This is a genomic window from Nitrospira sp. Ecomares 2.1, from assembly GCF_965152585.1.
The window spans coordinates 4,264,614-4,379,956 of record NZ_OZ224219.1; the positions used below are offsets into that span (position 1 = coordinate 4,264,614).

The following is a 115,343-nucleotide window of genomic DNA, read 5'->3' on the forward strand; positions in this document are numbered from 1 at the left end:
CAACGGGCGGTAAATGCGGTCAATCCCTTACCCCCATTTCCACCTGATATTTCTGATGCTTTCCTGGATGTGCGTTTTCAATTTATCAAAACGGATCAAAAGGATTAGTTAAGGACACCAGCTATATTATGAAAAATGCACTCAAACCTCCGTATGCCATCCTGGCTCTGCTTGCCTTTTCTGTAATTGCCGTATCCCCAACCTTTCTTCATGGAGAGGAAGCGGATCTCAAAGCCACACGTTCAGAATTCCAAAAAATCCCTATTTGGGTAATGGGATTCTCCCCTGTCCAACGGGATACCGGTCTCTCAGAAGACATTGAGACTCAGGTCCCATCCGTCCTTAAAGCGGATCTCAAACGCTCACAAATATTTTCAATTGCTGAATTACCTCCTGCCAAAGGAGATTTTTCTGACAATAAATGTATGAGTCTCTCATCAAATTTGGCACCGCACTTCCAAAAAGTGACGGTCTCTACGTGGGGAAGAATAGGAGTAGGAGGGACTTCAAACGGAGTCCAGGGACTTATCCTGGATGCCTGCGCATTTGATCCGGGACAACAGGAGGTATTGACCGGGAAACGGTACTTTTCCCTCAAAACGACAGAAACCCTCACTCGCTTGATGGCCCATCGGTGGGCAGACGAACTGGTCTATCGATATACCGGCGAGCAGGGTATTGCCAGGACGAAAATCGCATTTGTAGGTCAAAAAGAGAATGGACGAGAGCTTTTTGTCATGGATTACGATGGGTATGATCCGCAACAGGTCACGGCTGACGGGTATTTAAACCTCATGCCTACCTGGGCCCCGGACCGGAAATCGCTTATTTACACCGCATATCGTGATCGCAAACAACTCATTATGAAAAGGGAATTGGCTACCGGTCGGGAGGAAATTTTGGTTTCGCCAGCCAGCTTGAACATTACGGCCTCCTTTGCTCCTAATGGAAAATCTATTGCCTACTCCGCTGCCCAAGATGGCAACTCGGATCTATATCAGATAGAATTGGACAGTAGAAGCGTGAAGCAGTTAACCTCGCACAATAGCGCAGATTTGTCCCCGTCATGGTCTCCAGACGGGCGACATCTGGCCTTCACTTCAGATCGGGGAGGCCGCCCCCAAATTTACATCATGGATGCCGAGGGCTTGAACGTCCGTCGCTTAACCTTTGATGGAGATTACAACGCGGCGCCAGCATGGTCTCCAAAGGGAGATTGGATCGTCTATGTGTGCCGGGTGCCAAGTGAGGGATTTAAATTATGCCGCATCAGTCCGAATGGGGAACAACGGAAACAAATCACCAACGGACAAAGTATTGATGATTCTCCTTCCTGGGCTCCAAATGGACGCCATATTGTCTTTAGTTCGATTCGAAGGGGGGAAAGTCAATTATACATCATCACTAGTGAGGGAGCCGGATTGGAGAAAATTTCCTCGGCAGGAGAACATCTCAGCTCTCCCTCTTGGTCGCCATTTCAACCATAATTTACGAAACAACCACCGTGATAGTTCAAAAAAGGAGTCGTTTTATGCGCCCAGCCATTCGCGTGATTTCACTAATTGGCATTATCGGTCTTTCACTCGTCAGTATGTCGGGATGTGGGGAAAAACGAATCCACGTTTCCACCGCCTCCGGTTCCCCTGGCGAAGAGACTGAGACATCAGAATTAGACGGCGATTCAGCAAAGGTAGCAGGAACCTCAATTGATGAATCTTCCCTGCCAGGGCAAGGCGCTTCCACCGAGGAAGTTCGGGCAGATGCCGTTCAACCAATTGCTCCGGTTGACCCTCTTAATTTTGGCTACGACCCCAACCATATGGATCAATGGTTCAAGCAGAACTCTCAAGCGGGGATCGCTCCCGAGAAAGATTCTGAAATTGATACAAGTAGTAGTGCCGGTCCATTGACCCCATTTAATGATGGAAATGACATCTCAACTCAATCAAGTTCTTCAGGCATGAACGGTTCAGATCAAGACCAATCAGGGACGTCGCCCTTCACCTCCCAGACGGAATTCCAAAATGATCTCTCAAATCTGCCAAAAGACACGGAACCAATTCCAGAAACACTTCAAGTAGCGAAAGCTGAACCGTCAGAGATCATTCGAGAGCAGTTGGATAAAATTCAAGAGGAAGAATTGGCCACCATATCTGCTGGTTTAGAGGATGTCTTTTTTCAATTTGATAGTTGGGCTCTCACCGAGGAAGCTAAGGATTCTCTCGAACGGGACATGGCCTGGCTCACCAACGATTCCTCATCACTTTTAATTATTGAAGGACATTCCGATCAACGTGGGACGCAGGCCTATAACATGGTGCTTGGGAAAAAACGAGCCATGGCCGTTCGGGATTTTCTCTCTCAATTGGGTGTTGATCCTTCACGATTGACGGTCATTTCCTATGGGAAAGACAAGCCATTTTGCCAGGACACCACAGAAGTATGCTACCAATTGAACCGACGGGGACATTTGCTAGTTCAAAATTAGGAATCCTTCAATCGAAGAGTTTTCGGAAAACATGGAGGAATAATTCCAGAGTGAATATAGGGCTGACCTTGCGAAATGTTTCAAGACAGTTGCCATCATCTTTCCCTCTCAAGTGGATAGTGGTATGTGGGGTCTCTAGTTTATTGGCCACAGGCTGCGTGGCTCAACAAGCTGACCTTGCCCGAATTCAAAAAGACTTAGAACTACAAATTGCTAAGATCAAAGATGAAAAAAAGGCCCTTGGCTTACAAGTTGATGAAACTAAGGCACAACTGATCAAGATGAATGAGGAAGCGCAAAAAACTCGCGGCAATCTGGCTTCTATTAATCAAAAAGCCACGCTCCTCCAAGAGAAAGATGTGGCGAGTTTATACGGAAAATTGGAAGAAACTGAAAAAAGTCTCCAAGATCTCAAAAAGGACTATACGAACCAAACAGACACATTAAAATCTGATGTCCAATCGATTCAATCAACGATTCAGGCACAGGGGGAAGACCTGCAAACGGTCAAAACCCACAACACGACCCTTGCCCAACAGGTTGATGAAAACAATCAGGCATTAACCACGAACATGGGCGAATTTCAGAATTCCCTTTCCCAATTTAAAGACACACTGACAAGCCTCGGAACAACAATTGGACAGGTCCAAACAGATTTATCAGGACAACGACAAGACCTCGGAGTCGTGCAATCTCGAACAGAAAAACTGTCCGGTTCGATACTACAGGTTCAAGGAGGAATAGAGAAATCGGGAGAGTTGCTCAGTGCCAGACTTGATGAACAATCAAGACAAGTCACTCAGTTGGAAAATCAGGTCACAATCCTTCAGGACAAACTCGCCGCCGACACCCAAGCCCTTCGGACCTATCTGGAACAGGATGTGAATGCAGCCATGGCCCAGCTAGTTGCCGAAATTAATACCCAGCAAGCCCCCAAGCTTGCGCAAATTGATTCCCTACAAAAAGACATGGAAGCCTTGGGGACACACGTACAAGCGGATGCTTCTCACGTACAAGATCTTTCCCAATCAGTTCTCAAGCTTCGGGAAGCCCAGGAAGTCATGGGGAGTTTACTTGGGAAACGCGGAGATGAAATTATTCAACAAGCGGGACGACTTTCGGAACGCATGAATACGGTTGAATCACACCAAACCGCATTGACCGAGCAACTCCAATCCAATACCCAAAAAACATCGGCTCATCTGGTCGAGGTAAATGCCAGCCTCAACTCCATTACCCAAGCTCTTGACCAAACCAGGCAATCACTCTCCAGCCGCCTGGCCAAACAAGAAGAGGCGGGACAAGTACTCAATCAGTCCGTTCAACAATTCCAACAGTTGAAACGAGACGTCCAGGACCAAAAACAACAGTTGCAGACGGTCAACCAGCTTGTAGATCAACTCAACCAGACGGCCGACCACATTGGTTCACGATTAAAAGATCTGGAAACCCATCAATCCGGGCTGGTGGGGAAAATCGACTCTGACACCCAGATGACCAATACCCACCTCCAAGAAGTCAACAGCGGAATCCAATCAGTCGCCCAAGCATTGGAAAATGTCAGTACAAAGCTGAATGCTCGTATTGAAAACCAAGAACAGCGGCTGAATCGGGCCATGACCTCTTTCCAACAGGTCCAAGGGACTGCCGATACCTCGCAAACCAATCTGACCCACCTCAATCAGTTAACAGAAACCGTCAATAAATTGCGTGATGTGATTAATACCATTGGAACCAAATTGGGTGAGCGAGTGGACCAGCATGAGGATCGACTGGGTCAATTGGTCCAGAGGGTAAATCGCCTGCAAAGCCCCAAACCGCAAAAATAGGCTTCACCATTACTTAATATTCTCAAGGAAAGGCCGAGTATATCTCTATACCGTCATATGTCCCCTTTGTCTTAACGCCCTGGCAATTGATAAGATAAGATACAAGTTGAAGGTTAATTAGGTTCCCTAATACCACATCTTTTGTAGCCGAGGCCGGTATTTCATGACTCACACATTTTCCAAAACGGCCATTTTTATAGGGTTATCCCTCACGGGCGGATGGGGTTGCGCAACAGAGCCCAATCTAACGGACATCCAAAAACAGGTCCAAACACTCATGGTTCAACAGGAAGCGTCCCACAAGCAGGAAAAACAAATAATCGACCGAATGGAAACGGTTGAATCGCAATTGGATGAACATGATTTCTTAGTGGGAGAACTCATTAAAACGGAGGAAGAGGCCAGCCTGGATACTCGCCACCTTTTAGAAAAGCTGGAACGGACCAGTGCTCTGCTCCGAGAACAAATTGAACAAACCCGTTCCACTACTCAACGCCGTGACCAAGACCTGTCCATTCGGGTAAAGGCTCTGGAAAGCCGCATAGACAATGTGATTCATCAACCTCGATCTGTATCGGAATCCCCGGAATCCACGACTCCTAACCCTGCAAACCCTGCGTCAAATCCGAAGGAAGCCCAGACGGGATTACCTGCATCCCCTGAAGAGCGTGCGGGGGCGGAAAATGAGGCGTCGGCTTTTCGGTCAGCCTATAAGGTTTTTCTCAACGGAAATTATGACCGGGCCTCGGTAGAATTCAAACGATTTGTCACAAATTATCCGTCGACCACCTTAACCCCTCAAGCCTATTACTACCTTGGGGAAACGTTCTACGTGCAAAAACACTATGACGCTGCCAAGCAGGCCCTGGAACAAGTCATCAGCCGCTATCCTAGCAGCAAATACCGGAGCCACGCGTTATATAAGCTCGGACAAATAATGCTTGAGATCGACCAACGATCAAAAGCTCAGGAACTGTGGAACTCTATCATCCAGGATTACCCCGATTCACCAGAATCCACCCAAGCGAAAGAGCAATTAAAAAAATCCGGGCTGTCTTGATCCTCTGCAAGCCTTCGCAATCTATTTTTCACACTCAATACCTTGTGCTTTGAATCCCATGTCTTCGACCGTAACTGGAAAAGTTCACATTCTTCCAGATAGCGTGTCGTGTCGTATTGCCGCAGGAGAAGTGGTTGAACGACCCGCCTCCGTGGTGAAAGAACTTATCGATAACAGTCTGGATGCCGGCAGCACGTTGATCACCGTTGAGGTTGAAGAAGGTGGTCGACGGGTCATTCGCGTCATGGATAATGGGGCAGGAATGACGCGAATGGATGCTCAACTGGCCTGTCAACGCTTTGCAACAAGCAAACTCCGGTCCGAAGAAGATCTCTTAACACTCCTGACAATGGGTTTCCGGGGAGAAGCCCTTCCCAGCATCGCCTCCGTTTCCCGTTTTTTCTTAAAGACGGTTTCCCCCGAAAGCCCCCTGGGTACGCAGACCCAGTCAATGGGGGGAGTAGCATGGGAGGTTTGCGACTATACCGGCCCGCTGGGCACTCAAGTGGAGGTACGTGATCTTTTCTTTAATACTCCAGGGCGACTGAAATTTCTCAAGACTGTTCCCACCGAATTTTCTAAAATTTGTTATGTCGTCCAACAGGCGGCAGCCGTGCACCCAGGGATCCACTTTCGATTACGCCACCAGAATCATACGGTGCTGGAGTATCCTGCTGTATCCTCACTGCAAGACCGATTATTACAGATCTACGGACCGGACTTCCTTGAACGCTTTCTCCCCGTCACCTATAACGCCGGTTCATTTCAACTCACAGGGTTTACTGTCAGTCCTCACCATGCACGAACGTCTCGTGCGCCACAGGAAATTTTTGTTAATGGCCGCCCTATAAAAAATACGACTATTTCCCATGCTGTGCATGAAGCCTACGGATCCTTTTTACCAAGAGGGAAACACCCACAATATATCGTATTCATCCATCTTGATCCCCAGTCAATCGATATCAATGTCCACCCGACTAAACGGGAGGTTCGCTTCTCCCATCCAGAGTTCGTACATATGGGGGTTCTCCGTGGCATTAAAGCTCTCTTTTTCTCGCAACCCTCACCCGACATCATATCCCATGAGCACAAGGAAACCCCTGCCCCAGTTACTCCTCATTTACCCAGAACAACACCCGGATCAATGAACGTCGCGCCGGCTTCATTCCAGCATGGGTCCGAATTCCCTCGTACGGGCACCAATCGACCTTACCCTCTTTCTCTTTTTGTCCAGGAGCCGCCATCGGTCTATGGGAGTAGGGAGCAACCATGTGAGGTGCATTCTCTCGGGCAAATTCATCACACCTATCTTCTTGGTCAAATCGATCAGGATTTATTCATTGTCGACCAACACACGGCCCATGAACGAGTACGCTTTGAGAGACTGCTTCGGTCATGGAAGAAAAAAGAAATTCTCCAACAAAGCTTGCTCATCCCTGAGCCGGTTGAACTTCTTCCCCACCAGGGAGAGTTATTGGAAGAATGGCTACCTTTTCTGGCTCAAGCAGGTTTGGATGTGGAACGATTTGGAACCACATCTTATGTTGTGCGAGCCATTCCAGCCATGTTAGGAAATATATCAGTTGGTTCCCTGATCCTGGAATTACTGGATGAACTCTCGGAGTGGCAATCCACAGATGCGCTGGACAACACGATTAAACCCATTCTGGCCACCATGGCCTGTCAAAGTGCCGTGCAAGCCGGACGCCCCATGACCCAGGCGGAAATCACCATCCTTTTACAGGACTGGGCACAAGAAAGCTTTCCGATGACCTGTCCTCATGGGAGGCGAGTGGCCATTAAGCATTCCTTGGAAGAATTGCACACCATATTTGCCCGCCCATTGAAGTAAGGCTCACTCTCTGATTGTTCATGAAACAGACCGACATCATCACAGCATGGAAACCCATCGTCGCTATTGTGGGACCAACCGCAATCGGGAAAAGCCGCATCGGGATTGAAGTCGCCAAAATTCTCCACACGGAAATTTTAACTGCAGACTCCCGACAGGTCTACCGTGGAATGGACATTGGTACCGATAAACCCTCATTAGCAGAACAGCAAAATATTCCTCATCGCTTAATTGATCTCGTCGATCCAGATCAATCCTTTAACGCGGGCGACTTCCGGCATCACGCGACCCAAGACATTGCTCGCCTGCATCACCTAGGTCTCCTGCCCCTTGTCATCGGAGGCACCGGACTCTATATCCGAGCCCTCTTACGAGGTCTTTGCCCAGGTCCACCGGCCAATTGGATTATTCGGAGTGAATTAGCCCAGGAAGCCAAGGCTCAGGGACCGGCTTTTCTTTATAAAAAGCTTCAACAGGTGGACCCCGAACTCGCACAACGGCTACATCCCAATGACCAGCCGAAGGTCCAACGCGCCCTTGAAGTGTATCGCATTCTCGGCACACCGCTATCGGTCATTCAGCAGCAACACCGGTTTGACGACGCTCCATATCCATATTTATTGATCGGGCTCACCATGGAACGCCAGACCCTGTATCAGCGAATAGAAACACGCGTTGACTGGGAAATTCAGAAAGGCCTGGTGGAAGAAACCCAATCCCTCATGAATCAAGGATTTTCTCGAGATCTCGGCTCCATGAAAGGGCTCGGCTATCGACAGTTTTCAGGATACTTAGCCGGTGACTATTCTTATGAAGAAGCTGTGCGATTATTAAAACGGGATACCCGTCACTTCGCCAAACGACAAATGACGTGGTTTCAGAAGGAATCCTGCATCCAGTGGATCACATTGGAAGGTTCAGACAACCCACACCGAGCGGCCACCAAAATCGTGGATCATATCAATCAGTTTCTCTATACCTTTGCACGGTTACCATTTCCTGCGGAACCAACGCCCGATTTAAAATCCACCCAATCGTCAGGTTAACCATACAGGGCAGTTCATGATACAATTCGGAAAACTTCACTCTTTTGGGACAGAAAAACTCCTCACTAGTTCGACCTCCAATCAGCATACGATTGAAACCACATGCCCTTCCCTTTTAGAGACCTACTCACATGGCGGAGAACGAGTGAATGAATATTAAACGCCCATCCTCCCCTACCCAACGGGCTCAAATCGGGATAATTGGAGGCAGCGGACTCTATGAAATGGACGGATTCACCAACCTCAAAGAAGTCCGGATGGCAACCCCGTTTGGGAAACCTTCGGACGCCATAATTCTGGGAACCTTTCATGGCATACGCGTCGCCTTTTTGGCTCGCCACGGTCGAGGACACCGCACTCTCCCTTCCGCCATAAATTATCGCGCGAATATTCATGCCCTAAAAGCCCTGGGTGTAACGCGGGTATTTTCCATCAGTGCGGTGGGAAGCATGAAGGAGTCCATTCAACCGGGGGATTTTGTCCTGCCTGATCAATTCATTGACCGGACCACTCAACGTGACAATACGTTTTTCGACCAGGGCATCGTCGCCCATGTCGCCTTCGCTGATCCCCTGTGTGGGACCTTGTCGAATGTGCTAGAAAAGGCCAGCGAAGGAGTCTCCGTGACGGTGCACCGTCCTGGTACGTACCTCTGCATTGAAGGGCCACAATTCTCCAGTCGGGCGGAATCTTTTCTCTACCGGCAATGGGGTGTGGATGTTATTGGTATGACAAATATTCCGGAAGCCAAATTGGCTCGTGAAGCCGAACTGTGCTATGCCACCCTTGCGCTGGTCACGGATTATGATTGCTGGCATGAGACAGAAGAAGCCGTGTCCGTTGGAGCCATCTTATCCATCATGCATCAAAATGTCGAAACCGCAAAACTCGTCCTTCGGCAAGCACTCGATCTCGCAAAAGACCTAGGGCCTTGCTCGTGTCAGACCGCATTAGAACACGCCGTCATCACCCCGCTTAAACAAATGGGTCCGACCTTGAAAAAGCGGTATCAGCTTCTGTTACGGCGTCATTTACTATCGACCACCTTACACTCCAAGAAAAGGTCCTAATCATTATGGGTAATTTATTAGTAGTAGGATCCGTCGCCTTTGATTCTGTACGAACGCCGTTTGGTGAAGCCTCAGATGTGCTGGGAGGATCCGCCACGTATTTTTCCACTTCGGCCAGTTTTTTCACGGACGTGAATCTGATTGCCGTCGTTGGCGAAGACTTCCCAAAGGAACATCTCGATTTCCTGCGTAGTCGAGGCATCAATCTGGACGGATTAGAAAAACGACCCGGAAAAACCTTTCGCTGGCGAGGAGAATATTCCTATCAACTCAACGAAGCTCAAACCCTGGAAACACACCTCAATGTTCTAGAAACGTTCCGGCCGAAAATTCCGGCCAGCTATACCACGCCATCCGCGTTGTTTCTGGGTAACATTGATCCAGAATTACAACTGGATGTCCTGAATCAAGTGAAGCGGCCATCAATCGTGGCCTGCGACACCATGAACTTTTGGATTGAGGGGAAAAGGGAAGCGTTATGGAAAGTCCTCGAACATATCGATATCCTCGTTATTAATGACGGGGAAGCCCGTGCTTTGGGCGATGACGCAAACCTCGTACAAGTGGCGAAACGGATCTTATCGCGTGGACCCAAAACCCTCATTATTAAACGCGGAGAATATGGAGTCTTGATGTTTCATCAGCAGGAAATTTTTGGTGCTCCAGCCTATCCACTGGAAGCGGTCAAAGATCCAACCGGCGCCGGCGACACCTTTGCCGGCGGCTTCATGGGCTACCTTTCTGCTACGGAAAATTACTCGCAAGCCGGGCTTCGACAGGCCATCATTTTTGGAAGCGTCATGGCCTCATTTAATGTGGAGGAATTCAGTCTGGACCGCCTCAGACATCTAACCCGTGAAGACATTGATAAACGATTTTCTTCCTTTAAACATTTAACGCATTTCGAAGATTTGTCATAGACCTGAAGACTTTCGGTATGCACACCATTTACATGATGTGTGCCTTCACATCACAATCCAATGAATACAGGAAAGGCTTATCTCATTCAGGATAACGCCATGGAAACTCTTGGTGGATTATTCCGACAGACCCGGGAACGACAACGTTTATCGTTGGAACAGATCGCTTCCAAAACTCGCATTCAACAGCGCCATCTTCAAGCACTTGAGGAAGAGGACTTCGCAAGCCTACCGGCCAAAGTATTCGTCAAAGGGTTCGTACGGTCGTATGCCCGTTCGTTGGGCCTAGATGAAGATAATGCCCTTCAGCTATTCCTAACCACCTCCAGCGATTTCTATGATCGCACCCAAGAGGAGCAGCAACACATCCAGGTCACATTGCAAGCAGCCCATCGCAAGCGATTCAATTGGAACCTTGTTGTCATTCTTTTTCTGGCCATCGGTGGAGTCCTCTTTTATCTCCTACCCTGGCAGCAGGAAACCGTTCCACTCCCACCTGAATCCGAAACTCCTGAACCAATCAGTGGAATGCAGGATAAAGAAATACTCGATCCCACCCCCCATATTGAAGAGTTACCCGACAGCGTTTCATCGGAATCCCCCTTCGACACCGAGATCCAGCTCACTTCTCCTCCCCCACCTGATATCATACCTTCACAGCTACCCGCTGAACCTCGACCGGGACCGACCTTGCCTGTTTCCCCTGTTCCCGAAAAGGCCACCGGGATCGATGGAACGCTGGTCCTAGAAATCGAAGCCACACAACTGACCTGGGTGGTGGTGCAGTCGGACGATCAGGCCCCGCATGAAGCCTTATTACAACCTGGACAAAAAAGCACCTGGAAGGCGGATAAACAATACTTGCTCACGTTAGGGAATGCGGCCGGTGTGATCGTCCGCCTTAATGGAGAATTACAAGGTCCATTTGGAAAGCCAGGTCAGGTGGTCCGGGACATTCATTTGAAGCCCTGACGTCACAACACGACGGACTATAGCCCCACACAATCGTCCATCCTCCCGCCCTTCAAAATTTTCATAAATTATGATGCACCATCCCTATCTGAACAAAGCTTGAAAAGCCTTAGGCCTGCCCATCCCCTTCCACACCCCCTTCTCAAAATCTCCAGTGAAAGCAGCCCACTTAGCCCACATTGGAAAAATTCTACAGGACACAACATCAACTCTTTTTCAACTTCTTGACAGGCTAAAAAACTCATTGATATGATGAAAAAGTTTGAGTGGGTTAAGGGTGTCCTTTTGAATGTGATTTAGTTTAAGGCTCTGCTCAAACAACACAAATTCAAAAAGAGGAAAAAAAGGGGAAGCGATAATGCCATCCCCATGTTTTTTTACGGTCTCATCAACTCTGTTTAACCTTAGGAGGCTTACATGACGTTTTCGATGAAAGTGCTTGGAACTTTAACCGCCGCCATGTTTTTGACCACTGGTTTAGCCATTGCCGGACCAGAGAAAGATCCAATTCCTTCCCGGGTTCCGGCTGATCAACGCTCTGCAGCCAAAAAAGACAAAACAGACTTATATTCCAAGGCCGAAGATGCTTCGCCTGAAATCGTGGCGGAAGGCAAAGCCTTGTATGAGGGAAAAGGGACATGCATTAATTGCCACGGCAAAGAAGGCAATGGCCAAGGGCCGGCAGGAGCCGTCTTGACCCCAGGGCCTCGTGACTTCACCAATTGCAAATTTCACAAGAAACGGAAAGATGGCGAACTCATGTGGGTCATCAAGAACGGTAGCCCTGGCACAGGCATGGTGCCTTTAGTCCCAGCCACCATCAGCGAAGAAGAAGCCTGGAAGGTCATTGCATACGAAAGAAGCTTCTGCAAAGATTAATTGATATTTCCTATTTGTACGAAAAACCCCCGCTGAGCTTAGCTCAGCGGGGGTTTTTTATGAAAAACACCTTAGTCCCTGCCAAGTATAGCGTTTCCCCGTTGACACCATTCAAATTCCTTGACTAGACTCAACCAGGTAGAAGGCCACCCAAATCACTTTTCGTCAATAAAATTTCTAGAGTAAGGAGAGCATGTTCATATGGCCAAACGACGATCACTTCAGGAAGACGCAACGTCTCTAAAAACCAAGGTCACGAAATCCCTAGCCAGTAGCGACAATCCTGAGGGAGATTCAACCATCCGATCATTACGAAAACGTTTACGAAGAGTGCAACGGAAGGTCCGAACAGCCAAACGGCGCGAGGAACAGCGGAAATCAAAGAAAGTCGTGGCAGAGGCCTAAGGTTCTGCAGATTGACCCTGAAGAGAATTTGGAGGAATTGAGGCATGCGGGACGACCAAAAAAATATGGATGATGCGTTTTCAGATAAAACGGAGGAGTTTGTATCGTTGGAAGGCAAGACAACCCTGCCTGAAGACGAGCTGGTGGATGAAGTCTCAGAAGCTTTCACGGCGGACGCAGATGAAGAAACCACAGACATCGTTGCCTCTGCTGAGGAAACCGAAGAAGAAACAGAACAAGAAGAAGAGTTGGTCGAAGAACAGGTCAAAGATGAAATCGATATTCAGATCGATCTTTTGAACGATCCAGAATGGGTCGTCCGACGCGAAGCAGTGACTACCCTGGGCGAAATGGGTGATGAACGCTGCATCGAACCTCTGGTTCGATGCCTTCGAGATGGAGATTGGCAGGTTCGAGACGCCGCAGTTGAAGCCATTGCCATGATTGGTTCACCGGCCGTGGACCTTCTGCTCCGCTATATACGAGACTACGATGCCCGGAAATCAGTGATTAAAGCGTTGGGGAAAATTAACGATGAACGAGTCCTTGATCCGTTAATTTCGATGCTCCACAATGATGAGTTTAAGGACGATGCGACTTGGGCGCTCGCAGAACTTGGACAACCGGCTGTTGGACGATTACTCGAATGCCTGAAGAATCAAGATGAAGTTATTAGGAAACAGGCCATTCTGGCTCTAGGAGAGATCAGGGATTCCAGTAGTGTTGATTTATTAATGGAAGGATTGCAAGACCCTGACTGGTTCATCCGGCTTTCGTCAGCAGCCGCGCTAGAAAAAATCGGAGATCCTCGTGGCCGAGAGGCGATTAAACTTTTAGCCAAAGACCCCGACTTGGTGGTTCGCTTACGAATCGAACACATGTTGGCAGAATGGAAAAAGCAGGCCGTTACGGCTTAAGCCTGACTTTCCAGTCCTTATTGTGAACATACCAGCCCCCTCCATCGCCTGGACGATGGAGGGGGCTTTTTATGAGGAAAACCCACCCTGTTTCTTAAATTCCATTTAAGGTTCCCATCAAGTAATAACCTGGAATTAAATAATTCTGACAAGATGGGACGAGAAAAAACAAGGAACGCAACTGGCAGTTGCTATAGGTAGGTTTCGTCAAGGCATAACAGATTGCATCTCCTGACGAAGATCATCCAACGAATGAGGAGGAAGACTATGCCCTTGAGCCAGACTTTGTTGAGCCTCTCGAATTTTCTGTTTAACAATTTTGATTTTTTGAGCCATGGGGCCTTGAGGGTCCAACTCAACCGCTTGATCTAAATGGTGAAGTGCACGTTCGAACTCAACTGAAGCTTCTTTGAATTGATGATCCAAGAGATACGCTCGGCCTTCCAAAAAGCCGTCTTTTGCCGCCAACATTTGTCGCTGCAAATGGGTCTTCTGATCAAATCCAATCGTGTTCTCCAAAACCTGCCCTGACAAATCACGCAATCGTTGCTTCACCTCATCCGGTTTTTGCCCCGTGTAATAGCCCAATCCAAATACAATACCCAGCAGAATCAATATCCGTAAAACTTTCATAGTGGACCCCGCCGGCTCAGAATGATTCTCGCTCTTTGTTGAATGGACCTCAAACCTATTTCACTCCATAAATTAGACTGGAAGAAAAAATCATATCGATCGACGAGATAACGATGAGAAAGGGAATGGTGCACCATACGTAAGCGGATGGTATCACTGCATTGCAGAAGGTACAACTGTGATACGGGTGTCCATGAACTTCTGCGCAACAAATCGCCTATCACGCATCAGACACAAATTTTCAGACCACGCCGAGAGATTCAGGCCAGTTTTTCGTCTCGTGCATTCCCTGCCTCGGAAAACAGCGGGGTATACGCACGCTTCACGTATTCTTTGAGCATGCGGCGAGCACTGAACCGTGGAGCCGATGTCCGAATTGAGTTTTTAACAACAGTGCACCACCCATGTGGAATGCCATCAACACCACGGTCGTAAAACAACGGGATTACATCGTTTTCAAGTAGGGTGTAGAGGCCGACCATATCCAGGTCATCCTGGGCCCAATCGCCAAGTGGCGATTCAGGGAGAGGCACTGCCCAGCCGTTACTGCCATCATAGCCTTCTTTCCACCACCCATCTAACACGCTCAAATTGGGCACGCCATTTAAGGCGGCTTTCTGGCCGCTTGTCCCGCTCGCCTCTAACGGCGGGCGAGGATTATTGAGCCAGACATCGACCCCTTGCACCAAAAATTTTGCCACATGCATGTCGTAATCTTCGACAAACGCAATTTGGCCGCCCAGATGATGCGCTTTGGCAAATTGATAAATACGATGGATAAGTTCGCGCCCTGCCTGGTCGGCCGGATGAGATTTTCCGGCGAAAACAATTTGAACAGGCCGCCACGGATTCAACAGAATCTGTTTCAGCCGCTCCAGGTCTGAAAACAACAGCGTGGCCCGTTTGTAGGTCGCAAACCGTCGCGCAAATCCCAGAGTCAACGCATGCGGCTCAAGAAACGCCCCGCTCGCCAACACCTGGATAGGCTCCATCGTCCCATCCATCCATCCCATCCTGGCGCGCTGACGGATAAAACTCATCAGCTTTCGTTTCAGAAATTTCCGGACCTCCCATATCTCCTCATCCGGCACCTCCTTCATCCTCTGCCACATGTTGGGATCGTCACACCGTTCCCGCCAGTCAGATCCCAGATATTTTTGATACAACACATCCATTTCCTGAGCAATCCACGTGGGAACATGCACCCCGTTGGTGACGCTGTGGATGGGCACCTCCTGCAGCGGCCGTTCCGGCCACAGAATGTGAAACATTTTTTTTGAGACCAATTCATGTTCCTTGCTCACGCCATTAATGAATGAGGCTAGACGAATAGGCAATGTGGTCATATGGAATTGATCAGGTGATAATTCCGGATGACGACCCAACGCCATGAAATTTTCCTGTGTGAGGCCTAACTCTTCCCACCACCAATGACAATGTTCGCGAATGAGGTCCCCCGAAAAGACATCGTGCCCGGCAGGGACAGGCGTGTGGGTTGTGAAAACGGTACTCTGACGAATCTGATCGGCCGCCTCCGACCAGGACAGCCCTTGTTGAAGTAGTTCCCGCATCCGTTCAACCAGAAAAAAAGCCGGATGTCCTTCATTGGCATGCCACACATTGGGATCATGGCCCACCGCACGAAGAGCCCGTACACCGCCGATGCCCAACAACAACTCCTGACAAAGCCGTGTGCGATGATCCCCTCCATAAAGTCGAGCAGTCAGATGACGGTCCTCTGGTGAATTTTCCGGTGTATCTGTATCCAAAAGATAAAGCGAAACCCGGCCCACTTGGATTTGCCAGATTACACACGCGACCATTCGGGTACCCAGTTGGACTTGAATCTTTGCCAAATCCCCGGCCGGCGTCCGCGCCAACTCAATCGGCATCATCATCGGATCGACGGAATCATACACCGCTTCCTGCCAACCGTTGGTATCCACAACCTGCCGAAAATAGGCCTGGCTATACATAAACCCGACAGCCACCAACGGAACTCCCAGGTCACTGGCCTCTTTGAGATGGTCACCAGCCAGAATCCCTAGTCCCCCGCTATACAGGGGAACCGAACGATGCAATCCAAATTCTGCCGAAAAATAGGCAATGGTGCGATCCTGCCACTGGGGATACGTTCGTCCAAACCAGTGGTCCTTGGTCTCCATATAAGCATGAAACGCCTTCATCGCCTCGCGATACAGGGAAAGAAACACCACATCTTGCCCGAGAACATCCAACCGATCAGGGGCAATCTTCTGCAACTGTTTAATAGGATCGTGATACGTCAGGCGCCAGAGCGTGGGATCAATATAAGAAAATACAGCCCGGCCTTCAGGAGACCAACTCCACCAGACATTATGAGCTAACTCAGAAAGGTTGCGAAATTCTTCCGTCAACAAACGAGTTGATTGATTCATAGGGTACACTCACAAAAAGATGACATCATCCAATGGTGAAGGATCTTCACCAACCATGAACACATGTTGAAGTGGTAAAAGAGAACACTCAGAAGAGTCAGTTAGAAAGGGTTAGGCATTCCCAACAGGTTGATTTGGATTCGTCTCCGATTGCGCCAAGGAAGCCACAACCGCAAACCGCTCGCCCACGATCCGGGTCGCCCGATTCATGTGCTTGGCCAATTCCTTGGCCTCATCCTCTGGAAGGTCGCGGCGAAACTGTGGATGGAGCCCCCACCAGGATTCAACTTCTTCCCCCTGTGCGCGAGACACCACGCTGATCAATTTAATTAGGTTCTTGCCAGCCGTATCCGTGGCGCCTGATTTCGTTGAAGAGCTGCCTTCTTGAGCCACCGCCGATGAACCGGCCCCTTCCTTCACCGCCGGGGAAACCGCAGACGTTGCCGGTTCTACTTTGGGTTGAGTCGCATCTTCGAATAAGCTTTTGAGAGCCGGCACGACCGCGCTTCCACACAAAAATGCCGCAGCGGTAATTTCCTGTTTGCCCGGGGCTCCGGCTTTAGAGGCAATTCGTTCCGAAAAAAACTGGAAATATTGATCCCGCTCTTTGGATTGGTCTGTGACGACAAACTTAAATTTTTCATAGGTTTTCCGACTATCGGCTACCACCTGCCCAACAGACAGCGTCACCTCCATATCGTCCACTTCACTCGAACTCAAAGAGGGGGCCAGGACGGTTTTTAATTGGTGGGCCACGGAATCTTCCAAACTATTCATAAATTCCTTCTGGGCCTGAATCGGAATATAAAACCCAGACAGCCGATCCACAAGATTAAACAGCATGCGCAGGAATTCTAAATAAATCTCCCACTCCTGCTTCCGCTGCAGCTTCATGGCTAGCTTTTGGTCGGACCGCTTGATCAGACCGACCGATTCCCGAGCCACGCTCATCATCGTATGAGCAAGATCCTTCAGCACATTCTCGTAATTTTCCGCAGATTGTTTGGCCATGTTCAACTCCCTAATTGAGTAAAGTATAACTGAGGATAGAAGACCTGTCCAAGCCTAATATCATTCGCGTTGCAACCCACCACCACGTATGCTATACACGGCCAAAGGTCTTCGAAAGACGAAACTCGGGTTCTTATCTCCCGTCAATTCCTGCCCATGGATTCATGGATTCCACTACGCCACCATCCAAAGTTTATGTCCTGAAACGCCCACTGGAGGAGTCTACTCCACCAAAATTATCCCGTAATTACGCGGAAGAATTAAATCCCCAACAACTCGCCGCAGTGGAAGCCGTGGAAGGTCCAGCCCTCGTCATTGCGGGCGCCGGCAGCGGAAAAACACGCACCCTGGTGTACCGGGTCGCCAGACTCATCGACCTGGGCATTGTACCCAGCTCCATATTACTCCTGACCTTTACCCGAAAAGCCTCACAGGAAATGCTCAGCCGGGTCGGACTCCTCATCGGACTCCGCGCCCAGCAAGTCGGCGGTGGGACCTTTCACTCCATGGCCAATATCCTCCTTCGACGATATGGACGCCCCGTCGGCCTGGAACCGGGGTTTACGATACTCGATCGTGGAGATTCTGAAGATCTCCTGAGCCTCCTCCGCGGCCAATTGGGGCTGAATGATACCGGCAAACGGTTCCCGCGCAAACATACCCTATCCGAAATATTCGGCAAAACGGCCAACACACTGGAAAGCCTGGAAAACATTGTCATCAACGAATATAGCCACTTCGGGGAGTACCTCGGAGAACTCCAGAAACTCCAGGCCGCCTACGAGGCCGCCAAGCGCCAACGGCAACTCGTGGATTACGACGACCTCCTGGTCAAACTCCTTGAACTCCTGGTCATCGACCAACCGACCAGAGAAACCATCAGTCAGATCTTTCGCTATATTTTGGTGGATGAATATCAAGACACCAATCGCCTGCAAGCCTCATTGGTCCGCAATCTGGCGGCCACCCATGACAATGTCATGGTGGTGGGCGACGATTCGCAATCTATCTACGCCTTTCGCGGCGCCACCTTCCGCAATATTATGGAATTTCCCGACCTCTTCCCTGGGGCCGTCATTTACAAATTGGAGGAAAACTACCGGAGCACGCAACCGATTCTCCGACTGGCCAACAAACTCATCGAAGCAGCGCCGGAAAAATACAGTAAAACGCTGTTTACGCGGAAGGAGGAAGGACCATTACCCACCGTCGTAGAGGCGATGGGGGAAAATGCCCAATCGCGATTCATCGCTCAAAAAATTCTGGAATTAAGGGAAGAAGGTATCCCCTTACATGAGATCGCAGTGCTGTTCCGATCCAGCTTTCATGCCTTTGACCTCGAATTGGAACTCACCCGCCGAAACCTCCCATTCATAAAACGCGGCGGGTTCAAATTCATCGAAACGGCGCATGTCAAAGACCTCATGGCCCATTTGCGGATCATTCACAATCCGTTGGACACCGTCAGTTGGAACCGGCTCCTCTTGCTCCTCGAAGGGGTCGGCCCCAAAAAAGCCAAAGACCTGATCGCGTCCATCCTCCAAGCCCATGGCCAGTATGAGGTCTTAAAGCACAGCACCGGCCGCTCCGCCTCGGGATTGCGCCAACTGGCCGCCACACTGGATCAGGTCATGGAAGATCCCCTCACCCCCGCCGCGCTGCTCGGGGAAATGATGGAATACTATGTTCCTCTCCTCAAAGACCAGTATGACGATTACCCCAAGCGGATTCGGGACCTGGAACATTTATCCGTCATGGCGGAACGTTACGAAAGTCTCAACGACTTCCTGGCCGATCTCACACTCGAGCCCCCGAATGAAAGTGTGGTGGACGTGGATGCCCCCGATCGGGACGATGAGCGGCTGATTCTTTCCACCATTCATTCGGCAAAAGGCTTAGAGTGGCAATGCGTCTTTGTCATCTGGCTGGTGGACGGACGGTTTCCCTCAGCCTACTCCTTCATGGGCCCTGAAGAACTGGAAGAAGAGCGCCGTCTGCTCTACGTCGCGGTCACCAGAGCCAAACAACACCTCTTCCTCACCTACCCCATCAATGTGTACGATAAAATGACCGGATCGGTCCTCACGAAACCCTCACGGTATCTGGATCACATCCCGCCATCCTATTTCGACACTTGGAGTTTAGTTGAAGAAGATCAAACCTATTCCTGGAGGTAAAACAGTGTCATATTTCGGTCGGATGTTGGGCCTGGCCATTCTGGTCAGTCTGATAAGTGTGAACATGCCAAGCCAAGCCTGGTCCGCTGAGGACACCACCTCAAGTCGTCCCAACCCTCGGCATCCGTGGCCTGCCCTTCTGCAGCAAGCCGATACCCTGGGGCTGCCAACGGGGTTCCTCAAACACATCGACCCCACATTTGTCACGGTACACTTCGAAGACCTCCGCACCTATGCAGCAGAATATCATCCACACGATCACACCATGATTCTCAACCTGCGTCTGTCCTTTAATGAAGCCGGGGGCGCGTTGGCCGATCTGGCCCGGATGACCCACCATGATGTTGCCCTGCTCTATCATGAACTCCTGCATGCCTATCTGGACTATCTCTACGCCACTGACCATGGGCAGGCTCTGACCGCGGAAGACCAGAAGGTATTGGAGGCCGCCAACAACCAGATGGCCTGCCATTACCGGTTTGTCCGCATCAATCCTATTCGCCAACTCAAAGGGGCCACCGAACTTCGATTTCTCTCGGATCAGGATACGTGGGAAGTCATGAACGAAACCTGGGCCGTCTTTGTCGGCTGGGTGCTCTGGACAAAATTGGAACTCTTCCAGGATCACCTGACCACAAAAAACTGGACACCGGCACTCATCGACCAATGGACCCAACGATTAACGGATGCGGTGCAATCAGGAGAATTATTGGGCTATTATGAACCCGATGATCCGGAGGAACGCCAGATCGCGCGTAAACGCTTCATTGCCCCGTCCAATGGCCTTACGCCACAGGATGTCGAACTATTGTTAACCACGGTCTTAGGGGAATCACCGGAACTGGTCCAGGCCTCCACCGCGGTCTTTGAGCAGTACCAAGGCAGCATGGAACCGGCGCCTTCCTGCGAATAAATTCATGGCCTCCGGCAGGTAGACATCACCTAAACATCCATGCTAGCTTCAGGACTTTTCCGGGGCTGTTGTCCTCTGTTTTCCCTCTCTCATGGCTGAGAGGCCACAAGAACTAGAGGCCGGTGTAATTGCCAATGAACACAATTTTGCGCCTGTAGCTCAGTGGATAGAGCACTTGCCTCCGGAGCAAGGGGCCACAGGTTCAAATCCTGTCAGGCGCACCATGCACATGAATTTTTGAGCGAATAAAGAGATGAAAATGATCCCTTTCATTTGTAAGGAGGGGATAGGGGAGGGAGAATTCTCCGATATCCAGACGAGGTTCTGGAAAAACCGTAAAATACTTTTCTAAAATATTCTGCATCTCGGTGGGGCCGTTAGCTCAGTTGGTAGAGCAGCTGACTCTTAATCAGCGGGCCGTAGGTTCGACCCCTACACGGCCCACCATATTTATCCCAACATCTAGACCTACACCAATCCAATACGAAACCAAATTACCCTTGGAAGAGCGGTGGAAATAAAAGAGCGCCCCCCAATTTCTCCACATCCTTCTGCCCACAACCTTCCTCATTCATCTAGTCGCTTGAGTTCCCATTCCACAGGTATCAGCACTCGATCTCGTTCGTTATCTGGTGGAGGCCATGTGACATTCCTAGACGCATCGGTCGACACGAAGTCTCGTTGGGCTCCAAGACCCAGGCAGTGTTTCAAGACCGCATGATCCTAACTCACCCTCAATAACCTAGAGATTTTCCCTTTGGGAGTTTCCGCTGCGATTCAAAGGATTCACATCCGATAGTGTGAGGTCCTCAAGAAATTTCTTCTCAAAGATCTAGAATTAGGATGAATTGTCCTCGAAAATCCGACATAAGATTTCTCTCGATAACTTCGAAGTCCCTTCACCTCTTCAGGGGAGACATACATCTCCACTCCCCCCTTCATCCAATTAGACCATCCCACCATTCATAGTTGGCAGACAAGGTTTGCCTGCTCAGCAGAATCAACTCCATTTATAGAAAAATTCAGGTCAGCATTATTGAATGTCCTTCTAGAACACGCTTCTATAGCGGGGATCTAATCCATTTTCTTGTAAGGTTGAAAGAGTATGGCTAATCATTTATCCTTTTTTTCTTCCAAAATAATTATTCATTAATGAGGTAAAGGAGGTAATTTTGACACGACAGAACCACAAATTTATCCTGCTTACAGTCCTCTCTGCATTCTTTGCGTCTTGCTCGGTTATTGAACGCCTTGATTTTGGACCTACGAACACGGGACTTTTTTCTGCAGAGGATCTCCCTTCCTATCGGGACAACTACCAGCGGATCTCCAGCTATCAATTCAACCCCGGGTATGGTGAATTTCACATGGGTCGCGGTCGCGTGAAGATGACCGGCATGTATTCGCTCCAAGATTCAACGACTGCGGGTTTGACTCAACTGGGCCAGATCGATTTGGTTATCGATTTTAGCGACAGGGAGGAAACCAGGCCGGACACGGTCGAAGTTCCGATTGTCGAGGGCCAAATTAGCCGAGTGACTAATTTGGGTGGAGCAGAAATTCCCGAGGTCGGAATCGGATGGGAAGGAACCTTGCCAATCACCGGATACGTGTCGCTTACGGAATCTGATAGTAATCCCCCGCAAGAGATCATGTTTGAGGCCAAAGGAAACCTTCGGTCGATTTCCCCTCATGGGGAGGCCGGTTCTGCGCGGCGAGTCGAGCTGTCTTTTTCGGGGACCTTTAAGAAGGAAGTAGAACTTGGGAGCTTCCTCTTTGCAGCAGAGGGAAATATTGATTCGACAAACGGGGAATCAGATTTCTATCTGGAGGAGGTGCGATAGGAGTAAGAAGATCGCAGCCGGTGGATTTTTTCAATATTCTCTATCTCGGTGGGGCCGTTAGCTCAGTTGGTAGAGCAGCTGACTCTTAATCAGCGGGCCGTAGGTTCGACCCCTACACGGCCCACCATTTAAATCAAGCACCTACCTCGTTCCTGCCCGGACCCTCTTTCCAAAAAACCCGTTTTAAATCTGTTTCTGGAAATCGGGCGAACGCGTTCCTCCGTATTTAACGGCAGGCTTTGTTTGACCATAGGGGATCAGACAAAATTTTGACCACTTACGCTTGTGGCGATAAGAGCTAGCATCAACCATTCTGGGACCGATGTAGTACTGATGCGTTAGTTCAATTCAATGGTCACTGCCGCCAATTGGCCCGTGAATTTGAAGGGTAACTCATATCCTTCTGTCAATGGCGTACCCGTGTCAAAACCAATGTCGAGCGTTTCGTCAAGAGTCACGCGGTTCGGAATGCTTTTCTCCACTCGGCCTTCCCCGATTGGGTTCCCGTTCGCATAAAGGGTCACGGTGGCTCCGGCAAACGGTTTGTCCGTGTCCGATTTATACACGGCTTTGAGCGTCACGTCTCCTACCGGAATGGGCTCCTTAGACATGATGGTATACCGTGCGACACCAACGAGGTTGTAGTGATAGATGAGGCGTTCCTTCTGCACATACAGCCCATACCCCCCAAAGCGACCTCCATGAGTGAAGAGCATGCCCTCAGCCTTACTCTCAGGGATTACCACCTTGGCGGTAATCGTATGATCCTTGTGCTTGAGATCAGGGGAGGCCCCCTCAGGAAGCCGAAGCAAGTTCGGATAGGTGAAAGAGGTACGACCTTCTGTGAGGCTTGGGCGGTTTGCCACATTCAACCGCTCGGTTTTCCGATCATCGAGAGGCAAAACGTTATATTTCGCAGCTTCGGCAAAGAAGAGTTTGACGAGGTTGTTGAGCTTCTCCGGATTCTTTTCTGCAAGATTCACGGCTTGGCTGAAGTCCTCCTCCACATGGTAGAGCTCCCAGGACATGTCCAGCAGGTCGGCAGGGGTGTTCTCGCTGAGCCAGGGTATCCCACGTATTGCACTGGCCATCCATCCGTCATGGTAAATGCCTTGGTTCCCGAGCATCTCGAAATACTGGGTAGTTCGCCGATCGGGAATATCCGGATTATCAAAGGTATAGGCCATGCTGATCCCCTCAATGGGCTTTTGGGCAACTCCATTGAATTGAGCCGGGGCTTGCACGCCAACGGCTTCCAGAATAGTCGGGGCGATATCGATGACATGGTGGAACTGATTTCGGATTTCCCCTCGCGCCTTGATGCGCTGCGGCCATGAAATGGCGAGGCCATTGCGCGTTCCACCAAAATGGCTGGCAATCTGCTTCGTCCACTGGAACGGCGTATCCATGGCCCAAGCCCAAGCCGCGGGAAAATGATTGTAATGTTTCTCTCCCCCTAGGGTGTCGAGGGAAGCGACCTTAGCCTCCAACGATTCGGGAAGCCCGTTAAAGAACGTCATTTCATTGAGCAGCCCATGTAAGCCTCCTTCGGCACTCGACCCGTTGTCCCCGGCCATGTAGATCACGAGGGTATTATCCAGTTGCCCCAAATTCTCGATCGCATCGATGAGCCGTCCTACCTCATGGTCGGTATGAGCGGTGAAGGCGGCAAAGACCTCCATCATCCTGGCATACACCCTCCGTTCATCTTCAGGCAATGAATCCCAGGCTGGTAACGAGGCAGGGCGCGGGGTGAGTTGTGCGTGTGCAGGAACAACCCCGAGGCGCTGTTGTCGCGCAAAGGTCTGCTCTCGATATTGGTCCCACCCCATGTCAAACTGTCCCTTGAATTTGGCGATCCATTCCTGTGGCACCTGGTGCGGAGCATGGGTGGCACCGGTGGAGAAGTACACAAAGAACGGTCGTTGGGGGGCCACGGCTTTAGTCGCCCGGATCATCCGGATGGCGTGGTCAGCCAGATCTGTCGTCAAGTGATACGGCGAGCCATCTTCATTGGTATCAGGGGGTTCAATACGTTTCTTATTTTCGACCAAGGCCGGATGAAATTGGTCGGTATCACCACCGACGAAGCCGTAAAAGTAATCAAACCCCAATCCACCCGCCCAACGATCGAAGGGCCCCACAAGGCTGGTCTCCCAGTCTGGAACATTGTGGTTTTTGCCAAACCAGGCATTGGCGTATCCGTACTCCCGAAGCACCTCCGCAAAGGTCGCGGCCGATGCCGGGATAATGCCGGTATACCCAGGGAAGCCAGTTCCGGCTTCGCCAATGACCCCCGTGCCCACGGAGTGGTGGTTGCGCCCCGTCAAGAGTGCTGCCCGAGTTGGGCTGCAGAGCGCCGTGGTGTGGAACCGGGTATAACGCAACCCATTATTGGCAATGCGGTCTAAGGTGGGAGTCGGAATGGCGCCACCGAAGGTGCCCATCTGCCCATAACCCACGTCATCAAGCAGAACAATGAGAATATTGGGTGGATCGGTCAAGCCAAACGTTTCAGGGACCTTCAGCCGAGGTTTGACAGGTTGGGAATCTTTGTACGTCAATCCAATCTTTCCCTCAAAGGGTCCTTCCGGTCGGGGAAGCACTTCCTGGGCGGAGACCGTTGCGTGGAAGAGTACAGTAAGTAAGATGAAAAGCAGCATCTGGATTTTTTTCATGAGAACTCTTCTCCTTATTACGACAACTGATCAATCGCAAAGCATGGGATCGTGAGGTATGGTGAGGAAACACCAGGGTAAATTAGGACATACCGTCAAGGGCAAAATCTACCTTCAAGAGAATGGAAGAAATATACGCTTTTATCAAAAAAAGCGATATACCATCGCTTAGCCCGACTTTTCCCAAGAAATCAGAAGTGCTAGGATTTCTTACCATGATTCCCCGCGTTTTCCTACTCGTAATTGGTCTGTTTTCGCTGTTGGGCGAAGAATTGGTTGCCCAGACCGAGGGCGTAGTCCTTGAGCGGCGATACTTTTACAAACAAGGGATTGTCGGTGTGTTCGGTATCGACGGAGAGTTTAACCCGGGTCGCTATAAATGGTCGATTCTTACGCCTTCGCAGGACTCGCTCCCGGGACTACCCGCTTATGTGGATCCCAATCGCATGCTCCCATTCCCGGAAACCTCCCAACTGCCGGAGACATCCACCTTTTCTGCACTTGTGTACCAGGGCTGCTCCGATAGTAACCAGTGCGAATTTTCTTTCCAACAGACGAACGCGCCTGCTGCAAAACGCCTAGTCATCCGGCTTGCAGGCATCCGAACTCCGCACATCAAGGCGTCCTGTGAACAAGAAACATTGTTGGGCCGACAGGCCCAGCAACTCATCCATGGATTTCTTTCCTCCGCCGTTCACATTGAGCTCATTTCCTCCTCGATAGACCGGAGAGAAATCGTGGGACGGTTGGTTGCTGATGACCAGGATCTTTCCGAGCTCTTAGTCAGCCAAGGACTTGCCACTCCCTTTCGGGAAGGGAAAAGGGATTGGTGCTCATAGAAACCGGAATCGATTCTGGTGAAGAGGAAAATAGAAACGGTCCACGTATTCGGTAACATGCGAGTGCGCCACCGTGGTCGCAAGCGGTATGGTCCACTGAAGCCAAATTTGGCCTATCCCTTCTATTCATTCATCCGCATGGAAATACATGTGTTTTATTTTCCTTAGGCTGGATGAGTGTTTTGACCATAGCAACGTCCTCAGCAGCCCACCCTAGATTGCTTATTATCTTCCGGTCATGGTCATCACCGGACTCACCGACCTTGATCAGAGACTCAGAACCGATCAGCACGGCGCTCTTGCCTTTCTCCACAAGCCTGCCGATCGAGTAGAAGTTCCGGCGAATAAGGCGTTGAAATCTCATTTTCATCAGGCCGAGTATTTTCGATGGCATCCTGTCGATCTCTTCTGGGAGTGTTAAATAATAAAGATTTTCAAGGACAAATTTGCCCAGGATTAGATTACTCATCAAAGGCTCCGGGTCGGTTCAAAAAAGTCCGTCCAGCAAGGCCGCAGCCGTTTTTACGCGCGGAGCGTACGCTTAGTACGTGAGCACGGAAAAATGGCGAGAACGCCGCTGGCGGCTTTTTTCAACAGACCCCCTCTGCCCGGCTTGTCCTCAGGCACTTACATCTCTATCATTTTCCTTCCCATGAAATCTGAAGTGAATTATTCTGCATCCGATCATTCGCGCACGTCTCCGCTTGGGGGGATTCTCTCGACTTTCCTTCCAGGACTTGGACACCTGGTCCGGGGGTATCCCGTTCATATGATCTGGGTGCTAATGGTGGGAAGCCTGCTCGGTGTCTCCACCTGGGCTCTTGGAGCCATCGGGGGACCGGGAGCGGGCTTGTTCTTTGGCATGTTGGTTATTTTGCCATGGTGGTGTCTTCAAGCCTATCTTCCAACTCCACCAGGCCAATTGGACACGTTACGCCTTGCCTGGAAACGCGCTCACGACCTGCGGTTTCTTGGCGGGTTGTTTCTGTGGACAGCCCTCATGGACCTGTATATTATTTTGGTGAACCCCGAATACCACCTGTCCGTCTTTTGCACCAAACCTACCGGCATTTTAGGTCTCTTGTTCAAAGCGCAATCCCCTGCGCTTCATGTCGCCATAGGATATGGCTTTCTCAAGCTGCGTCGTTGGGCCTTATTTCTTTTCCTGGCCTATGCCGGCTTTGGCATTCTCAATGCCACCACCAACTTTGCATGCTTTGGATACGGACGCATCCGCATCGCGTTCTTCATTTCACTCTTAGCTTTTACGGCATATGTCATTTGGCGGCGAGACTGTTTGGTCACACATTCCCGATGAACTTGGAAATGGGAGCTGGATCACAAAAGTCCGCCCAAGGTCCTATCTAGACTTTCTGAGTTTCACCATGTCACGCCTCCTCACCAGCTATAGGACTTTTCAGATATGTCCACCAAATCGGGGATAGAGCAGTCATTGTTGAGACCCATTGAATCAACAGAAGAAGTTTCCCCATCTGTATTTAGGATAATAGTCTTTGAATCCTAAGGATGAGTTCAAATACAATCGATACTATGGACCTCAAGGGAGATACTTTTACCCAATTCTCAGAATGAACTTTATTATGGAGGCCTGAACTTGCCTAACCCCTTACCTCTTGCACTTCGGCGTTCCTTAGAATCAGGAGAGTGTGTTCTTTTTGTGGGTGCGGGAATTGGTGGGCACCTTCAAGGGGAAGCGGGAAGATTCGCGCCAGACGCTACAAGTTTGGCAAAAGAAATAGCGGAGGAGTTTTCTATAGAAACGACGAATTATATTCTTCCTAAAATAACTCAAGTTGTAACCATAAGAAAAAAAGGGAAATCTGAGCTGGTGGCCTTCCTTCAGAGGCGGCTAGAAGGCCTAGATCCCGATTCCAAGCTGCGATGGCTTTTTACACTTAGATGGAAAGCTATTTTTACTACAAATTACGACAATGGAATCCAAAGAGCGTATGATCTTAACCCTTCTCCCTCACAAACCCCTGTCACTATAGCAATTAGCTCAGAAATTGTAGATTTTGATCCAAGATTTCAGGTTCCCATCTACCACTTGCATGGGAATCTTTTTGGGGAATCGAACCCTAGCATTGTTATTACCGAAGATGATTACGTGCGATATAGAGAAAAGCGGAGAATGATGTTTAATGTTTTGCAAAAAGAATTCGCAACTTCCACAGCCCTGTATATCGGTTATTCTAACCAAGACTCTAATTGGAAAGTAGTGTTTGAAGAGTTGAAAACGGATATTTTCCCGACCCAACTTCCGCCTGCATACCGCATCGCTCCCGGAACTGACCAATTAGATAAGGAAATACTGGAATCACAAGGAATAGAAACCTTGGACTTATCACTTGAAGATTTTGTTGAAGCTGCCTCATCTGAACTCACGGAGATTAATGTTAGTTGGGACCGCATAAACAGGATAAGAGAAAGAATTCCTACAGACCTAATTGATTCTTTTGAAAGATTCCCAGCAGCCACGACTAGACTCCTAACCTGCTGGTCTTATGTGAACCAAGAAAATTTTGATGAAGTACCCAATATTAAATCTTTCCTTTTCGGAGATCGACCGAATTGGGCTTTGATTGCCAAGCGAATTCAATTTGAAAGAGATATAGAAGAACAGGTTTACAATGGCCTTTTAGACTATGCCACCGGTAGTAATAATATACCAAAAATTATACTAACTCTTGGCCCGGCTGGATATGGAATAAGCACCCTATTAATGAGCTTGGCTGTGGAATTAGTTAAAGATCATGCTGGACCAGTATTTATGCACAAACCTAATACTGCAATTAGAGAAGGGGATTTAGAATTCGCCGCTTCAATTTTCCCTCAACGTCCATTTTTTATCATTGACAATCCCGCCGAGCACAATTCTACTTTAGGCAGTATAACCCAAAGGTTAAGAGATGCTGGCAAAACAGCTTGTTTTTTACTGGGGGAACGGCTCAATGAATGGCGGCAAACAAGGGCAAGATTGGCAGGAGATGAATATGTTTTGGACCCACTGAGCGATCCTGAAATTTTTCGGCTAATCAAGGTTTTGGAAGAAAATAATTCCTTGGGCCTCTTAAAGGACCTAGATGATAATTTTAGACATGCAGCTATTAAACAAAAACACAACAAAGAATTGCTTGTTGCAATGCGAGAAACAACAGAGGGAAAGGCTTTTGATGCCATTTTAGAGGACGAATATAGGAATATTGCAGATGCACCTTCCAAAGATTTGTATCTTATTGTTTCATGTTTTCACCAGCACGGCGCTCTGGCAAGAGATACATTGCTTGCAGATCTTCTAAAGCTCCCAATAGACGAAATGTATCGCAAAACACGAGATAGTACTGAAGGGGTGATCATTTACGAATGTTTGGACGAAAGCTATGGTCATTATGCTGCCAGAACCCGCCACAGATTAATTGCTGAAATAGTTTGGCAACGATGCGGAAATCTAGGAGAAAGGGAAAAAATTATTCTCTCAGGCATAACTTCCCTCAATCTTACCTATCGAATAGACCGCGAATCTTTTGACAACTTCATTAAATCGGACCGCCTAGTGGATTGCATCCGAACCCTAGAGGGGAAAACACAGTTTTTTGATTCTGCAATTAAGAAAGATCCGGACAATCCCTATGTTAGACAACACTATGCACGAATGCTTTTGAGACAAAATCGATCTGAGTTAGCATTAGGTCAAATTGAACAAGGATTGCAGATTGCCCCAAGAGAGCGAATTCTCCATCACACCAAAGGAGTAATTCTTTATGAGATGGCGATGAGCAACATAAGTATTGAAATAGCTCGCAAACGTCTAGTCCAGAGCGAAGGAGAGTTTCGCCGTTGTCTAGCCATGAACAACCGTGATGAATATTCATGGCAAAGTTTGGCAGAATTGTTTTTGAGTTGGGCAAAGAAAGCTCCTACTTTAGAGGAGGCAACAGACTATATAAGAAAAACAGAAGAAGTAATCGAAGAAGGTCTGAGGTCCGTCCGATCACGTGAGGGTCTATGGGTGACATCATCAAAGGTTCAGCAATGGGTAAAAGATGAACCTTCTCGCATCGAATTTCTTGAGAAAGCGGTATCTGAAAATCCTGGTAGCATTATTGCCCCCTATCTTTTAGGTCGGGCCTATCGTCAAAATGGTGCAATCAAAAAAGCCTTGGATGTGCTTAAAACTGTAGTTAAGGCGAACGCGACTGAGTTTCGATCTTGTGTAGAATACTCTCGGGCATTAATTGAGTATGGAGAGCCTTATTCAAAGGCAATTGCTATTCTCCAATTAAGCACATTGTATGGTTATAGTGACCCAAGGTTCATCGCAACATTAGGTGGAATGCTTTTTATGAATGGTGATTTCACCGCGGCAGCTAAAGTTTTTGAAGAAACAACGAAACAACAATTTCCAGGACCTGAGCAAAAAACAATTCAATTTCGGCCTCCAGACCCAAAAAATAAAAATTTGTCCTGTAGGTTTGCAGGAGAAGTATTGAGTGTAAAATCTGGATATGCTTTTATTCAGTGTTATGGATATCCAGAGTTTTTTTGCCCAGGTTCTAATTTTTCTGGAATTATTCTCAGGCCAGGTCTTGAATTGACATTCGAACCAGGATTCTGCGCACGAGGTCCGGTTGCTGACAAACTTGCATTGCCATAAGTCTCCCTTATAAAAACCCTGACCTCCCCCAATGTGGAGCCGAGATTATGAGATACTTTCCACTCCTGCTGCTTCAATCCCACATGCATCCGCCAATTAAAAAAACTCCAGAGGCGTGAGATCTTCTAACGCCCGTGAGGTTGACACTAATTGTATTCCTGACGCCCGGCTTCGATCGTTGGCCTCTTACATACATATCCAGAAACCGGTGTTGTTTAAAGCACTCAAGTCTGAAGCTGCTATTGGACGTTTCAATAAACGCATTATCGGTTGGACTTTTCTTCCGCAGACCCCCTGATTGTGGATCAGCTGCTCTACTCTTTTCCTCGAGAAAAACCGTTCGTCCATGTTCGAGACGGCTCCCACATTCCTCCTGCTCTAGGTTGGGTGTAGCTCACGCCACATAACGCAACGCATCAGACCGCAAGCGTCGCGAGTGGGTTGTCCGACTGCAACGAATCTTGCCGGCATCACCGGCCGTCTTCTTCCACGGCCACCGCGATTACGATGAGAACCGCATAGTCTTGCTTCTGGCAGCCCTCGACTGGAGGCATAGCCCCACCTGGAGTGACCGGAAACGCCGCCTTCTGCACGTTTGCCGGAGAACACGAACCATCACCGGAGGCCGGTGTATAGCGCGCGGAGCGGCAGGCCAAGTGCGTCACGTCATAGAGCGTCGCCTGGTCATCAAGCTCCCAGCGGCTATTTCCCTTCTTGTCAGGCGGATGAATGGTCAGCACGGTTTTGACCTCGCGGTCACCCGTGACAAGATATTTGCCGGGAGGGATCGGAAATGTCGGCTGCTCCATAATGAGGCCGTGTTCCTCCAGCCACCAGTCTGTGTGGTCGAATTTCCAGCGTGCCGGGGCAACTCCTCCTGATTTCTCCAACTGCTCCAAGTTGGTCAACTTCACTCCCCGAGGGCCTGGATCCAGAGGCCAGAGACCCCACGATTCCGCGCCGTTCCCGAAAGTTGCATCCGGATCACCCAATGCAGCGATGTACTGCGTCGAAATGCGCTGGTACTTCGTCGGACCTCTGTCTGCGGCGTCCGACTGACCCACGGAGGCAATTATCACGAGCAATGCCGTCGCAAGGCATGCGCCGCCAATCAGGAGCATCGTTCCGCAAGTCGGCAACCAAATAATACTTCGCTGTAAAGGGGTTCGCACTCTGAGTATTCTAAGATTGGAAATCATATGTTGAATTTCCTCCTCGGGCGGGCAAGTCACTTCAGGAATAGGGTGGGCTATTCAGCCTAACGCGCACCATAACCGGCTGGCAAACTCATGCAGCGAGTGTGCCGTTTTAGTCGAAGGTCTTTTTTGCATCCTCTTTTGAAAATGGTTCAATAAAGATTTTCTGGTTTTTTCCTCTCATTGTTTCCAATGACAGAAGACACGTTGTTCAATGGGAGGCAATCGTTTGTCCATCTGTCAATTGGATCTTCTGCTTTGTTGCCACGTTCAAACCATTCACGAGCTTCCAAAATTTTCTCCTACTGCATAGCTAACCATTCATCGGAAACATTAGGATTAAAATTTTTACACTTCGGTCTCGACGCTTACTTTTATTCTTGTCATGCAATCGTTGCCACATGTTCCCACCCTACTGGGCCTTCTTTCTATCGTAATTCGTCATGAATGCCCTCGGCGGTTCTCTTGAGATCACCCGGCAGGTTTTCTAGTTCTCGCACCGCTTTGATGCGGCTGTAGAGACGTCTCAAGTGATCCTCATATTCGCCCCGCTTGAGCCCAGCGTGGTCTCGTTCAAAGATGCGACCCAGCAGATAGCCGATGATTTCCATAACGTCCAGGAGCTTGGCATTCGGTTCCATCGCTTCTTCCGAGAAAAACTCCATCACCGCCACCACTTTCGGTCCAATGAGGATCGGAAACGCAAAACCGGCCTTCACGCCTATTTCCTTTGCCAGGCGGGCGCGAGGGAAATTGGGATCCTTCGTCACATTTTTAATCCAGGCCACCTTTCCACTAGCCAACACCCGACCTGGCAAACCCTCTCCAGGACCAAATTTCGTCGCTTCCGTCACCTCTCGAAACCTTTCAAATTGCCCCCATTCCCTCAAAACCCAAATCTTGCTGGGACTCAACAGATCCGTATCGCCGTCACGGATATAAAGATGTGCGACCGGCCACCCGGTATAGTCGCAAATGATTTTCATGGCACCTTTTAACGCATCTTCTACAGGGTCATTGGTATTGGATAAGACGGCAATCTCCTGATTTAATTTCAGAAAGGTCGTTTCCTGTTTCAAGAGTTCATAGGCCATTTTCATTTTTTCCGATTCTTTCTGCTCTTCCATAAACCGCAATTGTCCCAGGGCAAACACGGCAACCAGCCATATGACGAAAATAGAAAGCGCCCGATTGATTTCTCCTATCCATAGAGGCACGCCAGGATCGGAAATAAACGCCCCTTCCAAGGTGAGAATCGTCCCGGCAATGGCCCCGCCATAGATCAACCGCTTATCTTTGGCCATGAAACCCAATAACACCAAAACCGTATAGGCTTCACTAATTGACACGCCCAACGGAAACAGGCCATCAACAAGAGAGATGATCAGCGCAACACCGACGATGAGGACCACATAGCCAATGGTCGGGATCGAAAAACCGGGAATTTTTATTGAGGGTGTGGTCATAAGGTACCTACGATGGCTCCACAGTGTGATTGAGATTCGTGAGCGTGGTCATTTTCTGCCGACACCTTTTTGCCAATCGACTTTCTAGATTTAAATAACCCGTGGGTTCAGAGGAGTTTCGCCTGACACAAACTCTTCCTCCAGCCATCGGACGCAATCGAAAATATCATCAAACATATGATGTGCTGGAATGAGTCTTGGCGTCAGATCAACCGCACGGAGCATCTCCAGCGGTTGGGGATTAATGTTGGCCAATAGGACTCGAATATCCCGCTTTTGCATGTATTCAAAGACTAATTCCAGTGCATGCGCGGCGGATTGGTCGAGATACGGCACGCGATTCATCTCAAAAATAAGAATCTTGACTGAGGGCAATTGTTTAACGTTATCGATTAAAAAATGAGAAAAGCCGAAGAAAATCGGCCCCGTAAACGTTTTGATATACACCGTCTCCAAATAATCCTGGGGTAAGACGAATTCTTCTCTCAGATCGCAGGGTTTTCGAATTTTGAGCGACCGAAGGGGAAACAAAACTATTTTTTCTTCTCCGATGTCTCCCATTTTTTTCATGAAAATAAAGACCGAAAGCGTCATCCCTGCTCCGACGGCGGTGATCAAATCAACAAACACGGTCAGGAACAACACAATAAAGAGGATGGCGCTTTCAGCCCGGTCCACTTTCACCACTTCTTTGAGGCCCTTATAGTCGATGATGTCTAAACCGACAGTAATGAGAATGGCCGCCAGAACGGGAATGGGCACATATTGAACATATTTCCCCAAGCCTAATAACACCGCCAGCAGAAAAAGACTGGAAATCACCCCGGCGAGCTGTGTACGACCTCCAGCCTTCACATTGACGATCGACGACATGGTCGTTCCCGCACCGGGTAATCCACCAAAGAGTGCCGATGCCACATTACCCATACCCTGACCAATTAATTCACGATTACTCTGATGCTTGGTTTCCGTAATTTTGTCGACAATGACAGCCGTCAAGAGAGTGTCAATGCATCCCAACGCTCCAAGGGTGAAGGCCGCGCTGATGATAAAAGATGGTTGAGAAACATTCACATGCCATAACGATTCGAGTTGGAGGGTCGGCAACCCTTGAGCCACCTCCCCAATGAGTGGAACAGAAAAACCCGTCGCCAATGCGACAAAGGTTCCAACCAACAAGGCCATCAGCGCCGCCGGAATGGTGGTACTGACCTTCGGGGCCGCATACAGAATCACCAGGGTCAGCGCCCCAAGACCAAGCGCATGAAGATTCATGTCCCGCAAAGCCTGCGCCCCCCCGGTGAACACTCCATAGATGGTAGAGGGAGCCGACAAGCCCATTAACGGAAACACTTCAAATAAGATCAGAATAATGCCAATGCCGGTCATAAAGCCGGAGAGCACGGGATAGGGGATATATTTGATATTCCCGCCGATTTTGAGGAGTCCAAAGGCGATTTGCACCACACCCGCCAGGATGAATATTCCGATAATCGTCCCCATGGCCAATTCCAAGCTCCCCGAGAAACTGATGGCTTGAGAAATGGTCAGGGCGGCGACCACCGTCATGGGGCCGGTTGGAGTACTGATGAGCGTGCGCGTGCCGCCAAAGAGAATGGCAATGGCTCCCAGCAGGATTGCACAATACAGCCCGGACACCGCTCCCAGTCCGGATTGAAGGCCAAAGGCCAGGGCCAAAGGTAAGGTCACCACTCCAGCGGTCAGACCGCCGAGAATATCCCCCTTCACATGAAGAAAATTAAATTTTGATTCCTGCACTGCGTATGTCATAGGAAATCTGAGATCATCCGGTCAGGACTTCAGTCCTACACCCATGCGTTGTTTGAAAGCCGCGTTGTTTGAAAGTCGTCCGGAGCCTTGCCAGCCTGTATATGTGTTTCGCGTGACAGCAGCCAACGACGCGATAGTATAGGCTATGAGCCAAATGTTTTAAACCCAAAGCAGGCTTGGGGAATGATGGGAACGATGTCCGATTTCAGGAAAACACGATGGAGGGAGGACGATATGACGACGCGGAGTCGCTTGGCCCCCTGCACGAAACAATATTCAGGAGGCTTTTTTGCCAGGGGAAAAGGTAAGGATGCGCATGTAGCCGGAATACCATCGTGTCCTCAAAATGACATCCTCCGCGTTGAAATATTGGGATATTCCCAATAATCGCGGTTCCCTTGCACATTCATATTCCTTACTTCATTGAGCCCGAATATCCAAACAGGGTGCTCAACAGGTTTTGATCCATCCATCCATCACCCACGCCGGACCTTCCCCGAGAAAGGGGTTCCACCCGGGTTTTGGGTCACCCAATATACACAAACACGATACAAAAGCCGTTTTACGCTTTTTGATGGAAGCCATCAATGAAAATGGCAAACCGAGTCTGGTGAATATCGATCAGAGTGTTGCGAACAAAGTGGGCCTGAACCAGTTGAATCGAGAGAGAAAGAAACGTTTCAAGATCCGTCAATTACAATCCCTGAACAAAATCGCCGAGCAGCGACTATCCACGCATCAAGAGGTTGGCGCAACCGATGCTCGGCTTCAAAAACTTACACGCAGCCCATCGGACGTGAGCAGGGATTGAAGTGATGACGATGATCAAAAAAAGTAGATGGAGACATTGCTGGGGGACAAGTACTCTCTCGCTGAGATATTCTACGCCTTCGCCGTCTGGTCCTCAGGGTCCGTGCGATCCTTTTCGTCTCGAACACCTGTTTTCGACAAAACCATCGGGAGACATCATGTCGACATTTCGATCACGGTATGAGCTTGAAACCATTGAGTTAGCCAACTCAAGCGGACTTGTCTTTGAATTTTTTCAGAATGGCGGCCTGTTCCGCGCGATGTGTGATGATGTGATGATTAATCAGATACTGGGTAACCCGCTTGAAGGTTCACTGAACAATGTGTATCTACGCCTCCGCACAGCTGATTCGATCACCTTTGTTCCACTGATCGGACCCTCATCTCCCGGTACCTTCGCCTACTCCCAAGACCAGGCCAGATGGCAAGGACACTGGCAGGATCTGGCATATACCTGTTCACTGACGCTCCACCCGAAAGGCACGCTGTGGTTTTGGACCATCGATATTCAGAACACGGCCCCGACGGATCGTCTCTGCGATGTGATCTATACCCAGGATATTGGCCTAGCCCACGAAGGAGCGATCCGGAACAACGAAGCGTATGGCAGCCACTACATTGATCATTCTGTTCTGACCCACGACACTTACGGACCCGTCGTCTGTTCACGCCAGAATCAAGCCTGCGGAGATCACCATCCCTGGTTGATGCAGGGATGTACCACCCATACCAGAGGCTTCGTGACAGATGGTCTGGCCTTTTTTGGTCTGTCGTATAAACACAGCAATATTCCGGTGGGACTCACCCAGGATTGCCTCGTGAGCGTCAAACAGCAATTCGAAATGGCATTCTGCGGTCTGCAATCCGATATCCTACGGATTGCTCCCGGCGAGTCCCGATCGGTCACGTTTTACGCCGAATATGTCCCACACCATCCAGAGCCCACCCAAGCCGCTGACGCCGACCGTATTTCTCCCGCGATAACCCGTATCGAACGATTACAAGATCAACCACGCCCTCGCGTGTTCACGCCGCAACCAGCCGCCGACACGATCCTGCACAACCTGACGATGCTGACCGGACAGGATGTAACCGACGACGAGGTCCAAAACCTCTACCCGGATCGACGACGCCATGAGGAAGTCCAAGACGGAAGGTTGTTGTCGTTTTTCTATGCGGATGCCACCCATGTGGTGTTACAAGCCAAGGAGCAGCTCGTCGAACGCCAACACGGCCATATCTTACGCAGCGGGAGCGCCATGCTTCCGCAGGACGATGGGCTGAGTTCCACCACGCACATGGCCGGTATCTTTCACTCCCATCTCACCATTGGCAACACGTCGTTTAACAAACTGTTGTCTATTACGAGAACGCCTTTCAACATCTTCAAAACGAGCGGCCTGCGCATTTTGATCAAGCGAGGTGGCACGTTTCATGTTCTCGGGATGCCCTCGTGTTATGAAATCGGCTTACACTCCTGCCGATGGCGCTACAAAACCGATCAGGGATGGATTCTGGTCGATGCCTGGGTCAGCCCAGAAGACGCCGCCGCGTTTGTGAGTATCGAGTCCGATCAGGCCGAGACTTTTGTCATCCTCAGCAATCTGGTTCTGGGTAACCATGAACTGGATCATCAAGGCCATATCGATATTGACGCCCAAACCGCAACGGCCACCTTGAGACCACATGCCAGTACAGATATGGCTCAACGATATCCGGATACCGTTTTCTACATCACGACGTCCGAGCCAACCAAGGTCGAGCACATTGGCACAGATGAAGAATTATTTACCGATCAACAGTCCCGTGGACTCCCCTATCTTACATTTCGTACTAAACCGGTGCAGACGTTTTCGTTGGCGATCACCGGTTCCATCATTAACGCCGAGCAGGCCAAGACATTATGTAAGAAATATCAAGCACAGCCGGCTCATCTGCAGCAGGACCAACAGGCCGGCTGGTCATTTTGGCAATCACTCGGAAGACAATTTCACCTCTCACTCCTTAAGACGAATCCGCTGTGCAACAAACTCAATGACATCTTTTACTGGTACCTCCACAATGCCATGGTGCACCTCACGATCCCCCATGGTCTCGAACAATTTTCCGGTGCCGCATGGGGTGTCCGCGATGTCTGCCAAGGCCCGCTCGAACTCCTGTTGGCCACCCAACACCATACTGAAGCGAAACAGATCTTGTTAACGGTCTTTGCCCAGCAATATGAGGAGACGGCGGATTGGCCACAGTGGTTTATGTTTGACCGGTTCGCCAACATCCAGCATCCGGACAGCCATGGTGACATCATCCTTTGGCCCTTAAAAGCTCTGGCGATGTATCTCGAAGCCAGCAATGATTTCAGAATCCTGGATATTGAGCTGCCCTATACCGAGATACCCACGTTTGTTCGCAGTTCCACCCGATCGACTCTGCTACGCCATGTTCAGCGCACGATTGACGCCATCGAATCCCGCTTTATCCCCGGTACGGCGCTATCAGCCTACGGCGCGGGGGATTGGGACGATACCCTTCAACCTGCTCAATCCGCCATGCGCGAGCATATGGTCAGCACCTGGACGGTCGCCTTAACCTATCAAGTGTTTCAACAATTGGGCACCGCCTTCAGGCAGGCCGGGCTCCATACCGATGAACAACGGCTGCTGCAGTTGGCCCGACGCATCAAAGCAGATTTCAATGATCATCTCCTCCCGGACGAGGTCGTGAGCGGATTTGGCTATCGCCACCCTGATGGCTGGATCGAACCCATCATCCACCCGAGCGATACGCGCACGAAGATTCACTACCGGCTGTTGCCGATGACCCGCAGCATGATTGGCGAGTTATTTTCGCCTGAGCAAGTGCAGGATCACCTTCGGCTCATTGAGTCCCACCTAACCTTTCCGGACGGTGTCCGCCTCATGAATAAACCGGTGTCCTACCAAGGCGGGGTGCGAGTGCTTTTCCGCCGGGCTGAAGAGTCGGCTCATTTCGGGCGTGAGATCGGGTTGCAATATGTCCATGCCCACATTCGCTATATCGAAGCGATGTGCAAAATCGGACAACCACAAAAAGCCTATGACGCGATCCTGCACATTCTACCGATCACTATTCAGGACCAGGTATCCAATGCGGTCACACGGCAGAGCAATACCTATTTCAGTAGCTCGGATGCGGATGTGCGTGATCGGTATGAGGCTGAACAGCTTTGGGATGCGCTGCGGGCGGGTAAGATTCAGGTGAAAGGGGGTTGGCGAATCTACTCAAGCGGGCCCGGTATCTTGATCAATCAAATCGTCAGCAATTTTTTAGGCTTGAGACTGTCGTATGACGATGTCGTCATCGATCCCGTCCTGCCAACACAACTGGATGGATTACACTTTACTTTTGCCATCGGTGGAAAACCCATCACCGTGATCTTCTCCATTGTTGGTGATGCTCTGGCGATGGTGAAAACCGTCACCATCAATGGAAACGAAATGGGATTTACACGCGACCATAATCCCTACCGCCCCGGTGGGGTTCGAATCCCACGCGCAGTGGTCTATCCCCTCCTGACCGACGGCCCCAATCGAATTCTTATCAGCTTAGGCTAAAGCGATTTCCTGCGTCACCGGCCGTCGGCAGCCACGGCCACAGCGATCACGAAGAGACCCGCATAGTCCTGCTTCCTGCAGCCCTCGATGGCAGGCATTATTCCGCCTGGTGCCACCGCAATCGCCGGCTTCCCCACGTTTGCCGGAGGAAACGTCTTGTACCCTGTCGCTGGAGTATAGCGCGCCGAACGGCACGCCAGGTGCGTTACGTCATAGAGCGTCGCCTGGTCAGCGAGCTCCCAGCGCCTATTTTCGTTCTGGTCGGGAATCAGGAGCATCCTTCCGCGAGTTAGCAACCACATAGAATCTTGCTGCAAAGCGGTTCGCACTTTGAGCACTCTAAGAGTGTCGCCGTCTCACGGCCCGCCGATGCGCCGTCGCTTCGTCGCGGTGGTTAGGCACCAAGTCGCTGGTTGATGTAGGTCGGGTCCTGATAGCCATGGATGACCGCGAGTACCTGTACGGTCTGTTCGTCAAAAGTGTAGAACAAAAGGTAGGGAAACTTGTGTATGACCGCCCTTCGGATGTGCGGCTCTACTTCCTGATACAGAAATGGATTCGGTAGAATTCGGTCGCAGGCAAGTTTAATTTCGTCCAAAAATCGCCTGCCAAGACCGTCCTGCTTTTCCTCATAGGAGAGGTAGCCGTGAAGAATGTCTACCTCCGCCTCCTTGGTAACGATGAGCTTGCCGCTCATCCGTTCAAAATGCGGCGTTTAACGTCTTCCCACGGCGATCCAGCGCCTGGATTCGCCCGATAGGCAGCCAGCCGTTTTCGGAGGAGCTGCCGTGTGGCATCAGTCAGTTCGATCTGCTCTGGACATTCGGCGATGCTGTCCCAGATTTCTGTAACCAGTTGAATACGTTCCGGAACTGACAATTCAAGGGCATCAGTAGCAGTGATTTTCATGACTTGAAAATAGCACAATACTCAAAAATGTGCCAGGTACTGGCGACCACAAGCTACCCTGGCGCCTACCGAAGCCCACGCTTGAGCTGGGGGACGCAGGCCACTTGGTTCGAGCCACGTATACTGAGTTCCTCGCGCGACTTCAGAATGGTCAGGGATGGAAAGAGTTGCGAGCTGGCCGGGTTTGGTCATAATAACATGGCTCCCGCGTTGACGGGCGACCTCCCATCCCAGTTTTTTAAAGGCTTTGACAACGGCAGCAGGAGAACAGGGACCGGTGGCATTACACTGTGACTTCAATCTCACGCCTTGTCACAGTCAACAGCATCCCTTTCTCTGATCGCACCTCCAGGCACTCTTTGATGGCCTCATGAATATTTTCCTGGGCTTCTTTTTCGGTTTTGCCCTGACTCATGGAGCCTGGAATGGTGGGGTAGTCGGCAATATACACACCTTCTTCATCTCGTGTAATCGTTATGATGAATTTCATCGATTTACTCCCTGCCACTAATATAATATATATCCGACATCCCGAAATAAAAAGCAAATTTTGACCGCCCCAAACACATTCTCATCAGCCTAGGCTATATCAAGTACCCACAATGATGAGTTATTCGTCAACAATAGACCTGGCACCAACTATTGTTTGATGGGCCACACATTGGGAGTCCGACAGAACTACAAGACTTGGGGTGGAAATGACTGGTACAACAACCGGCATCCCGTCTTTTTATGTCGTTGACTTCACCTCACTCAGTATGCGATTTTTTTTAGCAGTCCGCATGTTCAATTTGTTTCGGAGGAACCATTTTTTACCTTATTGATTAAGGAACATCATGGTGGTGAAAAGATTTTTGCAGTCTTTCTCCTTGCCGAGTACAGCTCCTCTCTTAATGACCTGTGTCTTGTTGCTCGATTGGGGCGTTGGCCAAGCGACAGACACGACCTCCCCCAACACGCAACAATCTCCCATAGTTCCCCTGCAGGGCTATGCCCCTCCCGGCTATAATCCGCCGCAGCCAGGGTACGAATACGTTCCCAACCCCCAGTATAATGGCTATAGTACCTTTGACTATGATTACGGAGGGCCGACCTACATTCAACGGAAAGCTCAAGCTCCCTACGTGACGGAATATGGGGGTCCCCTTCTGGAGGAATGGCAATATTCCGGTGGCTACCAAGGAGCATTAGACCGCGGAGAAATCCACTATCAACCCGGGTCCGGGTACAACAGTCAAATGGCTCCCCCCACTCAAGTCGAAGGACAATGACCAAGCAGGTTTTGTCGAACTCTCAGAGGGTCAAAAAACCCATCCAGTCTTGCCACATCTACAACCCCTTCTTTTAAAAATTCCTGATCTCATGGCCAGGATGGAATAGCTCAAGGATCTGTCATTCCGATCCGAAAATTTCCCAAAACCCTTAACTGAAAAGACCTTTTGAGTTCCAATGATGTGTGGTAATTTGGGAAAATCATTTTCCCGAATGGACCACGCCCCAATTACAGGTTAATCCATGAATCAGAACAAACTCGAACAATGGATTGTCGATCTTCCCAAAGTCGAACTTCACCTCCATATTGAAGGGACGCTTGAACCCGAGTTGATGTTCGATCTCGCGAAGCGTAACGGCCTCTCCCTTCCCTTTGCGACAAGTGAGGAGCTGAAGCGGGCTTACAACTTTCAAGATCTGCAGTCCTTCTTAAATATTTACTATGAAGGCTCGCAGGTTTTACGACAGGAACGTGATTTTTTTGATCTGACCTGGGCCTACCTCACACGCGTGGTGAAGGAACATGTCCGCCACGTGGAAATCTTTTTTGATCCCCAGGCGCATATGAACCGTGGGATAGCCCTTCACACCGTCATTTCAGGTATTCACGCCGCACTCGAACAGGCTCGCACCGAATTGCAGATCTCCTCCAAACTGATCCCCTGTTTCCTTCGCGATCTCCCTCCCGATTCTGCCAGGCAGACTCTGGAAATGATCCTGGATTATCGAGACTGGGTGTCGGCCGTGGGGCTGGATTCTTCCGAGAAGGGGCGTCCACCCGATCTTTTTCAGGACGTCTTCGATCACGCACGGACCGAAGGATTGCTGACCGTGGCTCATGCCGGGGAGGAAGGCCCTCCGGAATATATTTGGCAGGCCCTCGAGCTACTCAAAGTCGTCCGCATCGACCACGGCATTCGTTGTATTGAGGATGAATCCCTCGTTCAGCATCTGGTTCACACCCAAATTCCTCTCACGGTGTGCCCTCTCTCAAATGTGAAACTCAAAGTGTTCCCCTCACTGGATCATCATAATTTACAGGTACTTCTCCAACGAGGCTTATGCGTGTCGATCCATTCCGATGATCCCGCCTACTTTGGTGGGTACATTACCGATAATTATCTTGCCGCTCAGCGCGCGCTCAATCTCCAGCCAGGCGATATCCTTCAATTGGCGAAGAATGCCGTGAAGGCCAGCTTCCTGTCAGACACAGAAAAGGAAAAACTCATTGGTGAAATTCAGGACCATGCCACAAGGCTGCAGCATTCCCATTTTTAATATCCCCCATTGGGGTTTTCTCCGACGGACTGCGTATTAGGAGTTCAGTTCTGATCGTTTGGATCTTTTCCTACTGGGCGGGACTCATTTTCAGAGCTGTCGTTTCTCAGTGAGATCAATTTCATTGGGATTCTCGCCTTTCCCGTTCAACTGCCGCTAAATAGGGTAAAGCCCGACCTGCACCTCCTAGGTCCAAGCCATACCCGATTACCCAGACATCCGGAATCTCAAATCCAACGTAATCGACCCTGAGAGCCACCTGATGACGGCTTGGCTTATCCAAGAGAGTACAGAAACGCACCCAGGCCGGGTGCTGTTGTTTCAGATGTTCATGCACCGCGTGCAACGAGAACCCCGAATCGAAAATATCATCGACAACCAATACCACTTCATCGGTGATTTGAGGGAGTTCCTCCCTCAGAAAGCTGACTGCCCCGCTGGCCTCATTGGTCTCACCATAGTGTGAAACCTTTAAAAATTCGACTTGTGGCTCGATACCATGGTGTGAAAGGTGTCGCACGAGATCAGCCAAGAAAACAAAGCTCCCTGTCAGCAAGCCAAGCAGGATGGGCTTTCGAGTTGGCAGATCGGTTGCGATTAGTTTGGCTAATTCGCCAACCCGCGTCTCAATAGTTTTCTCATCAATCAGAACAGAATGGGGAAGCATGAAGTCCCTTCTATCAATTCGTGTGCTGAAATTCTTGACTATTTTACACAGTCACGGCAAGCACAGAAGGGGAAAAACCTACCCGTTAACCACCTGGGACCGAGCCACTCAGACAAACGTACCCTTGGCTGCCCAAGAAGTCCGAAACAGGAGGTCGAGACTGCGAGATGGAAGAACATTTCTTTGCGCTATGGCGTTGTATTCAGGCGTCTCGGCGGGAAGATGCTTGGGGAGTGGGAATGGGCATTAGAAGTTCCTCAATCGGCTGGCCATCAACATCAGGAAGGGAGACATTGAGCAACTGTGCAATCGTGGGGGCATAATCCATAAGGGACACCGTTCGATCGACAGTTCCCGGTTGAATAGATGGTCCGAAGGCCAGGAACATGCCCCCCGCTCGGTGATGCCCTGTACGGGGATGCCAGAAATTTGTCGAGATTTTCCCGAATTTTTCTGAAAAAACCGCAGGAATTGGATCTTCTTCATACCATTCCACCAGGAGGTCGGGCAGATGAGCAAGGTTCTCACCGGAATAATGATCGGCTGTGCGAATAATTCGCTGGATCACCGGCTTTCCTGTCTTGACGTTGATGATCCCTAACAAATCCTTTTCGAGCTCCATACAAAATTGTTGATAGTCCGGCCCCGGCTGGACCTTGCCTTCGGGTTCCCGGCCAACCAGATTCACTCTGATCCCGGCATGGGAAGGCGTGTCATGAATGGAAAAGCACTTGCTCGCCGCTCGATCCACAAGTGGGCCAGAGTCTGCGGACAGTTTATGAGAAAGGGGATATATTATGGGCGCAAGAAATTTCTGCACGCTCGATGGGATCTTCTGCCACATTCGGTACAGGAAGGCGAGTGATCTTCGTTGAAGAAGAGAGCCTGTGACATTGTTCGCCGGTATTCTTGGCGGCACAGCCACCTTTAACTGAAGCAGGAATTTCTCCATGAATCCATATGGAATATTCGTCTGCCCCATACCATGGCTGACAAAAACGATCACCGTGGTTTCTTCGTCAATATCCTTGAGAATTTCTCCAATGGCCGTGTCGATGGCTTTATAAACATCCTTGATCGGATCCCCAACGATCCTGGCAAGATCCGCATCATGCCATTGATGGGTGGGATCGTGTACATGCCAGTACTGATGACCAATACAGTGACTTTCGGTGAAAACCTGGGCAAACAAATCCCAATTATCTTGTTGCAAAAAATGTTTCGTGACCGCAGTCTTTCTGGCGACCCCATTGATAAGAGTATCCCGAAAGGCCGCGACTCCAGCCGCATCCCGTTTTGCATCACAGTCTCCCTGGATAGGATGAGAGCACGGTGAACCAAAGCGTTGTTCCACCTCAGCAGCCAGCGAGGGTGGCCATGTCATAAATCCGGAATGTGCATCGTGGGCGCCATATTCAACCAATTGAATCCCGTTGAGATTGTGCGACAGGGCAGTCAGAGGAATATCAAGGATGGCTACCCTTCGCCCTGCCCGGCTTAGATGGTTCCAGAAAGGTTCACGTTTAACGCTTTCTCCTGCATACGTGGGATGCAGCTCATACGTTCCTGGCTGAAGCTGGTGTAGGGAATGAATTCCGTGCTTACCCGGGTTGACGCCGGTATACCATGTGGGCCACGTCGAACCGACAAAAAGCCCTGGGGTGCTCGTGGTGGCTCCCACCAAACTTTTTGCGAAGAGGGCTTGCAGGGTCGGCAGGGTTCCATCTTGCGCCCATCGTTTTAATAAATCTCTCGATCCCGCATCAATACCCAGCAATACAACTTTTTGGGCTTTTTCCAACGGATTACTCCTCAGAAATTCAACCGCGGAATTTCTACACCATGCAATGAGAAGAGGTTTGAAGTTGTCACAAAATTTTCAATACGATGGTTCAGTTCCCGCTCGTCTGACCGAGACGGCCTAAAGACATTAATTGAAAAAATGCGAAATATCAAACCATTCCTGGATAATAGTAGAAGCCTGCGTGTGGAATGGACCGTAAAGTATTGGGGTACCGGGAAGACGCTGGTAGTTTCTCGCCAGGGCAGCTAAAACGGATTTCTCTATTAGCCAATGGAAGGTAGGTAGGGTTGCGATGCGATTGGCATACGTTATTGATTCCTGCTCATGGGTCACGACCTTTACGATCAATGAAATGGTAGAGATTCAGCGTGCAGGCCATCAAATAATTCTGGCGCCTCTTTATTCAGGCGGGCCCTCTCCTACTCATTATGGAAAAGCTGAGCATGTGAAACCTGAAGCCGTCCTGCCTGACTCTCCGTTTGACCTCCATGTCGTAGGCTTAGCCCTTTTGATGCTCCTGAAGCGTCCCTGGCGCGTCTTGAAAACTCTTGCTGCCCTTCATTGGGCTGCAGGGCTAAACCCTTATGCGCATATCAGTAATGCCATATGGACCCCCAAAGCTCTGGCCACGGCATGGCGCCTGGAAAAGATGAACGTAGACCGGATCCATGCACCGTTTGCCACCCGGTCAGCCACCTGCGCCGGTATAGCGGGACGTGTCAGTGAGATTCCTTTCTCATTCACCGCCCATGCTTACGATATTTACTGCACCTCGCTTCAACTGCGTAACGACACGCTCAGATGGAAGATTCGCCATGCAACCCAGGTGTTTGGCATAAGCGAAGATGGGATTCGCCTCCTCCGCCGGATGGCACCTGATTGTCCCCACATACACCTTGTTCATGTGGGAATCCCCTTGACATTATTTACTCAGAGACCTGCTCCTCCTCACCATGGAGTTCTTCAGCTTTTATGCGTGGCCAGCTTTGTTGAAAAGAAAGGCTTGGATACGCTCCTTGATGCCTGCAAGGTGCTGTGTGAGAAAAACCTCAAATTTTATTTGCGCTTATTTGGTAATGGCCCGTTAAAACCAATGTTGGAGCAGCAAATTTCCGATTTGGGCTTACTTGACAAGGTTTCACTTGGCGGTCCCATCACACAGAACGAAGTGTTGGAGCAAATGACAAAGAGTCATCTTATTGTCATGCCATGCCGTAAAGATGGCACAGGGAATATGGATGGGATCCCGACTGTTTTTATGGAGGCCATGGCCGTCGGACGCCCCGTGATCAGTTGCCCCATTGGAGGCATATCAGAGCTCGTGCGGGATGGAGAAACAGGTAAATTGGTGCCTTCCAATGATCCACATGCCTTGGCTGCAGTAATTATGCAGCTTGGGGAAGACCAGGCTCTTCGAAATCGCCTGGTCCAACAGGCTCGCGCCTTGGTCGAAAAACACCATGACATACGGACGACGGTAACCTTGATGCTTCGTCATATGAACCAGTCTCAAAAATGCGGTCAACAGAAGGGACAATGCGAGTAACGACAAGGGCATGTCCCTTGCAAAGACTGTCGCGCATGGTCCAATCATGATCCAGGTCTCCGTCATCGTACCCTTTTATAATTCCGAACGGTATATCCAGAGATGTGTCGAAGGATTACTTCAGCAAAGCTTCCCACGGGAGGCCTACGAACTGATCCTGATCGATAATAACTCTACGGATTCCTCTGCTGAAACGGTGAGACAATATCCCGGCATTCGATTGCTGACAGAACCGAAACAAGGCGCGTATGCGGCGAGGAATCGAGGGCTACAGGAAGCGAAGGGCGAAATCCTGGCCTTTATCGATGCGGATTGTGTCCCCGCTCACGATTGGTTGCAAAACATCATGATGGCAATGGAACAACCAAACCTCAGCATTGTTCTCGGTCAGAGAGAATATGGCGGGGACTCTCTGGTTCTGTCGATGTTTGCAGCGTACGAGGATGAAAAACATCATTACGTGTTCCATAGCAGAAAAAAAGAACTCTATTACGGGCATACGAACAATATGGCCGTAAAAAAACACCTGTTTGACGAGCTGGGTCCCTTCGTAGAGCGAGCCAGGGGAAGCGACACGGTCTTTGTTCGACAATCTGTCAATAAGTATTCTTGTGAGGTCGTTCGGTATTGCCCACAGATTCGAGTCCGGCATTTGGAAATTGAAACCCCAAAGAATCTGTACCAAAAGTTTTTCATTTATGGACGTAGCAGAAGAAGCCATCGACTTATTGTGGAGCAAGAACCGTTAAGTAATAAGGAACGGCTGCAGGTGTTTCGCAATGTCGTCCGTACCCGGCAGTACTCTTGGATGGAATCCATGATGTTCATTCTGTATCTCGGAATCGGCCTTGCTTACTGGAACCTGGGTGCAATCAGCCTTGCCAGGGAGGAGAAAGATCCAGTTGAATAATGAAACATGGATGGATGGATGGCTGCCTGATGATTTTGAACAGAACAGTTACAAGAAGATTTTCTACCCATTCCATTAAATTTTTGGGGAATGTGGTTCACAACCAAGGCTTTCAACCATAAATTAATCCTAACGCCACACGAAGCCCCTCCTGTCAATTCGTCTGGTTCGGCCAACCGGTCCACCAATCCTCCTTATCCTTTTCAATTGTCTCCCCTTCCCTCCTCGATTTCTAAAACTTCGCACCAAAAGAAATAGCATCACCAGGGTAAAATTAATTGAAAAGGGTACATGCGCGGAAAGAAGGTATAAAAAACACTCAAACCCGCTACGGAAAAATGTTGTTACCATTGATATACTCGGGGCTGGGAGCCCCATGCGTTTATTGCTCATGCAAGAATCAGATGAAGGGCGCTGAACCGATGATTTAGGCGGGCAGTGTAATTTCTGGAAAGTTTTCATGCCACTTGCAAACGATCTCTCACAGATATCAGCGTTTGTGAATGTTGCAACAACACCGAAGAATCACCCGCTGACTCGTCGAAAAGCCCTGTGGCATTCGACATGCACCTTCTAAGGTAACAATATCCATTGGAATTCCGGGCAACCACATGATGAAGGCGAAGGGAATCCCTGGTCTGCTGGCGATGGCCATCGCACTGTTGGCGGGATGCGCGGCAATGCCCCCTAAACATCAGGAGAATCTTTGCACAATTTTCGATCAATACCCCGAATGGTACGATGCGGCCAAAGAATCTCAGGACAGGTGGGGTACGCCGCCCCACATTCTCATGGCCTTCGTGAAACAGGAGTCGTCGTTTCGCCACGATGCGATGCCCCCATGGGATTGGTTTCTTTTCATTCCTCTCGGACGCCAATCGTCAGCGGAGGGCTATGCCCAGGCTAAAGATGAGACATGGGAGGAATATGAGGATGAGACCGGCGGGTTCTTCCAAAGCCGGTCAACTATGGAGGACGCCCTGGACTTCATCGGCTGGTACAACCACAAAAGCAGCAGAGAGCTTGGCATTTCCAAATGGGATCCCAAGCACCTGTACCTGGCTTACCATGAAGGTCGTGGAGGCTATGCGCGGGGAAGCTACAAGAGAAAACCGAAGGTCGTGCACATTGCTAATCGTGTGGATTGGCAAGCCAAGGAGTATGGCGCTCAGTTACGCCAATGCGAACATCGGTTCAGGTGTCGACACTGGTATCAGTTCTGGCCATTCTGCAGTTGATGCTGAAGCTTCCGATCAGAGTAATAAGTTTCCATAATCCTGGTTTCGCCAACGAATTGATCAAAATCCAGTTACTGAGGTTTCTTATTGCTGATCCACACTTTTCGAACTTGTAGATAGAGCGTCAGATAGCAGTCCTTCACCTCGGACAAAGGCGACTTGAAGAGGCCTCGCATGGAACGTGTACTTTTTTTGCACATATGACCTCACAGTCAATTCCGGTATAAATATTACCGAGTTCAATACAAATACCAAACACCCTCATTTCCATTCCTACAAATCCATTCCAATCCCCCTTTGTATGAAAACACCAGGCGACAGTGTGACTACAACCCTTCATTTAATTTATCCTACTTGGGCAATGTAAACGAACCATCCAGACTTTTCGACTAACATGAAAAAATTAACGGTTTTGTATGTCTATCTCGGTTTTTACCGTGATGCCGGAGGAGAACATTCTCCGCTGGGGCTGGCCGAAGAACTCGATCGGGAGCGCTTCAGCTTTGAGATCGTCACCTTGATGCCGACCACCTCTGTCATTGGTGCTGCAGTACAGGCGACCGGTTGCAAAATCCATGAACTCGGGCTGGGCAAGCCCCATCTCACAGACCCTGTCGGCATGATCAAAGTTATCCATGCCTATTATAAGACGTTCCGACGGCTCAAACCGGATATCGTTCAGACACAATCAGGGTTTTGCAATATATGGGGCCGCCTGGCTGCCAAACTGGCCGGCATTCCTGTTGTCATCGCGACGGTCAATTTTGATGAACCCCCACCCCGATGGTTCCTGCGACCGTTTATGCATGCCATGCATCGCTGGCTGTCGACGAGCACAGCAGCCTACGTCTGCATTGCCAAACATTTGATGAAGGAACAGTTACGACCCTACGAATGGAGCCGTGCCGAAATCATCTACCAATTTTTCGATCTAAACCGCTTTCTAGGGGGCCGCCCTGATTTACCCGAAGTTCGGGCTTTCACGTATCCCGCCCGTCCCGTCCTCGGCATTGTCGGAAGGCTCGAACATGAAAAAGGCCATCAGGTGGCCATCACGGCCATGCGGAAAATTGTCGATGCCGTACCCGGCGCTCGACTCCAAATCGTCGGAGCCGGCAGCTTGGAAAAAGAACTCAGGAATCAAGTTCAAGCCCTCCGACTCTCGGACCACGTCGAGTTCACGGGGCACCGTACTCAAATTTGCGAGATGATGTCCCACCTGGACCTCTTGTTGATCCCCTCTTACAACGAAGCGTTTGGCTTAGTCGTGTTAGAGTCGATTGCCGCCGGGGTACCCCTGTTAGGAAGTCGTAGCGGGGCGTTTCCAGAAATTCTTGAAAATGGGAAATACGGTATGTTGGTCGATCAAGCCAATCCTGGCGCGTTGGCAGACGCTGCACTTGCGATCATCGCTAACCCTGCCCCGGCATTGGTCAAGTTGAAAGAGGCTCGGGCACAGGTGCTCAAGCGATTCACGAAAGAGGAAAGCGCCAGGCGACATGCCGGTCTTTATGCGCGTTTAGCCGAAAAACTTTAGCAGAAATTCCCTAAAATTCTTCCACCATGGAAAAATAGGCTTCACTGCTTCCCATTCAGAGTTTGCTCCGATGGATTGATTGCCCCTTCCATGACACCATGGAGGATGGTTGCCTTCTACTGCAGGTCGATAGCGTTGTCCTCGTTTACAGGATTACATGGGACAAGCATGTTGGACTGACCCACCCGCGTTAACACCAGCCATTGTAAAAATGAGCGCAAGGAGCAGATTATCTTTGAGCAATTCCCGAGTGATATGACACCGTTCCGTGTATCCCGCCGAAGCGGGGTCGCCGGTCGAGGAGGCACTCTTGGCATAGCAGTCTCCTGCACAATTATATTTGGCGATGCACCCCTGGCACTTCGGCATGTCATGAACATTGAGTTTCCCTAAACGATCAATCGCTTCATGATCTAGAACGAATTCACCATCCTCCTGATTCCACGCTCCATATTGGAACAACGAGGATCGAGGATCCGTAGGTTGAAGAACTTCGTTACATGAAGTCACAATTCCACGTGAGGTGACCAGGAAATTGCTCGCATCACTGGCTCCACAAAACGTCTCCCGGTGCTTCAGAGAAGCGGCTGAATAGTGCAGTTGGATTCCAAATCCGGCAGCCACCTGTCTTGCTGTGCGGAAGTTCTCAACGAACATCTGCGCATCAAGATGTGCAATCTGGTCCTTCAGGTTTGTCACTGTTGTGGCATCGAACACCGGTTCGAAGTGAAGACTTTTGCATTGTAGGTTCTCCCCGACAAACGCAACAAATTCCGCCAACGTCGCGCTACCTGCTGCAGTCACCGTCGATCGGATATCGTAGGTCCTCCCACGCATCTCAAGCCCCTTCATGGTGGCAATAATGCGATCGAAGGAACCCCCGCCTTTCGGTAGGACCCGATGCTCATTATGCACTTCCCGGACGCCATCCAAAGAGAAGGTCAGATGGGTGCAGTTTTCCGCAATGTAATCCAGCCGTGATTGGGCAAACACACCATTCGTGCTCAAGGATATGGAGGGTACGAAATGATTGGCCCTGCACTGTTCTTTGTAGTATTCAATAATTTCCCGAAATATACCCCAACTGGCCGTGGCTTCCCCTTCTCCTAAAAACCTGATGGACGGATCCACATTTTGCACATGTGCGTTCTGAACAATTAAATCGATTGCCCCTTTCGCTACGGGCAAGGGTATATCCAGATCTTCCAACCTCCCACCTTCCGCATAACAATACGTGCACCGCAAGGTGCACTTCTGAGTGTTGGAGAAGGTCGCGCTGGTGGGGGCCCATCGTGTGCTGGGCTTGATCAAAGACCGCTGTGGCGTCTCGGGGATTTTGAACACGTTGCGTTCATTGAGATGGTCAATCAGCGTTTGCTCATTGGGAAACAACTCCTCTTGACGGAAATATTTCCTAACGGTCGACACACCAAATTCGTCAAGAATCATGCTGAAATTCGAAAGGGGACTGTAAAACAAGTATCCGTTGAGAAATGAAACAAGAAAGATATCTCCTGCTCCTTCTATTCGCTCTTCAATGAAATTCTCAAAAGTAGGAAGGCCATTTTTCCCGCGTTTTTCAGGCATGAGTAAGGTGGTTGGCATAGGAGCTTTCCTTTAAATTAGGATTTCATTTTGCTAGGGGCGCGAGTCGTACGTTTGGCATTCATTTTCGCACGGATTTCGTCTGCAATAGATACAAAATCCTCTATGCTCTTCAGCCTGTTTATGTCCAATCCTTTCACCACTTCTCGAAAAACTGGATTGGACATCACTTCAAGGATGTCTGCGGGTTCGGGTTTGCTTTCACATGTACACTGAACATCATACGGACATACTGGCTTGTCTTGGCATGAACACCCGCCTCCCGGCTTGAGTTCACACCCACATTCATTATGTCCATATTGGGCGAGGACCTTGGCTAGAGCCACGATACCAAGGGGGTCAACGGCGCGAACCGGTTTATCAGGCATGGTTACCCCTTTCTAATTGGGAAATTTTCAAATCCAGCGATGTCTCGCATAATCCCCTGATGATTTTTTCCATGCGTTTTTTTAAGGTAAGAGGAATCAATTTCAATCAAATATTAGGATTTTTTCTTCTCCGTGGAGCGAGTCGGAAGCCTGGACGAATTCATTTTTGTACGGATTTCGTCCACAATAGACAGGAAATCTTCTATGCTCTGGAGTTTCCTGATATCCATTCCTGCCACAACTTCACGAAAAACTGGATTGGATACCACCTCAAGAATATCTGTTTTGACCGGCTTCAATTGACAGGAACAGCCAGGTCCCGGCTTATCTTCGCATGAACAGCCAGGAGGTTTGTCCTGACAGGAACAGCCGGGTCCCGGCTTGCCTTCACATGAACAGTATAGGGGCCCATGATTTACGAGGACGTCAGCGAGGGCAATAATACCGAGGGGATCAATGGCACGAACCGGTTTATCAGACATACTTACCCCCTATTGAAAATCGATGGAACTCCTGTTTCAGGTTAATAGCTATTGCTCATTATCCATGTGGTAATTTTTCAATGCGCCATTGTAAAGAACGGTCATAATTTGTCAATTTAAATAGTGCTCCTCCTTTCTCAGATTTCCCAAGTACTTCTAGATAGAGAATCAACAGAAAGATACCCGTATTGGGGACACTATTTTCGTGATTAGTAAGATTTTTCTTTGCAGGGTCTTCGTATCATCAAATCAGTTGTTGAAGATTCTCGACAGAACAACCAAGACACCGCATTCTCCTTTGGTAGCGAGAAAATTTTCATTGATTTATTTGAAACAGTATTGAACGTAAAACGCAGGATTCATAGGTATGCTCCGAAAAAGTCCGAGTTCTCGGAATCATATTGACAGCATCTGGTACATAATGATATTTATTTTCAATATCAAAAAATATCATACATTCATCCTAAATTAATAAAAACTATCTTTTACCATTAGATCTTAAATAAGAGGATTCTGTTATTTAAATATCACCAAGGCAGACAATCCCTCATTCATTGAAGGAATTAGAGGCTAGAAGCCCATGAGGCTAGAGCCCAAAGGTCCATATACCTTTGGGCTCTGCTTGTTTTTAGGCATTGGGCCTTGAGTGATAAGTGGGGAGAACGACAGTCAGCCGCGATGCTTTTCCTCCGTTCATCCCAGGGAAGAAGCATTGGGCAAAATCCCTATAGCCCTCTTCCTAATGGTTAAAGCATGAAAGTCAGAGCATGCTTAAAGCCACTTGGGTTGCTGAGAAGCCGTTTTCCAATCAAATTCGGCAACCTGCCAAGCACCATTCCTATAAGCGCTTCAGATCCTCTCAGGCGCTTGCAGGTTCTTTTATTTTGCACGCCCTGTTCTTATCGATGTGTTATTCTGTGGCCTTTCAAGCCAGCGAACCTAAAAGGGAAATTGAACTTTCCACCTTTCGTTGGAATGTTTCACTGACCACCGCTCCCATCCCGGAGCCTGTGACATCCGATACCCCGTCTCCCTTGCTTTCTGCGCCACCTCAAGAAACCGTCGTAGCCCATTCTGAATCCTCTCACCACTTGACGCGTAACGCGTCAAGCAAACACTCACGCTCAACATTAGAAGGCGGTCGGAAGAAGCTTTCGACAGATTTATCCGTCCAATCCAAAACGATCGCCTTCCCCTTAACCGAATTCCCTGTCAAACAATCTCTGAATACCGAAAAACAGGCCCGACCACCATCAAAAACCACCACCGCACACTCTCAACCATCGACTCAAGAGCAGATCAACACGGTGCCTTTTACCCATGGCAAAACCGCAAAATTACCGCCACCGGTTAAAAGAGTCGTAGACCGGGCTGAGCGAGTGATGCAACCGAGTGCCCAGAGAGAACCGAAAATTATTCATCGGACACGGGTATTTCACCCACCGATTCAGAGACGGGAGACACGCCCCGATTATGGGTGGTTAATCAGAGATCTGAGGAAAACGTTAGAACGATTAAAGTTCTACCCCGAAATTGCACGGTTAAATAAATGGGAGGGAAAAGTCCTGGTCCAGATGAAAGTCCTTGAAGGTGGTCATCTGATCGACATGGAAATCCAGGAAAGTTCGGGATTTGAGGTGCTCGACCAAACCGCTTTGACGATCGTACGTCAGGCATCCCCGCTGGATTTGGGTCACCCTCTTCCGTCAAACAGTGTCAGTTTATCCGTACCTCTGACTTTTCAATTGGATTGACGAGTCTTTTTTAGCGATCCGGGGTGAATGTATCCATCGAGGCCTTTCATCATCAAATGGCACCGACTGGTGAGCAAGCAAAGGCAACAAAACAAAGGGATACCTTCAACCTCGAGGATTGGACATCAGTGTCAATAAAATTCATTAAAAATATTGGTCGGGCATGTCCGGTTTTTCCACGTTCATACGTCTAATCCTAGTATGACGATATCTTCATTATTAAATAAATATCCTCAGTTGCGGTGTTGGGCATGATTGACGCGTTTTCCTTTCATGGACGAGTCGAACACGACATGGTCAGATTCGACCGATCCAAGTCCTATATGTCATCTCGTCTTCTCTGCCAAAGAGTTCATGCAGTCCCATCACGGGATTCCCGCAAAAGGCCCTACCTAGCGTAACACAAACCCATTTCCCATAAACCCAACGAGGTACCACCGCGAAGGTCACGAACCTTAGGAAGTCAGGAAAAACACTCATGGACATTTTGCATCAACTGATTGATTACGGAATTATTGGGCTTTTGATCGCCTTAAGTTTTTGGGCTGTCGCTGTTGCCATTGAACGCTGGTTGTTTTACCGGCAGGTCGATCCCCGAAAATATCCTGACCAACAAACGTTTGAGGTAGCTCTGACTAAACGGTTGGTGATCATCGGAACCGTCGCAGCCAATGCTCCGTATATCGGCTTATTGGGAACTGTGTTGGGTATCATGCTGACCTTTCATAACATGGGAACCTCCGGCACGATGGCCGTCAGTACAATCATGGTCGGATTGAGTCTGGCATTGAAAGCGACGGCCATCGGATTGCTGGTCGCCATTCCCTGCGTAGTTCTGAACAATGTGCTACGCCGCCGAGTGGCCGAATTACTCTCTTTGTACAAAGTGCAACATGGAGCGTGAACTCAATCAAATCAACGTCATCCCCCTGGTGGATGTGATGTTAGTGCTATTGGTCATCGTGATGACCACTGCGACGTTTATTACAACTGGTCAAATCCCTGTAGACCTTGCCAAAGCCAAAGAAGCCGGAACCAAAAAAGATACGCCTTTGGTTGTGACTCTGACAGCAGAGGGAGAGATTTTTCTGAATGACCGGCCGATGACCCGCCCGGACCTGCTCCTTGCGCTCCAATCTCACTCCAAGGACTCTCTCATACTCGTGCGTGCCGATCGAGTCATTATCTTAGAGCGGTTCGTCGAGGTCGTGGACGAGGTGAAAGGATTAGGATTTGAGCATATTAGCCTTGAGGTCATTCGATCATGACCCTCGCCACGTTAGAAGCTTTAAGTGTGGCTCCGGACCATTGCCGGGTTCAAGCCTGGGCAGGGTCCACCTTTGTTCACATATTATTTGTCAGTCTCGCCATTCTCCTCATTACAGACCTGCAACCGACGTCGCAATCAGAACCGTTGAAATTGGACATGGCCTTCATCAAACCGGCTCCTCCCAAAATCCACAACCAACCGGAACCCCAGGAACTGCCCAAACCGACGCCCGTTCACCAACAAGTCGTACCGGAGAAAGTGCCTCTCCCAACACCCGTCCAGCAACCGATGATGAAAAGAGAGCCCGTCATCGAAGAACACAAACCCCTGCCTACCAAGAAAACCCAGGAGGTCCTCCATACCGACACCGTTCCAATGCCCAGACAGGAACAAACTCCAGAACCGGTGCAAGCCAAGCCGATCCTGGAATCGACGCCGATTGAACAGGAGGTCGTCTCGGAGCCTGCCAAACACATTCTTTCGCCATCCACCCATTCAAAATCAGTTGAACAGGTGAAACCGGTCATGCAACGAGAGACCAGTCTCACTCAGCAGGCGGAGCCCTCTCCTCAAGCACTCCCTACCCCCGTAGCCGAGGTCAGGGAAAGGGTTGATTCTCCCATGCAGACCACCCTGGTCGCCGAACGGGTGACCGAATCCGTACCCACGACGCGCCCTGAGGCTTCAGTGCAATCCCAGGCAATTCAGACGAAAGCGGAAGTAGTCGAACCGACCGTGCCGATAGCCCAAGAAAAGAAGATTGCTCGTGAACGCCCAGCACCACAGATTCATCAGCGAACCGCTGCGGTGGAACGCCCCATCCAGTCGTATCCTGAGGCCCAGGCAGATTATGGGTGGTTAGCACAAACTATCTGGCATCAAATTGAGAAATACAAAAGCTATCCGAAGAAAGCGCGTCAGAAGGAATGGGAAGGAAAAGTCGTGCTGGAAGCCGTCATTCGCCAGGACGGCACAATTTTACATCTCCGGGTGGCAGAAACGTCAGGACATGAAATTCTTGATAAGGATGCCTTGAGCCTGCTGTGGAAACTTTCTCCTTTGACACTTGATCATGCATTAGGGCACCCGCAATTAACCATTTTAGTGCCTCTGACCTATAAACTCGATGGATAGCAACAAAAGGAATCCAATGCATCCCTGATATCCGACATACCAAGACAACCATTCATCCCACAACCAAAGAATTTAACCTAAAGGAGTATGCGATGTGTAACAAAAAAATGAATCGAAGGTTGACCAACCCATACGTTGTTCTGTTGTTCGGAACCTTTTTATGTGTTGCGGCACCGGTAGCATGGTCCGCCTCCGAGTCCGGAGAATCCTTCAGGGCCGTGGCAACTGATACAGAAGGTCTTCAGACGGAGATGGACAACATTATCTTTTATTATGAAGAAAAAGTCAGTGAAACGTCCTTTATTCCGCACGAACTTCGGGAATTACCGGTCAAGCGAGGCACGTCGACGGTAAAAATCAAGTTTTTCTCCATAAAGGAAATCGATCTTAAAGCCTCTAATAAGGAAGCGCCGCCGGTTGCGAACGTCACCCTGAAGGATGGGAAGACAGGGGAATTCCAGCTGGCAATTGCCGGAAGCTTTAAGGGTCAGTCTGCGTTTGGAGAAGTCGAGTTGCCTGCAACCCAGCTTTCACGAGTCGTGTTCAAATAACCAAGACCACTATTTTCAATCTGAACGGGAGACAATGGAAAATTCAGTTTTCCTTTCTGCAATAAACCACGAAAGTTCTAACGAAAGAGAAAAATGGGAAAGGATCTCTTCGAGATTCAAACATATCCTCCTTTCCATTTTTGGAATGAATTAAAAGTAGCAGGCCTGTTCATTATCATCGAAATGGACAATACACCTCAGAATCTCCTGGATGAATTGTGAGGGGAAGTCGGGTGTCACAAAAGGGTATTCACATGGATGGTGAACGCCACATAATTGGACCTCTCCAACAAATGAGGGTAGTGATCGGACGCGGAAGGCAATACCTATGATGACTAGCCACAATTCCCAAAATCCCGGTCCACATCGGCCACCGGAACAGATGGCAAAGGATATCCGCTGTAAATGCGGGAAGCTGGTTGCACGCTGGGAACACTCCGGGATTTCAATCAAATGTGCGCGATGTCAGCGATTGGTGTCGATTCCCTTCCAGGACATTAAAGGCCGGAGACCTGACGCCATACCGGATGGAGCCAGATGAGCACTCATAAAACCCAAACGGCCTAAGCCCAGGCCAAGAAGAAATTTTGACCAATCCGAATTCCACGATGGCGTTCGCCATCGTGGGTTCTTTAACAAATGATCAGACAATAACGGGTAGCTCAAAAAATACTCATGCTCTGGACGGCGGATCGTCTGATAGCAGGCACTCCCACACCGAACCAGAACAAGGACAAGCGACACCTAGGCTTATGCAAATTAAGCCTCTAGTTTACGCCCTACGGCGATCAGCCGCTGGGCCTGGGGGCCGTACTCCTCTCCATCGAAATTCCCATAGAGAGTCACGTCGGTGAATCCGACCTGCTGCATTCGATCCCGCAATTCTTGTCCGGAATAGATTGTATGGTGAAATGTAAAGCGTTTCACCGCGTCTTGCCGGATGAGAAACCCTTCGTTTCGAATACGGGTCCACTCATCAAAAACCTCGTGTCGTTGAACCAATGTCGTACCGTCCGGCAACCTCTCGGACGTCGCGGGCTAAAGAATTCTGGCGAGGACTTCTTAACTCATGACGTCAATCAGACAAATGCCGTTGTATCGAAGCGACCTGAACATGTTTTCCAAAACGGCGAGATCGTTTGCCTTGTTGTCAAAATACCCGAAAGAGGTAAACATATTGAGCACGAGAGCAAACGCACCCGGACGCACGAATTTGCGCATGTCCTCCTGGATCCAGTTAATGTTGACCTGAGCAGCGTCGGCTCGTTCCTGTGCCTTGTTCAAGAGAAACTTCGTTCGATCGACGCCTGTCATGGAAAATTCTCTTTTTGCCAGTGCGATGGTGCATCTGCCGGGGCCGCAAGACAGGTCAAGCGCGGTTGTTCCAGCTGGCTTGGTGAGGGCCAATACCTTGTCGACTTGCTTCTCCGCTTCAGGGAATCGCTTGTTCGAAAACATAAAGGGGTAGAATTCTTGCCAGAACGAGTCGTCGTCGAACCATTCTTTTTCATACGGAGTCTTCATCTACTTCCGCTGTCAAAGGATTCTAGAATTCGACGCGCCGAGTGCGTGGAGCGATCACAAATGACTGGCGACTCAATCATTCATGGAGAATGTCGTACGAATCGAGTGAGCTTGCTGTCAAAAGCAAAGATTGACCTAAACGCATCATGTCTGTGCGGTATTGGGTTGGCCGAATTTGACAAGGACGTGCCAAAGCCGTTTGAGATCCTGTAGGACACACTCAAATGGCCCTCTATCGTGCCAATGTTCGGGATGACGCTGGAGGTCTGCCGCAGCCTCTCCGATCATCGCCACATCAAGAAAGGAGCCGGACGCGACGCGGCGCGCTAATGAGGGCATCGTAGGACCTCGAAAGTCGACAGGAACTTCCTCGACCTTGAGCACGAAACCACAATGCCAGAATAATTCAATGCCATAAACTTCGCATATTTTCTCCAATATCTTACCTGTCTTTGTCCGTTTGAACGAGGGATCTGCCACAAGTATCTCGACATCGTCTGACAACCCAATGGGACCGTGGATTTGGACCTCAATGAAATAGTCGAGATTACGCGCCGCCTCTTGTGTCGAAGGGTCCTGAAATGGCTTAGTCAAATTGTCTCTCAAATGGTCAATTAACTGCCTGGTACGAATATTGGGGACCCCAAGTGCAAATTCCCGGTAGAACGATTCGGTTAATACTGCAGCTATCACACCATCCAGGGTGTCCAGGGTCCCTTTTTCGGGGGGATTCAATTGAGATCCCGTAGAGCTAAACGTACAACGATGTAAGACATGGGGTTTAAGAAGAAAGTAACACGACCCGAACCGAGGCGACGGGCCGTCAGGCAGCAACATCAGATTCAACGCCCCGTACTTGGGACGATCTGAGGGTGTGACATGAGCTGTCAAATACGCTTCTCCGAACATTCCGTTCTCCCAGAGATCCCGATATCCTCCCTTGTCCAGCGACAACGCTCCGTTTGAAAGAAATGTTTCAAACTGATTTTTATAGAGTCCATCGAGAAGAAACGATTCGGCGACGCTGGTCAAGGGCGGGGATAAGCGATCTGGATGAAAATGTAATGCCACTCGTGCACGGCTTTGAATGCTCGACAGAGCCTGGGTAAAATCCTCCTGAGCGATGTTAGACATCTCCAGAATATGGGCAATCGTCTCTTGTGCCGATTCCCTTCGTGATGCGCTATATTGCCTGACAAGCTCAAGCGCCGCTTTCTGACAGTCCTTAAGAGTCATGGTGCCTCTTCATGATCTGTCTGATATTTCAAACAATTTACTGCAAAAATATTTATCAAAACCCTCGACGTCATCAATAACCACTGAATATTTTGGCTTCAAGTCCCTTATGCATTTTCACATCGTGGACTGTCCTCTTACCGGTATTAATGGTTCAATGGCCGGTTAGGGTTTCTTCAATGTTCGCACTACATCTACTGCCTCCAAGGCTGTGGCCAATGATCGTTCCAATGTGAACATCTCATCCAGCCCAGGAATCTATTGTGCGAGAATGTGGCTGAGACTCATGACAGCCGCCTCGATCGCGACCGACACTCAAAATCGTGTCTCTTGACGACTTCGGTGCCACCCTAGCCCGCCTTTACGATTGAGTAACACAGGCAGTCGCGCGGTATGTTGCTGACGTTCGGATGGATCAGCCATCGCCGGAGCACTCCCTCACGCTCCATGCCCACGCGCTCCAGGAGCCGAGCAGATGCGACGTTGTCAACGTCGCAGGTTGCCCACACCCGATAAATTGTTGGTTGTGTCAAGGCCCACCGGATAACCGGCTTCAGCGCTTCGGACATAAGACCTTGCCGCCACCAGCGTTGGGCGAGGGCATAACCCAAATGAACGGCACTGGCGGCCATGTGGATTGAGAGGATTCCCGCCAATGCTTCGTCATCTTTAGTCCAGAGCGTCCACGTAAATTCGGACCCTTCAGCCCACGTTCGCTCGCATCGACGCAAAAAATCGGTGGTCTCATCGATATGTCGGTGCGGTTCCCACGTCATATACATGGAAACGGCCGGAACGCTCGCGTAGTCCGCAAACACGACCTGCGCGTCCTCAACCGCAGCCGGCTTGACCAAGAGTCGTGAGGTTTTCCACGTACGTTCCGGTGTTGTCATCTACAATTTCTCTCAGGCTGAAGAAAAAATTCAGCTGCTGCGAGGGCTGGTCCGACGGCCTTCATGCTAGTCCTTTTCGTCAGTCCCATGTGCATCGTTTCCATGACATTATTTCTACCTCTTCGATCAACCACCAAGTAACACAATTTTCATAGCCGGTTATTAAGCTGTATGTGCTGCTTTCACTAAAGAAAAGTGCAAACGCACATAGTCAGCCACCCAATTGCCTCTTTCGTTGCAAAACGTACTGCGTAAGAGTTTCACGACTTCTGCAATGAACTCTTCCCTAGATGCGACGGGTAAAGCCAAGACATAAGGTAGCGCGAAAGTTTCGAGCCAAGAGGCCATATCTCCTGGTAATGGAGTCGGCCCTTGAAACAGACTGATACTGTTCACCACAAAGGCAAATGAATCCAGCAGTTTATGATATTACTGGGCACTCGGAAAGAACCATGGGCTGTTCATCACGACCCCCGTAAAGCAAGCGCCGATTCGATCGCATTAACAATCGTGGCAACATTACCTTGCCCACCAAACTCGCCCACAAAGCGCCCAGAGGTTTTAAGAGCACGCCAGACGCTGGCGATCGGGCAGCGGCAACCATTTTAGCACTTGCGTCTATTCCAATCACGTCTCATCCCGTTTCAGCGAGCTTTTTTGAAAGGGCGCCACCACCACATCCAAGATCGAGAATTCCTTCTTGTGCTGTGGTACCAGTTGGTCAACGACAGGTGCTCCGAGATTGGAAACAAAGCGAGCGTTCTCACTATATCGTTCAGGGTTCCAATTCTGTGTAGGCAGTGAATTCAAGCTGAACCCTCCTGAAAAGACCATCGAAGGTGTATCGGAGTGAGGAACGTATGCAGAACAGGTTTTCATCGCCCGTATAGGCACGGAACAATGTCTCATAGTTCTGTCGTCATTGAATTGGACCCTGGGAGTGAATCCGTAGCGCAGGATCCGCTAACCATTCAATTTCGTAGTTAAGTGAAGCAATGGCACCTGAAAAATTGACCACGCATGACCAGAGGCCAGCATTCAGCCCCAATCCAACCATGGAGGGTGAACAGACGTTTTCTATAGGAGGATAAACAGGAATCCTCGGCCTCGAGTTCCATGATGTTCATGCCAACTTAGTTAAAATTTCATCGATCTGCCGGTGAACGCGAGGATTCCCCAAAAGTCCATCATGATCGCTTTCAATGATCTCAGTATGAACCAATCCTGTTGTATACGAAGTCCAATCGATCGGCGGAATTCCGGCTTCACGTTCCAAGGTTTTCGTTGCCCACCATACATGTATCGGTGCATGAATCGGCCGATACCGATAGGTTTTCATCAATCGCGCCTCATCTTTCAATAACGCATATCGACTTTTGATCACCTCAAGCGGGACATCCGCGTCAAAATACCTTTGTGCTTGAGCCCAAAGAATCATGGCGTTGATCTGTTCCTCCGGTTGCAAGGTCAAAAGGCGGTCTTGAAGGGCTTGTCGTTCATTGTCAGGCAAAGCCCTTAACTCTTCCCGCGATTCGGGCTCAAGAAATCCTGCGAGTTCTTCAAGCAGGCTAGGCCTCGAGGTTTCATACAAGACTGAGCGCGTTTGCGTGTCTAAAAAACCCAAGAAGGCCACAGACTGCCCCAACGCTTCCAATTCATGGGCAATCGCGAGCCCGATCACGCCCCCTAAAGACCATCCGAGGACCTGATAAGGGCCTTCCGGCTGATGCTGATGGATTGCATGTGCATAGTCCTTGGCCAGCGCTTGAATCGAGATGGCTTTCGGGGAAAGCGTAAAAACATTGTGCAACTCGACACCATAGACCGGTTGCCCGACACTGAGTGACCGGGCAAGGGGTTGATAGGCAAAAACATGATTTCCCGTCGAATCGATGCAATACAGAGGACGACGCGATCCCTCCGCCTTGAGCGCAATTAATGGTGAGGAGGGAACCCGTAATGCGTTTATGACGACATCAGCCAGACTCGCGACCGTCGGCGACTGAAACACCGTCATTAATGAGAGTTCACTTCCGATCGCCTTTTGTATACGATGAAGCAACTGCACTGCGAGCAACGAATGCCCGCCCATGTCGAAGAAATTTTCATAGATGCCGATCCGCTCCCGTTTCAAGAGTTCAGCCCAAATCTCAGCCAGCAACGTTTCAATCGGATTTCTTGGAGCCACATACTCCGCCGTGAGCCGTTCTCCATCAAAAGCGAGTAACGCTTTTCGATCCACCTTTCCGTTCGGCGTTAAGGGGAAGGAATCAAGAAACACCACCGTTCTGGGCACCATATAATCCGGCAGCCGGTCCTTCAGATAGTCCCGTATGATGCTGAACGTGAGAGCAGACTCTCCTGAGGCAACCACATACGCCATCAGGGATTTTTCATTAGATGCGTCTTCCCGCACCATTACTACTCCCTCACGCACTCCAGGAGCTTGGCCGAGGTGGGCTTCAATCTCTCCCAATTCAATCCGGAATCCGCGAAGCTTGATCTGTTGGTCTCGACGCCCTAAAAATTCAATGGTGTCATCAGGTGTCAATCGGGCCAGGTCTCCGGTCCGATACCATCGGGCCCCCGGTTCGGCCGAATAAGGATGAGGAAGAAATCGTTCGGCGGTCTGAGCCGGTTGATGGAGATATCCCCAGGCCACCCCCATCCCGGCAATGTACAACTCTCCGGGAACACCCACTGCGACAGGTTCGAGTCGCTCATCCATGATGAAGGCTTGGGTGTTCCCCAGCGGGCGCCCAATGGGGACAGTGGAACTCCAGCGAAACCCTTCATTCGAGCCAGGGCTGAGAGGAAAAAGGAGGGACCCGATCGTGGTTTCAGTCGGGCCATAGTGATTGACCACCGAACACCCGTTCGAACGGGCGATGACCCAGTTGGCCAGTTCAACCGACAAAACCTCTCCACCGAAAATTAGATATTTTTTCGGCATAAACGTGACACCGTCCGTTGAACGAAGAAGCGCCTGAAAATGCGAGGGTACTACCTTCAGGACATCGATCTGATGAGAGGTGAAATAGTCGGCCAGCATGTTCCCGTTCATTGCGGTTTCATACGGAATAATGTGAAGAGTCCCTCCCGACGTTAAGGAAGGAAAGACGACGGTATTTCCTAAATCGGCACTGAGCGTCGACACGGTGGCAAACCCCCAGCCCGCCTCCATCGAAAGGATTTGACTGACACTCGATGTGTAGTTCACGATGTTATGGTGCGTGACGGCCACCCCTTTGGGCGCCCCTGTCGATCCGGAGGTATAAATCACATATGCCAAAGCGTGAGGGGAAACTAAGCGGCCCAAATTCTCGGGCAATTCGTTATCGAGGAGAGACCGATCACGGTCCAAACACAAAATCGTTCCATTGAAACCCAGTTCTTGCGACAGAAGAGCCTGTTGGGTCACCAACCAGGAAACATCAATCTGTTTCAAAAGAGAATGAAGCCGCGCCACCGGCGCGCCAGGATCGAGGGGGACATAGGACGCTCCCGCTTTCAGAATGCCCAATAGCCCGACGACCATCTCAACAGAACGTTCCACCCATAACCCCACAAGCGTGAGAGGTCCGACGCCATGACGACGCAGATACCGGGCGACTCTGTTGGCCCTTCCATTCAGTTCGGCATAGGTCAAGGACTCATCCTGACAGACCACAGCAACCCGGGTCGGATCCTTCGCGCACTGGGCTTCAAACAACTCGTGCAAACATACCTGAGAAGGGCCCGACCATGAAGTTTCATTGAAATCAACGAGCACTCGTCGACGTGCAGACTCACTTAGGATGGATAACGTGTTCAGTCGGGCATCCGGCTGACCGAAGACCGAGGCCAGCAATACTTCAAACTGCTCGGACAGGCATTGGACAGCCAGACGAGAAAAACGGTCAGGATCATAGGTGAACGTCATGCGCAGGGATCCTGACCCATGGGTACAGGACAGTTTCATTTTGAATCGATCAAAACATGCCCCGTGCCGATGCAGCAGAAATGTGACACCCCCGGCGATGGATGCATCCGGGCATGGTTCATAACTGAATCCGAACAGATTTTCTTCCAGGGTTTCCATGATTTCGTCATCATCATCCCAAACAAAATGCTCTTGCCAGGACTTGCCTTCGTTGACCAAGTCATCCACCTGAGACACCACCTCATGCCATCGGCTATCGGGACTGACTCGATAACGGACCGGCAGCCACTTGGCGAACAACCCCATGCTCTCCTCCAGCTCTTCATAGGGCCTTCCCTCACAGAGCGTCGCGACCACCAACTCCTGTTTGCCAGTCAACTTCCACAAGAGCGCATACCAGGCCCCCAGCAACATGGATGCAATCGGACTCTGAGACTGCAGGGCCATGCTTGTCAGGATTTCTACAACTGAAGGATCCAGATCTCTGCAATGTTCCTGCCGGCGCGGTTGTGTGTGGTTCGTTTCAGGGCGTTCAAACGGAAGGACGAGTGGAGGAGAGGAACGAAAGTCTTGACCATGCCAATAGGTCTGGCCTGCTTTTACATCTTTGTCTGTCAGCAACTCATTTTGCCATTCAGAGAATTGCACGTACTGGACCGGGTCGCTGGAACATTCCCTGCCTTCACAACCAGCCTGATAGGTCGATGAAAGCTGCCGGATGAGATTTCTAATGGTCCAAGCATCCGCGCATAACGCAGGCAGACGAATGAGCAATGCATGCTTCCGGAGCGAGAACTTCGCCAAACGGAGACATAAATGAGGGAGAGTCTCGAAGTCGAACGGCCAGATCTGCTGTTCATCGATCAGGCGCCGGAGTTCCTGTTCGTGTTGCTCGACGGCCAGGTGGCTTAAATCCAGATGGTGCCATGACAGCTCACACGAATCATGAATGACTTGAAACGGCACTTTTACTCCAGATTCACGATGAAAGGTCGTCCTGAAAATCTCATACTGGCCCACCACGGATTGCATCGCTGCTTCCAATGTTGCGACATTGAGTGGACCCTCCAACACTACCGAACAGTGGGCCTCTCGGGGTCGATGATCTCCTTGGAGCATCCAAAGATGTTTTTGCTGGGGAGAAAGCCGGATTCCTTGAAGATTCTGTTGCATCACCATGCCCCTTTTATACGTCGATCATCTGCCTTGCCTCTTGATACACCATGTCCCCCATTGCACGACGATCTTGCCTGGCCAATCATAGGGATCTCGGGTGTGGGCGACCAACATGTTGTCCAATAATAGGAGTTCGCCTGTTTGCCATGCTAAGAGGAGCGCCATTCGCTCGTAGATTTCACCGATTTTCTTGCCAACCGCATCGTCGATTGGCGAACCATCCCCGAAATAGGCATTCCGAGAAAATCGTCCCATCCCCCAACAAAGGGACGTAATTGGAAACCCATGGAACAAGATGCCGGCAGGTTATTACAAATGTGCCATCAAGCATCGCTTGGCCTGGGTATGATACCCCTCACGATGTTGTTGAGATCCGCATAGCCGCTTTTGGTTGAGAGACAGCCGAATCCTTTGCACGTAGATCTCCTGTGCCATACGTCTTCCTATACGGTAACGGATTGAAAAGTGGCCTGGCTGATCATGTCTCCCATCGCGACGAGGATCTTGCGGGGGCCGGCAAAGGGATCGCGGGCATGTGCCACAAGCATATTGTCCAGCATGAGAAGATCTCCCTCCTGCCAGCGAAACCGCACCGCCGTCCGTTCATACAGCTCACCAATATCCGCGACAATCGCATCGTCGATGGGAGAGCCGTCACCATAGTAGACATTGCGCGGAATCGACTCCATTCCGAGCATTGATACCAGCGACTCTCGCACCGCCGGTTCCAGACAGGACACATGATGAAGTTGGATCTGATTGAAGAACACCCGCTCGCCTGTTTTGGGATGCTCGATCACCGCCGGGCAGACCTGTCTGGTGCGCAACGAGTCGTTCTCCATCCACAGACATTCCATACCGTTCCTGGCACACATTTCTTCGACGACAGATTGGTCGGAAGTTCGAAAGAAATCCTGCCAACTGACATCGACCCCGGGAGTAAAATTTCGCACGTACATAAGCTGTTTCGACTGGAGCCGGTCGCGGAGTTCAGGACGAAGACTCTGATACATGGTTCGACAATCGGCAATCGGAGTCTCACCTCCTTCAGGGGCGGCCTGCATACAAAAAAAGAATTGTTTTTGGGGCCAGCGATGCATGTGCGAGCTTTCATTGTGAAAGAGAATCGCCTTATCCGGAGGGTACGGAGTGGACCCATAGACGTGACGCCCGCTTTTCTCACGAGGCAAATCACCATACTCACCGAATAGGTGAGGGCAGACAGCCTGTGCGGCCGCCTCGAAGTCTGCAACCGTTCGCGTCGAAAATCCCCTGAAGAGCAGTGCACCATGCTTCAATAAGTCGCGCTGAAGCATGGTCTGATTCGACTGAGCCCAACCGGCTAGATCGACATCATCCACCGCAGGAGAGAACAGCAGCGGAAGCGCACGATCGGGCAAAAGCGGCTGACTCGTTACCAGAGTGCGCTGTGACAATGCGACGGTCTTCGGCTTGATGTTTTTAAATCGTTGAAATTTTCCCTCTTCCCGTTGCTTAGCTTCCATGATGCGCACCTCCTTATCTTCCGCACTCAGTAAATCCAGGTGGTCTATTCTACGATCAGGCGACATCACGATTTGCCGGAGCAGAGTGATAAAACGCTGCGCGAACAGAGCGATGGTCTCGGGCTCAAAGAGATCACGACTGAATTTCCAGACACCAGCGAAGCCCTCTTCCGTCTCCTCCATAAATAACCCAAGATCGAACCGTGAGACATCATGTTCAAATTCCAACGACTCCACATGTAAATCGGGAAGTTGCAACGAGGGAGGGGGAACGTTCTGCAGGACAAACAAGACTTGCACCAAAGGGTTCCGGCTGAGATCCCGCGACAATTTGAGAGCCTCAACGATCTTTTCAAAAGGGACATCCTGATGCGCGTAAGCTCCCAATGCGACTTCACGCACACGTCCCAACAAGTCGATGAACGACGGATTGCCGCTCACATCCGTCCGTAACGGAAGAAGATTCACGAAGAATCCGACCAGATGTTCGGTCTCGTGGCGATTTCGATTGGCCACATCTGTGCCGACGAGAATATCGGTTTGTCCGGTAGAACGGGCCAGCAACACCTGAAATGCCGCCAACAGCGTCATAAAAACCGTCGCCCCCTGCCGACGGCTTAGCGCTCTCAATGGTTCGCTCACTTCCTTTGGAATGAGAAACGTGAGACGACCGCCGCGATATGTCTGAACATCCGGGCGAGGATGATCGGTCCGCAACGCCAATTGCGGCGGATTGGATCCCAAACGTTGCTTCCAATAACCGACTTCCTTTTCCAAACGCGTGCCCTGCAGCCACTCACGCTGCCATGATGAAAAATCACTATACTGAACCGGCAGGTCCGGAAGACGTCCCTTCATCGACATGGTGGAGTCTTCAGATGGCCTGGCCAGCGCATCGACCCGTGCCGTATACACGGTGGCCACCTCATTCGTGACGAGAGCCAGCGACCAGGCATCCGCGGCTATGTGATGAACGGTCACCAGCAAAATGTGCTCATCAGGCTTCAATCGTAACAATCTGGCGCGAATCGGCAAATCACGCTCTAACGCGAACGGCCGATGCGCTTCTCCCTGCGCATATTGCATGATCGTAGCCGCCCGCTCTTCTTCAGGACACCCCGTCAGATCTTCGGTCTCAAGCGCAAAGCGTTCCGATGGAACGATGACCTGTCGCGCTTCACCATCGAGCGATGGGAACGTGGTTCGTAATGTTTCATGCCGGCGGACCAGTTCCACAAAACTCTCTTCTAGCGCGGCACGGTTCAAAGACCCTTCCAACCGCAACGCAAAGGGAAGGTTATAGGCTCCGCTTTCAGGATCCATTTGAGCCAGGAACCAGAGTCTCTGTTGCGCAAATGAAAGCGGGAGGCGTTCCGTCCGCACCACAGGCACAATCGGCGGGGCCAATGCGCCTGCTTCCTGAGCCCCGGCCCGATCGATGGCGGCGGCAAATTCCTCCACCGTCGGAAAATCAAAGAGACACCGGAGTGGAAGTTCGAGTTGAAACGCCGCCCGCACGCGGGACACCACTTGGGTAGCCAAGAGGGAATGGCCGCCAAGCTCGAAAAACTGATCCCCTCGTCCGACGCGATCCGTTCCGAGAACCTCCGACCAAATTCCCGCGACGAGATCCTGTGTCGGGGTGGCCGGTGCCTCCCATGTCTCCTCAGTTTGATCGCTTTCCGGCGCAGGCAACGCTTTCCGGTTGATTTTCCCGTTAGGGGTCAAAGGCAGCGAAGCGAGAAATACAACGGCCACCGGCACCATATAGTCCGGCAATGCCTGTCTGACAAACATACGGAGCGCTTCGCCAGTCAATGGCTGAGTCGTCACGACATAGGCAACCAACTGTTTCCGTCCCGGCTGGTCTTCCCTGACAACCACGACACAACGCGCAATGTCCTGATGTTGGGACAACCGAGCTTCGATCTCACCCAATTCAATACGGAAACCGCGGATCTTGACTTGATAGTCGCGGCGGCCGATAAATTCAATCATCCCGTCGGATCGATGGCGTGCAAGATCTCCTGTCCGGTACAGACGTCCGCCACTCTCGCAACAAAATGGGTCCGGCACGAACACTTCGGCAGTTCGGGCGGGATCGTACACATATCCGCGCCCCACGGCCGCGCCGCCCACACAGAGCTCACCGGCGACACCTGCCGGCACAGGTTCGAGATGGCGATCGACGATGTACAGACGCACCCCATTGATCGGCCTCCCGATAGGCATTCGAGTCATTGGTTCGCTCGGCATATGCTCAATACACGCGATGGCCACATCGTCAGAACATTCCGCAGGTCCATAAGCATTCACGAGCGGGACATGCGGATACCGGGATAACCATCGGCGACACAACTCGGGAGATAGGGCCTCTCCCGTCGGAAGAAGCCATCGCAGGCGCGTCAACGGCAAGGGAGAACATTCCAACATGCTGGATAAGAGAGACGGGACGACCTCCAGCACCGTGATTTTCCGGCCTGCCACTTCTTGCAGAAGCCGCTCAGGATCCCGAACCACATCGTCCCCAACGATGTGAACACAGGCACCGCACAAAATCGGAGAGAGAAACTGCCATACGGAAATATCGAAACATTGTGATGCGGTCTGAGCCACGATATCCGCAGGACCGAGGCGTAACGTCGGAACCTTGCTCGTGAGATGATTCAGCATCCCCTTGCAATCGACCATGGCGCCCTTGGGGAAACCGGTCGACCCCGATGTATAGATGACATAGGCAAGATGGTTTCGTACGTCGATCGGACTGGGATTCTCTTCGGGCCAGTTCTCCAAGGCCATCCGTTCCAGTATAAGAATTTTCGGCTTTCGCTCCTTGGGGAGAAGTGCAACCACCTTAGCCAGCAATCCGGAATGTCCCTCCCGGCTCACGACGACTCGTGTCCGGCTGGCGGAAAGCACATGGGCGATGCGCTCGACAGGGTGGTGCAAATCCAAGGGAACATAGGCACCACCCGCCTTCAGGATGCCAATGATCATCGACATGAGCGTGAGCCCGCGTTCATCGAGTACGGCTACGAGCGTGTCAGGTCCCGTCTCCAAAGCTCGCAAGGCATGGGCAATTCGGTTCCCGGCACGATTAAGGTCCTTATAGCTGAGACTATGGCTTCCGCTTTGTACGGCAATCGCCTCGGGTGTCTGCACCACTTGGGCTTCGAACAAGGCCGGATACTGCTCCTCAATCTTTTCCACCCGATCGGTATCGTTCCAGTCCATCAGGATGCGTTGTCGTTCCGCGTCTCCAACCATCGGAAGTTCATGGATGTTGGCATCGGGAGAAGCCGCCATCGCTTCTAACAATACTTTGAGGTGGCCCAGCATCCGCTCGACCGCAACATGTTCCAGAATTCGCCGGTCATAGGACAGCCGGACACCCATCTGGTCTCCAGGATAACCGACCACCGTCACTGGATAGTTCGTATGCACGCGGTCGTGCTCGTACGAAATGACACGGTCCTGGCGATCCTCGCCCAACCGTGAATCCTTCGGGGCATTTTCAAAAACCAGCAAACTTCGGAACAGCGCTTGTCCCGGAGGCACTTCGCTCCACTGTTGAATCTGAACCAACGGCGCATACTCGTACTGGCGGATCCGGTAATTTGCGGCCAGTAGGTCTTTGAGCCAGGTCATCAATGGAATCTGGGGACGGACCGTCACGCGAAGCGGCAGAGTATTGATGAACAAACCCATGATCGCTTCAACACCAGGGAGATCGGTAGGGCGGCCGGCGACCGTCACTCCGAACAGCACATCTTCTTCACCGCTATATCTGGCGAGCAGGATGGACCATGCCCCTTGGAGAAAGGTGTTCGGAGTCAATTGATACCTCTGCGCCAGATCCTGCAGCCGTCGGGAGACCTCGGGCGACAATTCCATATACACATCGCCCACAGACGACTCCGTGAGAGGAACGTCGCGTTCCAGGCACTCGATGCCGAGGGGAGTCGGGATCGTGAATCCGGCCAATTCCGATTCCCAGAACCGCCGGGCGGCACCAAGATCCTGTCGCTGAATCCACGCAATATACTCTCGATAGGGAGGGGGTGAGGCCACATTGAGATCCCGGCCTTCCACGAACGCTTCATAATGCTCCATGAAATCCATCATCAGGAGAGAAAAACACCAGTCATCAGTGAGGATATGATGGAAGCTGCGCACAATGGTCCATCGATCGTCGCCCTGGTGTACGAGCCGGATCCGCATAAGAGGGGCACGGGTAAACTCCAAACCCACGGTGAGCTCCTGTTCCAGGGCACTTGTCATCTGCACCCGCTGTTTCTCCTCGCTCAGGTGTGACCAATCCAGGTCCTCAATGACCTCCCCCGCATTCACACGACGGTGCACGAGTTGCAACGGCCGATTGAGGTCCTTCCACATGAAGGATGTACGTAAAATAGGGTGTCGGTCGATGACGCGCTGCCAGGCCCGACCGAAGGCGTCACGATCCATCCGGCCTTCCCAGACATAGTGCTGCTGCATCAAATACATCCCAGATCCGGGATTCATCAATGAGTGAAACAGCATGCCTTCCTGCATCGGCGACAGGGGATAACAATCTTCGATGCCGGCCCAGTCATCTCGTAATTCAAGCAATCGGTCCGGTTCGACTCCCGACAGAGGATATACCGGACGCAACTGTTCAGTGGACGTTTGTGTTGGAATCTGTTGAATACTCTCACTCGCGCCCTGGCTATGGGCCGGAGGCCTGTCGAGCGATAAATTATCCGGCCCCGCGTGAGTGTGTGAAAGCGCCATGTCCTTCCAGTGCGCGACGGCGGCGGCCGTCGCAACGGTCTGATGTTCGAACAATTGTTTGGGGGTCAGCTTCACACCCTGCTGATTGGCACGCGCAATCACTTGCAACGTCCGAATCGAGTCCCCTCCCAACGCAAAAAAGTTGTCATGCACACCGACTCGTTCGACACGAAGGACATCCGTCCAAACGGCAGCCAGAATCTCTTCAATGGGATTGCGGGGAGCCACAAACGTCGCATCGTCAAAGGATAAATGCTGCTTCAAATTTTGAAGCGCCGTCCGATCCACTTTGCCGTTGGGGGTCAACGGCAAAGCGTCAAGCGCAACGATCGTCTGCGGAACCATATATTCGGGAAGCCGGAGTGCCAGCCGATCTCGTATGGCGGAGGTATCGATAGTCGAATTTCCCACGACATAGGCCACCAATTGCCGTGCGCCGTCCGGTGCTTCGGGGACCACCGTCACCGCTTCTGCAATGGAAGGCTCGAGGCGAAGATGAGCATCGATTTCGCCGAGCTCGATGCGGAAACCACGGACCTTGGTTTGATTATCTACTCGTCCAAGAAATTCGATCGCGCCGTCGGTGCGAACACGTACCCGGTCGCCTGTGCGATAGAGGCGGTGCCCCGCCCCTCCTCCGAACGCATCGGGAATAAACCGTTCCGCTGTGATATCGGGACGTCCGAGATAACCCCGAGTGATTTGTCCCCCACCGATATACAACTCGCCAGGTATGCCGATCGGAACCTGCTGTCCCTGAGGATCCAGCACATAGACTTGTGTGGAAGGCAGCGGCCGCCCAATGGGCACTCCCCTTTCGTCAGGACTCACACCTTCCACCCGGTGTGTTAACACCCCGACTGTCGTTTCAGTCGGACCATAGTGGTTGACGATGGCACATTCCGGCACCAGCGTCCTGACCCGTTCGATTAAGTCCGGACGAACGGCTTCTCCACCCAAAATCAGACAACGCCTCGGCAGAACCCGCTCGGGATATTCGGCACTGAGCAGTCCGTGTAAATGACTGGGCACGATCTTCAGTACATCGACTGCATGATCGTGCATGTAGGCTGCCATCGCATTGGGATCAAACCCATGATCCGCCGAAAGCAGATGAAGCGACCGCCCTGAGCAGAGTGCACCGAACAGTGCGGTATTCCCAAGATCTGCCGCCACCGTCGAGACCGCAGCCATTCCAGCCTCGACGGGAAGCGCCAGACGATCCATCACCGTGCGAACATACTGCACAATCTGGCGATGCTCTACCGCAACGCCTTTGGGCTGACCGGTCGAGCCGGAAGTGTAAATAACATAGGCCAAGTTCTGGGACATGACTGCCGTTGACGGCCGATGATCATCCCGCTGTGCAATATCTCCGACCATTTGATCGAGAAGCACGAGGTCATCTTTAAACCCGGAAAACTTCTCTGCCTGACTGCTGTTGCTAAGAACGACCACTGCAGCACTATCGGTCACCATCTGTGCTAATCGCGCTTCGGGAAAACCTGGATCCATCGGGACATAGGCCCCGCCCGCCTTGAGCACCGCCAGCAAGGCAATCACCAGATCCACCGATCGTTCGAGGCATATGGCTACTCGTACTTCCGGCTTCACACCGCGTTCCTGAAGATAATGAGCGAGACGATTGGCCCGACGGTCCAATTCCCGATAACTCAGGCGCTCGAATGCCGTCTCCACCGCAAGAGCATCGGGCCGTGCCTGAACTTGCGCCTCGATCAACGTGTGCACGCAGACATCGAATGCAGGCGACGGCGAAGCGACTCGATTGCATGCCGTCAATTGCCGGCGCTCTGCCTCAGGGAGGAGGGAGATGTCCCGAAGCGGTCTCTCAGATGCGGTCATCATGTTATCCAGGAGTCTATCGAGATGACGCAAGAGCCTGGACACTGCGGCGTGCCCGAAGCGACGATAGGCGTAAGAGACGATCAACTTAGTTTCCCTGCCAGGTTCGACCATCAGTGAAAGGGGATAGTTGTTACGGCCGGTCGTCAGGGTATAGGCCCCACTCTCGTGGATAGAAACGGGTTCAACCGTCAGGGCCTGCGGAAAATCGCCGGCATCCATTTCGGGGTAACTTTCGAAAACCAACAGACTATCGAACAACGCGAGACCCCCTGCGGTTTCACTCCATCGTTGAATGCTCGCGAGCGGCGTCCATTCGTACTGGCGGAGAAGGCTATTCTGTTCCTGCACACCTCGAAGCCATGTAGAAAGAGCCATGTCGGGATGGATGGCCACCCGAATCGGCACCGTGTTGATGAACAGTCCGACCATCTCGGCCACTCCAGGCAGATCTGCCGGTCGACCCGAAACCGTAGCCCCGAACAGGACATCGGATTCTCCGCTGTATCGATGGAGCAATAACGCCCAGGCTCCCTGGATCATCGTATTCAATGTGATCCGCAATTGCCGGCAGAAAGACTGGAGAGTAGTCGTTCGCGGAGATGAGATCCGCAAGGACTGTTCGGCGAAAGGAAGCGAATTCTCCTCCTCATGATCCTGAGGCGGTTCAATGGACAGCGTCGTCGGTGTTGAGAATCCCTTTAAGGCTTCACGCCAATAGGACTCTGCTTGCTGCATATCCTGCCGGTTTAGCCAGGAAATGTAATCCCGATAGGGGCGGGAAGCCGTGAACGCAAAAGTTCGCCCCTCCACCGCCGCCTCATAGGCAGCCAACACATCTTTAAGCAGCAGCGCCATGCTCCATCCGTCCAGCAAAATATGATGATGACTGTTGATAAGCAGCCATTTCTCTGCTTTCGTCCGAACCAGATGCAACCGCATGAGGGGTGGCATGAGAAAATCCCAGCCGGACGAACGGTCCAGATCCAACAACGACTGAAGCATTCGATGATGCTCCACTTCCGGAACCTCACGCCAATCGTGTCGTTCGATCGACAGGGACGCTTCCCGGCGCACCACCTGCACAGGCTTGTCCACCCCTTCCCAGACAAACGCAGTACGAAGAATGGAATGGCGCTTCACGACCGCCTGCCAAGCCCGATCGAAGGCGTCCGGACGCAAGGCACCTTTCAGCGAGTAGACATACTGATAGAAATACGGGTCTGCTCCGGCATCAGCTATCCGATGGAACAACAGTCCCTGCTGAAGCGGAGACAGATAATACATTGACTCGATATCGGGTTTATCTCGCATGGCTTCGTTCCACCTTCTCTAAAATGGCGTCGAGGGCGCCTTGTTCGATATCGACATCCGGAAAATCAGACGGGGTATAGCCTCCGGCGTCGAGTGACAGACAATGGGTAATTAATTCACAAAGATGTCGCCGATAGGACGCGCCAAGTGCCTCAATGGTCGTCCGCCGATAGCGCGCCCGGCTGTAGCTCCACGTCATGCCCAGGCGTCCTGCCACAATTTCCACGCTGATCGTTAATTCGTAACGCATGGGATTGGTCGGATCATGTTCGACTCCGGTCGATTCGTGCGCAAGCGCGAAAAACCGACGGTTGACGACACCCTGATCAAGCTGGCCCAGATAGTTGAAGCAGACCTGTGCCGGCAATTGAGTCCGTAACAGATCCGCCCCGATGAAGGACGACAGATATCTGAGTGCCCCATACCCGACTCCGCCGGAAGGAACCCTTCGCAGCTGTTCTTTAATGCTCTTCAACGCATTTCCGGCAGAACCTTGCGGAAGCGCGAGCGCAACCGGAAAGATACTCGTGAACCATCCGACGGTCCTGGAAATATCGAGATCGGGAAAAAGATCTTCCCGCCCGTGCCATTCCAGGTCGACAAGCAGCCGGTCGCGACCTGTCCACTCGGCAAAGGTCTGCGCCAATGCGGTCAAAAGAAGATCGTTAATCTGAGTCTGGTAGGCAGCCGGCGCATTCCGCAATAAGGACTCCGTCTCTTCTTCAGTTAGCGAACATGCAATCGCCTCAACCGTCTGTTCGGTCCGATCGCCATCAGAATAATCAACAGGAACCGATGGTACATCCCGTCTTTCAGGATGATCCCAGTATTCGAGTTCGAGTCGAAGCGCATCCGACTCAGCAAACTCCAGCAAGCGTTCCGCCCATTGTTTGAACGAGGAGGTCTTCTCCGGAAGACGAATGAAACCTCTTTCCAGTTGTTGCATATAGGCCGTCTGAAGGTCCTCAAGGAGTATTCGCCATGACACGCCATCGATGACCAGATGATGAGCGATGAGCAAAAGCCTGGTCGGACGAGTATCTCCGAGGTCGAATCTCACGACCTGAAAAACCGGACCCTGGTCCAGATGAAGGCTCCGCTGATATTCACTCGCCTTGAATGACAGGGCCTGCGTTTGCCGGTCTTCGGGCAACTCTGAAAGATCAACCCGAGGAATCGTCATTCCGTCCTGTGGCATTCTGATCTTCTGGCTCCACGCGGTCCCTCTGGAAAATCTCGCACGCAGAATATCGTGATGTGCAAGAACATGGTCCACGGCAAGTTCCAATGCCGCTTGATCGAGAGTGCCCTGCACGGCGACCAGAATGGATTGATTCCAATGGTGCGGATTCGGCAGGTTTTGTTCGAAAAACCACTGTTGCACAGGGGTGACGGGTACTTCTCCCGTGACAATTCCCTGCTCCGCATGGATTTCGCGGACAAGGTTCTTCTCTTCCCCTTCGGCAATGCTGAGTGCCGCAATCGTCTGATGCTGGAACAATTGCCGTGGAGTGAAAACGAGACCTTCCTCTTTCCCTTGAGCGATGACTTGCAATGCGAGAATCGAATCACCGCCGAGTTCAAAGAAGTTCTCGTGGCGGCCGACGCGTGCGAGCCCGAGCACCTGGGCCCAGATAGCCGCTAAGGTCTGCTCCGTCTCCGTCTGCGGCCCCTCGTACGCCCCCGTCCGCTGGCTCTCCGCCTCCGGTGCCGGCAACGCCGTCCGGTCCACCTTGCCATTCGGGCTCAACGGCAGTTGCGCGAGCGCGAGAATCACCGCCGGCACCATATACTCCGGCAGTCGGTCGGCCAGCCCCTGCCGCAGGGTCGCCACCTCCACGCCCGCCGCCGGGTCGGTCGTCACATAGGCCACCAGCCGTTTCAACCCCGACGCCTCGGTCCGCGCTACCACGACGGCCTCGCGCACCCCCGGCTGTTGCCGCAAGACTTCTTCGATCTCGCCCAATTCGATCCGGAACCCCCGGATCTTGACCTGATGATCCAGCCGCCCCAGATAGTCGAGGACGCCATCCGCCCGGAACCGGACCAGATCGCCCGTGCGATAGAGCCGCTGCCCCGCGACGCCGCAGAAGGGATCGGGCACAAACCGTTCGGCCGTCAGCGCTGGCCGACGATGATAGCCCCGCGCCACCGCCACCCCGCCAATATAGAGTTCACCCGGGACGCCGACCGGGACCGGCTCGCCCTGCGGATCGAGCACATAGATTTGCGTGTTGGCGATCGGGCGCCCAATGGGCACCGCCGTGACCTCGGGGCTCGGCGGACAGCTCCAGGCCGTCACGTCGATGGCCGCTTCCGTCGGGCCGTAGAGATTGTGCAGCCGCACGGCCGGCAAGGCCGCCGTCACCTGCGCGGGCACCGCCGCCGGCAGGGCTTCGCCGCTGCAGATGATCTGCCGGAGCGTGATACAACGCCCCACCCCGGGACTCTCCAGAAACGCCTGCAGCATCGGCGGCACGAAATGCAGTGTGGTCACCCCCGTCTCCACAATCCGAGCGATCAACGCCGCCGGGTCCTTGTGTTCCTCCGGCGCAGCCAAGACCAGTTCGGCGCCCGCCAGAAGGGGCCAGAAGAATTCCCACACGGAGACGTCGAAACTGATCGGCGTTTTCTGCAGCACCCGGTCGGCCGCACTCAAGGGATAGGCCTCCTGCATCCACTGCAGACGGTTGCGCAACCCCCCGTGGGTGTTGCCCGCGCCTTTGGGGTGGCCGGTGGAGCCGGAGGTATAGATGGTGTAGGCCAGTTGGGTGTCGAGGCATCGGCCGGCCGGCGCGGTGCTCGGCTGTCGCTCAATGCTCGACCAATCCCGATCCAGACAGAGGGTAGACCCGGCAAACCCCAACGAAGCCACGAGCGCCTCGTGCGTCAGCAAGCCCGCCACCTGACTGTCGGCCAGCATGAAGGCGAGCCGCTCGGCGGGATAGGTCGGATCGAGCGGCACATAGGCCGCGCCCGCTTGGAGAATACCCAGCAAGCCGACGACCAGGTCGAGCGAACGCTGCATGGCAATCCCCACGAGGCACTCCGGGCCGATGCCTTCCGCCCGAAGGGTCTGGGCCACTTGATTGGCGCGCGCCAGCAGCGTGGCATACGTCAGCGTCCGGGCGCCGTCGCGCACGGCGATCGCCGTCGGGGTCCGCACCGCCTGCCCGGCAATCAACTCCGGCACCGTCTGGGCCATCGGATAGGCCCGGGCCGTCGCGTTCCACTCCCCCACCACCACCGCCCGCTCCGCTGCCTCCATCATCGGCAACGCCGAGAGACGTTGCTCCGGTTGGATGACGATTGCTTCCAAAATTGACTGAAAATGACCGGCCATTCGCCGAATGGTGGATGACTCGAACAGATCCGTGTTGTATTCAAAAAATCCCGTGAGCCCATTCGGCTCAAGCGTCATTTCCAACGACAGGTCAAACTTGGCGCTGCCCGGGTCCATTTCAATCATCTCAAGCTTCAGATCGGGGGGATCAGGCGTCTGGGCACTCAGTGTCTGAAGAGCAAACATCACCTGAAATAGCGGTGGATGGCTTAAATCCCGGGTCGGACGCAACGCATCAACGACGTGCTCAAATGGCAGGTCCTGATGGCTTTGCGCCCCCAGAACAACCTCACGGACACGGCTCAACAGATCGATGTAACGCGGATTACCACCGAGATCGGTCCGAAGCACCAGGGTATTGACGAAAAACCCAATGAGCTCCTCCGTCTCAAGGCTGGTCCGATTCGCAATCGGCGTACCAATCGAGAGATCCGTTTCTCCGCTGTATCGGTACAACAGCACCTGGAATGCGGCTAACAAGGTCATGAACAATGTCGCCCCTTGACGCCTGCCGATGGCATGCAGGGCAGCCGTCAGGGGGCTTGGGATCGTGATGACATGCCGTGCACCGCGGAACGTTTGAACGGACGGACGAACATGGTCGGTTTGCAAGGCGAGGACCGCAGGAGCCCCGCTCAGTGTCTGTTTCCAATATTCGAGCTGCCGCTCCAGAACCTCGCCGGCAAGCCATTCGCGCTGCCACTGCGCATAGTCCGCATACTGTAGCCGGGGCGCATGGAGTGGAGACGGCCGGCCGGTTCGCAATGCGACGTACGAGGAAATCATGTCGGCCAGCAGTAGATTCAGCGACCAGCCATCCGCGATGGCATGGTGCAGCGTCACCATCAAGACATGATCCTGCTCGTTCAACTGAAACAACCGCGCACGCCAGAGTAGGCTACCTTCCATTTTAAATACGTGCCGGGCCTCTTCGGCGACTACCCGCTGCACCTTTTGCTCCGTTTCAATGCCTGAAGGGGGAGCGATGACAATACAGGCAAAGGGTGTCGGCAGAGACTCTTCAATCACTTGCGACGGTCGGCCATTGCTCACCGTGAAAATGGTGCGCAGCATGTCATGACGACGAGCCACGGCGTCAAAACTTGCCTGCAATGCCCCTGCATCCAACGGACCGGTCACTCGAATACCGAACGAGAGATTGTAAAACCAGCTGTCCGATTCCAGCTGCGCCAAAAACCAGAGCCGCTGTTGTGCGAATGAAAGCGGAAGAGGGCCAGTTCTGGGCACAGGAACAATGGAGGGTGGTTGAGGTCCGGCTTCTTTTCCCCGCATCGCCTCCACAGCCACAGCCAGTTCCGACACTGTGGGGGAATCGAACAGAGTCCTGAGCGGGAGCTCGATATGAAAGGCGATACGGATTCGCGACACAATTTGAGTCGCAAGCAGAGAATGCCCACCTAACTCAAAGAAATGGTCGTGTACCCCAACACGATCTACGGCAAGAATATCGACCCACATGTCGGCTAACAACTCTTCCGTCGTCGTACGAGGCGCGACATAACCTTGTGCGAGATGATCATCCGCACCAGGGGCCGGCAAGGCCCTGCGATCGACTTTTCCATTGACCGTCCTCGGCAACGTATCGAGCGGCACAAACAACGCAGGGACCATGTATTCAGGAAGCTGGTCCTCCAAAAACTCTCGCAACGCAGCGTGATCGAGCTGTTCCGTTCCACGATTAACGACATAGGCGACCAGCCGCCTGTCTCCCGGTCTATCTTCGCGCACCACGACCACGGCATCTCGAATAGATCCGTGACGGTTCAGATGCGTTTCGATTTCACCGAGCTCAATCCGGAATCCTCGAATTTTGACTTGATGGTCCAGGCGTCCCAAATATTCTATCGTGCCATCTTTCCGATATCGCGCGAGATCGCCCGTGCGATAAAGACGCCCACCCTGGTCCGTACCGAAGGGATCCGGCACGAAGGATTCGGCTGTTCGCCATGGATCCTGCAAATATCCCCGTCCCACGCCAATGCCTCCGACACACAGCTCTCCCGACACACCCGCGGGAACCGGAGAAAGGAAACGATTCACGATATAGAGCCGGATATTGGAAATCGCCCGACCGATGGGAACATGGAGCAGATCTTCAGGGGGAGGAGTCAGGATCGGATGCACCGCCACATCATCGGCACATTCGGCCGGTCCATACGCGTTCATCAGAGGAATCTGCGGGTATTGCACGAACCATTGACGACAGAGTGCCGCCGGAAGAACTTCTCCCGTCGGTAAGACCCAGCGCAGTCGGGACAGAGACCTTGTCGAACCGGACGCGCGACTGGTGTCCAGTAATGCCTGCAGCAATGCGGGAACCGTCTCGAAAATATTGATTTCCGCCTCTTCCAGATGCGGCAACAGCTTCTCAGGATCGCGGATGATTTCGTCCGGCACGATATGCGTATGCGCTCCGCATACGAGCGCCGTCAAGAATTGCCAGACTGAAATATCGAAACATTGCGAAGCCGTCTGCGCTATCACGTCGGTAGAGGCAATGGACAATGAAGAGAGTTTACTCGACATGTTGTTGAGCATCCCGCATTGCGTAACCATCGCCCCCTTAGGAACGCCGGTCGAGCCTGACGTATAGATGACATAGGCGAGATGCTCAGGACGCGCCCGCACAGAAAGATTCTCCTCGGGTCCTGTCTCAGCCAACACCATGTCCAGGGATATCAGAATGGGACGAGACTCCTGCGGCATGGAAGCCACTGCTTGCGTCAACTGATTCAACAAACCCGCTGACGTCACGACCACGGGTACCCGGCTAAGTTCAAGAACATGCACCAGACGCGATGTAGGATGATGAGGATCCAGGGGAAGATAGGCTCCGCCGGCTTTAAACACACCCACGATCATCGTGAGGAGAGCGGGACTTCGTTCGTCCAACAGAGCGACGATGGTTTCCGGGCCGACCCCGGCCGATACCAACGCATGGGCGAGCCGGTTGGCCTGCCGGTTCAGTTCGTGATAACTCAGGACCCGCCCCTGGCAGGAAACCGCGGGGGCCTGGGGCGTCCGCCGGACCTGCTCCTCGAACCGGACACTGAAACTCCTGTCATCTGGATTCTGCGCCGTCGTCTCAACCCAGGTTGACAAGAGTTGTGTGCGTTCTTCCTGTCCGAGCAACGGCAATTCGCCAATTCGTGCCTCAGGCTGGTGAACCATCCCTTCCAGCACCCTTTTCAAATGGCCGATCATTCTGAGCACCGTTTCCGAGTCGAATATTCGACGATCATAGGACAGCTTCAGTCCCAGTTCTTTCCCCGGCCAGCCCATCACCGTCATGGGGTAATTGGTATGAACCCGATACTGTTCTTCTTCGGCACGAAACATAATACGTCCATCACAAAGCGCCGGATCGACCGGCGCATTCTCGAAGACGAACAGGCTGTGAAACAGCGCTTCCCCCCGTTGGACCTCACTACAGCGTTGAATGTTGACGAGCGGCGTGTATTCAAACTCCCGCAATCGTATATTTTCTGCCAACACATCTTTGAGCCATGGAAGAACATGACGGTCCGGCGAAACCCGCACGCGTAGCGGAAGCGTATTGATGAATAGTCCGAGCACAGACTCCACACCCAGCAGATCTGTCGGCCGGCCGGCGACGGTCACACCGAACAGAATGTCCGGGTCGCCACTGTAGTAACTCAAAAGGATCGCCCATGCGCCTTGCACGAATGTGTTCGGCGTCAGGCGATGCCGTTGAGCCAATGAGACCAACGCCACCGTCGTATCGGCGCTCAGATGCACGCAATGATCCGCCGCATCTTCGTTTTGATCGGCAAGACCTTCCGGGGGTCGGTCGTACGCCAGTGGCGTTGGCGTCGAGAAATCACGGAGATAGTCGCGCCAAAAGGTCTGCGCGACATCCAAATCCCGCGTTTGTAACCACGCAATGTAGTCCCGGTAAGGACGCGGTGTATCTGCCTGGCAGTCCCGCCCCTGTGCACAGGCTTCATAATGAGCCAGAAAATCCATAAGCAGCGGCGAGATGCACCATTCATCCAAAAGGATATGATGAAAACTGTGCACAAACTGATAGGTATGGTCGGTCAGGCGAATCAGGCGCAATCGCATCAATGGTGCTTTGGCAAAGTCGAATCCTGTTTCCAGTTCGCGTTGCAACAGGACATCCAGGCGGCTGATTTGCTCCACCCGATCCGTCCCACGCCAATCCATAACATCGAGAGGGACTTCCACCTGCTTGTGCACGGCCTGCAACGGACGTTTCTGGGTCTTCCACGCAAAGGACGTGCGTAAGATCGAATGCCGTGCGATCACCTGTTCCCACGCCCGGCGAAAGACCGCTGCATCCACGTCACCTTCCACGTAATACCGGTTCTGCATCAGATAAATACCCGTCCCCGGATTCATCAGCGTGTGAAACAGCATGCCTTCCTGCATCGGCGAAAGCGGATAAATGGCTTCGATATGTTTTGCGGTGCTGCGCTTGGTCGAATCCATCTTCATTGCATCAATCATATTCAGGTAAATCCCCTATTCGATTTCTTCCAATAAGTTCTGCATGTCGTCCTCCGTCAGCTCCACATCCGAAATTCGAGAGGGATCGGCGGCGTTCGGCAATGATTCTGCCGAAGCCACGCTGCCGACCACCGCCACCGCACCAGCAGAGGCAATCGTCGGATTGTCGAAGAGCTGCTTGGGGGTCAATTGGATTCCTGTTCGGTGAGCCCGCGATAGGATCTGTAGGCTGTTAATCGAATCACCGCCGAGTTCAAAGAAGTTCTCGTGGCGGCCGACGCGTGCGAGCCCGAGCACCTGGGCCCAGATAGCCGCTAAGGTCTGCTCCGTCTCCGTCTGCGGCCCCTCGTACGCCCCCGTCCGCTGGCTCTCCGCCTCCGGTGCCGGCAACGCCGTCCGGTCCACCTTGCCATTCGGGCTCAACGGCAGTTGCGCGAGCGCGAGAATCACCGCCGGCACCATATACTCCGGCAGTCGGTCGGCCAGCCCCTGCCGCAGGGTCGCCACCTCCACGCCCGCCGCCGGGTCGGTCGTCACATAGGCCACCAGCCGTTTCAACCCCGACGCCTCGGTCCGCGCTACCACGACGGCCTCGCGCACCCCCGGCTGTTGCCGCAAGACTTCTTCGATCTCGCCCAATTCGATCCGGAACCCCCGGATCTTGACCTGATGATCCAGCCGCCCCAGATAGTCGAGGACGCCATCCGCCCGGAACCGGACCAGATCGCCCGTGCGATAGAGCCGCTGCCCCGCGACGCCGCAGAAGGGATCGGGCACAAACCGTTCGGCCGTCAGCGCTGGCCGACGATGATAGCCCCGCGCCACCGCCACCCCGCCAATATAGAGTTCACCCGGGACGCCGACCGGGACCGGCTCGCCCTGCGGATCGAGCACATAGATTTGCGTGTTGGCGATCGGGCGCCCAATGGGCACCGCCGTGACCTCGGGGCTCGGCGGACAGCTCCAGGCCGTCACGTCGATGGCCGCTTCCGTCGGGCCGTAGAGATTGTGCAGCCGCACGGCCGGCAAGGCCGCCGTCACCTGCGCGGGCACCGCCGCCGGCAGGGCTTCGCCGCTGCAGATGATCTGCCGGAGCGTGATACAACGCCCCACCCCGGGACTCTCCAGAAACGCCTGCAGCATCGGCGGCACGAAATGCAGTGTGGTCACCCCCGTCTCCACAATCCGAGCGATCAACGCCGCCGGGTCCTTGTGTTCCTCCGGCGCAGCCAAGACCAGTTCGGCGCCCGCCAGAAGGGGCCAGAAGAATTCCCACACGGAGACGTCGAAACTGATCGGCGTTTTCTGCAGCACCCGGTCGGCCGCACTCAAGGGATAGGCCTCCTGCATCCACTGCAGACGGTTGCGCAACCCCCCGTGGGTGTTGCCCGCGCCTTTGGGGTGGCCGGTGGAGCCGGAGGTATAGATGGTGTAGGCCAGTTGGGTGTCGAGGCATCGGCCGGCCGGCGCGGTGCTCGGCTGTCGCTCAATGCTCGACCAATCCCGATCCAGACAGAGGGTAGACCCGGCAAACCCCAACGAAGCCACGAGCGCCTCGTGCGTCAGCAAGCCCGCCACCTGACTGTCGGCCAGCATGAAGGCGAGCCGCTCGGCGGGATAGGTCGGATCGAGCGGCACATAGGCCGCGCCCGCTTGGAGAATACCCAGCAAGCCGACGACCAGGTCGAGCGAACGCTGCATGGCAATCCCCACGAGGCACTCCGGGCCGATGCCTTCCGCCCGAAGGGTCTGGGCCACTTGATTGGCGCGCGCCAGCAGCGTGGCATACGTCAGCGTCCGGGCGCCGTCGCGCACGGCGATCGCCGTCGGGGTCCGCACCGCCTGCCCGGCAATCAACTCCGGCACCGTCTGGGCCATCGGATAGGCCCGGGCCGTCGCGTTCCACTCCCCCACCACCATCGCCCGCTCCGCTGCCTCCATCATCGGCAACGCCGAGAGACGTGCCTGAGGCGCTTCAGCGATGGCAGCCAAAAGGGTGTCAAAATGGCCCGCGATACGGGTGATAACCTCATCACGGAACCACCGCCGCTGATACCAGAATGCAACGATCATGATCTTTCCGGGCACAACGTTCAGCGTCAAAGGGTAGTTCGTTTGTCCCTCCAATCGCGGCCGTTCGACGGCAAGTCCAATCGTGCCTTCCTCCAGCGTTCCATCCATCGGATGGTTGTCGAAGACAAGCAGACTCTCGAACAACGATTGACCGCGAGGAACATCGCTCCATCCCTGTACCTGCGCCAACGGACTCTGTTCATAATCCCGCAGAGCGCTGTTTCGCGCGAGAATCTCCCGCAGCCATTGATGGACGACGGCATCCGGCGACACCGACAGGCGAAGCGGCAGCGTATTGATGAAGAGACCGACCATCGATTCGATTCCCGGGATCTCGGCGGACCGACCGGAAACCGTCGTGCCAAAAACGATGTCCGTCTCACCGCGGTATCGACTCAACAACAGCGCCCAGGCTCCCTGCACCAGGGTATGTTCTGTGACCTGACATCGTCGGGCGCATCCGCGAATCGCTTCAGTTGTTGACGATGAGATCGCCAGCGTGAATACCCCATCCCCTCCCGCTCCATCGGACTCCTCCGCCTTCCCTTCGTCTCCCAACAGTGTCGGTACGGTAAATCCTTGAAGAGTGGCGCGCCAAAATTCTTCCGAGGCGGCTGAATCCTGTTGCTGAAGCCAGGCCACGTAATGCCGATAGGGAACGGGAAGGTCCTGCGCCGGTTCTTGCCCGGATCGGGACGCGTGATACGAGGTCAGGACTTCTCTCAGCAGAATCGGCAAGCACCAACCGTCCATGAGGATATGATGGTGGGTCCAGACCACCTCATATGTCTCCGGCGCGACGCGTATCAAAGCCAGGCGCATTAAGGGAGGCTGTTCAAAGTCGAAATCCTGCAGACGGTCTTCCTGGATAAATAATCGCAGGCGCTCCTCCTGCTCCCTGACCGAATATCTCTGCCAATCGATTTCCAGCCAGGGAAGATCCGCCGAAGGCATGACGATCTGTACCGGTGACGACACATCCCGCCACATGAATCTGGTCCGAAGCACCACGTGCCGGGCCACGAGCCGCTGCCAGGCCTTCCTGAATGCCTGTCCATCCAACTCTCCCCGCAACCGGCAGTGCATCTGTTCGATGTAGACACCGGATCGGGGTGCATACGCGCTATGAAACAACAGTCCCTGCTGTAAAGGACTGAGTGGATAGAAATCTTCCAGATCCGGACAGGCCCGCCGCGCTGCTCCGGCAGTATCGTCATCGACAAAGGTGGACGCATTCCAATTCAGGAGAGACACTTCCCTTGTGGAAGACGATGAGGACGCATGAGCTGCCAGTTCCGCGATGGTTTGATACTGGAAGAGCTGCCGGGGAGTCAGCAATAGACCTTTCTCTCTTGCGCGGGCCACGACCTGTAAACTGAGAATGGAATCTCCGCCGAGCTCGAAAAAATTATCCTCTGCTCCGACTCGCTCGACTCCCAAAAGATCGGCCCAGATTCCAGCCAGCGTTTCCTCTCCTGGTGTACCAGGCGCCACATATTCCCGCATGAATTCCTGTTCAGGAACAGGCAACGACTGTCGATCCACTTTTCCGTTGGACGTGCGAGGAATCGCCTCTAGAACGACGAAACATGCCGGAATCATCGCGTCGGGCAACTGTGTCCGTAACGCCGTGCGCCAGGATTTTCTCTGATTGTCTCCTGCCCCGGACGTCACCACATAGGCCGTCAATCGTTTTTGGCCGGGACAATCCTCACGCAAAACCACAACGACATCCCGAATATCGGTGAGTTCGCGAAGACGGGCCTCGATCTCACCCAACTCAATACGCACACCCCGCAATTTCACCTGATGATCGAACCGACCGAGAAATTCCAGACTCCCATCGGCCAGTCGGCATACACGGTCACCCGTTCGATAGAGACGCGCACCCCGCTCTCTTTCGAATGGATCAGGGACAAACACTTCAGCGCTTCGCACCGGATCCTGCACATACCCTCGACCAACGGCACTGCCCCCGATACAGAGTTCACCAGGAACACCGATCGGAGTCGGTCCGAGCCACCGATCCACAACATAGAGCCGGACATTCTGAATAGGCCAACCGATGGGCATACAAACTTGCTCACGTGCGGGAGGCCCGGTGATCGGAGCCATGGCCACATCATCGGCACATTCGGCCGGCCCATAGGCATTCATCAGGGGAATCTGCGGGTATCGCTCAAACCAATCGCGACAAAGTTGCGGTGGGAGCGCTTCACCGGTCGGAAGTATCCAGCGAAGCTTGGGCAAAGAAAACGCCGTGGAACCGGCTGCCGCATCGATCATGCCTTGCAAGAGTCTTGGCACAGTTTCAGCGACCGTCACACCCGATTCATTTAGACAGGCCAACAGTGCTGCCGGATCATGCGCGATTTCATCAAGGACAATCAGCGTACGGCCACCGACCACCAGTGCCGCAAGAAATTGCCAGACCGAAATATCGAAACACGCCGACGCCGTTTGCGCAACGACAGCCTCGGCATCTAAATCCAAGACCGCGACTTTGCTCATGAGGTGATTGACCAATCCCCGTTGCGTCACCATCGCGCCTTTCGGCACCCCTGTGGACCCGGACGTATAGATGATGTATGCGAGTTGGTCCGGCGAGGACTCGCGAAGTGGGTTATGTTCGGACACCTTCTCTGCATGGATGTCTTCTATCGTCAGCACAGGAATCTCGCCTGATTGTGCCAGCTTTAACGATGCGTCAAGTAAACTTGGCCGGAACCCCTCTGCCACCAGGACGACCGCCGACCGGCTCAACTCGATGAGGCGACTCCAGCGGTGAGCCGGATGGGTTGGGTCGAGCGGAAGATAGACACCACCCGCTTTGAGAACCCCGAGTATCATCGTCAAGAAGGGAATTCCACGATGGTCAAGTACCGCGACAATCGATTCGACGCCCACGCCTGCCCGCGTGAGAGCATGCGCCACTCGATTAGCGGCGCAATTCAATTCCCGATAGGTCAGCGATTGCCCATCGCAAATAACGGCAATGGCCTCGGGAGAATTCTTGACTTGCGCCTCGAACATATCCGCATATCCATCCACCACAGATGGACAGCATTCGGAATCGCGACTCTCCTCCACTACGTGACGCCATTCCGAGGGCGCCATGAACCGCAATTCGTGTACACGCCTCTCAGGACCCTCGACAATCTCTTGAAGCAACCGCACCAAATGGTCCGTCATTCTGAGGATCGTGGTTAGCTCAAAGAGGTCCGTGTTGTACTCGAAGGCCCCCTCCAAACCCTGTTCCGTTTCAGCCATGTCGAGCGACAGGTCGAACTTGGCAGAAGCCACATCCACTTCTTGCACCTCAACGGCAAGGCCGGGAAGCCGGATAGCTTGAGACAGCGTTGTCTGGAGAACGAACATGACTTGAAACAGCGGCGGGTGACTCAAGGCTCGCGAAGGCTTCAGGACATCCACCAGTTCTTCGAAGGGAAGGTCTTGGTGGGCTTGGGCACCGATGACGACGTCACGCACCCGTGCCAGCAACCGGGAAAACGGCGGATTTCCAGAAAGATCGGTGCGTAGAACAAGAGTATTCGCGAAAAAACCGATCAAATCCTCGGTCTCTGGTCTGGTCCGGCACGCGACGGGCGTCCCGACGCAGACATCCTCAATACCCGTATACCGGAGCAACAACACTTGAAAGGCCCCCAGCAACGTCATGAATAATGTCACGCCTTCCCGGCGGCTGAGGGCAACTAATTCCTTCGCGACCCCCTCAGGCACCATAAAAACATGCCGGCTTCCGGACGAGGCCTGGATTGCCGTTCGCGGCCGGTCGGTCGGGATTTCCAGGACAGGTAAATCACCATTCAATTGTTGCTTCCAATAGACCAACTGACGTTCCAACACCGCCCCTTGCATCCACTGCCGTTGCCATTCTCCGAAATCGGCATACTGAATCGGCAAGGGGGGCAAGGAAGGGGTCATGCCCGCTATTCTGGCCGCATAGAACGCAGCGAATTCCCTCGCCAGGATTTGAGCAGACCACCCGTCACACACAATATGGTGCAGGGTGACGACCAGGACGTGCTCCTCAGCATGTCTCTCCATCAAACACAAGCGAATCAATGGACCGCGCATGAGATCAAACGGATGTTGTGCCTCCGCGGCGATCGCAGGTTCGATCCTGTCATCGCTCTTGGGAATGGTGACCACTTTGAGATGCACTTCACGCTGTGCCGCGATGATCTGCACGGGATCCCCGTCCGCTGACTCGAACGTCGAGCGCAGTATCTCATGTCGCGTCACGATGTCGTTGAATGAGTCTTCCACCGCCTGGCGATCAAGCACTCCCTTCATCCGCACGGCAATCGCGGTGTTGTAGGACGCACTCTCCGGCTCCAGTTGGGACAGAAACCACAATCGACGCTGCGCAAAGCTCATCGGGAACACATAGTGCTCCGGCTCTACGCTCTCATCTGGCAGCGTCTCGCTTCGGGTAGCTTCCTCGTTCAGCGGCATTCGGGCAACGCTCCTGACGGCTCAGCCATCGCGACCAGGATTTGTCGATTTCCCTTGTAGGGCGTACGTCCATGGGCCGCCAGCATATTGTCCAGCATCAGCACATCCCCTTTCTGCCAGGAGAACTGAACCGCGAGACAACGATAGACATCGCGAATTTCATTCAATACATCAGTCTCGATGGAAGTGCCGTCTCCGTAATAGACATGCCGCGGAAGCTCGTCCTCGCTCACGGCGCACAAAAGTGCCTCGCGCACGTCCGGCTCCAAATTCGAGACGTGGAACAAATGCGCCTGATTAAACCAGACCTCCTCCTGAGTCACGGGATGCACCGCTACCGCCTGCGCGATCTGTCGTGTCCGCAGTTCACCATCCGGCTTCCACTCGAACAGGATCCCGTTCTTCCGGCAGAACTGCTCAACGATGGCACGATCCTCGGTGTTGAACACTTTTTGCCATGGCACATCGAGCCCGTTGCCATAGTTACGCACATACATGACCCCTTTCCGGATAAACCGTTTCCGGATATGCGACGGAATCCGTGTCAACACTTCCCGGCTGTCGGCAATGGGCGTATATCCGCCTTCCTCGGACGGCTGGCCGCAGTAAAACCAGATCTTCATCGGCCATTCCGTGGTATAGGCCTGCTCGTTGTGCAAAGGAATATGTTGATCCGAAGGATATTCCGTCGACGTGTAGACCTGATGATGAACCTGCGACCTCGGCGTAGAACCGAATTCATAGGCGATCATCGATTGGGTGAAGACCTTCACAAAGGATTCGAAGTCCGACGGCGATTCCACCGGTAATCCTCGAAACAACACGCCCCCATGAATCGACAAAAACTCGTCGGCACCGCAACGCGCAGCTGCTGAAAGTTCGCCCAGATCCCGTCCCTCCTGCGCCGTCATCAACAACGGGAGACGAACTCCGGGGACGAGCGGCCCAGTTGAAAATATCGATGCCGGATCGCCATCCCCACAGGCCTGCGACGGGATGGTACAAGTCGTTTGACCATCATTGTTCATAACTGCACCTCCGGATCATTGTAGATTCCTTCTCACTCCACTAAACCCATCCGAATTGGATCGGCAGCAATGTAAATAAAAATCTGTCGGTCCCGCATATTCCCCATCACCGTCCATACCGATGCAATGTCCGGGTAACGGATTCCACTACGGCGGCTTGCGCGGTCCGTAAGAAGAAATGCCCGCCCTGGAACAGGCACATCTGAAACGATTCGGACGTATGGGCTCTCCATTTCTCCAGTTCCTCTGTGCCTACACGAGTGTCCTCCAGGCCGCCGAACACCGAAATCGCACAGTGCAAAGGAGGTTCCTCTACATGCACATAGGTGTCGCGGAGCGAAAAATCCGCACGGAGCGCGGGAAGAACAAGTTGCATCATCTCCGGATGTTCCAACACTTCCCGTGGGGTTCCATTGAACCGCCGCATATGATCGAGAAATTCGTCCTCCGGTAGATCGAACAGTGGATCGTTGTCGCGGATCTGCGGCGCTGGACATCCCGAGACAAAGAGATGCACCGGTTCGATGGCATAGCGCCGCCGTATCTCCCGTGCGAGTTCAAATGCAATCAGTCCGCCAATGCTGTGCCCGAATAGCGCAACGGGTCTGTCCAGACTCGGTTCGAGAGCGTCCGCGAGTTCGGCAACCAAACGCCTGAGATTTCCGATGGGTAACTCCTTCATCCGCGCCTCTCGCCCAGGCAGCTGGACAGCACAGAGTTCAATCTCCGGCGAAAGATATTGCGCCCAACCGCGAAACACCGAAGGCCCTCCACCGGCATACGGAAAACACAACAACCGGACTCCCGACGTCGGACGGCAGGTGACAATCCATGGTTGTGATCGTGCAGCAGTTAGCATGAAGAACCCGTTTTTTCAGCTTGTTCGGCCATCCACTTTCGCAAACTCAACGGACGCATATCCGTCCATACCTCCTTGATATAGTCCAAACATTCTTCTTTGAGGCCGGTTTTCCCCACATCCGACCATCCGAGAGGATTATCCCGATAGGACGGCCAGATGGAATATTGCTCCTCATGGTTCATCACTACTTTGTAGACTGTCGTATCTTCCTGTTCGTCGTTTCCCATGAATCCTCCTTATATGGTTAGGGTAAAGTCTCTGACGTCGCGTAAGTTGCTCCGTCCGTTACGTGTGCCCCGGCAAAGGGCTCAATGTAAGTCGATGCGTGACCGGGCCTGCCAACAATGGCGTGGGAATGCCTTTACTCCAGTAGGGCTGCTGATCTCGGTAATGAGGTGAAAACGGATGTCCCGACTGTCCGCCCGGCATATGAAATATTCCGTCTTCATGATGAGCCGGAGACACCACCATGCGCTGGCTGGCTGTGAGACTTCCGCTAATAACTCGCACACACTGGCTGCATCCGGGCATTTCTTCATCCGGCATATTTAATACATATCCCAAACCCGGAATCGCATTCCCCAACGGATGCACCATCTCGACCCGATTCATGGTTCCCCAGGTCAATTCACTCAGGGTCACCACATGATATCTGGCCTTCAGATCCTCAATGCTTTGCTCCAGCACATGCAGAAGAAAGCCATGCCAATCCGTGAAGTGCTCCTGATCTGGGAGAAGCTGAGGCACTTGCGCAGTCAGGAGGGCGCGCAGAGGGGTATCCAGATTTCCGTCATAGACAAAACCTTCGTCTTTCTCACGGCATTCTTCCAAAAATGGTGTAAAGACCGAGCGCGCCAACGAGTTCCTAAATTCCGCCAATAGCCCAATTCCAATGCTCCCGGCATCAGCCTTTCCATTCCAGGCATCAAGAACACGATGGGCTTCCCACAGATGAGGTTTCTGCTGAACCACCGCCTGGCTCAGCAACTCTAACGCCAGGCTCCGATAGAACTCATAGATCTCCGTCGTCGTATCCAGTTGAATAGAGAACAAGTCCGGTTCACGCGCCGGGACCATGGTGTGCAAGCGCTCAGTAATTCGATACGCTCGATACCCGCCGGCAAATGAATGGCCGATCACATAGGGGTCGTTGCCGTCCACCATGCGTTGATTCGCATTCACCAGAAATCCTGACGGAGGGTTCACAATTCGCGGCAACTGATCCGGTTCGATGAATCCCGACCATCCGGCCTGGCCATCCGCCCATGAAAGGCTGACGGAACCGTCAAATCCATGGCGAATGGGAATCCTGCCTGTATAGGTCCAGGCAATGTGACCATCCCTATCCGCAAGCAGCACATTGTTCGCGGGTCCGGCCGCGCGATTCACCACAGAGATCGCCTCCGACAGAGAACGGACCCGATCCAGGTGCAGCAACCCCACATCCACTGCATCCGGATCAAGGGCGGTCCAACGAATTGCCACCGGTCGTCCAAGCAAAGGTTCGGACGCCAGGGGCCCCCAGAGCGTTTCCTTCACCTCGACCTGCCGGTCATCTCCATCCTTGACCACAATCGTTTCTCCACGGGTGGTAAAGGAACGCCAGCCTTCCGGAGTCGCATATTCCTGCGCATTACGAGGATTAAGTTCCACCTGTACGAGATCAAGAAAATCTCCTTCTACATTGGTCAAGCCCCACGCGACATACCCGTTCGACCCCGTGATCATCACAGGAATTCCCGGCACGACAATGCCGGCCATCTCAACGTCCTCGTACTGAAGCTGGACGCGATACCAGATATTGGGAACCGCCACGTCAAGATGCATATCGTTGGCGAGAATGGCTCGTCCGTCTGTTGTTCTGGATCCCCCGATTGCCCAGGCGTTCGATCCCACGACGGGTTTATCGGAATTGACAATCGACGACCGGGACATCCGGCTCAGGTCCAAGGGACGCCGAATCGTGGCCAGAGTCTGCACCGGGATAGGAGACATCGCGGCCTGTGACGTAATGCCTCGCAGCAGCTTATCGGTGTAGGCATCGACGGCAGGAACGAGAAAGGCCAAAACGTCGTCCGGAAGGACGCTGCCCATGACGGTGCGCATGCGTTCATCCTCCTCATACCCGTTCAGCACCTGAAACATTCCCAATACGACCAGCACACTGTCTGCCGGCCGCCAGATCTCCGGACGGTAACCGAGCATCACACATTCGACCGGAAGCCCCTCCATCTGGTCGAGAAATGCATTGACTCCTTCTGCGTAAGCCTCCAAAGCCGATCTTTGCTCTTCGGGCATACGCCTCATGACGGCGTCCGCCACCTGTGTAAACCCGACCGTTCGTTGCTTGATGTCCATATCCACGACCGACTCCCCGAACACCTCGGCCAGCCGTCCGGCACTGCTTCGACGCAATACATCCATTTGAAAGAGACGGTCTTGCGCCGTCACAAACCCGAGCGCCCGTAGCGCATCCAATCGTGATCCGGCGATGATCGTGGGAATGCCTTGTGGATCAAACGTCACGGTCACGGGCGCCTGTATCCCTCCTATCTTCACGTCGCCGTCCAAAACCGGGAGGGAGGCGCGCAGCACCAGCACGCTCCATCCACCCGCAGCTGCCACAATCACAACAGTGACAATCGCCACCACACGAAAAGGCGTCATGCCGCTTAATCCCGCTCCGCCGCCGAGACGGCCTCTGAGAAAATTGTCGAGATCGTATCGATCTGTTCCGTTGTGACGATCAAGGGAGGAAGAAACCGCACGACGCTGTTATTCCGTCCGCCCAGTTCCAGTATCAGTCCTCGCCGCAAGGCTTCGTTCTGGATCTTGCTCGCGATGGCCGGCGCAGCAGCGAACCCCCCGGACTTATCCGAGGACTTGTTGGTGTCGACAACTTCCACACCCACCATCAAACCTCGACCCCGCACATCGCCGAGACTCCGTGAGTCACCCTGTATTCGTTTCAAGCTGCTCATCAGCCGTTCGCCCATTCTGGCGGCATGCAACGCCACCTGCTCGCGGCAAATAAAATCAATCGTGGCCTCCCCGGTCGCCATCGCCATTTGATTACCCCTGAAGGTGCCTGCGTGCGCCCCTGCCGTCCATCGATCCAACTCGGGCCGATAGACCACCACGCTCAACGGCAATCCGCCGCCGATCGCTTTGGACAAGACAACGACGTCCGGCACAATGCCCGCCTGTTCGAACGCAAACAGGGTCCCCGTTCGACCGAGGCCTGTTTGAACTTCGTCGACAATTAATGGAATGCCGCGCTCACGAGTAATACGGCGGATTTCCTGAAGCCAGCTCAGCGACGCCGGAATAACTCCGCCCTCCCCCTGGACCACCTCCAGGATCATCCCGGCCGGCTCCACGATACCGCTGTTGGGATCGTCAAGGAGCCGCTCAATATACGCACTGGAGAGACGATGCCCCTCTTCGCCTCCCACGCCGAACGGGCAACGATAGGCATAGGGATAGGGTAGAAAATGGACATCAGCCATGAGCCCGCTGATGGCCCTTTTCGGGCCCAGATCACCTGTCAATCCCAGCGTGCCATGCGTCATCCCATGATAGGCTCCTTGAAATGCCAGGATCGTCCGTCGGTCACGCGCGATCTTCACCAGTTTGATCGACGCCTCGACCGCATCGGCCCCGGATGGTCCACAGAATTGAATTTTCGCACCATCGGCAAATTCCTTCGGCAAACACTCAAACACTTTCTCCACAAAGCGGTCTTTGACCGGCGTGGTCAAATCCAGCGTCTGAAACGGAAGTTCGTCCCGCAGCATCCGGCTGATCGCCTCGACAACGACAGGATGATTGTGGCCAAGAGCCAATGCCCCGGCACAGGCCAGACAATCAATATAGGTCCGCCCCTCGTGATCTTGAACATAGATGCCCTTCCCCTTCTTGAGCGCCAGTGGCAGCCGGCGCGGGTAACTGCGTGCACTCGACTCTCTCAGCGCTTGCCGCTCCAGATAGGGATTGGCGCCCAGATGTTCTATCCGGGCAGTTTGACCGGTCGCAATGGATTCCCATATTTCATCGACATGAACCGTCATACTTGATCCTCCTTGAATAAAGAACCCGCCCGTACTGGGTTCCCGGCCACTCCGGACCCCGTGGATTGAGACAATGCAAAATCCTGCTCGCTGCAAATCGTGGATTGTCCGGCGACATTCACGATCATTCCGTAATCCATTCGAATGCACCGATCGGCCAACGGAAAATATTGATCGTCATGCGTAATGACGAAAACCGTCTTGCCCCGTGCCTTCAGATCCGGAAGAAGCTCCGTGTAAAACACTTTTCGAAACAGCGGGTCCTGATCGGCTGCCCATTCATCGAACACGTAAAACGGCCGGTCTTCAACATAGGCCGTCAACAGCGCCAGTCGTTTCCGTTGTCCTTGAGAAAGCGCCTGGGTCGAGAAGGCGCCTTGCTCGATTTGTACCTTGGACCGGAGTTGCAATCGTTCCAAATACATAAGAGCCTCCGCATCCAGATCGTCTTTCTGGAGACCCAGCAAGGAATCAAATAAACAGAAATCCGAGAATACCGTTGAAAACAATTGTCGATAGGCTTCACGATTGGCGTCCTCGATCGGGACACCGTCGAGGCAAACCGTTCCAGACTCAGGTGTGTAGAGACCCAACAGTAACATCGCCAGCGTGGTCTTACCGCTTCCGTTTCCGCCGATGAGAAACGTCACTTCACCGGGAGAAAAACTTAAATTGATCGGACCCACAGTAAAACTGGAATCCTCTCCCTCGCGATAATACCGATGCGTGACGTTTGATAATTCCAGACACCGCCAGCCACTGGGATCGAGTTCAATCGCTGGGCCGGAAACGGCTTCACCAGTAAGATTCGTGGCAGAGGCAGCCAACGACAGGCCCAGCGCCTCAATTTTCTTCAGAGCGATATTCGCGCGACCGACACCCGGCAACAATTCTATAATCTGCGCAAACGGACCCATCATGTACAACAGGACCAGAGTGACGCCGACCACAGTCTCAATAGGCAGGTCACGCCATGACGGCCAGAGGAAGAGGATGACGCCGATGACGGCATAGAAGAGAAACGTTCCCCAACTGGACGCGATGGAATACACCGTCATGCCCCCGACAAAGTCCCGCTGATACTCACTCACAGTTCGCTGAAGCAATGTTTCGAGAAACGCCTCCCGCCGCGGGCGATGCAACTTGAGTTCTTTGATCCCGGCCATGATGGAACGGAAATGTCCGAACAGGGCATCGTTGGTCTCCCGTGCTTGTTTGAAATATTGCAATGCGCGCTGTTCCTGCAGATTGAACGTCATGCTCCCGAGTGCCATAAATGCCAGAACGAGAATCAGCAGGGGCCAGGATAGCCATCCCAAATATGCAAGACAGCCGATCGTCGTCGCGAGATTGACGCAGATAAGCGGCAACTGGACATAGGCCTGCGCGATGACGTCCGTATCGTCGCTCAAGGCAGCGAGCAACCGATGTGAACCCAGTTCCTCAAACTGACGGAGCGGGGCATGCAGAATGCGTCGACTCAGCTGCATTCGTAACTCTGAAATGGTACGTTGGCCCAACCTGGTCAGCAGAATTTCCGACAGGGCTTTGGTCACGGCGACCAGTACCGCAAGTGCCAGAAAACTCCAGGCAAGCATGGACGACGAATCGGTTCCGTTCATTCCCTTATGGATGACCGCAATAATTGCGGCTCCGGCAAGCCCGCTCACCACACCGGCCAGAATGGAACCCAGCAGCAATTGCCAGGAACTGCGTATCAAAAATCTGATCAAGTTCATCTGAATTCGTTCCTTCGCGGCTGCCACACCGCAGTCGATCTCATACCGAAGCCCCACGCAATCGTCGGGCTTGACGAGGAATGGGAACAATTTTCGGCTCTTGCTGTGCCCCGGTGGCTCGCGCCGCGCGAATTTGCTTGACCAATCCCGAAACCGTCGGTGCATCAAAGAATTCGCGGAGCGACAGCTCGATACCAAAAAGCTCTTGAACACGATTCAACAGCTGAAGGGCGCTCAAGGATTCGCCCCCCACCCGGAAAAAATCATCCTCAAACCCCACACGTCCGGTGCCCAGAATCTGTTGCCATAAGTCTGCCACCTCTTGTTCCAAGAACTCCGTGGCGTCTCCAATGACAGACGGAGTCGTTGCCTGCCTCATCTGTGATGGCATCAACGAAATCCGCGCAACGGAAGCGACCACTTTCGGCAGATCACGGATGGACACGGCGACCTGCGGGAGGTTCGGCCCGCAAAGAATTCGGTGGACCACGTCCTGACCTTCCTGCGGAGTCATGCCATCCAAATCCTCTTCAGGGACCTGCAAGGTCTTGAGCCACTCTTCCGCTTCAACCGACATACCGACCTGTTTCCATCGATCGAAATTCACAGAGATGACGCGTGTTCCTTTTTTCGTGCTGGCATGTGCCATGGCATCCAGAAAGGCGTTGGCCGCGCAATAGGCAGCCTGGCCCACCCCTCCAACCACAGCCGTCAGAGAAGAACAGAACATCACAAAATCAAGTTGCCTATCGCGAAACGCCTCTTCGAGCACCAAGGCTCCGGAAACCTTTGGACGAAATTCATTCCATACGGATTCCGGGTTTTTCAGCTCCAGAAGTCCGCCGCCGGCGATTCCCGCTGCATGAAACACCCCATGAATTCGGCCGAACTGTCGAAGGGCTTCATCAATCACTCCCTGCATTTGCACAGGATCAGCGACATCGGCCTGAAGAACCAGAACGCGATCGCCCGATTGCGCCAGGCCGGCCACACGCTCACGCTGCTCAGGAGTCGGGAGGGTCCGACTCGTCAGAATCACCCGCGCATGCACCGTACGAATGAGATACTCGGCAAGGCAGAGTCCCACCCCGCCCACACCGCCCGTAATGAGATATACCCCTCCCTCCCGCAGCAGAGAAGTATCTGTATCGCTTTCTGCAAGGATGAGTGGCTCAAACGTCTGTACCCATCGATGTCCACCTCGGTAGGCCACGACCGTCTCAGCATCAAGATTGGAGACTTCCTCGATGAGCCGTTCACAAAGTTCATCGAAAAATGGCGTCTCCGTAGCAACTTGTTCCAGGTCGATCCCACGGCATGTCACGCCCGGATACTCTTGAGGAATGACACGACAGGCTCCCAGCACGGTGGCCTGTTCAGGACGTAAAGATTCCTGGCCCGTGACATCATGCAACCCTTGAGAAAGGACGAGGATCGAGAGTCGAGCCGTGCGCCGGCGTCCGAAAATTTGCGCAAGAATGAGCAAATGGAGAAATCCTCTTTCTTGTGCCACCTGGAGTCGCCCGGTAGCAGTTGTCTCTTGCAATTCATCCCCGATGGTCCAGGCATGCAGGAGACAGGATGGAAGGTGATTCCGGCTGGTCAACTCTCGAAGCAACAACTCATGATCCTCACGGGAATCTGGTCTTACTCGATAGGTCCCATCGACACACCGTTTAAATCCCCTACCGGCCAACACGGCGACCACCGACCGGCCCTGTCGTTCCAGCTCTCTGACAAGTCCCGCGCCGCTCGACCGTTCATCGAGAAAAACCAGCCACGTTTCGTCCGGACGTTGTTTACCCTTCGCCACGAGTACTGACCGTTTCCACGAGGGTTGATAAAACCAATTCGAGAGATCGGCCTGCCTTTTACCGGACCCAGGAACCTGGACAGGTTCACTCCGACCAGGTTCCACCCAGTAACGCTGCCGCTCAAAAGGATAGGTCGGCAGAACAACTCGTCGTGGCCGATGCCCGCTGTGCAGACCGCTCCAATGCACTCGAACCCCGGCTCCCCAAAGAGAACCGAGGGTCGCCAGGATGACAGGCATTTCGTCCTGACCGGCCGCCTCCTGATCGAGGCCATCAAGTGAGGCCAGCACAAATGAGCCAACCGGAACGGGATGCCTCCTGGCCAGATTTTGCAACGTGCGACCGGGACCGATCTCCAAAAATACCGGCGCCGGTTCTTTCAACAATGTTCGAACCCCATCGGAGAAGCGCACCGTTGAGCGCAAATGACGGGACCAGTAAGCGGGATCCAACGCTTCTTCGGGTCGAATCCAAGTACCGCTCACATTCGATACCCAGGGAGCTTGGGGGGCTTGCATTTCTATTCCGGCAAGGAAGGATTCAAAGCGCTTCAGAATCGGATCCATCATGGATGAATGAAACGCATGCGAGGTCTTGAGGCGCCGACCTCGAATGCTCTGAGCTGCCAACGTACGGTCCAATGCATCGATCCGGTCATCGGAACCGGAGACCACACACTGTCCTGGAGCATTGACTGCAGCGAGATCCAGATTGCCGCCCAGATACGGTGTTAACTCCGACTCGGTGAGCGGAACGGCCAGCATGCTTCCGGGTGGAAGCTCCTGCATCAATCTCCCGCGCATCGCGACGATCGCCAACGCGTCTTCAACTGAAAATGCCCCGGATAGGCATGCCGCGACATATTCCCCGATGCTATGCCCGATCATGGCATGTGGGTGAATTCCCCATGCCTTCCAGAGTTGCGCAAGGGCATACTCGAACACGAACAGTGCCGGCTGGGTCAGGCTGGTCTGATGAATCAGATCCTTTTCTGCACCAGAGGCAGGAAACAGTACTGTCCGAATGTCCCGATCGAGCCGCCGATTTAACATCGACGCGCACCGATCCACATGCTCGCGGAACAGAGACTGTTGCTGATAAAGAGAATGCCCCATATGTGGATACTGGGAACCCTGCCCGGAAAACATGAAGGCAACCCGATGTTCTCCTTCCACAGGGCCGGCGGTTCCTCCCCTAATTATGAGGCGACCCAACAGCCGCACGGCTTCCTCAGTATTCCTGGCCATCAGCCAACGACGATACGGAAAGGCTTTCCGACCTGATTGAAGAGTATGGGCCACGTCGGCAAGGCAGAGGTCCGGATGTGCATGGAGATGCGTCGCAAGACGAGTTGTCGTTTCGTTCAAGGCCGCTTCCGACCGGGCCGACAACAGAAGTAACTGACAGCGGCCTTCCTCACCCACTTCGGATGCCCTCTGAGGTGACGGTGCCTCCTCCAGAACCACATGCGCATTCGTGCCTCCAAGCCCGAACGAACTGACGGCCGCGCGGCGCGGTGACTCGCCACGCCCCCACTCCGACAAGGTCCTGTTCACATAAAACGGTGTAGCGGAAAAATCGATGGCGGGATTGGGGCGAACGTAATGCAAGCTTGCGGGAATCTGCCTATGGGAGAGGGCCAGTACCGTCTTGATCAAACCGGCGATGCCGGCCGCAGCATCCAAATGGCCGATATTGGTTTTGACTGAACCGAGGGCACAGAATCCGGTACGAACCGTCGAAGCTCGAAAGGCCTGGGTCAGCGCCTCTACTTCGATCGGGTCCCCCATTGGGGTCCCTGTTCCATGAGCCTCGACATACGAGATGGAGTCAGCCGTCACGCCGGATGCCAGGTGCGCCGCTCTAATCACTTTAGCCTGGCCCTCGATACGAGGGGCTGTGTAACCGACTTTGGCGGCCCCATCGTTATTAATCGCCGAACCCTTGATCACCGCAAAAATATGATCGCCATCCGCTTCCGCCTCCTGCAACCGCTTGAGCAACACCAGGCCCACGCCACTCCCACCGACAGTGCCTTCGGCATCAGCATCGAAGGTCCGGCAATGACCATCCGGAGAGACGATGCCGCCCTCCTGGTAGAGATAGCCCACTTTCTGCGGGACACTGATAGAGACACCGCCTGCCAGGGCCATATCACATTCACCACTCAGCAGGGCTTGGCAGGCAAGATGAACCGCAACCAGGGAGGTCGAACAGGCCGTTTGCACCGCTAAACTGGGCCCTTCCAGATTCAATTTGTAGGACACACGCGTCGAGAGTGAATCCTTTTCCACGCCGAGCATCGCCGCCATGTCAGCGGCCGACTGTAAGAGTATCCGGCGAGGGAATAAATTAAAGAGATAACCGCTGGTGCTCGATCCTGCGAAAACGCCGATCAATCCTTGATATTGCTCCGGGTCATATCCACCGCGTTCCAGTGTTTCCCACGCACATTCAAGGAACAGTCGCTGCTGAGGGTCCATGATCTCGGCTTCTTTAGGTGTCATATTGAAAAATTTGGCATCGAAGAGATCGACCTCATCTAATACGGCGCGAGCCCGGACATAGTTCGTCCGATCCAAAACCTTTGCCTCCACTCCAGACTCCAGTAGCTCTTCACGACTCAGCGTGGAGACAGACTCGACGCCACCATGAAGATTGCGCCAAAACTCATCAAGATTGTTCGCACCCGGAAATCGGCCGGCCATCCCGACGATGGCTACTTCCAAGCCCTCAGCGACTGGGTCCTCATTGGATAGCTCCACGGCGTCCGTCATTCGCCCCTCACCGCTTCTTGTCTCTGTCGTCGTTGCTGCTTCATCCGCCTCACTCCCGCTTCTCGCTTATCACGAACCTGTTGCGTTGCCCCTGCTTCCACAATTGGCGCCCCATCCGCCGAGACAAATGCGGCCAATGCCTGTACCGTCGGATAACGAAACAGATCGACCATCGCCACCTGGTGCTTGGTCAAGGCTCGTATCTGAGTGAGGACCTTCGGCAACAGAAGGGAGTGCCCGCCCAGATCAAAAAAATTGTCGTGCAGTCCGACGGCGTGCAGACCCAGCGCTTCTTTCCAAATCGCTGCGATATTTCGCTCGCAGTCGTTTCGAGGCGCGCCCTGCTGATGAGACACCGCATCCGGTGCCGACCGAGCCATATCCTGTAACGCCTTGCGATCTACCTTTCCGCGGGATGTCAGAGGGAAAGCGTCGAGAACAATCCAGGTTCTTGGCACCATATAATCCGGGAGACGTTCTGCCAAAAATCCGCGGAGATCCTGAACAGTCGTCGCATCTTGGACACAAGGCACGACATACCCCACCAGTCGAGATTCCCCTTCCCGTTCGTACCGCATGCCCCCCAATCTGAAGCGAAGAAGTTTTCGCTGCGGTTCGGTCAGGCGATTGATCCGTTGAACAACATCCTCCATATCACTTCACCGCCTTGACGACAGCCATCGAATCTGCCCACCAATAATGACAATCCTCCGGCGGAAGCAGCGATCGGACGATGCTGAGGGTGAATGAACTAAAATGCTGGAAGAGGAATCGTTGATGCCGTCGGCTGAAGGAATCAATCTCGTTCGTGTAATAGGTAAATACGCCACCCGGCCGCAATAATTTTGCAGCCGAAGGTATAAAGGCTTCGGCAAAGTTGATGCTATTGATCACCGTCTCTTCAAACTCTGCTTCACTCGCCGGATAGGTATCAAAAAATACGGCGTCAAAATCAGACAATGTCCCAACTACTTCCTGCCACTGTCCTTGAACGAGACGAATATCCCGACCCGGGTATCGCCCGGTCCAGTCCGAAAACACATTCATCACATCACGGTTGCACTCAATGATGGTGTGCGAACGAGGTTGACCGGCCTGAATGTACGTCGCTGAAATACCCATTCCGAATCCGACCTCAAGCACATCGCCACGGGATTCCGTGGCAATGTCGGCCATCGCCTTCATCAAGGGCGCTTCCCAATCCTGCATGACTTGTTGCCCTTCGATGATCAGTTCAGAAGGCGTAAATTCGGCCCGACTTCCCGTCCAGCTCTGATCGATGCTGACCCGGTCTGACCCGGAAACAAACCGCTTAGAAATTGCGTCGAGGGCGACGAGATCATCAGAAAATTCGTCAAGGGCTCGGCGCATAAGCCAGTTGCGCTGATTTTCACGCGGTGGCGTTAAGAACTCTCCGTTATTGATTTTCAGGAACACATCAAACTCCGGCTTTCGTTGAATCACAGTCTTCCTCCGTTCCTCAGCATTCGATTCCACGTCATACACCCACTGCGCTTCCACTGCAGTCAAACACTCAACTTCCTGCAGCATCCGGTCTTGTTCGATCTCACTGAGGCCGCCGATGAGTGCCGGCCATCCGGGAACCCCACCGGATTCCAAAAACACTCTGACCTCCTTTACCTGGGGACATTGGCGCGCATGGAACTCAATGTCAGGAAGCTCGATCCGGAATCCTCGGATCTTTACCTGTTCATCCCGTCGTCCCAGAAATTCCACCTGCCCGTCCGGCCGCCGACGGACACGATCACCGGTTCGGTACAACCGTTCCCCTGCCCCACGGCTGTATGGATGCGGAATGAATTTTTCAGCAGTGAGGGCCGGCATCTGGTGGTATCCACGCGCCAGCCCCAGTCCTCCGATGTACAGATCGCCCGGCACACCGAGCGGAACGGGCTGCATATTCGAGTCAAGAACATACAGCTCGACATTCGCAATTGGTTGTCCGATCGGTACGTTGGGCATGGTTGTCCAATCCACCTCCGGTCCTGGCACATAACTGCTGGCGGTGACCGTGGTTTCCGTGGGGCCATACGAGTTGCACCAGACAACACGATCTCCAACGACGCGTCGCCAGCGGACCAGAGAGGCAGGCAAGGCCTTTTCGCTCCCCACGATGACCAGTCTGATCAACGGTGGAACCGGCAGGCTGATTCGCTCCATCTCTTCGACCCACCCCGCCCAATAGGGCGTCGGAAGATTCAGGACAGTCAGGCCCTGCTCGCAAAGAAATGTGTGGAAATCGGTACAGGCAGGAACCGGCTCATTGGGGCGCAACACCACCGTTGCCCCCGCAATCCATGTCGGGAAACATTCTTCGGCAGCCACATCAAAGCTGACGGATGCAAACTGAAGGACACGATCCGTCGAAGCAAGACCGTATTGCCTCACCATCGCGGTCGCGTGATTTACCAGTGCTCGATGGGAAATGCCGGTTCCCTTTGGCCGGCCGGTAGTCCCGGAGGTATAGAGAATGTAAGCCAGATTGTCGGGGCTCGTGAGATTCGGCAAATTGGTGTCCGGAAACCCGGCCACCACGGGCCAATCACTATCGAGTGCAAAGACCGGTACCGCTTGATCCGGCAGCTCTCCGGAAAATTTCCCTTGCGTTAAGAGCAGCCGGGGCTGGACATCTTTGAGAATGATCGACTGCCGCTCTTTGGGATAGGTCGGATCCATGGGCACATAGGCCGCGCCGGCCTTGAGGGTGCCCAGGAGACCAACCACCATTTCGAGAGACCGATCCACGCACAGGGCCACGGGAATCTCCGGACCGATTCCCTGTCTTCGTAAATAGCGGGCGAGTTGATTCGCTCTGCTGTTTATGAAGTCATAGGCATACGAACGCCCCTCGCACAGCAGCGCCACTGCATCGGGACTGTCAACGACCCGAGCCTCAATCAATTGATGCAGACAAGACTCATCAGGATAGGGCGTTGTCGTCTCATTGCAGTTTACGAGGACATACGCGCGCTCGTTCACCGTCACCATTGGCCAATCATCCACGCGGGACTCCGGACATGCGACGACTTGAGCCAACAAGGCCTGAAAATGTTCGGCCATACGAACGATAGTCCGGCTCGTAAACAGATCCGTACTGTATTCGAATACTCCTCCCAGACTCCTGTCGGCCTTTTCTGCCATCTCCAACGTCAGGTCGAACACGGATGTTTGCGTATTCACATTCATCCTGCACGCTTCCAGGCCTCCCAACGCACGGACATCCGATGGACGATCCGCCAGGACGAACATCACCTGAAAGATCGGCGTATGACCTAAGTCCCTACCCACCTTCAACTCATCGACCAATCGCTCGAATGGAATCTCCTGGTTCGCCTGGGCGCCAAGAACCGTCGCTCGAACCTGATCGAGGAAATCAGGAAATGGTGGATTGCCGGAAAGATCGGCGCGCAAGGCGACCGAATTGACGAAACAACCAATCAGGGATTCGCACTCAATCCGGTTACGGTTTGCAACCGGCGTTCCGACACAGAGATCTGATTGACCGCTATAGCGCGACAAGAGAATATTAAAGGTCGCCAGCAACGTCATGAACAACGTGGTCCGATATCGATACCCAACCGCCTGCAACTGCTGGACAAGTGACGCATCCAATGTCCACTCATAGCGCGCCCCTCGATACCCCTGTACCTCCGGTCGGGGAAAATCAAACGGCAGATTCAGGGTGTGGGGAGCATGGTCCAGGCGCTGTTGCCAGTAGTTCACCTGCCGTTGAAATATTTGTTCTCGAACACTTTCTCTCTGCTGAATGACTGTATCGAAATACTGGACCGGAAGAGCCGGCAACGGGGAGACCCGCCCCTGCAGGAATGCCTGGTACAACGCTGCCAGTTCACGGCTGAAAATACCCATCGACCAGCCGTCCGCGACGATATGATGAATAGTCAGCGAAAGAACATGGTCGGCTTCGCTAACCCGGAATAATCGAAAGCGAAGAAGTGGATCCTTCATTAAATCAAAGGGTCGACGAGCCTCATCTCCGAGCAGGCTTTGAAGCTGCTCTTCACGACTCGACTCGGAAACCCGCTGCAAGTCCTCTATTGAAAATGGAAGCTCAAGACGAGGTGCAATGATCTGAGCCGGTTGGCCATTGCGTAGAACGAAGGTGGCACGGAGAATCTCATGACGAGAAACAATTTCGTCGAGCGATCGACGGAGGACCTCGATATCGAGCGAACCCTTCAGCCGCAGTGCGATGGGAATATTGTTAAACGGAGTACCGGGTGATAATTGCTCAAGAAACCAGAACCGTTCCTGGGCAAACGACAGAGGCGACGCTCCCACTCGTGACGTGTGGTGAATGGACGTCCTCGAAGTCGTTTCGACAGAGGGCGTGAGGGTCCCGATGTGGGCGGCAAATTCCGCCGCGGTCGGATAATCGAAAAGCGCATCCAACGGCACATCGACTCCACAGATTTCCTGTAGACGAGCCAACATCTGCATTCCGCGCAATGAATCCCCCCCCATGGCAAAAAAATTGTCCTGGAGGTGAATTCTCGGCTGCTGCAACACCTTCGACCAAATCCCGATGACGGTTGCTTCTAGCTCATTCCCTTGCCCCCGGTCTGCTTGCTCTCCCCGTACGTATTCGGTTTCAAAAGGAGATGTCGGCAGGGCGGACTGCCCGATCACATTGAATCCCTGAGCGAGAAACTTCAGACGACACAAGTTTCGCTGAACTTTTCCACTGGACGTTTTGGGGAGTGTCCCTGCCTTGATGAGCACCACTGCCGCAACTTGTACTTCATGATGTTCGGTGATGGCCTGACGAATTGCGGCTATCACCATCTGGGCATTGAATGAGGCAGGACGGGAGTCCACTTCATGGACGACCACCAGGGACTCTTCTTCTTGGAGCGTAATCGAGAACGCCGCGCCGCCTTCCGGTCGAAGGCTCTCATGACTCTGTTGTGCCGTCAGTTCGACATCGTGGGGATAATAGTTGCGACCACGGATTATGATGAGATCTTTCAACCGCCCCGTGATGAACAGTTCACCTTCCTTCACAAACCCAAGATCACCTGTTCGAAGGAACGGTCCTTCGCTGGTATCCGAGGTATAACCTCCGAATGTCCGTGACGTGTCTTCCGGTCGATTCCAATAACCCCTTGCGATGCTAGGCCCTTTCACCCACACTTCTCCGACGCGGCCAACCAGACAAATTCGTAACGACTCGGGGTCTACAATGCGAATCTCTTGTTCGAAACGTGAATATCCACACCCCACCAATTGTTGCATCTCGGCATCGGATTCCGTCCGATCAAGGATGCGGTGCTCCTGCAATTCGTTTTTGTTAATCCTTCGAAGTACCGGAGGCTTTGTCCTCTCACCCCCGGAAACAAACAAGGTCGCCTCTGCCAACCCGTAACACGGATACAGCGCCTCCCGACGGAACCCCGACCCACTGAAGGCGTCCGTGAATCGATCCAGCGTGCTAGGGTGAATCGGTTCAGCCCCATTAAACGCGACCGTCCAACAACTGAGATCCAACGACGCGCGCTGCTCCGGAGTCGTTTGGCGCACGCACAGGTCATAAGCAAAATTCGGCCCCCCGCTGGTCGTCGCACGATATCGCGAAATCGCGGACAGCCACCGTAACGGCTTCTGCAGAAAGTGAAGAGGAGACATGAGCACGCACGGCGCACCGAGATACAGAGGTTGCAACACGTTCCCGATCAATCCCATATCGTGATAGAGGGGGAGCCATCCGAGCACGACCGTTTGCTCCGTATGTCCAAATGCCTGCTTGATTACCCGCTCGTTGTCCAACAGATTACCGTGACTGACCATGACGCCCTTCGGTAAGCCTGTCGACCCTGATGTGTATTGAAGAAATGCGAGTGTCCGACCGTTAATGTCAGGCATGCACCAAACTGTTTCGGTGTCCGGTGTGAGCACATCAGTGCTCAACCATTGCAGATTCTTTAAATTATCCAACCCGGAATCCTGATTGCAGAATCGCTCGACACTTGCGTGAACTTGTGTCGTTGTTAGCGCTAATTTAGGTTGTGCATCTGTCAGGATAGCTTGCAGGCGTGGCAACGTACGCTTACGTTGCGGAGGATAGGCCGGTACCGCAATCACACCTGCATATAAGCAGGCGAAGAAGGCGATGATAAAATCAAGTCCCGGTGGATACAGTAAAAGCGCGCGTTCACCGGTGACACCTAAACTTTTCAATCGTGTAGCAATAGCCTGCGCTCGCCGGTCAAGCTCCTCATAAGTCACGTGGACGGCGTCCGTTTCACCGTCCACTAAAAAAATATAGGCTTGTTGCTGCGGGATCCGGCTCGCCCACATTCGTAAAAGATCGACGATTGTCTCGTGCTCAACATTCATGAAGGGGAATTCACTTTCTTTCTACTCAAAGGTTAATCCCTGCTCCGCGGTGCCTGACCAATAAAGCTAAGACGGATACGACACGATTACCCGTACGCTTGCCATCTTGTCCCGATGAATAAATTAAAAATTCATTTTTTTCTTTTTACTCAAAACCCAAACTCTGCCCCACGCTATCTGGCCGATAGAGCTAAGACGTATACGACACGATTACCCGTACTCCTGCAATTTTGTTCCTTTAAATAAATCGTTTAGGTAAAAAATTAAGGCACATTCAACTGGAACAATGATGTGAATACTCCATGTTTAAATTGCCCATGAAACGGGAATTCATGCAAAACAGCATTTGAGAGTGGCCCGCCAATTTTGTCTCGCCGGCGCTCCTCGTAACCATAAAAAAACCCACAGTCGCCGGGCGGCGAGCGTGGGCTCTGGACTTGCAGCACTTTGGCCTCTTGCCGTATGTGACTGAATGCACAAAAAAACGATACCGATATTAATTATCAATATCAATACATTTATCGATCCCTACCTGTCAAGTACTGCCTGACGGTTGCACGTACCATGAAAAAATTTTCCGCCCGCTTATCACGCAAGAAATTCTACACGGAAAGGACTATCTCTCAGTCTACACTGAACTTCGGCCAAATAATCAGGGGTTACCTTCACATCTTTTCCGCATCCAGCCTCTCAAGAAATTCCACTACAGCAGGATTGTTTGTTCATCAACGATCAAGCATTAAGGGACCAGAAACAAACCGACTCCTGACACTTGTAATGAAACCAATATCGAAGTAGGGGATAAAGGGATTCTCTCCCCGACACCTCAATGTCCTGACAAGCTAATTCATATCATCTATCCGTCTTCAGCAAAGACGCTCACGTTTGGCTTTTGCTCATTTGTTTTCTTGTCGATAGGATCCGCGCAGAATCTGTAAGGGCAGGTACCGCTACATTGAACTGAGATAATGATAGATCGAGCCATGCGTCCGGGGATGTCGTGTTGGGTGATCGAACAGGGAAAAATAACATTTGGACTCCGATGTTTTTTGTAAATAATCCACAGTCTCGTTGCAGCACTCTCTTTGAATTCCTCCATAGGTTTGACCCTTTTTTCTTACCTTCGTGTGCGGCCGAATGTATCCAAGCCTGCCTTACTTCAAAAAATTTCATGGTGATCACTCGGGCAGGTTTCATGGAAATGAACCCGTCATGCTTGATAAACGCCCTGGTAAGACCACACCCATAATTAATGTATCTGGCATTTAGATCTTCTGGCTTGTCCAAAGGACAACGATGAGAAAATTTCCATTAATTAAATAGTCGACGCACATTCCCTCTGGTTCCTAAGAACTGATGGGAGAGTGGGAACAGAAGCCAACACAATTGCTCTCGGACGCGGTCCGAAGAGACTCTGAAAGTTCTGTGGGACCCTCAAGGGCTTCCGATTGCATTCATCTCTTTGGGTTGCAACTCTGTTGTAGATATCGCGCAATTCGCCTTGAATGATATGGGCATGAGATTCGACCTGAGCTCAAGTCCAAACAAGGCGCTCTTAGGGGTTACTCGGTTGGGCTAAGGCGCTTGGAATTCGGACGGTATTTCTCTGCTGCCACGACCGGCAATATTTTTATGAAAAACGGAAATGGAAGGTTCCGGATTGCACAGTCTATTGGAATCGAAAATTCCCGATTATGCAAAGAGCCTTCTGCGTATGAGACGCTGACATCGGAAGGCACGGCGTGAAGCTTTTCTCTGGGTGACGTGATAGGATCCTGCTCCACCCTCGATTTCCCAAACCGGAACCGCGCGGTTGAGGCGCCCAACTGCCGGCAGGCAAGCGAGCCATCATATATCCGCTCCATCGACTACCGAAAAATCTATGCCCTATATTTGCCAGAATTCGAGTAGGGTTTCTTCAATTTTATGTATCCGAATGACCAACCTTGGCATCCGTGGAGGTATTCATCCTCTCCCTTGACCTTGGATAGAATTGTTTAATTTTCTGATTGCACCGGCTGTCCTTCCCCGATTTAAAAAAGCTGAATTCTGTTTGAAGATGGATTAAATATTTCTGCTGAGGTGGGAAGTCAGGTTTTTTTTATATCATTCGTCTAACTCTTTATGAAGCACTCTTTTTTACTGTTTTATAACGATTTATTATGACCCCGCTCATCGGGGTGTGCAGGAAGTCTGATTTTTTACTGGGAAGGAAATAATGCATTACCTCTTTATTCTCCTTCACCGATGGGTGGGACTGGTAATCGCCGGATTTTTAATTATATCCGGATTGACAGGGGCGGTGATCTCTTGGGATCACGAACTTGACGACCTGCTAAACCCCCACCTGACCCATGTGGACAGCCGCGGGACATATCTCTCTTCACTTGATCTGGCCCAAGCGATCGAAACCCGTGACCCACGGGCAAAAGTGACCTTTGTGCCGCTTGCCCCAGAAGCGGGCGAGGCACTTGCTTTCGGTGTCGGCCCTCGCGTGAATCCTGCCACGGATAGATTGTATGAACTCGGCTATAATCAAGTTTTTATCGATCCCGTAACAGGAAATGAGTTAGGCCGTCGGGAATGGGGCGCGGTCTGGCCTGTGACACAGGAAAACTTAGTCTCCTTCCTCTACAAGCTGCACTTTTCGCTTCACATACCAGAGATGTGGGGCATTGACCATTGGGGGGAGTGGCTATTGGGAGGGATCGCCATTCTCTGGACGGCGGACTGCTTTGTCGGCTTCTACCTGACACTGCCGCGGCGCGCATTGACCTCAGGTTCCTCAACCGTATCTGATCGACCAACGGTACAGAGCTGGCGAACTCGCTGGGCGCCGGCATGGAAGATCAAGACTTCGGGAACGATCAAGCGCATCAATTTTGATATCCACCGTGCTTTTGGGCTCTGGGCATGGGGTCTTCTGTTTATGCTTGCGTTCACGGCGTTCTCTCTCAACCTCTATCGTGAAGTCTTCTATCCGGTCATGTCCGTCATGACTGAGGTCACCCCAAGTCCCTTCGACTTGCGAACAGAAACCGACTTGCACGAGCCTATTTCACCCAAAATGGGCTTTGCCCCAATTATTGAACATGCGGTTGAGATTGCGTCGAAACGGAACTGGCCTGAGCCGGTCGGCGAGGTGTTCTATGCGGAACATTTCGGTGTCTATGGAGTCGGTTTCTATCATCCTGGCGACGATCACGGGGCTGCGGGCGTTGGCCCCCCCGTGCTCTATTTCGATGCCGGTGACGGGCGGTATCTGGGGGATCGGCAGCCGTGGAAAGGTACCGCAGCGGACATCTTCGTGCAAGCCCAGTTTCCTCTGCATTCCGGGCGCATCCTGGGTCTGCCCGGTCGTATCCTGGTATCAATCATGGGGATAGGGACAGCAATCCTCTCCATAACCGGAGTGATTATCTGGTGGCGGAAACGGGCTGTACAAATCCAAAAGGCACACAAGGAAAGCGAAGGGCATGCACCTATTCCAGCAGGATAATTAAAAAATTAACCAAAAGTCCTGAAGGGGAACCCAGATTAGGTTTCATGCATAGACCATCTCGAAAGGTTTCGTAGAATGGAAATGCGGTTATGGTGGAGGTTCTTTCACTGTGAGTCATAAAGGTAGCCCTGGGATTTGTATATCAAGAAAATGCCATTCTACGCACCTCCTCCTCCGCTTCACCCATCTACCCGAAGCGTCCCTTTGATTGGACCAGTTGTTGCGTTATAGAAATCGTGTATTCACGTGCCTACGGGTGCGGGTCAATCAATCTTTTCTTAACACCTTGCCAAAAAAGGCTGACCCGATGGAAAGACCAAGTAGTGAAAGGAATATGTTAAAACCTTTCCTCACGACCTAAGTGATCTGGCACATCGCTCTCTGGCTATCGTGTCCTAACCCCATTGAGCCTTTGTTGGGTAATGGTGACCGGGATGCCTTGTCATGGGTTTCATTCAGCCTGACAATTTGCCTGATCTTTTTGTACAACCTACCGATTAATTTCCAGCGGAATTTCCGTACGGTTTCTAATCCATTTCACCCGTCTGCTTTCAGGCAAGTAACATAGATCACCTCAATATTTTTCTCCGGTATTCACGTGGAAAATACCAGATACTTCAAGAACCGTGATCCGGGTCTCGGTCAAACCAGCCGGCAAGAGATTCGATTGTTCTGTTGCTGAGTCTGATTCAAAACATGTTCATAGAGAGTTTGGGAATAGAAGCGTCGAGTCTTGGCAAATCCCAATTTACACAATAGGTTCAAGGTCCGATACACAGTCCCCAAGGAAATTCTGTGTCCTTCTTCGAAAAGTACCCCATATAAAGCTGGAGCCGTGACGTGTTTTTGCCTCGCAAAAGCGGCAAGAATTACATCCCGCTGTTTGCTGGGTTTCAACCGGTGCCGGGTTAGACAAGCATGCCATTTGGGAATCGGGGGAAGAGAAACACACTCTTCGAAGTCAACCTGGTAGGCATCAAGGGCAGTTTTCGCATTCATCATTGTCAACACTCCTAAAAGTACACAGTGGCCTGAGGAAAATTCCTTGATCATTAAGACGAATCAGTCGAGCGATCCCTCACCACAAATGCTCAGGATGCACGGGCACCTCGGGTATGCAGACAGGAATCTTCAGTTAACCCACCAAGTATAGGCAGGAACAACAGAAAAGATTTCTGTTGTTAGTGAAAATGAGAATTGGTATCATGATTTTTTTAGGCGACATTATGACTCTTACCTCTGAACAAATTGAAGATCTGTTTCATCAATATCGGGACGAACTAACCCGTCGTCTCGTGACCATGGTCAACTCTCGTGATACCGCAGCGGATCTCATGCAAGAAACCTATGCGAAACTCTTAGGTCTGGTGAACACCCAAGCCGTGGAGCACCCCCGCGCCCTGTTGCATAGAATCGCCACTAATCTGGCAATCGACTATCTCCGAAAACAGAAACGCCCCTTTCATGCAGTCGATTCCCTGGATGTCGCCATGGAGGTGCCCTGCGGATCGCCCTGCCAGGAGCGCATCCTGCTCGGCAAGGAGCGGTTTCAGTTATCCCTTCGGGCAATCGACAAACTTCCTCCACGAACCCGGGAAGCGTTTCTCCTCTATCGTGTCTACGGCTATTCCTACCGTGAAATCGCCACACGCATGGGCATCTCGGATAGCGGGGTGGAGAAGCTGCTCATGCGCGCCTTGGATCAGTTCTGTACCCTGTTTGATCCTCTTGATGCCGATGAGTGAGGGGATTGGCCCACAAATTCGTCACTAGATATACTAGCCCTTTCTTTCACGCCGGGCATATTTCGAGGATCGAGGGCAGTCTATGGCACCAACAGACAAACAGTCCGAGAACCCGTCATACCATGAGGACGAGACCACGTTAAGACAAGAAGCGATTGCCTGGGTTGTGCGACTAAATAACAGTCGGATCTCCCCGGAAGACCAACAGGCTTTCGAAACCTGGAAGGCCAAAAGCACCATACATTTACAGGTTTTTCAGAAAGTATCGGCCATCTGGGGGGACCCGGATCTTCACGCAGCCGCCACTCAACGCGCGCAGGAACCATCATCCATCCTCCCTCAACAATCCGCGACCCCTCGTCGTTGGCTGCAGCATGCGGGGGCGATTGCGGCCTGTGCCATGCTATTCACCATGGCGATCGTTCACTATGATCCACTGACGTGGCTTCAGGCAGACTACCGGACAGCCATCGGGGAACAACGAACGATTGCGTTACCGGACGGATCCACAGTCGTACTCAATACACAAACAGCCATTGCCACCTCATTTGATCAAACCGCTCGACGAATCCGTTTGCTGAAAGGTGAAGCCTCGTTCAACGTCCAACCTGATTCACATCGTCCGTTCGTCGTCGAAAGTCAACAAACCGCTACCCGCGCAGTGGGAACGGAATTTATGGTTCGAACTCAGCAGGATCAGGAACTGGTGACGGTACTTGAAGGGACGGTTGAAGTCAGTAGTCTGCATGATCAAAATTTGCCCGCGCTCGTATCCGCCGGATCCCGGGTTCAATTTGAACACGGTCGATTAGGTCGTCCTTTTTCCGTCGATCTCGCGACGGTATCGGCCTGGTTAAATGGACGGCTCATCGTCAATGGAGTCCCGCTGGAACAGGTGATTGACGAGGTACGCCGGTATTATCCAGGCACGATCCTGCTTTTGAATCAACCCATCCGCGACATGCAGGTCACAGGTACATACAATCTGGAAGATCCCTCCAAGAGCCTCTCC

The 115,343-nt window shown here is 52.3% G+C and carries 75 protein-coding genes and 3 tRNA genes (2 of these 78 cut by a window edge); 39 read left to right on the forward strand and 39 right to left on the reverse strand.

The annotated features are described in order from the left end of the window. From ACWHYD_RS18880 to ACWHYD_RS18940, 13 genes are all read left to right on the forward strand, one after another. Positions 1–108, forward strand: the 3' end of a protein-coding gene (locus ACWHYD_RS18880; RefSeq protein WP_447963556.1) for a TonB family protein. 1,263 nt of this gene lie to the left of the window's left edge; the window shows 108 of its 1,371 coding nt (coding positions 1,264–1,371); its start codon lies off the left edge, out of view; the stop codon is at positions 106–108. Between the two features lie 20 nt (positions 109–128). Then, positions 129–1,487 (forward strand): hypothetical protein, encoded by a 1,359-nt coding sequence (locus tag ACWHYD_RS18885; protein WP_447963557.1) that lies wholly within the window; start codon positions 129–131, stop codon positions 1,485–1,487. Positions 1,488–1,531: 44 nt separating this feature from the next. Continuing rightward, positions 1,532–2,488, forward strand: coding sequence for an OmpA family protein (locus tag ACWHYD_RS18890; RefSeq protein ID WP_447963558.1), 957 nt, complete (start codon positions 1,532–1,534; stop codon positions 2,486–2,488). Between the two features lie 50 nt (positions 2,489–2,538). Next, on the forward strand, positions 2,539–4,317 hold the full coding sequence (locus ACWHYD_RS18895) for a hypothetical protein (RefSeq protein ID WP_447963559.1): 1,779 nt from the start codon (positions 2,539–2,541) through the stop codon (positions 4,315–4,317). A gap of 163 nt (positions 4,318–4,480) precedes the next feature. Beyond that, on the forward strand, positions 4,481–5,377 hold the full coding sequence (ybgF, locus tag ACWHYD_RS18900; protein ID WP_447963560.1) for a tol-pal system protein YbgF: 897 nt from the start codon (positions 4,481–4,483) through the stop codon (positions 5,375–5,377). A gap of 58 nt (positions 5,378–5,435) precedes the next feature. Then, positions 5,436–7,229, forward strand: coding sequence for a DNA mismatch repair endonuclease MutL (gene mutL / locus ACWHYD_RS18905; RefSeq protein ID WP_447963561.1), 1,794 nt, complete (start codon positions 5,436–5,438; stop codon positions 7,227–7,229). Positions 7,230–7,249: 20 nt separating this feature from the next. Continuing rightward, the gene (gene miaA / locus ACWHYD_RS18910) at positions 7,250–8,275 is read left to right on the forward strand and encodes a tRNA (adenosine(37)-N6)-dimethylallyltransferase MiaA (RefSeq protein WP_447963562.1); all 1,026 of its coding nucleotides are present in this window, start codon (positions 7,250–7,252) and stop codon (positions 8,273–8,275) included. 149 nt (positions 8,276–8,424) lie between these two features. Further along, positions 8,425–9,345 carry an S-methyl-5'-thioadenosine phosphorylase gene (mtnP, locus tag ACWHYD_RS18915; RefSeq protein ID WP_447963563.1) on the forward strand — a complete coding sequence of 307 codons (921 nt, stop codon included), beginning with the start codon at positions 8,425–8,427 and terminating at the stop codon, positions 9,343–9,345. Between the two features lie 5 nt (positions 9,346–9,350). After that, positions 9,351–10,265 carry a PfkB family carbohydrate kinase gene (locus tag ACWHYD_RS18920; protein ID WP_447963564.1) on the forward strand — a complete coding sequence of 305 codons (915 nt, stop codon included), beginning with the start codon at positions 9,351–9,353 and terminating at the stop codon, positions 10,263–10,265. Between the two features lie 99 nt (positions 10,266–10,364). Then, positions 10,365–11,237 carry a helix-turn-helix domain-containing protein gene (locus ACWHYD_RS18925; protein WP_447963565.1) on the forward strand — a complete coding sequence of 291 codons (873 nt, stop codon included), beginning with the start codon at positions 10,365–10,367 and terminating at the stop codon, positions 11,235–11,237. Positions 11,238–11,654: 417 nt separating this feature from the next. Continuing rightward, complete coding sequence (locus ACWHYD_RS18930; protein ID WP_447963566.1) at positions 11,655–12,116, forward strand: c-type cytochrome; 462 nt, start codon at positions 11,655–11,657, stop codon at positions 12,114–12,116. Between the two features lie 201 nt (positions 12,117–12,317). After that, the gene (locus ACWHYD_RS18935; RefSeq protein WP_447963567.1) at positions 12,318–12,521 is read left to right on the forward strand and encodes a hypothetical protein; all 204 of its coding nucleotides are present in this window, start codon (positions 12,318–12,320) and stop codon (positions 12,519–12,521) included. Positions 12,522–12,565: 44 nt separating this feature from the next. Then, complete coding sequence (locus ACWHYD_RS18940) at positions 12,566–13,438, forward strand: HEAT repeat domain-containing protein (RefSeq protein WP_447963568.1); 873 nt, start codon at positions 12,566–12,568, stop codon at positions 13,436–13,438. A 207-nt stretch (positions 13,439–13,645) separates the two neighbouring features. Here ACWHYD_RS18940 and ACWHYD_RS18945 read toward each other — a convergent pair whose 3' ends face one another. The 3 genes from ACWHYD_RS18945 to ACWHYD_RS18955 form a co-directional block, all read right to left on the reverse strand. After that, positions 13,646–14,071, reverse strand: coding sequence for a hypothetical protein (locus ACWHYD_RS18945; protein WP_447963569.1), 426 nt, complete (start codon positions 14,069–14,071; stop codon positions 13,646–13,648). Between the two features lie 260 nt (positions 14,072–14,331). Next, positions 14,332–16,488, reverse strand: coding sequence for an alpha-glucan family phosphorylase (gene glgP / locus ACWHYD_RS18950; protein ID WP_447963570.1), 2,157 nt, complete (start codon positions 16,486–16,488; stop codon positions 14,332–14,334). 111 nt (positions 16,489–16,599) lie between these two features. Continuing rightward, positions 16,600–17,499: a hypothetical protein gene (locus ACWHYD_RS18955; RefSeq protein ID WP_447963571.1), complete on the reverse strand. Its 900-nt coding sequence runs from the start codon at positions 17,497–17,499 to the stop codon at positions 16,600–16,602. Between the two features lie 164 nt (positions 17,500–17,663). On the opposite strand from ACWHYD_RS18955, the gene ACWHYD_RS18960 reads away from it, so the two are divergent. The 6 genes from ACWHYD_RS18960 to ACWHYD_RS18985 all read left to right on the forward strand — a co-directional run bounded on the left by ACWHYD_RS18960 (position 17,664) and on the right by ACWHYD_RS18985 (position 22,560). Beyond that, a complete protein-coding gene (locus ACWHYD_RS18960) occupies positions 17,664–19,676 on the forward strand; it encodes an ATP-dependent helicase (RefSeq protein ID WP_447963572.1) in 2,013 nt (670 codons plus the stop codon). 4 nt (positions 19,677–19,680) lie between these two features. Then, on the forward strand, positions 19,681–20,589 hold the full coding sequence (locus tag ACWHYD_RS18965; protein ID WP_447963573.1) for a hypothetical protein: 909 nt from the start codon (positions 19,681–19,683) through the stop codon (positions 20,587–20,589). Between the two features lie 148 nt (positions 20,590–20,737). Next, a tRNA-Arg gene (locus tag ACWHYD_RS18970) sits at positions 20,738–20,813 on the forward strand. Positions 20,814–20,960: 147 nt separating this feature from the next. Continuing rightward, positions 20,961–21,036, forward strand: a tRNA-Lys gene (locus tag ACWHYD_RS18975). 725 nt (positions 21,037–21,761) lie between these two features. Next, positions 21,762–22,433, forward strand: coding sequence for a hypothetical protein (locus tag ACWHYD_RS18980; protein WP_447963574.1), 672 nt, complete (start codon positions 21,762–21,764; stop codon positions 22,431–22,433). A 51-nt stretch (positions 22,434–22,484) separates the two neighbouring features. Beyond that, positions 22,485–22,560, forward strand: a tRNA-Lys gene (locus tag ACWHYD_RS18985). 211 nt (positions 22,561–22,771) lie between these two features. Here ACWHYD_RS18985 and ACWHYD_RS18990 read toward each other — a convergent pair. Next, on the reverse strand, positions 22,772–25,111 hold the full coding sequence (locus ACWHYD_RS18990) for an arylsulfatase (protein WP_447963575.1): 2,340 nt from the start codon (positions 25,109–25,111) through the stop codon (positions 22,772–22,774). 215 nt (positions 25,112–25,326) lie between these two features. On the opposite strand from ACWHYD_RS18990, the gene ACWHYD_RS18995 reads away from it, so the two are divergent. Then, the gene (locus tag ACWHYD_RS18995) at positions 25,327–25,950 is read left to right on the forward strand and encodes a thermonuclease family protein (protein ID WP_447963576.1); all 624 of its coding nucleotides are present in this window, start codon (positions 25,327–25,329) and stop codon (positions 25,948–25,950) included. A 130-nt stretch (positions 25,951–26,080) separates the two neighbouring features. Here the strand turns inward: ACWHYD_RS18995 and ACWHYD_RS19000 are convergent, their stop codons facing one another. Continuing rightward, positions 26,081–26,419 (reverse strand): hypothetical protein, encoded by a 339-nt coding sequence (locus ACWHYD_RS19000; RefSeq protein ID WP_447963577.1) that lies wholly within the window; start codon positions 26,417–26,419, stop codon positions 26,081–26,083. 195 nt (positions 26,420–26,614) lie between these two features. Between ACWHYD_RS19000 and ACWHYD_RS19005 the strand changes: the two genes are divergently transcribed. Together ACWHYD_RS19005 and ACWHYD_RS19010 are read left to right on the forward strand one after the other, a co-directional pair. Then, entirely contained in the window at positions 26,615–27,268 is a 654-nt protein-coding gene (locus tag ACWHYD_RS19005; RefSeq protein WP_447963578.1) for a hypothetical protein, read from the forward strand. 297 nt (positions 27,269–27,565) lie between these two features. Continuing rightward, a complete protein-coding gene (locus ACWHYD_RS19010) occupies positions 27,566–30,625 on the forward strand; it encodes a P-loop NTPase (RefSeq protein ID WP_447963579.1) in 3,060 nt (1,019 codons plus the stop codon). A gap of 470 nt (positions 30,626–31,095) precedes the next feature. Here the strand turns inward: ACWHYD_RS19010 and ACWHYD_RS19015 are convergent, their stop codons facing one another. The 3 genes from ACWHYD_RS19015 to ACWHYD_RS19025 all read right to left on the reverse strand — a co-directional run bounded on the left by ACWHYD_RS19015 (position 31,096) and on the right by ACWHYD_RS19025 (position 35,078). Then, positions 31,096–31,824 (reverse strand): hypothetical protein, encoded by a 729-nt coding sequence (locus tag ACWHYD_RS19015; RefSeq protein ID WP_447963580.1) that lies wholly within the window; start codon positions 31,822–31,824, stop codon positions 31,096–31,098. Positions 31,825–32,249: 425 nt separating this feature from the next. Then, the gene (locus tag ACWHYD_RS19020) at positions 32,250–33,287 is read right to left on the reverse strand and encodes a GAF domain-containing protein (protein WP_447963581.1); all 1,038 of its coding nucleotides are present in this window, start codon (positions 33,285–33,287) and stop codon (positions 32,250–32,252) included. A gap of 90 nt (positions 33,288–33,377) precedes the next feature. Further along, complete coding sequence (locus ACWHYD_RS19025) at positions 33,378–35,078, reverse strand: SulP family inorganic anion transporter (protein WP_447963582.1); 1,701 nt, start codon at positions 35,076–35,078, stop codon at positions 33,378–33,380. A 574-nt stretch (positions 35,079–35,652) separates the two neighbouring features. Between ACWHYD_RS19025 and ACWHYD_RS19030 the strand changes: the two genes are divergently transcribed. Together ACWHYD_RS19030 and ACWHYD_RS19035 are read left to right on the forward strand one after the other, a co-directional pair. After that, on the forward strand, positions 35,653–35,889 hold the full coding sequence (locus ACWHYD_RS19030) for a hypothetical protein (protein WP_447963583.1): 237 nt from the start codon (positions 35,653–35,655) through the stop codon (positions 35,887–35,889). Positions 35,890–36,046: 157 nt separating this feature from the next. Continuing rightward, complete coding sequence (locus ACWHYD_RS19035) at positions 36,047–39,478, forward strand: GH36-type glycosyl hydrolase domain-containing protein (RefSeq protein WP_447963584.1); 3,432 nt, start codon at positions 36,047–36,049, stop codon at positions 39,476–39,478. 14 nt (positions 39,479–39,492) lie between these two features. On the opposite strand, the gene ACWHYD_RS19040 is transcribed toward ACWHYD_RS19035, so the two are convergent. The 5 genes from ACWHYD_RS19040 to ACWHYD_RS19060 all read right to left on the reverse strand — a co-directional run bounded on the left by ACWHYD_RS19040 (position 39,493) and on the right by ACWHYD_RS19060 (position 40,877). Continuing rightward, the gene (locus ACWHYD_RS19040; RefSeq protein WP_447963585.1) at positions 39,493–39,774 is read right to left on the reverse strand and encodes a hypothetical protein; all 282 of its coding nucleotides are present in this window, start codon (positions 39,772–39,774) and stop codon (positions 39,493–39,495) included. A gap of 98 nt (positions 39,775–39,872) precedes the next feature. After that, entirely contained in the window at positions 39,873–40,175 is a 303-nt protein-coding gene (locus ACWHYD_RS19045; RefSeq protein ID WP_447963586.1) for a type II toxin-antitoxin system RelE/ParE family toxin, read from the reverse strand. Further along, positions 40,172–40,387 (reverse strand): addiction module protein, encoded by a 216-nt coding sequence (locus ACWHYD_RS19050; RefSeq protein WP_447963587.1) that lies wholly within the window; start codon positions 40,385–40,387, stop codon positions 40,172–40,174. Before ACWHYD_RS19050 ends, ACWHYD_RS19045 begins: the two co-directional genes overlap by 4 nt. A 21-nt stretch (positions 40,388–40,408) precedes the next feature. Then, positions 40,409–40,687, reverse strand: a complete 279-nt coding sequence (locus ACWHYD_RS19055) for a type II toxin-antitoxin system HicA family toxin (protein ID WP_447963588.1) — start codon at positions 40,685–40,687, stop codon at positions 40,409–40,411. Next, positions 40,671–40,877 (reverse strand): type II toxin-antitoxin system HicB family antitoxin, encoded by a 207-nt coding sequence (locus ACWHYD_RS19060; protein WP_447963589.1) that lies wholly within the window; start codon positions 40,875–40,877, stop codon positions 40,671–40,673. The genes ACWHYD_RS19055 and ACWHYD_RS19060 overlap by 17 nt, the downstream gene beginning before the upstream one ends. 379 nt (positions 40,878–41,256) lie before the next feature. Here ACWHYD_RS19060 and ACWHYD_RS19065 point away from each other — a divergent pair, with 379 nt between their 5' ends. Together ACWHYD_RS19065 and ACWHYD_RS19070 are read left to right on the forward strand one after the other, a co-directional pair. Further along, entirely contained in the window at positions 41,257–41,658 is a 402-nt protein-coding gene (locus tag ACWHYD_RS19065; RefSeq protein ID WP_447963590.1) for a hypothetical protein, read from the forward strand. A 244-nt stretch (positions 41,659–41,902) separates the two neighbouring features. Continuing rightward, a complete protein-coding gene (locus ACWHYD_RS19070; protein WP_447963591.1) occupies positions 41,903–42,937 on the forward strand; it encodes an adenosine deaminase in 1,035 nt (344 codons plus the stop codon). Between the two features lie 121 nt (positions 42,938–43,058). On the opposite strand, the gene hpt is transcribed toward ACWHYD_RS19070, so the two are convergent. Both hpt and ACWHYD_RS19080 read right to left on the reverse strand, forming a co-directional pair. After that, positions 43,059–43,604, reverse strand: a complete 546-nt coding sequence (gene hpt / locus ACWHYD_RS19075; RefSeq protein WP_447963592.1) for a hypoxanthine phosphoribosyltransferase — start codon at positions 43,602–43,604, stop codon at positions 43,059–43,061. Between the two features lie 202 nt (positions 43,605–43,806). After that, on the reverse strand, positions 43,807–45,405 hold the full coding sequence (locus ACWHYD_RS19080) for an alkaline phosphatase family protein (protein ID WP_447963593.1): 1,599 nt from the start codon (positions 45,403–45,405) through the stop codon (positions 43,807–43,809). 295 nt (positions 45,406–45,700) lie between these two features. On the opposite strand from ACWHYD_RS19080, the gene ACWHYD_RS19085 reads away from it, so the two are divergent. The 4 genes from ACWHYD_RS19085 (at position 45,701) to ACWHYD_RS19100 (ending at position 50,639) form a co-directional block, all read left to right on the forward strand. Continuing rightward, positions 45,701–46,954: a glycosyltransferase gene (locus tag ACWHYD_RS19085; RefSeq protein ID WP_447963594.1), complete on the forward strand. Its 1,254-nt coding sequence runs from the start codon at positions 45,701–45,703 to the stop codon at positions 46,952–46,954. A 10-nt stretch (positions 46,955–46,964) separates the two neighbouring features. Then, positions 46,965–47,864, forward strand: a complete 900-nt coding sequence (locus ACWHYD_RS19090; RefSeq protein WP_447963595.1) for a glycosyltransferase — start codon at positions 46,965–46,967, stop codon at positions 47,862–47,864. 611 nt (positions 47,865–48,475) lie between these two features. Beyond that, positions 48,476–49,102 carry a transglycosylase SLT domain-containing protein gene (locus tag ACWHYD_RS19095; protein ID WP_447963596.1) on the forward strand — a complete coding sequence of 209 codons (627 nt, stop codon included), beginning with the start codon at positions 48,476–48,478 and terminating at the stop codon, positions 49,100–49,102. 394 nt (positions 49,103–49,496) lie between these two features. After that, entirely contained in the window at positions 49,497–50,639 is a 1,143-nt protein-coding gene (locus ACWHYD_RS19100) for a glycosyltransferase (protein ID WP_447963597.1), read from the forward strand. A 153-nt stretch (positions 50,640–50,792) separates the two neighbouring features. On the opposite strand, the gene ACWHYD_RS19105 is transcribed toward ACWHYD_RS19100, so the two are convergent. The 3 genes from ACWHYD_RS19105 to ACWHYD_RS19115 all read right to left on the reverse strand — a co-directional run bounded on the left by ACWHYD_RS19105 (position 50,793) and on the right by ACWHYD_RS19115 (position 53,094). Next, entirely contained in the window at positions 50,793–52,244 is a 1,452-nt protein-coding gene (locus tag ACWHYD_RS19105) for a radical SAM protein (protein ID WP_447963598.1), read from the reverse strand. Positions 52,245–52,261: 17 nt separating this feature from the next. After that, entirely contained in the window at positions 52,262–52,612 is a 351-nt protein-coding gene (locus ACWHYD_RS19110) for a hypothetical protein (RefSeq protein ID WP_447963599.1), read from the reverse strand. 113 nt (positions 52,613–52,725) lie between these two features. Next, entirely contained in the window at positions 52,726–53,094 is a 369-nt protein-coding gene (locus ACWHYD_RS19115) for a hypothetical protein (RefSeq protein ID WP_447963600.1), read from the reverse strand. 767 nt (positions 53,095–53,861) lie between these two features. Between ACWHYD_RS19115 and ACWHYD_RS19120 the strand changes: the two genes are divergently transcribed. From ACWHYD_RS19120 to ACWHYD_RS19145, 6 genes are all read left to right on the forward strand, one after another. Then, positions 53,862–54,848, forward strand: a complete 987-nt coding sequence (locus tag ACWHYD_RS19120; RefSeq protein WP_447963601.1) for an energy transducer TonB — start codon at positions 53,862–53,864, stop codon at positions 54,846–54,848. A 478-nt stretch (positions 54,849–55,326) separates the two neighbouring features. Then, a complete protein-coding gene (gene exbB, locus ACWHYD_RS19125; protein WP_447963602.1) occupies positions 55,327–55,752 on the forward strand; it encodes a TonB-system energizer ExbB in 426 nt (141 codons plus the stop codon). Continuing rightward, the gene (locus ACWHYD_RS19130; RefSeq protein ID WP_447963603.1) at positions 55,742–56,116 is read left to right on the forward strand and encodes an ExbD/TolR family protein; all 375 of its coding nucleotides are present in this window, start codon (positions 55,742–55,744) and stop codon (positions 56,114–56,116) included. Before exbB ends, ACWHYD_RS19130 begins: the two co-directional genes overlap by 11 nt. Then, positions 56,113–57,252 (forward strand): TonB family protein, encoded by a 1,140-nt coding sequence (locus ACWHYD_RS19135; protein ID WP_447963604.1) that lies wholly within the window; start codon positions 56,113–56,115, stop codon positions 57,250–57,252. The genes ACWHYD_RS19130 and ACWHYD_RS19135 overlap by 4 nt, the downstream gene beginning before the upstream one ends. A 92-nt stretch (positions 57,253–57,344) precedes the next feature. Continuing rightward, positions 57,345–57,803 carry a hypothetical protein gene (locus tag ACWHYD_RS19140; RefSeq protein WP_447963605.1) on the forward strand — a complete coding sequence of 153 codons (459 nt, stop codon included), beginning with the start codon at positions 57,345–57,347 and terminating at the stop codon, positions 57,801–57,803. A gap of 328 nt (positions 57,804–58,131) precedes the next feature. Continuing rightward, positions 58,132–58,344 (forward strand): hypothetical protein, encoded by a 213-nt coding sequence (locus ACWHYD_RS19145; RefSeq protein ID WP_447963606.1) that lies wholly within the window; start codon positions 58,132–58,134, stop codon positions 58,342–58,344. Between the two features lie 218 nt (positions 58,345–58,562). On the opposite strand, the gene ACWHYD_RS19150 is transcribed toward ACWHYD_RS19145, so the two are convergent. The 20 genes from ACWHYD_RS19150 to ACWHYD_RS19245 all read right to left on the reverse strand — a co-directional run bounded on the left by ACWHYD_RS19150 (position 58,563) and on the right by ACWHYD_RS19245 (position 109,084). Next, on the reverse strand, positions 58,563–58,805 hold the full coding sequence (locus tag ACWHYD_RS19150; RefSeq protein WP_447963607.1) for a hypothetical protein: 243 nt from the start codon (positions 58,803–58,805) through the stop codon (positions 58,563–58,565). A gap of 60 nt (positions 58,806–58,865) precedes the next feature. Further along, on the reverse strand, positions 58,866–59,327 hold the full coding sequence (locus ACWHYD_RS19155) for a class I SAM-dependent methyltransferase (RefSeq protein WP_447963608.1): 462 nt from the start codon (positions 59,325–59,327) through the stop codon (positions 58,866–58,868). Between the two features lie 144 nt (positions 59,328–59,471). After that, positions 59,472–60,563: a DUF3626 domain-containing protein gene (locus ACWHYD_RS19160; RefSeq protein WP_447963609.1), complete on the reverse strand. Its 1,092-nt coding sequence runs from the start codon at positions 60,561–60,563 to the stop codon at positions 59,472–59,474. A 350-nt stretch (positions 60,564–60,913) separates the two neighbouring features. Further along, entirely contained in the window at positions 60,914–61,456 is a 543-nt protein-coding gene (locus ACWHYD_RS19165) for a GNAT family N-acetyltransferase (protein WP_447963610.1), read from the reverse strand. Between the two features lie 627 nt (positions 61,457–62,083). Next, on the reverse strand, positions 62,084–62,266 hold the full coding sequence (locus ACWHYD_RS19170) for a hypothetical protein (RefSeq protein ID WP_447963611.1): 183 nt from the start codon (positions 62,264–62,266) through the stop codon (positions 62,084–62,086). A gap of 313 nt (positions 62,267–62,579) precedes the next feature. Beyond that, positions 62,580–66,551 carry a non-ribosomal peptide synthetase gene (locus ACWHYD_RS19175; protein ID WP_447963612.1) on the reverse strand — a complete coding sequence of 1,324 codons (3,972 nt, stop codon included), beginning with the start codon at positions 66,549–66,551 and terminating at the stop codon, positions 62,580–62,582. 24 nt (positions 66,552–66,575) lie between these two features. Then, positions 66,576–66,809, reverse strand: coding sequence for a TauD/TfdA family dioxygenase (locus ACWHYD_RS19180; protein WP_447963613.1), 234 nt, complete (start codon positions 66,807–66,809; stop codon positions 66,576–66,578). A gap of 54 nt (positions 66,810–66,863) precedes the next feature. After that, positions 66,864–66,989 carry a hypothetical protein gene (locus ACWHYD_RS19185; RefSeq protein ID WP_447963614.1) on the reverse strand — a complete coding sequence of 42 codons (126 nt, stop codon included), beginning with the start codon at positions 66,987–66,989 and terminating at the stop codon, positions 66,864–66,866. Between the two features lie 8 nt (positions 66,990–66,997). Further along, entirely contained in the window at positions 66,998–76,009 is a 9,012-nt protein-coding gene (locus ACWHYD_RS19190; RefSeq protein ID WP_447963615.1) for an amino acid adenylation domain-containing protein, read from the reverse strand. Further along, entirely contained in the window at positions 75,999–83,864 is a 7,866-nt protein-coding gene (locus ACWHYD_RS19195) for an amino acid adenylation domain-containing protein (RefSeq protein ID WP_447963616.1), read from the reverse strand. Before ACWHYD_RS19195 ends, ACWHYD_RS19190 begins: the two co-directional genes overlap by 11 nt. Before the next feature lie 15 nt (positions 83,865–83,879). Then, positions 83,880–90,416, reverse strand: coding sequence for an amino acid adenylation domain-containing protein (locus ACWHYD_RS19200; protein WP_447963617.1), 6,537 nt, complete (start codon positions 90,414–90,416; stop codon positions 83,880–83,882). After that, positions 90,407–91,444 carry a TauD/TfdA family dioxygenase gene (locus ACWHYD_RS19205; protein WP_447963618.1) on the reverse strand — a complete coding sequence of 346 codons (1,038 nt, stop codon included), beginning with the start codon at positions 91,442–91,444 and terminating at the stop codon, positions 90,407–90,409. The genes ACWHYD_RS19200 and ACWHYD_RS19205 overlap by 10 nt, the downstream gene beginning before the upstream one ends. 106 nt (positions 91,445–91,550) lie before the next feature. Next, entirely contained in the window at positions 91,551–92,303 is a 753-nt protein-coding gene (locus ACWHYD_RS19210) for a thioesterase II family protein (protein ID WP_447963619.1), read from the reverse strand. Further along, positions 92,297–92,533: an MbtH family protein gene (locus ACWHYD_RS19215; RefSeq protein WP_447963620.1), complete on the reverse strand. Its 237-nt coding sequence runs from the start codon at positions 92,531–92,533 to the stop codon at positions 92,297–92,299. Before ACWHYD_RS19215 ends, ACWHYD_RS19210 begins: the two co-directional genes overlap by 7 nt. 58 nt (positions 92,534–92,591) lie before the next feature. Further along, on the reverse strand, positions 92,592–94,973 hold the full coding sequence (locus ACWHYD_RS19220; RefSeq protein WP_447963621.1) for a penicillin acylase family protein: 2,382 nt from the start codon (positions 94,971–94,973) through the stop codon (positions 92,592–92,594). 5 nt (positions 94,974–94,978) lie between these two features. Beyond that, positions 94,979–96,376 carry a diaminobutyrate--2-oxoglutarate transaminase gene (locus tag ACWHYD_RS19225; RefSeq protein ID WP_447963622.1) on the reverse strand — a complete coding sequence of 466 codons (1,398 nt, stop codon included), beginning with the start codon at positions 96,374–96,376 and terminating at the stop codon, positions 94,979–94,981. Beyond that, positions 96,373–98,205: a cyclic peptide export ABC transporter gene (locus tag ACWHYD_RS19230; protein WP_447963623.1), complete on the reverse strand. Its 1,833-nt coding sequence runs from the start codon at positions 98,203–98,205 to the stop codon at positions 96,373–96,375. The genes ACWHYD_RS19225 and ACWHYD_RS19230 overlap by 4 nt, the downstream gene beginning before the upstream one ends. Then, on the reverse strand, positions 98,156–102,706 hold the full coding sequence (locus ACWHYD_RS19235; RefSeq protein WP_447963624.1) for a type I polyketide synthase: 4,551 nt from the start codon (positions 102,704–102,706) through the stop codon (positions 98,156–98,158). The genes ACWHYD_RS19230 and ACWHYD_RS19235 overlap by 50 nt, the downstream gene beginning before the upstream one ends. Beyond that, positions 102,703–103,359 carry a phosphopantetheine-binding protein gene (locus ACWHYD_RS19240; RefSeq protein WP_447963625.1) on the reverse strand — a complete coding sequence of 219 codons (657 nt, stop codon included), beginning with the start codon at positions 103,357–103,359 and terminating at the stop codon, positions 102,703–102,705. The genes ACWHYD_RS19235 and ACWHYD_RS19240 overlap by 4 nt, the downstream gene beginning before the upstream one ends. Before the next feature lies 1 nt (position 103,360). Continuing rightward, on the reverse strand, positions 103,361–109,084 hold the full coding sequence (locus tag ACWHYD_RS19245; protein ID WP_447963626.1) for an amino acid adenylation domain-containing protein: 5,724 nt from the start codon (positions 109,082–109,084) through the stop codon (positions 103,361–103,363). Between the two features lie 2,218 nt (positions 109,085–111,302). Here ACWHYD_RS19245 and ACWHYD_RS19250 point away from each other — a divergent pair. Then, positions 111,303–112,583, forward strand: coding sequence for a PepSY-associated TM helix domain-containing protein (locus ACWHYD_RS19250; RefSeq protein ID WP_447963627.1), 1,281 nt, complete (start codon positions 111,303–111,305; stop codon positions 112,581–112,583). A 645-nt stretch (positions 112,584–113,228) separates the two neighbouring features. Here the strand turns inward: ACWHYD_RS19250 and ACWHYD_RS19255 are convergent. Then, a complete protein-coding gene (locus ACWHYD_RS19255; RefSeq protein ID WP_447963628.1) occupies positions 113,229–113,588 on the reverse strand; it encodes a transcriptional repressor in 360 nt (119 codons plus the stop codon). A 203-nt stretch (positions 113,589–113,791) separates the two neighbouring features. Here ACWHYD_RS19255 and ACWHYD_RS19260 point away from each other — a divergent pair, with 203 nt between their 5' ends. Then, positions 113,792–114,331, forward strand: coding sequence for an RNA polymerase sigma factor (locus tag ACWHYD_RS19260; protein WP_447963629.1), 540 nt, complete (start codon positions 113,792–113,794; stop codon positions 114,329–114,331). An 82-nt stretch (positions 114,332–114,413) separates the two neighbouring features. Beyond that, positions 114,414–115,343: the 5' portion of a FecR family protein gene (locus ACWHYD_RS19265; RefSeq protein ID WP_447963630.1), read on the forward strand. Its footprint extends 66 nt past the window's final position; the window shows 930 of its 996 coding nt (coding positions 1–930); it begins with the start codon at positions 114,414–114,416; the stop codon falls past the right edge of the window.

Coding starts and splice junctions, on each gene's coding strand:
- ACWHYD_RS18885 (WP_447963557.1), top strand. CDS start 129: ATGAAAAATGCACTCAAACCTCCGTATGCCATCCTGGCTCTGCTTGCC.
- ACWHYD_RS18890 (WP_447963558.1), top strand. CDS start 1,532: ATGCGCCCAGCCATTCGCGTGATTTCACTAATTGGCATTATCGGTCTT.
- ybgF (WP_447963560.1), top strand. CDS start 4,481: ATGACTCACACATTTTCCAAAACGGCCATTTTTATAGGGTTATCCCTC.
- mutL (WP_447963561.1), top strand. CDS start 5,436: ATGTCTTCGACCGTAACTGGAAAAGTTCACATTCTTCCAGATAGCGTG.
- miaA (WP_447963562.1), top strand. CDS start 7,250: ATGAAACAGACCGACATCATCACAGCATGGAAACCCATCGTCGCTATT.
- mtnP (WP_447963563.1), top strand. CDS start 8,425: ATGAATATTAAACGCCCATCCTCCCCTACCCAACGGGCTCAAATCGGG.
- ACWHYD_RS18920 (WP_447963564.1), top strand. CDS start 9,351: ATGGGTAATTTATTAGTAGTAGGATCCGTCGCCTTTGATTCTGTACGA.
- ACWHYD_RS18925 (WP_447963565.1), top strand. CDS start 10,365: ATGGAAACTCTTGGTGGATTATTCCGACAGACCCGGGAACGACAACGT.
- ACWHYD_RS18930 (WP_447963566.1), top strand. CDS start 11,655: ATGACGTTTTCGATGAAAGTGCTTGGAACTTTAACCGCCGCCATGTTT.
- ACWHYD_RS18935 (WP_447963567.1), top strand. CDS start 12,318: ATGGCCAAACGACGATCACTTCAGGAAGACGCAACGTCTCTAAAAACC.
- ACWHYD_RS18940 (WP_447963568.1), top strand. CDS start 12,566: ATGCGGGACGACCAAAAAAATATGGATGATGCGTTTTCAGATAAAACG.
- ACWHYD_RS18945 (WP_447963569.1), bottom strand. CDS start 14,071: ATGAAAGTTTTACGGATATTGATTCTGCTGGGTATTGTATTTGGATTG.
- glgP (WP_447963570.1), bottom strand. CDS start 16,488: ATGAATCAATCAACTCGTTTGTTGACGGAAGAATTTCGCAACCTTTCT.
- ACWHYD_RS18955 (WP_447963571.1), bottom strand. CDS start 17,499: ATGGCCAAACAATCTGCGGAAAATTACGAGAATGTGCTGAAGGATCTT.
- ACWHYD_RS18960 (WP_447963572.1), top strand. CDS start 17,664: ATGGATTCCACTACGCCACCATCCAAAGTTTATGTCCTGAAACGCCCA.
- ACWHYD_RS18990 (WP_447963575.1), bottom strand. CDS start 25,111: ATGAAAAAAATCCAGATGCTGCTTTTCATCTTACTTACTGTACTCTTC.
- ACWHYD_RS18995 (WP_447963576.1), top strand. CDS start 25,327: ATGATTCCCCGCGTTTTCCTACTCGTAATTGGTCTGTTTTCGCTGTTG.
- ACWHYD_RS19000 (WP_447963577.1), bottom strand. CDS start 26,419: ATGAGTAATCTAATCCTGGGCAAATTTGTCCTTGAAAATCTTTATTAT.
- ACWHYD_RS19015 (WP_447963580.1), bottom strand. CDS start 31,824: ATGATTTCCAATCTTAGAATACTCAGAGTGCGAACCCCTTTACAGCGA.
- ACWHYD_RS19020 (WP_447963581.1), bottom strand. CDS start 33,287: ATGACCACACCCTCAATAAAAATTCCCGGTTTTTCGATCCCGACCATT.
- ACWHYD_RS19025 (WP_447963582.1), bottom strand. CDS start 35,078: ATGACATACGCAGTGCAGGAATCAAAATTTAATTTTCTTCATGTGAAG.
- ACWHYD_RS19030 (WP_447963583.1), top strand. CDS start 35,653: ATGGAAGCCATCAATGAAAATGGCAAACCGAGTCTGGTGAATATCGAT.
- ACWHYD_RS19035 (WP_447963584.1), top strand. CDS start 36,047: ATGTCGACATTTCGATCACGGTATGAGCTTGAAACCATTGAGTTAGCC.
- ACWHYD_RS19045 (WP_447963586.1), bottom strand. CDS start 40,175: ATGAGCGGCAAGCTCATCGTTACCAAGGAGGCGGAGGTAGACATTCTT.
- ACWHYD_RS19050 (WP_447963587.1), bottom strand. CDS start 40,387: ATGAAAATCACTGCTACTGATGCCCTTGAATTGTCAGTTCCGGAACGT.
- ACWHYD_RS19060 (WP_447963589.1), bottom strand. CDS start 40,877: ATGAAATTCATCATAACGATTACACGAGATGAAGAAGGTGTGTATATT.
- ACWHYD_RS19070 (WP_447963591.1), top strand. CDS start 41,903: ATGAATCAGAACAAACTCGAACAATGGATTGTCGATCTTCCCAAAGTC.
- hpt (WP_447963592.1), bottom strand. CDS start 43,604: ATGCTTCCCCATTCTGTTCTGATTGATGAGAAAACTATTGAGACGCGG.
- ACWHYD_RS19085 (WP_447963594.1), top strand. CDS start 45,701: ATGCGATTGGCATACGTTATTGATTCCTGCTCATGGGTCACGACCTTT.
- ACWHYD_RS19090 (WP_447963595.1), top strand. CDS start 46,965: ATGTCCCTTGCAAAGACTGTCGCGCATGGTCCAATCATGATCCAGGTC.
- ACWHYD_RS19095 (WP_447963596.1), top strand. CDS start 48,476: ATGATGAAGGCGAAGGGAATCCCTGGTCTGCTGGCGATGGCCATCGCA.
- ACWHYD_RS19100 (WP_447963597.1), top strand. CDS start 49,497: ATGAAAAAATTAACGGTTTTGTATGTCTATCTCGGTTTTTACCGTGAT.
- ACWHYD_RS19105 (WP_447963598.1), bottom strand. CDS start 52,244: ATGCCAACCACCTTACTCATGCCTGAAAAACGCGGGAAAAATGGCCTT.
- ACWHYD_RS19110 (WP_447963599.1), bottom strand. CDS start 52,612: ATGCCTGATAAACCGGTTCGCGCCGTTGACCCCCTTGGTATCGTGGCT.
- ACWHYD_RS19115 (WP_447963600.1), bottom strand. CDS start 53,094: ATGTCTGATAAACCGGTTCGTGCCATTGATCCCCTCGGTATTATTGCC.
- ACWHYD_RS19120 (WP_447963601.1), top strand. CDS start 53,862: ATGCTTAAAGCCACTTGGGTTGCTGAGAAGCCGTTTTCCAATCAAATT.
- exbB (WP_447963602.1), top strand. CDS start 55,327: ATGGACATTTTGCATCAACTGATTGATTACGGAATTATTGGGCTTTTG.
- ACWHYD_RS19130 (WP_447963603.1), top strand. CDS start 55,742: ATGGAGCGTGAACTCAATCAAATCAACGTCATCCCCCTGGTGGATGTG.
- ACWHYD_RS19135 (WP_447963604.1), top strand. CDS start 56,113: ATGACCCTCGCCACGTTAGAAGCTTTAAGTGTGGCTCCGGACCATTGC.
- ACWHYD_RS19140 (WP_447963605.1), top strand. CDS start 57,345: ATGTGTAACAAAAAAATGAATCGAAGGTTGACCAACCCATACGTTGTT.
- ACWHYD_RS19145 (WP_447963606.1), top strand. CDS start 58,132: ATGATGACTAGCCACAATTCCCAAAATCCCGGTCCACATCGGCCACCG.
- ACWHYD_RS19155 (WP_447963608.1), bottom strand. CDS start 59,327: ATGAAGACTCCGTATGAAAAAGAATGGTTCGACGACGACTCGTTCTGG.
- ACWHYD_RS19160 (WP_447963609.1), bottom strand. CDS start 60,563: ATGACTCTTAAGGACTGTCAGAAAGCGGCGCTTGAGCTTGTCAGGCAA.
- ACWHYD_RS19165 (WP_447963610.1), bottom strand. CDS start 61,456: ATGACAACACCGGAACGTACGTGGAAAACCTCACGACTCTTGGTCAAG.
- ACWHYD_RS19175 (WP_447963612.1), bottom strand. CDS start 66,551: ATGCAACAGAATCTTCAAGGAATCCGGCTTTCTCCCCAGCAAAAACAT.
- ACWHYD_RS19180 (WP_447963613.1), bottom strand. CDS start 66,809: ATGGGACGATTTTCTCGGAATGCCTATTTCGGGGATGGTTCGCCAATC.
- ACWHYD_RS19185 (WP_447963614.1), bottom strand. CDS start 66,989: ATGGCACAGGAGATCTACGTGCAAAGGATTCGGCTGTCTCTCAACCAA.
- ACWHYD_RS19190 (WP_447963615.1), bottom strand. CDS start 76,009: ATGCGAGATAAACCCGATATCGAGTCAATGTATTATCTGTCTCCGCTT.
- ACWHYD_RS19195 (WP_447963616.1), bottom strand. CDS start 83,864: ATGATTGATGCAATGAAGATGGATTCGACCAAGCGCAGCACCGCAAAA.
- ACWHYD_RS19200 (WP_447963617.1), bottom strand. CDS start 90,416: ATGCCGCTGAACGAGGAAGCTACCCGAAGCGAGACGCTGCCAGATGAG.
- ACWHYD_RS19205 (WP_447963618.1), bottom strand. CDS start 91,444: ATGAACAATGATGGTCAAACGACTTGTACCATCCCGTCGCAGGCCTGT.
- ACWHYD_RS19210 (WP_447963619.1), bottom strand. CDS start 92,303: ATGCTAACTGCTGCACGATCACAACCATGGATTGTCACCTGCCGTCCG.
- ACWHYD_RS19215 (WP_447963620.1), bottom strand. CDS start 92,533: ATGGGAAACGACGAACAGGAAGATACGACAGTCTACAAAGTAGTGATG.
- ACWHYD_RS19220 (WP_447963621.1), bottom strand. CDS start 94,973: ATGACGCCTTTTCGTGTGGTGGCGATTGTCACTGTTGTGATTGTGGCA.
- ACWHYD_RS19225 (WP_447963622.1), bottom strand. CDS start 96,376: ATGACGGTTCATGTCGATGAAATATGGGAATCCATTGCGACCGGTCAA.
- ACWHYD_RS19235 (WP_447963624.1), bottom strand. CDS start 102,706: ATGACGGACGCCGTGGAGCTATCCAATGAGGACCCAGTCGCTGAGGGC.
- ACWHYD_RS19240 (WP_447963625.1), bottom strand. CDS start 103,359: ATGGAGGATGTTGTTCAACGGATCAATCGCCTGACCGAACCGCAGCGA.
- ACWHYD_RS19245 (WP_447963626.1), bottom strand. CDS start 109,084: ATGAATGTTGAGCACGAGACAATCGTCGATCTTTTACGAATGTGGGCG.
- ACWHYD_RS19250 (WP_447963627.1), top strand. CDS start 111,303: ATGCATTACCTCTTTATTCTCCTTCACCGATGGGTGGGACTGGTAATC.
- ACWHYD_RS19255 (WP_447963628.1), bottom strand. CDS start 113,588: ATGATGAATGCGAAAACTGCCCTTGATGCCTACCAGGTTGACTTCGAA.
- ACWHYD_RS19260 (WP_447963629.1), top strand. CDS start 113,792: ATGATTTTTTTAGGCGACATTATGACTCTTACCTCTGAACAAATTGAA.